Genomic DNA, 115,343 nt, shown 5'->3' with positions numbered 1-115,343 from the left:
TGTGTAGGATCGCTTTTTTCATTGGGTACTGCTCCTGTTAAAGAGAGATATTTTTTTCTGTTTTTGCATCAAAGATATGGCATTTATCCATATCAAACTGGAAGTACACGGTGCGATGTAGACCATTTTCGATAATAGGGCGTGCTTCGTCAGATGGCAGACGGCAAGTCAGCTCAAAATCATCAACTTTGATATACATAAAGAATTCGTGACCCATGTTTTCCACTCGTACCAATTCACCTTGAGAGTGATTTTCAGTAAATGGATTCATAGACATGCTGACGAATTCAGGACGAACTCCAAAGAACACTTTTTCCCCGGTGTGGGCGGCGACTTTGGCTTGTTGTCTTGCATTCAATACCAAGGTGTATTGGCCGACGGTCAGGCCAATTTCCCCGTCTTTTTCTACCAGCGTGCTCGGTTTGATATTCATTTCCGGCGCGCCGATAAAACCAGCAACAAACATATTGGTTGGGTAGTGATAGAGATTATCTGGTGTATCCACTTGCATAATGTGGCCCAGTTTCATCACACAGATTCGGTCCCCCATGGTCATTGCTTCAGTCTGGTCGTGGGTTACATAAACTGTGGTTGCTGCTTTACCGCTTTTTTTCAATTGCTTATGTAAGTCAGAAATACGAATACGCATGGAGGCGCGCAGTTTGGCATCCAGGTTTGATAAGGGTTCATCGAACAAGAATACGTCGGGCTTTTTAACAATGGCGCGGCCAACAGCCACACGCTGTGCCTGACCACCAGACAGCTGACGTGGCAGGCGGTCAAGCAGGTCTTCCAACTCCAAAATCTTCGCTGCTTCAGCAACTTGCGTTTCAATCTGGTCTTTTGGCAGTTTGCTTAACTTCAAGCCAAAAGCCAGGTTCTCTTTCACGGTCATATGCGGGTACAGCGCATAGTTCTGGAACACCATGGCAATACCACGTGATTTCGGGGCCAGATTATTGACCACCCGATCACCAATTCGAACTTCACCATCACTGATGGTTTCCAGCCCGGCTAACATACGCAGGGTCGTGGATTTAGCACAACCAGATGGGCCGACAATAACCATAAATTCGCCATCATGGATTTTCAGATCAATGCCATGAACCGCGCGGAAACCGTTGGAGTAAACTTTGCCTAATTTATTAAAAATGACTTCAGCCATGATAAATCCTCTATTAACCTTTAATTCCGCTGCTGGTTACGCCTTGCACGAAGTAGCGTTGAGCCAGGAAGAAAACAATGATGGACGGCAGAATGGAGATGCTCGCCATTGCCAGAATTTCGTTCCAAGGTGCGCCTTCGGTCACGTCAATTGACATCTTAAGAGCCAGTGCTATCGGGTACTTATCTACGCTGTAGACGTAAATCAGTGGGCCGATAAAGTCGTTCATTGACCACATGAATTGGAACAATGCCACGGAAATAATGGCTGGCTTCAAGATTGGCACTACCACGTACCACAACACTTGGAAGGAGTTACATCCGTCAATTTGTGCCGCTTCTTCCATGTCGCGAGGAACACCGCGTAGGAATTGGATCAACATAAAGACGAAGAACCCTTGTGTCGCGAACGCTAATGGCAGATACAGCGGCATATAGCTATTCAGCATGCCCATTTCACGGAACATGATGTATTGAGGAATCAATAACACAGTACTTGGCAGCAACATGGTGGTGATTAATGTGGCAAACCAGAATTTCTTCCATGGGATCTCAAAGCGTGCGAAACCATACGCCACAATGGTGGAGGAAATAATCGTCAGAATGACTTTCGGGATAACAAACTTAAAAGTGTTAAGCATGTAGTGACCGAAATTATATTCCGTGCCGGTTTTCCAACCGTTAACGAAACCATCACTGGTTGGGTGTTCTGGCCATAATCCTAATGTAGTAAAGATTTCATTATTAGGTTTAAAGGCGGCGGAAAACATCCACAGCAATGGGTAAAGCATCATCAGCCCGACAATAATCAAAACGATATAGCGGATAGCAGCACTGACTTTAGCTTTGCGTAATGTACGGCTAATTTCTGCATCAGCAATATCTTGCGCCAGATCTAATTTCTTCTGGTTGGAGTTTTCGTGTACGTCAGTCATTTTTTCCTCCTTTATCGGCGGAGTAGAAGACCCAATATTTGGAAGATTTAAAGGCAATTGAGGCAAAGAGAGCAACGACCAGGAATAATACCCAAGCCAGCGCAGCACCGTATCCCATATCAAAGTATTTAAACGCGGTATCATATATATATAGCGAGAATAAATAAGTGTAATGGGTTGGCCCACCACCGGTGATGACATAAGGTGCCGTAAATTCTTGGAATGCTTGGGTGGTTTGCATAATAAAGTTGAAGAAAATAACCGGCGTAATTAGTGGCACGGTAACTTTCATAAACATTTGCCATTTAGAAGCACCATCAATCATGGCGGCTTCATATTGTGACTGCGGTACGTTCTGCAATGCGGCGAGGAAGATAACCATGGCAGAACCGAACTGCCAAACACGCAGTAATGTTACCGATGTCAGTGCCAGCGCTGGCTCTCCCAACCAGTTGACAGGGTCAAGCCCAAATACCCCGATAAAACCATTTAACAAACCATCAATGGCAAATAGAGCACGCCATAACACCGCAATAGCGACGCTACTGCCGAGAATTGACGGAATATAGAAGGCAGTACGGAAGAACCCAATACCGCGTAATTTAAAGTTCAGTACAAAAGCAATCCCCAGAGCAAATGCCAGTTTTAATGGAATAGTCAGAAATACATAAGCGAAAGTCACGCCCATGGATTTCCAGAATAAATCATCTTCAAGGATCATATGACGATAATTCTCGATCCCGTTGTAAACGGGAGGGTTCATTAAGTCATACTCAGTAAAACTGAGAAAGAAAGATGATACAAAGGGGAAAGCCGTGAATATTATCAACCCTATTATATAAGGTGATATATAGGCTAACCCCAGCATTCTGTTTTCATTCATAATGCTTACCTATTTTTAATAACATGAAAGATAAATAAAACTACTGATTCAAAAGTGTCGGATAAATAAAATCGATGTCATACAGAGTGCGGCTTTCTCCGTTCACCTGATAATCTCCATGGATGTAACCACCATTGGTAATAAATTGAGGGATGGCTGCCAGTTTATTTTGTTTGGCAGCAATCAAGGTCAATATTGCTAATGCAATCGGATTGTCGATACGAAAATAACGATGTTGTGCTGACTCGACAAACAAGCCGCGATGATAATGTTGTTTAAATAGGTCATTCCCGGTTTGCCAAGCCAGTTCAAATAATTGAGGGCATTGGCAATGCTCAGCCAGTTCAACTAAGGCCAGCAATAAAGAAGAAGTAATCGCTGATTTTTTGTCATTGATGAGTACTGCGCGGCGTTCTTGTTTGTTTAATTCTGCCAACTGCCAGCGGTGCAGCAAAACCCCAATCAGATCGAATAATTCTTCGTCTTCACTGAGTCGCCAGGCCCGAACCAGCGGTAGCAGGTAATCCACCTCTAATGGGAATGGCGAAATAACCTGACCTTTTACACCATAATAACCATCGCGTTGTAAAACGTAGCCACTCATATCCTGCCCATTGTTCCATAACGGGCGCAATGTATTGCTCTCAACGTCATAAGCGAAACGATAATAATTCTTTAAGCCATCAATAACCCATTGCAGAACTTCCGCATCAGGCTGCTGGCGCAATATATCTAACATTGCCAATGGGTTATCAATCAGCAATGGCCGCATATCACGAAACAAAACATTGGCTTCACGGGCAATTTCACCAAACTCAGGGCCAAATTGGCGTTTGGCGCGATCGCCATACCAAGATTGGGTCTGATTATCATCAGCGGGTATTGGTCGACGTTGTTGCGGCGAGCTGAACTGATAAACCGGTAACCCTGTTTCAGGATTCCGGGCTAAGACGTATTGACGGTATAAATGTTTGCCCCAAGCAGCGGCGGCGATGTCACCCGTGTACTCAGCATATTTATACGCTGCGTAAATGAGATCGGTACCGGCATTTACAAAGGTCAGGCCTTTAGTTTCCGGTAATTGTGGCAATGCTGCTGGTTTAACCACATCATGGCGCGCATGGGTGAAAACATGAGGGTCGCGTTGCTTGTCGTAGCTGCCATGGCGGCCCAGATCCAGCGTTTGCCAGTCTTCAACATGGGCGTGCCAAAAACCTTGCAGGAAATTAAGCGTTTTCTCATGATCGACATTGAGCAGTAAGTCGTAATAGGGCAGATGATGTTTAAGTTCATGCACTTGTGCTTTTGATTCTGGGCCTTCAGTTTGTAAAGTGTCCAGATTCAAGAAGCGGTGCCCCCCCCAATAAAACAACCCACTTTGCTCATGAACACCGTGTTGCATGAAATAACGGCTTTGTACCCGCGCCTGTTGATGATATTGCGGATCTTGCGTGACCAGGCTAAGCGCGTCTAATGTCCGTAGCCAGTTTTGTTGACTGGCAAAGTTAGATATCGGAATATTACGACCATCTGGGAATTTCCAGGTCACAGGTTGGTGAGTCAAGACATCAAAGCCATCCGCCATCAGTGGGGTCGGGTTTTGATGGCTATGGCTAACAGACTGGACTAAATCAACATAGCTACGGATAGCGCTAAGCCAGTTAATCATCACTGCGTCACTGCCTTTAATGTTGCCGACAAAATTCATCACCATAACCCCATCATAGAAATATCTGATTGGAACCGGTTTTAGGTTCCTTATAAATAGAAACGCCGTTTCAATCTATTATATTTGTATTTACTGGCGAGTCATTGGGCGAATGACAAAAGTGTGATCAGAGTCGGAACGTTGTTTTGAATTTTTTATTTTTGCGTTTTCTGAAGGGTTTCTTCGCAGGTTTGGTTTGTTAACCAATTGATAAATAAGTAATAAAAAAGGCACAACTGCAGTTGTGCCTGAATGGGGTTTTGAGCTGGAATATTGCGAATAACCGTAGGAAATAGTCCTTAACTCAAATTAGTGATATTTCTGCGTTTAGCGAGCTAACCAACCGCCATCAACAGCGATAGTGTAACCACTGATATAGTCCGATGCTTTAGATGCCAGGAAGACTACAGGGCCTTTCAGGTCATCAGGCAGACCCCAACGACCCGCAGGGATACGGTCAAGGATCTCTTTGCTGCGTTCTTCATCTTTACGCAACTGCTGAGTGTTGTTGGTGGCCATGTAACCAGGCGCTACCGCATTCACATTGATGCCGTGTTTAGCCCATTCGTTTGCTAACAGACGGGTCACACCCATCACTGCGCTTTTCGATGCGGTGTAAGAAGGTACGCGAATACCGCCCTGGTAAGAGAGCATGGAAGCAACGTTGATGATTTTGCCGCCAGTACCTTGTTTGATAAATTGCTTGGCAACCGCTTGAGACATAAAGAACACCGTTTTGATGTTCACATTCATCACATCGTCCCAGTCCTTCTCGCTGAAGTTGATCGCATCTTCACGACGGATAATCCCGGCGTTATTGACCAGAATATCGATTTGGCCAAATTCAGCGATAGCACGTTCTAACAGGGCAGGGATGCCATCAATCTTGCTCAGGTCAGCAGTCAAACTTAAGAAGCGGCGGCCTAATGCGGTCACTTTCTCAATGGTATCTTTTGGTTCAACAATATTCACACCAACGATATCACAACCTGCTTCGGCTAAACCAATCGCCATACCTTGGCCCAAACCTGTGTCACAGCCGGTAACCAGAGCAATTTTACCCTTTAACTCAAAGGAATCTAAGATCATAGCTAACATCTCTCTCAAGGCGGTCAACGATTGCCGCGATTTCAATATTGGGGAAGAAAACGTCCAAAGGACGGATTCAGTTGGTGACGCTTAATACTATTCGTAACATTTAGCGCAGTTCGCTAACGGCGATGTGGTCCATATCACCGAAGACTTGGTTTTCACCGACCATGCCCCAGATGAATGTATAACGCTTGGTACCCACGCCAGAATGAATAGACCAGCTGGGTGAAATTACCGCTTGTTCGTTGTGGACGAGCAAATGGCGAGTTTCTTGTGGCTGGCCCATCATGTGGAAGACGGCCGTTTCTTCGTCCATATCAAAGTAGAAATACACTTCCATGCGGCGGTCATGCGTATGGCAAGGCATGGTGTTCCAAAGATTTCCGGGGGCCAGTTTGGTCAATCCCATAGTCAGTTGGCAGGTTGGCAACACATCGGGCACGATGTATTTATTGATAGTGCGACGATTACTGGTCGCGTCATCACCCAATGTTTGTGGTGTGGCTTCTGCTAGCGTGATTTTCTTATGGGGGTAAGAGGTGTGTGCCGGTGCACTGTTGTAATAGAACTTGGCCGGTTTTTGACTCTCAAGACTACTGAAGGTTACATCCTTTGCACCTTTACCTACATACAAGGCTTCTTCATTGCCAATTTCATAAACTTGCCCATCAACTGAGATAAGGCCCGGCCCACCAATATTGATCACGCCCAGTTCACGGCGCGCCAAAAAGTAACTGACACCCAGTTGCTTACCCACTTCATCGCCAATGCTGACCGTTTTATCGACCGGCAAAATACCTCCCACAATGATGCGGTCGATATGGCTATAGGTCATGGTGTACTCATCTGCGACAAAAATATTTTCAATCAGAAATTCACGACGCAGGCCGGCGGTATCGAGTTGCCTGGCATGGTCACTATGAATACTTTGACGAATTTGCATATCGGTGCCTCTCTTTCGGTTCGGACCGGTGTTTCTTTTGATGTGGTGATGATAGTATTTGCGGGAAGTTAATTCAATTAAAATGAAATGATGTTTTATTATTTTTTGAGGGGCGTCATGATTTTTGGATTAATTATGATTGAACTGCGGATTTTGGCCTTAGAATGGGCTGAATTCAGTGTAAAACTGTGACTGGGCTACAGACTATTCTGCATAATAATGAGGAGAAATAATGAAGATGTTTTTTATTAACGATGAAACGCCTTGGGAAGAGTTAGGCAATGGCATTAAACGTAAAGTGATGACCTGGAGCGATGAGCTGATGATGGTCTGTGTTCACTTTGATAAAGGTGCCATTGGTGTTGCGCACAAGCACGATATTCATGACCAGATTGCTTATGTGGCGGCGGGGAGTTTCGAAGTGGAAATCGACGGGCAGAAACGTATTTTGAAAGCCGGAGATGCGTATCGTGCCGTTAAGAACGAAATGCACGGCGCGGTATCACTGGAAGATAATAGTATTTTGATCGACACCTTTACGCCTAAGCGGGATGATTTCCTGTAAAACGTATTCGGGCGGTTGAGTTATCAACTCTGACCGCCCTTTATCGCCAAGATAATAATTAACCGTCCGCTACGAAATATGTTCCTTACGCAATTGTTCTAATGAGTTCAACTGAATATCCGACAGGACCCAGCGCGGGTCGGCGCGATATTCTTCTGAAGGGATGACAATAGAGCGCATACGTGCTGCTTTAGTGGCAATCATCCCATTGACAGAATCTTCCAGCGTGACACATTCCAGAGGGTCAACACCTAAGTCAGCCGCAGCATTCAAATACACTTCTGGATGTGGTTTGCTGTGGGGCAGGTATTCTGCGGAAACCAGGCGGTCGAAGTATTTTTCAATATTTAACATCGCCAGAACGCGCTTTTGCATATGCAGTGGAGAAGCGGATGCCAGGCCAATTTTCAGCCCTTGCTCGCGGCAAAGATCCAATGCATATCCTACACCGGGTAATACCGGCTTGGTTTCTTCTACCAAATCTATCGCCCGGGCAATAATACGGTTGCAAACTTCTGCCTGACTCGGCCCTTGCCATGGCATAGACTGGAACCACAGCTTCACGACTAAATCGATGCGTAATCCGAGGGTGTCGGGCAATGAATCTCTTGAAGAGGTATCCAGCCCCAACTCAGTGAAAATATCGAGTTCAGCCTGTAGCCATAAAGGCTCCGAATCAATCAGCAAGCCGTCCATATCGAAAATTGCGGCCTTAATAGTATGAGGGGTCGCCATTTATTGTTACTCCTGTTTGGTCTCTAGCTACGGATTTAACACTGTAACATTGGTTCATAATGATTGAACCGGTGGAACGCAATTCTTTGTCTTTCTTACGATATAATTTATTAACTTAATGATATTGCGCTGGATGAGCTAGGCTTGAGTGGGTGTTAATCGTAAGAACTTCAGCAAAATTCTGCACATGACCGCGAGGTAGCGGGTAAACTAAAGCTACATAAGTTGTGGTATTTACAAGGAGAAGTCATGACCTATCAACAGGCTGGGCGTGTCGCTGTTATCAAACGGATAGCCGGGTGGCTCGTTTTTATTCCAGCACTGCTGTCAACATTGATTTCAATTATCAATTTTGCCTATCAATATAGTCAAAAAAGCACTGGGGTTAATGCGGTTATGCTGGATTTTATCCACGTCATAACGGACATGATCCGCTTCAACACAACTTTTCTGGATATCTTCTGGTACAACTCACCGGTGCCGAGTTTCGAGCAGGGCTTTTCAGCATCGAACATCATGTTCTTTATCATTTACATGTTGATTTTCGTTGGTTTGTCATTGCAAGCCTCTGGTGCGCGGATGTCACGACAAGTCCGTCATATTCGTGAAGGTATTGAAGACCAAATGATTTTAGAACAGGCCAAGGGCAGTGAAGGGCGTAGCCGCGAACAGTTGGAAGAGAAAATAGTCTTACCGCATCACACCATCTTTTTGCAGTTTTTCACCTTATATATCCTGCCATTAGTGATAGGTGTGGCGTTCTATTTTGTTATCAAGCTATTAGAGGCGATGGCTCAAGGGTAGCAACCCTACCTGATAACACCGCTGAGTCTGCTAATCATAATGAAAAGGCCCATAATAAGGGCCTTTTTCTATCAATCCCCCGATCAAAAGCAACCTAACCTGCCACTTTCGGGGCGGCTGCCTTAAAATCTTTCTGGATGCAGCAGTTTTTCAACCGCAACTTGCGCATTAATCCAGTGTTGACCACCAAACAGATTACTGCGGTTCAATAAATAATAAAGTTGATAAATAGGTTGGCGTTCAATAAAACCGCCAGGTAGGGGCCAGATACTCTGATAACCATCATAAATCTGTGCCGGAAGAGCTGGGTAGAGCGGCAGCATAGAAAGGTCGCACTCGCGGTCACCCCAATAACAGGCGGGATCAAAAATCACCGGACCATTGGCACTGGAAGCACAGTTAGCGGGCCATAAATCGCCGTGTAATAACGAAGGCTGTGGCTGGTGGCTTTGTAAACGCTCTTGAACAAGATGAGTAATATGCTCGATATCGCCAAATGACATACCTTTCTCGGCAGCTAATTGTAATTGCCAGCCGATACGTTGTTCAGAGAAAAACTGCGCCCAGCGACGCTGCCAGCTATTGGGTTGGGGTGTGGTGGATAAATCATTATCAAAATCCAGCCCAAATTGCAGTTGTTCACTCCATTGATGTAAATGTGCTAATTGTTGACCCAAACAATAAGCATTATGGGCATCTAAGGGTTTAAGCGGGATATACTCAAGTAGCAAGAAACTGTATTCACGATCACTGCCCACACCATAGACTTCAGGCACTTGGACGGTTTTGCTGCGGGCCAATAGAGAGAGTTGATCTGCCTCGGCGGTAAATATGGGCAGCATTTCACGGGTATCACATTTGACGAAAACTTCAGTATCACCATAGCTGAGACGCCAGGCATCATGAATATCTCCGCCGGGCAGTTCGGTTCTTTCTCGGATTTCAGCGGGCCCGAAATATTCACCTAACAGACGATTCACTGCTTGCCACATGATTCACCCCCTATCAGCTGCCAGTTATACCCTTCAAACGTGATGATTGAAGAGTGGTTCGCTTGCTGCCTACCTGTTATCCCATGGCCTTAGGGACAGAATATCAGGTTAACTTTTTTATGGTGTGAAGAACAAGAGCCCGTGCACAGGGATAGCCATGCAAGATCAAACAAACGACGGATTCTGCTATTTATTGGGCCCCTATCGCTGCTTTGGCTTATTACCATGAGAACAGAAATATACCTGGAAAATAGTAAGCAATAATAAGCCGTAGTGCGTGAATTCAATACGGCAAGTATATTAAAGCTCAATTCATTATAGCAGGTTACCTCTTGGCGTATTTTTAGCACCGTCATCTTGGGCTTTCAAAGCTATTGGGCGGCCCTTCGTCGGTTTTATATGGCTATATATGAGCGCAATGACAAAGAATAATGCTTGAATAATGACGATACAGGGGCCTGTCGCGCCGTCAATATGGAAGCTTATTAACGTCCCTAATACACATGAAAGCACAGAAGCCAGAGTGGCAACAACCAGCATTTGATCAAAACTGCGGCACACCATAAAAGCGATAATACCCGGAGATATCAACATGGCGATAACTAAAATAACCCCCACCGCCTGCAATGAAGCCACGATAGTTAATGCCAGCAAACACAGTAAACCATAGTGCAATAGCTTAACGGGCAGCCCAATGACACGGGCGTGGTTTGGGTCAAAGCAGTACAGCATGAAATCTTTGCGCTTTAACAGCACCACTAACAGAGTGAACCCGGCAATCCATAAGGTTTGTTTCAGTTCTGCCAGTGAAATACCCAGCATATTACCGAACAAAATATGACTCAGATGCTGGTCAGTATCCATACGGGAAAATAGCACCAGACCAAAAGCGAACATGCCTGAAAATACAATTCCCATGACCGTATCCTCTTTAACCCGACTGTTTTCTTTTAAATAGCCCGTGGCGACAGCACAAAAGATCCCTGAGATAAAAGCCCCGATAACCAATGGGATGCCCAACCAAAAGGCCAATACAATACCCGGTAGCACGGCGTGAGAGATAGCATCCCCCATTAATGACCAACCTTTTAACACCAGGTAGCAAGATAATACCGCACATACCACACCGGTAATGATGGCTGCGACTATCGCCCGTTGCATAAAGGGGTAGGCGAAAGGTTCGCTGACCAGGCTGAACAAGGTATTCATATATTATCCTCCGGACGTGGGGCCGCAGGGTGACGGCGCTTCTGGCGCGTTTGATAACGCGTTGCCAGCAAGCCGTGTTTAGGGGCGAAGACAAAGGCCAGCAGGAAAACCACTGTTTGTAAGGTCACAATGACCCCGCCGGTTGCCCCATCAAGATAGAAGCTGAGATAAGCACCAAAGGCACTGGTAAAAGCCCCAATGGCGATAGCTATCACCAGTAAACGGCTAAAACGGTCAGTCAACAAATAGGCTGTTGCCCCCGGCGTGACTACCATGGCAATCACTAGAATTGCCCCGACAGTTTGCAGCGCAGCCACAGTACAGGCACTCAGCAAGGTGAAGAATAAAATCTTTAACCGCAGGGGTGACAGGCCAATCGACAGGGCGTGGCCCTCATCAAAAAACACCGCCAGCAAGTCTTTCCAAATCAGACATAAAATCACAAAAGAGACCAAAATAATGATTTCGACTTGTAAAACATCTTCATCGGCTATGCCCAAAATATTACCGAAAATAATCGACTGCACATTGACGGAGGTGGGATTGAGCGAAACAATTAACAGCCCGACGGCAAAAAAAGTGGAGAAAATAAAACCGATGATGGCATCTTCACGCAGGCGGGTGATGTGGCGGACTAATGTCATAGCCAATGCTGCGAGCATGCCAGTAAAGAATGCGCCAGCGGCATAAGGCAGACCGAGGGCATAAGCACCCGCCACACCGGGCACGACGGAGTGCGAGAGTGCATCTCCCATCAGTGACCAACCTTTCAGCATCAAATAAGCAGATAAGAAAGCACAGACCGCACCGACAATCGCGCTCACCCAAATGGCTTTCACCATGTAATTGTAATTAAAGGGTTGCAGTAAAATTTCCAGCATCAGGGCGTGTTCTCCTTCGACTGGCTTTGCGCCGGTGGATCATTTTTGGTATGACCATAAAATACCGCAGGGCGTTCGTCATCAGTAATGACCGTCACGGTGCGCGGGTCATTATCGTCGTGTAGCGTATTCCCCGATAGATTGATATGGCGTAAGACGCCACCAAAAGTCATTTCAAGGTTCTTTTGAGTAAAAGTGGTCTCTGTTGGACCTGCCGCCAGCACGGTCTGATTAATCAGAATCACGTGGTCACAAAACTCCGGCACACTGCCGAGGTTATGAGTTGAAACCAAAATCAGATGCCCTTCATCGCGCAGTGCGCGCAGTAAATCAATGATGGCATTTTCCGTTTTGACATCAACCCCGGTGAAAGGCTCATCCAGCAGTAATACAGTGCCTTGCTGAGCCAGTGCTCGCGCCAGAAATACCCGCTTTTTCTGCCCGCCAGACAGTTCACCGATTTGCCGTGAACGCAATGCGGTTAATCCGACCCGCTCAATAGCCTTATCAACCAGAGCCTTATCTTCTCGACTCGGGATACGCAAAAAATTCATTTTCCCGTAGCGGCCCATCATCACCACGTCTTCAACTAAGACCGGAAAGTTCCAATCCACATCTTCGGTCTGCGGCACATAGGCGATGGTGTTTTGTTTTAAGGCGTGGCTAACCGGTTTATCACTCAGTTCGACTTTGCCCACACTGGGTTTGACTTGCCCCATGATGCTTTTAAACAGAGTCGATTTACCGCTACCATTGACGCCGACTAATGCGCAAATAGTCCCGCCAGTGAGGGAAAAACTGGCATCATAAATAGCCGTATGCCCATTGTTATAGGTAACAGTGACGTTATCCACGACCAACTCCGGGCGGACAAAAACAGCAGGGTTCATTGACCAAATCCTTTCGCGATAGTTTGCACTGTGGTGTTAATCAAATCGATATAAGTAGGAACAGGGCCTTTCTCATTCGAGAGAGAATCAACATATAACACCCCGCCGTATAGCGCTCCAGTTTCTTTGCTGACCTGCTTGGCGGGTTTATCAGAAATAGTGCTTTCGCTAAATATTACCGGGATTTTATTGGCGCGCATGGTATCGATAACATGGCGTACCTGTTGCGGGGAACCTTGCTCCTCAGCATTGATTGGCCATAAATAAACTTCTTTAAAACCATAATCTTTTGCCAGATAGCTGAAAGCACCCTCACTGGTCACTAGCCAGCGCTGCTGTTCTGGAATTCGGGATAAACGTTCACGCAATGGGGCATCCAGTGCGGCAATTTTCTCAGCATAGGCTTTGGCATTGCGATTATAAGTATCAGCATGAGCAGGATCGTGTTCAACCAACGCTTTACGAATATTTTCAATATAAATCAATGCGTTTGAGGGGGACATCCAGGCATGTGGGTTAGGAATACCTTTATATGGCCCTTCACGGATAGGGAGTGGGGTAATACCGTCGGTCACTACAACAGAAGGGACGTCTTTAATATTTTCGAAGAAGCGCTCAAACCAACGCTCCAGATTCATGCCATTCCATAAAATCAGGTCCGCTGACTGCGCTTTGACGATGTCGCGTGGGGTCGGTTGATAGTCATGGATTTCAGCACCGGGTTTAGTTATCGACTCGACCACGGCAGCATCACCGGCGACATTTTGCGCGATATCCTGAATAATCGTGAATGTCGTCACAATTTTGAATTTTTTATCTGGGTCGTTGGGCTTATTTTCTGCCAACGCTGAGGTACTGAGCAGTGATGAAATTGCTACAGCTGTTAACAAGGCGATGACACGTAAAAAACCAGGCCTAAAGCCGCTAATAGAGTGCAGGTAGGGTATTTTTTGCTTAGTAAACATGGCGATGTTCCCTTTCTTTAAATGAAAATGATTATCAATATCATTAGCGATGAAGTCAAGCCCCGCCATACAATAAACTAAAACTTACCGATAGTTACCGAATATAGCCTGATCATTATGTTAATAATGGTCAAACTAGCGCAAAAAATCTATTTGGACGAGGTGACAACTTGTATATGCTACCAAACGGCTTATTAGCTCGGGGAATACTGTGAATTCAAAAGTCGGTTGCCTAATGGCAATTTTATTGCTGGCGGGGTGTGCCAAACAAACCCCGCCACCGCAAGCAAATAATGGGTGGCTGAAGAACGCGCCCCAAGGTGGTTTCCTTAATGCACAGAAAAGCAGCGCAGGTTCAAGTACAGTTGCGTATAGCGATGTAATTAAACAAGCTGCCAGCCATTATGGTGTTGATGAAACTTTGATTAAAGCCATTATCCAAGTGGAGTCTGGTTATAATCCTGATGTGGTCAGTACTTCAAATGCCGTGGGTTTGATGCAAATTAAAGCGTCTACTGCGGGCCGTGATGCGTACCGGATGAAAGGGCGCAATGGTCAACCAAGCTCTGGCGAATTAAAAGATCCCGTGAAGAATATTGATATTGGGACGGCTTATATCAATATTTTGCAAAATCAGCAGTTAGCGGGGATAAGTGATCCGCAAACATTGCGTTATGCGACTATCGTTTCTTACGCCAATGGCGCGGGTGCTATGCTGCGGACGTTCTCATCAGATAAACGACTGGCAGTGAATAAAATTAATAGTCTTAGCCCGAACGAATTTTATCAGCATATACAAAAGAAACATCCGGCCGCACAAGCGCCACGTTATTTGTGGAAAGTCGATACCGCTTACCGGGCGATGTCAGAATAATATTAAAACGCTAACCGATGTCGTTTATGGATACTGTAATATGTGTATCAGTATAAATATCGGTTAGCGTTTCCCTCTATACCCGTCAAACCTCAAGCTACACACCGTTAGCTGCGTTTAATAACCCGAATCACTGACCGGTTAGTCGAGTTTAATGAGCCTCATGCTTGAGGCTCACCCTGCGGACGAGCATAAATGCTGTTCAAATCGGTTCCCGACTGATTTGTTTCTCGCTTACTACCTTCCGCAATTCGAATGACTTAGGGCTTATATCTTAAATAATGGGTTATGCAACAGCAGGGGTGTAGTTCGCAATAATATCCAGCACACCGTTGATAATAAATTGCACGCCCATACACACCAGCAAGAATCCCATCAGCCGTGAAATGGCTTCAATACCACTTTTCCCGACCCAACGCATAATGGCGCCAGAACTGAGCAGTGACCCCCATAAAATCAGTGAAACACTGAGAAAAATCAGCACTGGTGCGACTGTCACCACCCATGGGCTGAGCATGTCATGACCTTTTACAGAGGCCGCTGAGCTGATGATCATGGCGATAGTTCCGGGCCCGGCAGTGCTGGGCATTGCCAATGGCACAAAGGCAATATTGATCGATTTTCGTTGCTTTAAATCCTGTGATTTTGCTTCTAGCTGAGTATCTTCCGCTGATTGCTGTGGGAAAAGCATACGAAAACCAATAAATGCAACAATCAACCCGCCCGCGATGCGCAATCCAGGAATCGAAATACCAAAGGTACTCATGACAACCTGACCGGCGTAGTAAGCGACAGTCATAATAAAGAAGACATAAATTGATGCCATCTTCGACTGTTGATTACGCTCTTCGCTGGTCATATTGCCGGATAAACCGAGCAATAGCGCCACTGTCGTCAATGGATTTGCCAATGGCAGCAGGAGAACTAACCCCAAGCCAATGGCTTTAAATAACTCAAGAATACTGTGCATTCATCTTGCTCCGGACATAACCTCAAACCAACCCAATGAAAGTAAAACATATCAGGTAATTAACCGTACATCAGGCAAATATGCCCGTACACGCAATCACAATTAGTACTTACCTTGCCACTCTACGCGATACCGATGTTATTGCCCAATGTCATTGGCATCGATTCCCTGTAATTAGCGTAACGGTGATAACAACTACCCGAAGATATGTGATGTAGATCAAATCTCTGGCTGGCAACGGTTGGCTCAATACCGCCGATCCAGAATATACTTATCATACTTCAAGCTGCATGTGTGTTGGTTGCTTTCGTTTATCCCTGTCACTTACCTGAGTAAGCGCCGGGGGACTCGCTCAATTGCCGTCTTCCTGCAACCTGAATTATTTAGAACATAATCATGTCAGCATCAATTTTTGCAAGGAATAAGGTTTTGTGTATTTGTGATATCAGTGTTGAAGATGAATATATCCGTCAGCCATTATCGGCTTCCGCTGCGTGGGTATTAGATACTCAAGCCGCACGTGACCGTGGCCGTTTGCGTTTTTTAAAACCTAAACGTGAAGCCCGTCCCCGCTGGCGCTTAGCGCCGCTTAAAGATACTTACGAAATCCGCTTTTATCCTAATCGTTTACCCGAACTCTGGTTTTTCAGTGCGGAAAATGCGTCCAAGAAGCGGCTCTAATTACTTTTTAACTGAGTTCGCAGTCGGTTTTGTTTGACAATAAGCTAAAATGAATTTATTTTCATTTTTTGTGAATTTAAATTCATTTTGAGGTTTTATGTCAAGTGCATTATTACCGGTAGAAAAACAGTTTTATGCTTATAATCAGCATGATTTAGCCGCTTTCGTGGCAAATTTCAGTGATTCATTCGTTGCTTACAGAATGCCGTCTACCACACCATCGTTGGTGGGAAAGCAACAACTGACAGAATTTTATCGGACACAACGTTTTAATATTCCCACATTAAGAGCTGAACTGATCTCTCGTAGCGTTTTGGGTAATAAAGTGTTCGATTTGGAAATAATTTATGGATTAAGTGATGAGCCAATAGAAAGTATGGCTGTTTTTGAAGTCAATGATAGCTTGATTGTAACGGCATGGTTTTACTTTAAATAACGCATCTTTTTATTAACTTTCTACTTATCTCACCGGAGGCTTACATGGCATTTACTGATAATGAACGTAGCGCTTTGTTGGCCGTCAAGGGGGTTGGGCCAACTGTTATTACACGTTTGGAGCAACTCGGTTTTACTTCACTGGCTCAACTGGGTCAGGCTGATATGAATGAGATTGTTAGCAGCGCGGCCGCCATGGTGGGATCAACGTGTTGGAAAAATAGCCCTCAAGCGCGCTCAGCAATCCAAGCCGCTATTGATCTGGCCAAAATGCACTCATCAGAGTGAATGCATCTCAACCACGATCTTCCTTATATTCTTTCCCTCACTCGCATAGTTTATTTCTTTTGGTGCTCTGCAGTAGGGTATGGCATCAGTAAGTCATCCAGTATCTGCATCCTTTCTTCTATCCGAATATACAACCAGCGAGTAAACCAAGGTGTTTTCTCAGTGTTTTGTTGATGTGTTCGGCGAAAGTAAAGTTCGAGGCCCGACAGAACGTCGTTAGTTTGTTTCATCGTATTTCTCCCTCTTATTGACCAATATGCCAATCATAGGTACTAAAATGCGGAAGAAAAACGGATGGAATATATTTTATTGTTCAGTATTTATGGGCGCTGTCATTTTAATCAGTGAGGCGACATTGACGAGGAGAGAGAAAACAAAGCATGTAATTCTTGGTCTGGGCCAAATAAAACGCCCCGATTGCGTAAACAATCGGGGCGGCGTTCCAGTAACCATTGCTACACGGAAACGGAAATTGATTATGGGCATATCCTGTAGAAATAGCAATACACCCAGTGCTACTCAAAAGCAATAGATCATAATGTAAATCATTGTTGGTAAGGATAAACACCTTTACGCGGCTCCAAAGGGATATTCCGAGACATCACTCTGCAATCCATTATTATCGTGATGGATGTTAACGAGTATTTGATGTCTTTGACTGTTGGTGGTGCTCAGGTTAGGGGAATTTGAGGATCAGTGCAGGGGACAGAGAGATTTCTGAAACGGCAGACTCCTTTGCCAATACTTATCATAGAAGTAACCGTTTCAGTGTGGTGTAGTGATATGTTTTTATTTGATTATTTTCTGACTAGCCAATTTTCCGGCATAAAAATTTGCCTTTTATTACGCCATCAAAAAAACGACCTTTCGAAACGGCCGACATGCAATTTTGGTGAACACGCTCAGGGACGCCAAGATACTGATAAATCCCTTGTTCTCGGAACTGTATCTCCAGCATGCGATTTTCAGGATCATAACCAATCGACAAAATTCTGGAGGAGGTAACAGGTTGTCGCTGCAATAGTAGACCCTCAGTTATACGGTGTTGATATTATGCTGATCGTAGAGCAGTTTAAGCATGATAACTTTGTCGGTGATCATTATCACTGTTTGGTTGCAGTATTAATAGATTATTCGCTAGGTTTTATTGCCATTGCATTAAGTGGTGATAATATGGCTTCACTTTATGGCACTCACTGTGTCACAAAGTAAACTGTGCACACAGTTGCGTACCAATATAACAAACGTGGGTTAAATTGATGTCGCGACTTATTGAAATTAAACAATAATTACGTCTTACATGTGATCTGTCGTGTAAGCAATGCCATCAGTTCAACTACGTTCCATCCTGTTTCAATCAAATACGGCAAGCTAGTGATTACACTGGGTTACCGCCAACCTACCGTTTCAACCTGTTTCATCTCATACTTGTCTATGCCACGCAATTTGTGTACATATGAGTGTACATAATGTGGAGATGTACACAGTGCTCAGTGACGCCAAGCTCAGGAAGTTATCAGGTAAGCCAATCCCAAAATTGATAGAGATGCCTGACAGTGGAGGGTTATCGATAAGGGTAACCCCTTTAGGTCTGGTTGTATTTCAATATCGTTATCGCTTCGGCGTAAAGCCAAGGCGGATGACTCTTGGCGTGTACGATGATCTGTCGTTGAAAGAAGCACGTGAAATGGTTCAAGAGTCCAAGCGCATTCTTTTGTCCGGAAGAGACCCAATAATAGTAAAAGAGATGGAGCTGGAAAATAAAGTTGCATCTGTTACGGTGTCACTTTGTATCAAGCACTGGCTGGAAAGCGCTCAAGCAAAACTGCTGGTTAAGCATGACTATTGGGAGAGAGCCTTCGAAAGGCACGTCAATCCATACGTTGGATCTATGACCGTTGATGATATGGAGATATCTCACTGGCAACCGGTATTTAAGCGAATGAGAGAGAATGGCGCGGAAACCTTTGCTGGGATAATGCTTTCAAAGCTTAAGCAGGTGTTCTCGTATGGCATTCGCACTGAATACATAAAAGTAAATCCAGTGGTTAATCTAAGGGTTCAGGATGTTGGGAGGCCAGTCAAAGCCAGAAAACGACATTTCAGCGATGAAGAAATAGGACTGTTTTGGAATACACTCAACAACTCTACAATAACTCACCAGAACAAAATCTTTATAAAGCTGCTTCTATTGACAGCTTGCAGGGGCGTGGAGTTAAGAAAAGCCAAAAAAACAGAGTTTGATTTAAAAAACAGAGTTTGGATGGTGGTTGCAGAAAACTCAAAAACAAGAGAGCCTTTTGCCAGGGGGTTATCTAAAGAAGCAACAAAGTTACTGGAAGAGGCTTTCTCTCTCTATCCTGATTTCCGACAGGTTTTCCCCCCGGCAATAATTCAAGAGGATCGCCCCATGTCTGCGGGTGTTTTGATAAATATGGCGATGGTTTTGAGTGATGAAATGGGTGGGGATGGATGGGGGATTCATGACTTGCGGCGCACAGCAAAAACAAAAATGAGCGAACTGGGTGTCCTTCCCCATGTGTCAGAAAAAGTTCTTGGTCATAAGCTCGGTGGCGTACTGGCCGTTTATGACCAGCACGCCTGCTAAATATTGTGCAAAAGTAGACCAAGGGATCGGGGAATTATGGTGTAAAAGTGCACCACCCTGATTATTGATAAACTCTCCGTTTTTACGGAGATTTCCTTGGATGCTGTGCATGGAAACCATACTTAAAGTCAGAAGGCTTTCTCTTAAACAGGGGCTCTCTCAGAGAGCCATAGCCAAACAGCTACAAATATCTCGACATACCGTCAGTAAATACCTCGCAATTGAAACCAAAGAACCGCCAACATACAACCGGACACAGACTCACTACCCCAAACTGGGTGAGTTCATTCCAGTATTAAAACAACGCCTAACTGATGAAACCAAATTACCCGCCAAACAACGATTAACGGCCAGGCGTCACTTTGAAAGGCTCAGAACGGAGGGATATCAAGGCGCTTATTGTGCAGTCGCCTCTTTTATTAGGCAGTTCAAAGAACAATATCAACCCGCGCCCCACGTTGTTTTTATTCCCCAACGATTCAGTGCAGCAGATGCCTATCAATTTGATTGGAGTTTCGAAACAGTCAAATTAAATGGGTTATTGGTTAAACTTAAAGTTGCCCATTTTCGTTTATGTCACAGCAGAGCATTTTTTATTCGAGCTTACCCAAATGAGAAGCTTGATATGCTTATTGATGCTCATAATCACGCCTTTGCTTATTTTGGTGGTACACCCAATAGAGGTATTTATGACAATATGAAGACGGCTGTTAAACATATAGGAATGGGTAAAGAACGAATTTTTAATGATAAATTCTTAAGCATGATGAATCATTTCATTATAGAGCCGGTTGCCTGTACGCCAGCGTCTGGATGGTAGAAAGGACAGGTCGAGCGCCAAGTGAGAACATTACGGAAACAACTGTTTGAACCGACCCTGGCTTTTAATAGTATTGATGAGTTAAACAGTTTTCTATTGGACCAATGTTATCAGATCATCCAAACCGCCACACACCCGGAAGACAGAAGCAAAGTCATTAACGAGTTATTTTGTGCAGAGAAACCCTTCTGGCTCCTTATTTTCCTTATACCGGAGGGCAATTTGCAATAGTCCATATCAACTCCTTATCCTTATTCTGTTTTGATGGGCATAAATACAGCGTTCCCAATGATTTAGCGGGTAAGAAAGATGGCGCGAGAGTAAATCTCAAATCGTGGCACAAAGGATGGGCGGCAACAGCTGAGGGGAAGCCAGTTGGCGGTGGCTCATTCATATATAGAGCTAATGTGCCCAAGGCAAAACATAATGGCGGCACACATATTAGCCCAACAGTCCCGTGGGATGGGCTGCAAAGTAGTATAGCAGCGTACTTAACAGGGGCCGGAGAAACAGATCCTACTGGGAGTGGATGTTGGGTTCGTGACTTTCAAGGGAAAGTTAATTTAACTTGGTTCGGGACAAGAGGCGATGGCGTAACTGACGACGCTGCATCTATAACTGCATTTCGCAACTATTTAGTTTCACTGCCGAAGAAGAGAAAAGGATATATTCCGGCCGGTGTTTACAGCTATAGCGCTGGGCCGAATTGGTCAGTAAAAGGCATTCACTTAGTTGGTGACGGTAAGAATAATACGGTATTAAAATGCACTGCAGCACAAAAAGTAAGAACGCCAGTAACAGTTGGAGGGTCTCCGTTCACTTATAATAATGAATCTGGTGGCTTTGAATATGTATTGATTGTCGGGGGGAATGTAACTCAAATATTATTTAAAAGAGATACTGACTCATCTGTAACAGGAACCACGTCGGGTTTAATTATGTTGGCCCCGGGTGATCAGCTAGTAATATCTTACTCAACATTACCAGTAATTAGCCGAATCCCAATGGGTGAAAATTACACGTAATTAACTGAAGATTAAAGCAAGGTGCATCAAAAATTAATGAATGCACCTTGCTGTTTTTACTTTATATTACTATCAGTAATTGTCTTGTAAATATCATCGAAAACAATCTTTGAACCAAATGTCGATAGATGCAATCCGTCTATATAAACAGGTGATTTATCAACTGTCACTAAACATTCATTGTCTCTACATAGAGAAGTATTTGGGTCAATGAATGTAACATTTTCATTTTTAGAAAACGCCTCTTTTAACTTGTTATTAATTGCAATATCAAATTTCTTTCTTGTCGGGCTGCACTTAGCAAATAGCGCGTAGCCAGGCAAAACATTTTGCGCAAGGCATCCGTAAGCATTTGGATTCGTAGGGATTGGTATTCCAATTATATAATAATGTCTATCACCGCCTACTTCGATAATCTTCTTAATCTCTTCTATCCACACATCATAAAACTGGTCAATTGATAACTTTTCAGCATGGTTACCCCCCCTTTTTATTAGTTGGTCTTTATATTTATCCCATGCTGATGAGAATATAACGTTAGCATTCTCATACTTATCAAAGAGTCCCACTAGTTCTCCATATGCCTTTGAGCAGTTTATATCTTCTTTATTATCTTTGAATCTGCTGTAGTCAGGCATTATTGGGCATCCATGGAAAAACATATTTACGGATTTTAATTTCTTTTCATCAATTTCTTTTGCATATTGAGCTGCTAGCGAATCGCCAAATATTATAAAATCAACACCATTATCGGCATTTGATAAATAAGGCTTACTTGCTTCATATCCATACCCTCCATAGAATTTTCTCTTGAATTGCTCATTTGTTAGTCTTAACTCTTCTGGAACTCTAAAGTCAGCACCGATAGTCTTCTGTATAAAAATTGCACCACTCACAGCTAAAACGAACATTGATAAGTTAGCAAATGAAAATCGATTGTTAGTTTCAATGATGTAATAAATAGAGAATGCCAATAGTGCTGCGATAATAACGTATATTAATAGATTTAAATCAATATCAACTTTTCTCGCAAATACAATCAAAGGCCAATGAACAAGATACAGAGAATATGATATCTTGCCGATGAATTGCATTGCAAAATTTGATGTTACTAATGAGTTATTTCTGTTTGCAATGATGACGAGAACCGTACCGAGAACGGGAAGCATCGCATTATAACTGGGCCATAGCGTTTCGTTTGTGAATACAATGTAGCTTGCTGCTATCATTGTTAGCCCTGCAATCTCACATAATCTTGCTCTGTTTTTTATTACTCTGGCTTCATTCAGAATGAATGCTACTCCACCGGACAGCATTTCCCAAGCTCTTGCATTTAATGTAAAGTATGATTCTGTTGGGTAAATTGGGGTTCTATAAACTGAAATACCGAAAGATATTGCGGCTCCAATAAATATAGCTCTGCGAGTTAATTTTCCGCCGAGAATATAATGAATTAAAAGCAATGCCAACGGATAAACGATATAAAATTGCCACTCTACTGAAAGAGACCAAGTGTGTAATAATATATTATCTAAAGACGAAGTATCAAAATATCCGGTTTGGGATGCATACAAATAATTCGAGTAAAATAACATGCTACTAATGGCATTTGTAGCAAGCTCAAGAAAATCCTTGGGCAGAAGAATAAACCATCCCGCGAGCAGACAGATTGCACAGACAGCGCTGAGCGCAGGAACGATACGTTTCGCCCTAGCTGAATAAAACTTCAATATGCTAAACGAGTTTGAATCTAATCCAGTAAGAATTATTTTTGTCATCAAAAAACCGGAAATGACAAAGAAAACATCGACGCCCGCAAATCCGCCCGGCAGCCACGAATGATTGAAATGAAAAATGATTACAGCAATAACAGCTATAGCGCGTAACCCATTTATATCTTTTCTAAATTCCACAAAATGATCCCGATTAGTTATTTTCTTTATATCAACTGAATACATAGGCGGTTTTTCTTCAAACGCGCAGTAGTGTAGCACCCGATTTGCATATGATCGACACTATAGAGGCGGGACAGGGCGCAGAATAAAGAAAGCATTCTGAGTGGATAAACCAATAATGAGAATGTTAGTATGTCTTGTCCGTTATAGCGTCACACCATATGTGCAAAACGAGTTGTGTACATATGAGTGTACATATCAGGCAAAGTAAAGTCGGATAGCGTGTATAACATGTTGATTTTGAATAGTATTATACTTTTGCATGTGATCTGTCGTGTGGGTCACCACTGTAGATAAGGAATTAGAATGCCTGTTATTACCCTTCCTGACGGTAGTCAGCGTCAATATGATCGCGCCGTTTCTGTCCTTGATGTTGCCTTAGATATCGGCCCAGGTCTGGCAAAGGCCTGTATTGCTGGTCGTGTCAATGGTGAACTGGTGGATGCCGGTGACCTGATCGAGTCGGATGCTCAACTGGCCATTATCACTGCCAAAGATGCTGAAGGTTTGGAGATTCTTCGCCATTCCTGTGCGCACTTATTGGGGCACGCTATCAAGCAACTTTGGCCAGATACCAAGATGGCAATCGGCCCAGTTATCGACAACGGTTTCTATTACGATGTTGATATCGACCGTACTTTGACGCAGGAAGATCTTGATCTGCTGGAAAAGCGGATGCATGAACTTGCCGATAAAGATTACGACGTGATCAAGAAAAAGGTCAGTTGGCAAGAAGCCCGTGATACTTTTGCTGCTCGTGGTGAAGATTATAAAGTGGCTATTCTTGATGAGAATATCAGCCGCGATGATCGTCCTGGTTTATATCACCATGAAGAATACGTTGATATGTGCCGTGGCCCGCACGTTCCCAATATGCGTTTCTGCCATCATTTTAAATTGCAGAAAACCTCTGGGGCTTATTGGCGTGGCGACAGCAAAAATAAAATGCTGCAACGTATTTACGGCACGGCTTGGGGTGATAAGAAGCAACTGAATGCTTATCTGCAACGTCTGGAAGAGGCAGCCAAACGCGACCATCGTAAGATTGGTAAGCAGTTGGACCTTTACCACATGCAGGAAGAAGCACCCGGTATGGTGTTCTGGCACAACGACGGTTGGACTATCTTCCGTGAACTGGAAACTTTTGTGCGTATGAAGCTCAAAGAGTACCAGTACCAGGAAGTGAAAGGGCCATTTATGATGGACCGTGTTCTGTGGGAAAAAACCGGGCATTGGGAGAACTATGCTGAGCATATGTTTACCACGTCGTCGGAAAACCGCGAGTACTGCATCAAGCCAATGAACTGCCCAGGGCATGTGCAGATCTTCAACCAAGGGTTGAAATCATACCGTGACCTGCCACTGCGTATGGCCGAGTTCGGTAGCTGTCATCGTAATGAGCCATCAGGCGCGTTGCACGGATTAATGCGTGTGCGTGGCTTTACTCAGGACGATGCACACATCTTCTGTACTGAAGAACAGGTTCGCGATGAAGTGAACAGCTGTATCAAGATGGTGTACGACATGTACAGCACCTTTGGTTTTGAAAAGATTGTGGTCAAGCTGTCTACACGTCCTGAAAAGCGTATTGGTAGCGATGACTTATGGACTCGTGCTGAAGACGATTTAGCCGCAGCACTGACTGAAAACGGTATTCCGTTTGATTATCAGCCGGGTGAAGGTGCCTTCTACGGTCCGAAAATTGAATTTACCTTGCATGATTGTTTGGATCGTGCGTGGCAGTGTGGTACCGTACAGCTCGATTTCTCATTACCGGGCCGCTTAAGTGCGTCTTACATCGGCGAAAATAACGATCGTCAGGTGCCAGTAATGATTCACCGGGCTATTTTGGGGTCAATGGAGCGCTTCATTGGTATTCTTACCGAAGAATATGCAGGCTTCTTCCCAACTTGGTTAGCACCGGTACAAGTCGTGGTGATGAATATCACTGATAGTCAGTCTGATTATGTCCAACAAGTGACCAAAAAACTGCAAGATGCAGGGATTAGGGCAAAAGCGGACTTGAGAAATGAGAAGATTGGCTTTAAAATTCGTGAACATACGTTGCGTCGGGTTCCATATATGTTGGTCTGTGGCGATAAAGAGGTCGAATCAGGCAAAATTGCCGTTCGTACCCGCCGTGGTAAAGACTTAGGAAGCTTAGATGTCAACGTGGTCGTAGACCAGCTGCTAGCAGAAATTCGCAGCCGTAGTCTTCATCAACTGGAGGAATAAAGTATTAAAGGCGGAAAACGAGTTCAACCGGCGCGTCCTAATCGCATCAACAAAGAGATTCGCGCCACAGAAGTTCGCTTAACAGGCGTCGATGGTGAGCAGATTGGCATTGTCAGTCTGAATGAAGCTCTTGAAAAAGCTGAGGAAGCTGGTGTTGATTTAGTAGAAATCAGTCCGAATGCCGAGCCGCCGGTTTGTCGTATCATGGATTACGGCAAATTCCTCTATGAGAAGAGCAAGTCGACAAAAGAACAGAAGAAGAAGCAAAAAGTCATTCAGGTCAAGGAAATTAAATTCCGTCCTGGTACCGATGATGGCGACTATCAGGTCAAACTACGCAACCTGATTCGCTTTCTGGAAGATGGCGATAAAGCCAAAATCACTCTGCGATTCCGTGGACGTGAGATGGCGCACCAACAGATCGGCATGGAAGTCCTTAACCGTGTCAAAAAAGATCTGACTGAAGATTCTGATTTGGCTGTCGTGGAGTCTTTCCCGACTCGTATCGAAGGCCGTCAGATGATCATGGTGCTCGCACCTAAGAAGAGACAGTAAGGCACTCAAGTAACAGGCTTCTCTATGCTTGCATAGCAAGAAGTCTGTTCGCCTAGCTAGCTCGTTGTAATTAACAATGCGAAGTGGATATATTCAATGCCAAAAATTAAGACAGTACGCGGCGCCGCTAAGCGCTTTAAAAAAACCGGTGCCGGTGGTTTTAAGCGTAAGCATGCCAACCTGCGTCATATTTTGACCAAAAAAGCTACTAAGCGTAAACGTCATTTACGTCCAAAAGGCATGGTATCTAAGAACGATCTAGGTTTGGTCGTAGCATGTCTGCCATACGCATAAGTAATTTTGGTTTGAATTAAGACGATAGGAGAAGTAAATGGCTCGCGTAAAACGTGGTGTGGTAGCTCGTGCACGTCACAAAAAAATCTTAAAGCAGGCGAAGGGTTACTATGGTGCCCGTTCGCGCGTTTATCGTGTTGCTTTCCAGGCAGTGATCAAGGCAGGCCAATACGCCTACCGTGACCGCCGTCAACGGAAGCGTCAATTCCGCCAATTGTGGATTGCACGTATCAACGCAGCTGCTCGTCAGAATGACATGTCTTACAGCAAATTCATTAATGGTCTGAAAAAGGCTTCTATTGAAATTGACCGTAAGATCTTGGCTGACATCGCAGTATTTGACAAAGTGGCATTCTCTGCACTAGTCGAAAAAGCGAAAGCAGCTCTGGCGTAAGTCAGAATTGAAGAGGGAGCTTGTCTCCCTCTTTTAATTTTTAGCTTCTTAGTAAGAAGGTCATCGTTATGATGTATGCAGTTACTTTTCGCTTCTTTTTTTACTTTAGCGTCTGATTTCAGGAGGCTTGCGCGTAAGAATAGAAACGAAAAATAGCGCCTAAGCCTCCCATAGTGGAGGCTTTTTTGTTTTTTGCTCAACAGCCCTTATGGTGATGTGAGTCGAGGTATCACTGATGGGGTACCTTACTGATTTTATGTAAAAGATTCATTTCGGTTATCGGATTTTAACTAATAACATATATCCTAAATAATTCGAGTGGCAGGAAGTCGGTAAGCGAATGACAAATGGGCTGTAAGCCATTTTGAAGAGCGCTTACGCTGGCTCGCAGGATGAGCCTTTGATGAGGTTCATAATCCCGATGAGCTTACTTATTTTTTTAAGATCAAGATGAGTAGGTGATTCTGGTAACTGAACCAGCTAATACTTTTGCAACTCCAAATATAACGGATATAACTACAAGCGGGCCATACGGCCAGAGGAAGAGAAAACAATGCCACATCTCGCAGAGCTGGTTGCCAAAGCTAAAGCAGCCGTAGAAGATGCCCAGGATGTTGCCGCGTTGGATTTGGTGCGCGTCGAATATTTAGGCAAGAAAGGCCATTTGACCCTTCAAATGACATCGCTGCGTGAGCTACCAGCTGAAGAACGTCCAGCAGCAGGTGCCGTCATTAATCAGGCTAAACAAGAAGTACAAGAAGCACTTAATGCTCGCAAGGAAAAGCTGGAATCAGCGGTTCTGAATGCCCGGCTGGCGGCCGAAACCATTGATGTATCCTTACCAGGGCGTCGTATGGAAAATGGTGGGTTGCATCCGGTGACTCGTACAATTGATCGTATTGAAACTTTCTTCGGCGAATTGGGCTTCTCTGTAGAGTCTGGCCCGGAAATCGAAGATGACTATCATAACTTCGATGCATTGAATATCCCGGCTCATCACCCGGCTCGTGCTGACCACGATACGTTCTGGTTTGATGCTACGCGATTGCTACGCACGCAGACATCAGGCGTGCAGATTCGTACCATGCAAGGTCAGCAGCCGCCTATTCGGATTATCGTGCCTGGCCGTGTTTATCGTAACGATTACGACCAAACGCACACGCCGATGTTCCATCAAATGGAAGGGCTGATCGTTGACCGTGATATCAGCTTCACCAATCTAAAAGGCACTCTGCACGATTTCCTGCGTAATTTCTTCGAAGAAGATCTGCAAATTCGCTTCCGTCCCTCTTATTTCCCATTTACCGAACCTTCTGCTGAAGTTGATGTTATGGGTAAAAATGGTAAATGGCTCGAAGTATTGGGTTGCGGCATGGTGCATCCAAATGTATTACGAAACGTAGGTATTGATCCTGAGATTTATTCGGGCTTTGCATTTGGTATGGGAATGGAGCGCTTAACGATGCTACGTTACGGTGTCACTGATTTGCGAGCATTCTTCGAAAATGATCTACGTTTCCTCAAACAGTTTAAGTAAGGCGGGAATATCTCATGAAATTCAGTGAACTTTGGTTACGCGAATGGGTAAACCCAGCCATTAGCAGTGATGATTTAGCCCATCAAATTACCATGGCCGGTTTGGAAGTTGATGGCGTAGATGCGGTAGCTGGCGAATTTAATGGTGTTGTTATCGGTCACGTTGTGGAATGCGGTCAGCACCCAAATGCAGATAAATTACGTGTAACCAAAATTGATGTTGGCGGTGAGCGCTTGTTGGACATCGTTTGTGGTGCACCTAACTGCCGCCAGGGTTTGAAAGTTGCGGTTGCCACGGTCGGTGCTGTGCTGCCGGGTGATTTTAAGATTAAAGCGGCTAAATTACGTGGCGAACCATCTGAGGGGATGTTGTGCTCTTTCTCTGAACTGGCTATTGCAGAAGATCACGACGGTATTATTGAGCTACCTGCTGATGCGCCGATTGGCGTTGACCTGCGTGAATATCTGAAGCTTGATGACAAAACCATCGAAATCAGTGTCACGCCAAACCGTGCAGATTGCTTGGGTATTATCGGTGTCGCACGTGATGTGGCGGTGTTGAATCAACTGCCACTCACTGAGCCAGATATCAAGCCGGTGGTACCATCTATTAATGACAGCTTCCCGATCCGCGTTGATGTTCCACAAGCTTGCCCGCGTTATTTGGGGCGCGTTGTGAAAGGAATCAATGTTAAGGCCGCCACCCCATTGTGGATGCGTGAGAAATTACGCCGCTGTGGCATTCGTTCAATTGATCCTGTTGTCGATATCACTAACTTTGTTTTGTTAGAGTTAGGTCAACCGATGCATGCGTTTGATTTAGACCGTATCGACGCTGAGATTATTGTTCGCCTGGCGGCTGAAGGTGAAGAGTTAACCTTACTGGATGGTACAAAAGTCAAATTGAATGCAGACACGCTGGTTATTGCCGATCAGCAGAAACCGCTGGCGATGGCGGGCATTTTCGGTGGTGAACATTCAGGTGTTAATGAAGAAACTCGCAACGTACTGTTGGAGTCCGCTTTCTTTAATCCACTTTCCATTACGGGCCGCGCGCGTCGTCATGGCCTGCACACCGATGCTTCTCATCGTTATGAGCGTGGTGTCGATCCGGCACTGCAACATAAAGCGATTGAACGCGCTACACGGCTGTTGATTGATATCTGCGGTGGTGAAGCCGGCCCGGTGATTGATGTGACCGCACCGGCAGAATTGCCAAAGCGCGCGACTATCACATTACGCCGTGAGAAACTGGATCGCCTGATTGGCCACCATATTCCTTCTGAACAGGTCAGCGATATTCTACGCCGCCTCGGCTGTCAGGTGACAGAAGTGGGTTCTGACTGGCAGGCAGTAGCACCAAGCTGGCGTTTCGATATGGAAATCGAAGAAGATTTGGTGGAAGAAGTTGCGCGTATCTATGGGTATAACAACATTCCAGACGTGCCTATTAAAGCTGATTTGGTGATGACGAAACACCGCGAAGCCAACTTGTCACTGAAGCGAGTTAAGACCGCTTTAGTCGATCGCGGCTATCAGGAAGCAATTACTTACAGTTTTGTTGACCCAAAAGTACAGGCGTTGCTGCACCCACAGCAAGATGCACTCATCTTACCCAGCCCAATCTCCATTGAGATGTCAGCAATGCGGTTATCATTGTTGACAGGTTTACTGTCGGCGGTGGTGTATAACCAGAATCGCCAGCAATCTCGTTTACGCTTATTTGAAAGTGGTTTGCGCTTTGTGCCTGATAGTAAAGCAGATCTTGGTGTCCGACAGGAGGTCATGCTGGCTGCTGTCATTACAGGTCACCGTTATGATGAGCACTGGGATTTGGCACGTCAGCCAATCGACTTCTATGATTTGAAGGGCGATTTGGAAGCAATTCTAGAACTTACTGGCAAATTATCAGATGTTCAGTTCCGTGCTGAAGCTCATTCTGCACTGCATCCTGGGCAGAGTGCTGCGATTTATTTATCAGGGGAACACATTGGTTTCATTGGTGTAGTTCATCCTGAACTGGAACGTAAGTTGAGTCTAAATGGCCGCACTGTGGTGTTTGAAGTGCAGTGGAATAAGCTTGCAGACCGCGCTGTGCCTCAAGCCAGCGAGATTTCGCGCTTCCCAGCAAACCGCCGTGATATCGCTGTTGTAGTGGCTGAAAACGTTCCCGCAGAAGATATTTTGGCAGAGTGTAAGAAAGTTGGCGCAAATCAGGTAGTTGGCGTAAACTTGTTTGATGTGTACCGTGGCAAGGGCGTAGCAGAAGGTTATAAGAGTCTAGCTATTAGTCTGGTGTTGCAGGATACCGCCCGTACACTGGAAGAAGAGGAGATCGCCGCTACTGTCGCAAGATGCGTAGAGGCGTTAAAACAGCGATTCCAAGCATCCTTGAGGGATTGAACCTATGGCGCTTACTAAAGCTGAAATGTCAGAACATCTGTTTGAGAAGCTAGGGCTTAGCAAACGTGATGCAAAAGATCTGGTTGAGTTATTCTTTGAAGAAGTACGTCGTGCTCTTGAGAATGGCGAACAGGTCAAACTGTCTGGCTTTGGCAATTTTGATCTGAGAGACAAGAACCAACGTCCGGGCCGTAATCCGAAGACGGGTGAGGACATCCCTATTACGGCGCGCCGTGTGGTGACTTTCCGTCCAGGGCAAAAGCTAAAAAGCCGGGTAGAGAGTGCCACTCCGAAAGAGTGAATTTTTTCCCGAAACAAAAGGCCGCGCAAGCGGCCTTTTTCTTGGGTTTAATCGATTGAAATATAACTATTTTATTTTGTTAGCTCCCACATTCTAACCGCAAATTAGGGCTATCTTCCCTGATGTGTGTTTCTGCCTTATCTGAGGCAGGCTTTCAAAAAACAATAAAGTTGATTTGAAATGGCATTTTCAAGATTAAGTCAATGGAGTCAAGTCTTAGCAACTTTGTACCAGCAGTTATGCGAATATAGTTCTGTTGGATGGGCGACAGTAATATTCTGATGCTACAAAAGATACTCGGTCACCCCAGCCTTTATAGAACCTCAAACTCAAGCTACACAGAGTTCCGGTTCAGCAACCGGGTACAGACTCAAAAATTACAGGTATAATCCCACAAATTATTCAAATGGTTTAGAAGCGAAGATGACAAAACTCACCTTACAAGAACAGATGCTAAAAGCTGGCTTAGTGACCAGCAAAAAAATGGCTAAAGTCCAAAGGACGGCTAAAAAATCACGAGTTCAGGCTCGTGAGGCAAGAGAAATTGTGGAAGAAAATAAGAAAGCACAAGTTGAGCGTGATAAACAGCTAAGCGAACAACAAAAACAAGCGGCTTTATCTAAAGAATATAAAGCACAGGTGAAGCAGTTGATTGAAATGAATAAAATCAGCCTAACAAAAGGCAATATTGGTTTTAACTTCACAGATAATAATTTAATTAAAAAAATAGTTGTGGATAAACTGACTCAAGCTCAGTTGATTAGTGGCCGTCTTGCTATTGCTCGTTTGGTTGTTGATAACAACGGAGAGAGTGAATACGCGATTATTCCCGCGAGCGTAGCCGATAAAATTGCGCAGCGAGATGCGAGCAGTATTGTATTAAATAGTGCATTGAGTCAGGAAGAGCAAGATGGAGAAGATCCCTACGCCGATTTTAAAGTGCCAGATGATTTGATGTGGTAATTAACGTTTTGCAGATACTTATTAATGAAAAGTCCTGAAGGGCTTTTCATTAATATTTTATGTTCAGCCAGCTAATGGAAGAATGCTGGATTACTCTGGAGTGTTGCCAACACTATTGCTGCCAGCCCGACTGCATTACCTCTTTCTGCTTACTTTCCAATTTGTCTCTGGAAGTAGAAAAAATAGTCACTACTTAAACCAATGTAGTAAACATGAGCAAGGATTTATAGCTGGATGGTGAAACACTCAATAACAGCGCATTTTACGTTAATATCATGTGTTGAATTATATTTCCCTTGCTATTTTAATTTGTGATTAAAAACATTCATAATGATAATTAAACATAAAACTAGTAACTATTAGTTATGTGTTAAAAAAGGCTAAGAACAGTAGAGAGTAAAAATAGGCAATATGAAATGATTGTATGGATTCCGTTAGCAATGTGCAATGAAATTGAAAATGGGAAATTATCCGATAGATAGACATTATTTTCACTGATATAAAATTATGAATGTTGAATAATACATTCGGATTAATATGAAAAAATATCTGCTGTTGTTAGGCATTTTGTCATTAATGCCGCTGATCGCGCAGGCTGATGTATCACTGGACATCAATATACCTGGGGTCAGTCTACATTTAGGTGACCAAGATAACCGAGGCTATTACTGGGATGGCTATGACTGGCGTCCACCACAATGGTGGCATGAACACCGTGGTGTTCATATCGGTGATCGCAGTGAACGCGGTTATTATTGGGATGGCGGGCGTTGGCAGCGCCCCGCTGAACATGATGGTCATAATCCATTCCGTGGACAGGAATATAGTGGGCATGGTTTTCATGGTAATCAGTCACAGCGCAATGAAAATAATAGACATGGTCAATTGGGTAATAATCATGATGTGGGTAACCCCGACAAACCGGGAGGGCCAAATAACTCAGGGAGTCAGAATAATAATGGTAGCCAGCAAGCTTACCCACCGAAAAATAATGGTTATCGCGGATAATAAATAACAGATATCACTCAGGTTGCCTCTGACATTAGGGGCAGCGCTAGCGTTTTCTCTCAATAAAAAAATCAATTTTTTCATGCAAAACTTCCCCTTATCCCTTGAACCTCTTACTATCATTGCTGAGCAATTAATACTAGCCCCTGATACTTATCAGGTATCTTCAGGTATATCCTGAGGCAATGGCCGAGGATGTCATGCAAACCAGTCAGTTATTTACCGCACTTCAACAACGACAGCAACAACATGATCGCCTTTATCTCAAAGGGCTGGTCATCATATTGTTTTCTGCATTTTTTATTAGCTTATGTGTCGGTGACATTTGGATTTGGCCTACTCAGTGGTTCAGCGAAACCGGGCAACTATTTGTTTGGCAGTTGCGTTTGCCTCGAGCATTGGCAGTGATGATGGTAGGGGCAAGTCTTGCTGTTTCTGGTGCTGTCATGCAGGCATTATTTGAGAATCCATTAGCAGAACCCGGCCTATTAGGGGTCGCAAACGGCGCCGGTGTTGCGCTGGTGATGGCCGTCTTATTGGGGCATGGGTTGCTACCAATCTGGTTTTTAAGCGCTTGTGCCATTGCGGGAGCCTTATTTATGACGGTACTTCTGCTGGCTTTTGCCCGCAGACGCTTATTAACCAATGCCCGATTATTGCTAGTTGGGGTTGCTTTGGGGATTGTTTGTAGCGCCATTATGACCTGGGCCGTTTATTTCAGCACCAGTTTGGATTTACGTCAATTAATGTATTGGATGATGGGCGGATTTAGCGGTATTGACTGGCGGCAACAAGGGTTAGTGCTCGCATTGCTACCTGTTGTCATTTGGCTCTGTTGCCAAGGTCATGTGCTCAATTTTATGTCTCTCGGTGAACAACAAGCTCGGCAATTGGGGATTTCTCTTCATCTATGGCGGAATTTATTGGTTCTCGCGATTGGTCTACTGGTGGGTATCAGTGTTGCCCTGGCGGGAGTGATCAGCTTTATTGGCCTGGTCATTCCCCATATTTTACGATTGACGGGGCTAACTGATCAGCGCCGGTTATTGGCGGGATGTGCCTTGGCAGGGGGAGGAATATTGTTATTAGCCGATGTTGTGGCGCGGATCGCCTTATTCTCGGCAGAGTTGCCGATTGGTGTGGTAACGGCAACCTTAGGCGCGCCATTATTTATCTGGTTGCTGACACGGGTGAACAGTGTAAAGTAATTGGCCTAACATGAGTTTATGTTTCTGTAGGTTTATCTGTTTATCATCGCTGAATAAGGGCTCCTCCTGATGAGTAATTCAATTTATTCCATCCCAGTAAAAACAATTGAAAGCCAATCAGTTAAACTGGAAAAGTATAAAGGCTCGGTTTTGCTCGTGGTCAATGTGGCTTCCCAATGTGGCTTAACCAAACAGTATGAAGGTTTGGAAAACCTGTACAAAACTTATCAGCAGCAGGGTTTTGAGGTGTTAGGATTTCCTAGTAATGAGTTTGCGGGGCAAGAGCCAGGCAGTGACGAGGAAATTCAGGCATTCTGCCGCGGTACTTTTGGTGTGGATTTCCCGATGTTTAGCAAAATTGAAGTCAATGGCCCACAACGGCATCCTTTATACCAGCAATTAATCTCAGCTAAACCTGTTGCTGTAAAACCTGAAGGCAGTGAGTTCTATCAGCGCTTAGCGAGTAAAGGGCGTGAGCCAAAGCAGGCTGGCGATATTTTATGGAATTTCGAAAAATTCCTGATTAGCCGAGAGGGTGTAGTTCTTGAACGTTTTGCTCCTGATATGACGCCAGAAGATCCGATTTTGATCGATGCCATTACTCGGGCCTTAGCTGTTCACTAAGTTGTTATGGATGAAAGAGTTATTTTGATGTTAATGCAACTCAGCAATGTCAATGTAGATACCCGTCTTGCTCCTTTTTCTACGCAAGTAGCTGCTGGGTTGCAAATTCATGTGATAGGCCCGAATGGGGCAGGGAAAAGTACGTTACTTGCTTCTTTAGCGGGCTTATTGCCCTCGGAAGGGGACATTACCCTCGCGGGGAAATCATTATCCTGCTATTTAGGGTATGATTTGGCTCGGTTGCGGGCTTATTTGCCTCAACAACAATCGGCTCTGATAATGATGCCGGTTTTTCAATACCTTTCCCTTTATCAACCTGCCGGTGTTCCCCTGGATGCCATTGCGGCTACCATTGGCTATCTTTGTGAGAAATTACGATTAACCGACAAGTTATCCCGCCTGTTGTCACAACTTTCTGGTGGAGAGTGGCAACGGGTGCGTTTGGCGGCGGTTTTTTTGCAAGCTTGGCCAGATATTAATCCTGACAGTAAGTTGTTGTTACTTGATGAGCCGTACACCGGCCTTGATGTCGCACAAAAAGTGGCATTGGACAGTTTGCTGCGCGAGTTCTGTTCTGCTGGTCGCAGTGCAATAATCAGTGCCCATGACCTTAATCACACCTTGCAACAGGCTGACCAGGTTTGGTTAATGGCGCGTGGCAATGTGCTGGCCCAAGGCAGGACTCATCAGGTGATGGAACCCCATCTTCTCTCGGAGGTATTTGAGGTGGATTTCCAAATACACAGTTTTAATCAACAGAGTTGGATCATTACAAAAAGTTTTTAATCGTAAAATTTGTTAATTATTCTTAGATTACCCCCACCAATAACTGGGCTTTATCTGTCGTCTCTATTCCGATACTTCCTCCCTGATAGAGACAATTAATCGTGATCCCAACCGCGTCATTATGCTTTTTTATTAGATTGAATTTTCTGAAAAAAACGATAAATTCGACTTGAAATAATGACGCCAAATACTACGGCAAAAAAAATCCTATCTTAAGGTTTATTTAAGGTTAATAAACTAGACTTCATATTCAGCCAAGCATGTATCTATCTGAGTAGTGTTTAGTTTCCGTTAACTTATAGGGGCATATAGTTCCCCAAAGTGCCAAGTATCCTAGGGATTTCTCAATGCAGAATTTTTTGCCTTTTTCTCGTCCGGCGATTGGTACGGACGAAATTAACGCGGTAGTAAAAGTGCTAGGCTCCGGTTGGATTACCACAGGCCCTCAGAATCAACAGTTGGAAACCGATTTTTGTGCCGCATTTGGCTGCAAACATGCGGTTGCTGTCTGTTCGGCTACCGCAGGTATGCATATTACGTTAATGGCGCTGGGGATTGGCCCAGGTGATGAGGTTATTACGCCATCTCAGACGTGGGTCTCAACCCTTAATATGATTGTGTTGCTGGGTGCTGAACCGGTAATGGTTGATATCGACCGTGACACCTTAATGGTGAATGCTGCGGATATTGAAGCAGCAATTACACCGAAAACCAAAGCCATTATTCCCGTGCATTATGCAGGGGCACCCTGTGACCTCGATGCTTTGCGTCTGATAGCCAAGCAATATGGCATTCCATTAATTGAAGATGCGGCTCATGCTGTCGGTACGCGTTATAAAAATCAATGGATTGGTGAGAAAGGTACCGCTATCTTCTCTTTCCACGCTATCAAAAATATCACTTGTGCTGAAGGTGGTTTAATTGCCACTGACGATGATGAGCTGGCAGCCAGAGTGCGTCGGCTCAAGTTTCATGGCTTAGGGGTTGATGCCTTTGACCGCCAAATCCAAGGCCGCAGCCCGCAGGCTGAGGTTGTTGAGCCGGGATATAAATACAATTTATCGGATATTCACGCCGCCATTGCGGTCGTTCAACTTGGGCGTTTACCTGAAATCAATGCCCGTCGGCAAGAACTCGTGGCTCGTTATCATGCGGCATTAGCTAATTCGCCCTTGCAACCATTAGCTGTTCCCCATTATGCCCATCTACATGCCTGGCATCTTTTTATGGTGCGAGTTGATGAAGAACGTTGTGGTATTGACCGGGATTCACTGATGGCGCGCCTGAAAGATGCCGGAATAGGCACCGGGCTGCATTTCCGAGCTGCGCATACCCAAAAATATTATCGTGAGCGTTATCCGCGCCTTAACTTACCGAATACTGAGTGGAATTCCGCCAGATTATGCACATTGCCCCTTTTCCCCGACATGCTAGACAGCGATGTTGATCGGGTAGTTGATGCATTGGCAACAATTATAGGGTCGCACCGTGTCTGAATGTGAAAAAATCAAGAAAGTCTCAATCGTTATTCCTGTTTATAACGAGCAAGAGAGTCTGCCAGCATTAATAGAAAGAACATTGGCCGCCTGTAAATTACTAACGCAACCCTATGAAATTATTCTGGTTGATGATGGCAGTAGTGACAGTTCCGCCGAGCTTTTGACGGCAGCAGCGAGTGAGCCAGAGAACCACATCATTGCTGTTTTACTCAATCGTAATTATGGACAACATTCCGCCATTATGGCGGGGTTCAATCAGGTCAGCGGCGATTTGGTCATTACACTTGATGCCGACCTGCAAAATCCCCCGGAGGAGATCCCCCGGCTGGTTAGCGTCGCAGAAGAGGGTTATGACGTCGTGGGCACTGTACGTGCAAACCGTCAGGATTCTTTGTTCCGCAAAACGGCTTCACGCATGATCAATATGATGATTCAACGTGCCACCGGGAAATCAATGGGGGATTATGGCTGCATGCTACGTGCTTATCGCCGTCATATCGTTGAAGCAATGTTACACTGTCACGAGCGTAGTACCTTTATTCCTATCTTGGCAAACACCTTTGCCCGTCGCACGACTGAAATTACCGTACATCATGCAGAACGTGAGTTTGGCGATTCTAAATATAGCCTGATGAAGCTCATCAATCTGATGTATGACTTGATTACTTGCCTGACAACAACGCCATTACGTTTATTAAGTCTGGTGGGCAGTGTCATCGCACTTTCTGGTTTCACTCTTGCCGTGTTGTTAGTGGTTTTACGTTTAGTATTCGGCCCTGAATGGGCTGGCGGCGGCGTATTTACGCTGTTTGCTGTGTTGTTTATGTTTATTGGTGCCCAATTTGTTGGTATGGGATTACTCGGTGAATATATCGGTCGTATTTATAACGATGTGCGTGCGCGCCCACGTTATTTCATACAGAAAGTGGTCAGCGCTGAGCAGACCGAAAATAATCAGGAAGTAGAAAAATGAAAGCGATTGTCTTTGCCTATCATGATATTGGCTGTGTCGGCCTGAAAGCTCTTGTTGAAGCAGGTTACGATATTCAGGCAGTATTTACCCATACTGACTCTCCTGGTGAGAATCGCTTTTTCTCTTCTGTGGCCAAAGTGGCCGCAGATTTAGAGCTACCTGTATTTGCGCCAGAAGATGTTAACCATCCGCTGTGGATTGAGCGCATTAAGCAATTACATCCCGACGTTATTTTCTCTTTCTACTACCGCAATATGCTCTGCGATGACATTTTGTCATCGGCACCCCGTGGCGGCTTCAATCTACATGGTTCTTTATTACCGAAATACCGTGGGCGAGCGCCGATTAACTGGGCTTTGGTCAATGGTGAGACTGAAACCGGTGTGACCTTACACCAGATGGTGAAGAAAGCCGATGCAGGCCCGATCGTCGGTCAACATAAAGTCATTATTAGTGAGACAGATACCGCCTTAACGCTACATGCAAAAATGCGCGATGCCGCCCAAGAATTGCTGCATGACTTATTGCCTAAAATGAAAAACGCGTCATTGCCTCTGCTACCCCAAAAAGAAGCCGACGCCAGCTATTTTGGCCGCCGGACGGCGGACGATGGCGAGATTTTTTGGCAAAAATCAGCATTAGAAATCAATAATCTGGTGCGCGCAGTGACCGAACCTTATCCGGGGGCATTCAGTTATCTTGGACAACGTAAATTGATCGTCTGGCGCGCGCGTCCACTCAATACTGTTCATAGCAAGCTACCCGGCACTGTACTGTCAACATCTCCATTGGTTGTAGCTTGTGGTGAAGGCGCGCTGGAGATTATGACGGGTCAGGGGGAGGACGGGTTATATGTTCAAGGGCACCGTTTGGCACAAGAGATGGGGATTGTCACTGACGTCCGTCTCGGTAACAAACCAAGTAAAATCCTGAAAAGGCGTACCCGGGTATTGATATTGGGTGTCAATGGTTTCATTGGTAACCATCTGACTGAGCGTTTGTTACGTGATGATCGCTACGAAGTTTATGGCTTAGATATTGGTTCTGATGCCATCAGCCGGTTCCTGGGCAACCCTAATTTTCATTTTGTTGAGGGTGATATTAGTATTCATTCCGAATGGATTGAATATCACATTAAAAAATGTGACGTTATTTTGCCTTTGGTGGCGATTGCGACCCCTATTGAATATACCCGTAACCCGCTGCGTGTTTTCGAATTAGATTTTGAAGAAAACCTGAAAATCGTTCGTGATTGCGTTAAATACAATAAACGGATTGTCTTCCCATCCACCTCCGAAGTGTATGGTATGTGTGATGATAAGGAATTCGATGAAGATACTTCACGACTGATTGTTGGGCCGATTAATAAACAGCGTTGGATTTACTCGGTCTCCAAACAACTGTTAGACCGTGTTATCTGGGCTTACGGTGCGAAAGAAAACCTGAAGTTTACCCTGTTCCGTCCATTCAACTGGATGGGGCCGCGTTTGGATAATCTTGATGCAGCCCGCATTGGCAGTTCCCGTGCCATTACGCAGCTTATTTTGAATCTGGTCGAAGGTTCCCCAATTAAACTTGTCGATGGTGGGGAGCAAAAACGCTGCTTCACAGATATTCATGATGGTATTGAAGCATTATTCCGTATTATTGAGAATCGTGATGGTGCGTGTGATGGACAGATAATTAATATCGGGAACCCAACTAATGAAGCCAGTATTCGTGAATTGGCGGAAATGTTATTAAGCAGTTTCGAACAACACGAATTACGCGATAAATTCCCGCCATTTGCTGGCTTTAAAGATATCGAAAGCAGTGCATATTATGGGAAAGGCTATCAGGATGTAGAACATCGCACGCCAAGTATTCGCAATGCGCGTCGTATTTTACAATGGCAACCAGAAATTACTTTGCAGCAAACTGTCACGGAAACTTTGGACTTCTTCCTGCGTGGCGTTGTTATTGAGCAGAGTGTTAATGAGCAAAACCAAACCTCGAAGGATGAACATCAGGTATGAAGCAAGTTGGCCTGAGGATTGATGTAGATACCTACCGTGGAACGAAGGAAGGTGTGCCGTCACTGCTTGCTGTGCTGGAAAAATATGATATCAGTGCCAGTTTTTTTTTCAGTGTTGGGCCGGATAACATGGGGCGCCATTTATGGCGCCTTTTCCGCCCCCGTTTCCTGTGGAAAATGCTGCGTTCTAATGCTGCTTCGCTTTATGGCTGGGATATCTTGCTGGCTGGGACGGCTTGGCCGGGCAAACAAATCGCTAAAGATTTCGGCCCGTTGATGAAAGCAACTTTACAGGCGGGGCACGAAGTTGGCTTACATGCCTGGGACCATCAAGGTTGGCAAGCTAAAGTCGCCTCTTGGTCAGAACAGCAATTAACCGCGCAGGTGCAATGGGGCGTTGATGCATTACAAAAAAGCATTCAGCAGCCGGTTACCTGTTCTGCTGCGGCGGGTTGGCGTGCCGATGAACGCGTTTTGGCAGTAAAGCAGTTGTTCTCATTCAGCTATAACAGTGATTGCCGTGGTACTCATCCTTTCCGCCCATTGTTACCTGATGGTAGCGTGGGCACTGTGCAAATTCCCGTCACTTTACCTACTTACGATGAAGTGGTGGGCAGTGAGGTTCGGGCCGAAGACTTTAATGATTTCATTCTGAATACCATTTCACACGACAGCGGTGTGCCGGTTTACACTATTCATGCTGAAGTCGAAGGGATGTCACAGGCATTAATGTTCGAACAATTATTGATTGCGGCGCAGGAGCGCGGTATTCAATTTTGTACTCTGAGTTCACTATTACCCGAAAATCTGGATTCACTCCCTGTTGGCAAAGTTGTACGAGCTGCTTTTCCAGGGCGAGAGGGGTGGTTAGGGTGTCAGTCAGATATAAAGGATATGCAATGAGGCTGTTAAAAGGAAGTGGCGCTGCGCTGCTGGCATTGTTTTTTGCTCTGGTTTATCTATTGCCGATTAATAGCCGTTTATTATGGCAGCCTGATGAAACACGTTATGCTGAAATAAGCCGCGAAATGTTACAGCGTGGCGACTGGGTTGTTCCGCATTTACTGGGGATTCGTTATTTTGAAAAACCTATCGCGGGATATTGGTTCAATAATATTAGCCAGTGGATCTTTGGTGATACTAATTTTGCCGTACGATTTGGTTCAATATTTAGCACCGCCCTGAGTGCTGTTTTAGTTTATTGGCTGGCAACGTTATTATGGCGTAACCGTTCCACATCGTTTTTAGCGGCATTAATTTACCTCTCCATGTTGTTGGTATTTAGTATAGGTTCTTATGCTGTACTGGATCCGATGATTTCATTATGGCTCACTGCATCGATGGTCTGTTTTTATCTCACGCTGAGAGCAGAAACAGCCAAACAAAAGGCAGGTGCTTACCTCCTCCTTGGTTTGGCCTGCGGTATGGGCTTTATGACCAAGGGGTTTCTGGCATTGGCCGTGCCAGTTATCTCGGTATTGCCGATTGTCATACAGCAAAAAAGAGTAAAAGAGCTGATTGTTTTTGGCCCAATAGCCATTGTCGGTGCGGTAATATTGAGCTTGCCATGGGCATTAGCTATTGCTCAACGTGAGCCTGATTTTTGGCGCTATTTTTTCTGGGTCGAACATATTCAGCGATTTGCAGAGAAAGATGCTCAGCATAAAGCCCCTATTTGGTATTATCTGCCTATTTTGTGTCTGGGTGTCTTGCCTTGGTTGGGGTTATTACCTGGAGCCTTATTGAAAGGGTGGCGCGAACGGGTTACACGGCCTGAGTTATTCTTTTTGCTCAGTTGGGTATTAATGCCGTTGCTATTTTTCAGTGTGGCTAAAGGAAAACTTCCAACTTATATTTTACCGTGCATGGCACCGTTATCTTTATTGATGGCCGCTTATGCTACTGATTGTGCCGAGAAGATGCGCATGCGGGCATTAAAGATTAATGCTGCGATAAATCTCGGCTTTGGGTTTATCTGTGCACTGGCTATCTTGATTATTGGCATGGGGTTTGTCGCTCATCTGGTGGCGTATGAACCCCACGAACATCAAAAAGCCATCCTGGCGGCAATTGCCTTTGCCGGATGGGGGATCGTCGGTTTTGCTACTCTGCGTAATAATGCACGCCATTGGCGCTGGGCTGCGGCTTGCCCATTGCTGTTTATATTGCTGGTAGGTTATCTGATCCCGCAACAGGTCATTGACTCCAAACAGCCGCAGAACTTCATTCGGAATAATTTTGATGAACTTAATAGCAGCCGTTATGTAGCAACTGACAGTGTGGGTGTCGCGGCTGGACTCGCGTGGGAGCTAAAACGTAGCGATATTCTGATGTTTAGCGAGAAGGGCGAATTAGCTTATGGGTTGGCCTATGCTGATAGTCAAAGTCACTATATCAGTAGCGAAAATTTCAGCAATTGGTTGGTTGAAGCTCGCAAGCAGGGGGATGTTTCACTGGTGGTTCAACTATCTCGCGATGAGAAAATACCGAATAATTTACCTGCGGCAGATAAAGTTAACCTGATGAATCGCTTAGTTCTTTTGTGGTACAAGAAAACACCATGACCCACTACTTGTTATTAATAATGGTCAGTTTATTGACCTGTGCGGGGCAGTTGTGTCAGAAACAAGCTGCGCAATGTTGGGCCTTGCCGCGAGAAGAACGGCTGGCCCCGGTATTGCGTTGGTTGGCTGGTGCCGTGTTGTTACTTGGTTTGGGGATGTTGCTGTGGTTACGTTTACTGCAACATTTACCTCTGAGTGTGGCTTATCCAATCCTCAGTTTTAATTTCGTATTAGTGACTTTGGCCGCTCAGCTGTTTTATGGTGAGAAAGCGACTTCTCGCCATTGGTTGGGGATTGCATCCATTATGTTTGGCATTCTTTTGATTAGTTGGCATTTATGAAAGGGTATGGCTGGGGAATAGGAAGTGTGCTGTTGGTGACGGCAGCCCAATTAATACTGAAATGGGGCATGATGAATACCCCATTAATGTCATTGGCTGATATTAATGGGCAATTCTTATTCAATCACCTGACACAATTAATCGCCGTTATTTGCGGGCTGGCGGGATATGCTTTATCAATGTTGTGCTGGTTCTTTGCACTAAGATATTTACCGCTCAATCGTGCGTATCCACTATTAAGCCTCAGTTATGCATTGGTTTATTTAGGCGCTGTATCACTCCCATGGTTTAGTGAATCCGCAACTTTACTGAAGACATTGGGCGCGGGCTTAATTTTGTTGGGCATATGGTTGATTAATACAAAGCCAATAAAAAGAGATTGAAATAACTATCCAACTGATATTAGAGCAATAAAGTTCAATATATGGCGACTTTATAGATGTGATGCTCCGGGATAGCCTTGAGTAATGAAAGTCACCAGCACACCCGCAATTTGAAAGATGGCGGGTATAACTTGTTTTTTCCAAACTCGATAGTTAAATTACCTTACTGATATCCTTCATTAGCAACTAGCTGATTGTATAGTAAATTGGCTAAGCTTTATCTTGGTGAATTATCGATGCGGATACGTTTCTGGATCTTTCTAGTCAGTATTATCCTTGCAGGCTGTAGCAGCCATGCTCCGACACCAAGTGGTCACTTGTCTGATTCTATTGTGGTAGTTGCAAAACTGAATGAACAACTGCGTCAGTGGGAGGGTACGCCTTATCGTAATGGCGGGTTAGACCAACGCGGCGTTGATTGTTCTGGCTTTGTTTACCGCACATTCCGCGATCGTTTTGACATGCAATTGCCTCGCACGACTATTGCGCAAACCACGTTAGGCACGAAAGTCTCCCGTGATGAACTGATGCCGGGTGATTTAGTGTTCTTTAAAACCGGCAGCGGACAAAATGGATTACACGTTGGGATTTACGATACTAATGATGAATTCATCCATGCTTCAACGAGCAAGGGTGTCATTCGCTCATCACTAGAGAATGTTTACTGGAAACGGGTGTATTGGCAAGCGCGCCGTATGTAAGCATCCCCCCTTCACCCTTGCAGCCGCAGGGGTGTTAGCCATTCTCACTCTCATTCACCCGAACCTAAAGATATCTATGCCGGTTATGTTATCTTAGTGGCTGCTTATTTTGGTTCGGAGCCGCGCTTATGTCATCCCTTCGGTTACTCATTTCTGATTCCTATGATCCCTGGTTCAATTTGGCGGTAGAAGAGTGTATTTTCCGCCAGATGTCGCCGGATCAGCGGGTTCTGTTTTTATGGCGTAATGCCAATACCGTAGTCATCGGCCGCGCACAGAATCCATGGAAAGAGTGTAATACCCGCCGCATGGAACAAGATGCTGTGAAACTGGCCCGGCGTAGCAGCGGCGGCGGGGCGGTATTTCATGATTTGGGTAATACCTGCTTTACTTTTATGGCCGGTAAACCGGAATACGATAAAACGATATCAACGCAAATTATTCTGAATGCATTGGCTTCTCTTGGCATTCAGGCCACGGCATCGGGCCGTAATGATTTGGTCGTGGTCAAGAATGATGGTGAGCGCAAAGTCTCCGGCTCAGCTTATAAAGAAACCAAAGATCGTGGTTTTCATCATGGGACGTTATTACTCAATGCCGATCTCAATCGTCTGGCTGATTACCTCAATCCCGACCCGAAAAAATTGCAGGCCAAAGGCATCACATCGGTACGGTCGCGGGTGACTAACTTGGTGGAGTTATTACCGGGTATTGACCACGAAAAAACCTGTGCCGCCATCCAACAGGCTTTTTTCAATTACTACGATGAGAAAGTTTCCGCAGAAATCATCTCTCCACAAGCCCTGCCCGATCTGCCCGGCTTTACTGAACAATTCGCCAGGCAAAGTAGCTGGGAGTGGAACTTTGGTCAGGCCCCGGCGTTTAGCCATTTCGTCGATACTCGCTTTATCTGGGGCGGAATTGAACTGCATTTTGATGTATTACACGGTGCAATTGATCGCTGCCAAATATTTACTGACAGTTTGAATCCGGCTCCGTTAGAAGCCCTTGCTGAACGATTACAGGGCGCGGCTTATCGGCCCGATGCCATTAATGCGGTTTGCTTGCAATTAAGTGATGATTTTCCTGAGTCACAAGCTGAACTGTTACAAGTTCGCCATTGGTTAGCGGAGGTATTACGCTGATGGATATGGATGATAAAACACCTCAATTTAATAACAGTTATGGGCAGCAATTGAGCGGTTTTTATACTCATTTGCAACCAACCCCTTTAAAAGGGGCGCGGCTGCTTTATCACAGTGAGCCGCTTGCCAGGGAATTGGAGCTTGATGCCAGTTGGTTCACCGCCCCAAAAGCGGCGGTATGGGCGGGCGAAACGCTGCTACCCGGCATGGAGCCCTTGGCGCAAGTGTATAGCGGCCACCAGTTTGGCATGTGGGCGGGGCAATTGGGGGATGGGCGCGGTATTTTACTGGGAGAACAACAGCTTAGTGATGGCCGCCATATGGACTGGCATTTGAAAGGGGCCGGTTTAACACCCTATTCCCGCATGGGGGATGGGCGGGCGGTATTGCGCTCCGTGGTGCGCGAGTTTTTGGCTTCTGAAGCTTTGCACCATTTAGGGATTCCGACCAGCCGCGCGTTGACCATCGTGACCAGCGACCATCCGGTTTATCGCGAGCAAGCAGAGCGGGGGGCGATGCTATTACGGGTGGCTGAGAGCCATGTGCGTTTTGGCCATTTCGAGCATTTCTACTACCGCCAGCAGCCCGCTCAAGTTAAACAGCTCGCCGATTATGTTATCGCGCGACACTGGCCGCAGTTAGTCGGGCAAGAGGACAGCTACTTATTGTGGTTTACGGATGTGGTTAAGCGCACAGCACGGCTAATGGCGCATTGGCAGACAGTGGGTTTTGCTCATGGTGTGATGAATACCGACAATATGTCGATACTGGGCATCACCATGGATTATGGCCCATTCGGTTTTCTTGATGATTATGCCCCCGGCTATATATGCAATCACTCCGATCATCAAGGGCGTTATGCTTTTGATAATCAACCTGCGGTGGCATTATGGAACCTGCATCGGCTGGGGCAGGCGTTGTCTGGTCTACTGACCGCAGAGCAATTGCAGCGCGGGCTGGCGGCCTATGAGCCAGAATTAATGGCGGCTTACGGCCAGCAAATGCGCACCAAATTAGGCTTCTCTGAGCGTGATAGTCAGGATAATGACTTATTGACCGGGTTATTGAGTTTGATGATCAAAGAAGGGCGGGATTATACCCGGACTTTCCGTTTGCTGAGTGAGGTGGAAATACACTCCGCGCAATCGCCATTGCGGGATGATTTTATCGACAGAGCCGCTTTTGATAGTTGGTACAGCCGTTATCGCGCGCGTTTGCAACAGGAGTCGATTGATGATGCGCAGCGCCAGCAAATGATGAAAGCGGTGAATCCTCACTATATATTGCGCAACTATTTGGCACAGCAGGCGATTGATCACGCTGAAAAAGATGATATTCAGCTCTTGCAACGTCTACATCAAGCCTTGCAGCAGCCTTTTGCTGATCAACCTGAATTTAATGATTTAGCTGAATTGCCACCGGAGTGGGGTAAGCATCTGGAAATTTCCTGCTCCAGTTAGTTAGAATAGGTGGCAGGCGAACTTCCCCGCCACCCGAGCTTTTTTCCTATTTTTCTCTCAGTGAAATGCTGCTGCGGTATGAAGTTGCTTGAGAACATCCGGGGTGTGTAAGCCGAACCCCAGTAAAGCCATGTCATCAAGCACCAGCAGCCGTTTTTGTTTACCTGCTGGCGTGAGAGCCAGGCCGGGTAACCGCCAGACATTCTCTACGCCATTGAGCGCCGCTACGCCATGGGTGGTGACAATGAGTAAATCAGGGGAACTAGCGATGATCCCTTCTTGGGATAGAGGGCGATACCCGCTAAATTCCTCAATGGCATTTTTCAGTCCCGAAGCCTTGAACATGCTGTCAGCTGCGGTGTCTACCCCCGCCGCTAAGGGCGGAATTCCTGCATGAATCATGACAAATAAGGCTTTCACTGGCAGCGGGGTTGCGACCACGGCGGCTAATTGCTGTTGGTAATGCTGAATCAGCTGTCGGCCTTTCTCTTCCTGCTCCACAGCGGCGGCAATCAATCTTATTTTATCTATCACTTTTGCTGGCGATTTGTCTGCCGGAACAAAGACAAGCTTGGCTCCGTATTCCCTCACTTGACTCAATGCCCTTGACGGCTCGGCGCGTGCGGTGCTCAACACCAATGTGGGTTTCAAAGCAATAATGCCTTCCACATTGAGCAGCCGCATATAACCCACATCAGGTAGCGTTTTCAGTGCCGCGGGATTCAGGCTAGTGCTGTCACGGGCCACAATGCGGTCACCGACACCTAATGCGTAGGCGATTTCAGAAACGTCTCCGCCAATGGTTACAATACGCTGTGTGGCAAAGCAATTTATTGAAATAACATATATGAATGAAATGACAAATCTAAGTGAAACGACCCATTTAAATGCCGCCGCCGATTTATTCATCCAGTGCACCTATTGCAATCAACTCAGCTAATTGGTCATGCCATATATTTTGCTCGGGTTGACCTTCGCTGCGCTGACCAAAGATCTGCAAAATATGCTTACCTTGCTTATCAAGTAATTCCAGACTCGAGACAAACCCCTCTTTGGTCGGCTTGCGTGTCACCCAACTTTCGGCGATAGCTAATTGATTTATGTTCAAATTAAACTGAGGGTCACTCACGGTTACCCACAAGCTGTCAGCGGATTTTGCCTTCTGCGAAATCTTCAATTGTTCAATGACCCCGGTGAATATTTGCATGCATCCACTGTTGCCAACGAAGATCATTATTTCATTTTGATCAGTGTGTGCGGCGTTAAGTATTTGTATTAACGCCTGATTTGTCACCTGACAAGCTAAGTCATCACCGACTGCCCGAAAAGCGTGTTTGCGAGTGATGTTATGGCGCTTTAACAACATAAAAAATTGATGAATATCAGTCAGTTTTCGCCATTCAGTATCAATAATGGTGTTATCGATGTGAGATTGGGGGATGGCGGCCTCATCGGCTGGCTCTATGGTTAGAGGAGCGTTATTTACCGTGCGATACTTGGCGACCAATGTTTGCCAAGCGTCCTGATTTGTTTCCTCGGTACAATAGATTTGATGAATGGCATTACCTTGAAAATCAAAGCATTGGATACTCAATTGCTCACCGGATGCGGTGGTTTCGCGCAGACTGAAAATAGTGCTCCAATGGCGAAAAAACAGTCTTAAATCCAGTGCGCGCGGGTTAAGGAGCAAGCCCAGATGGCCATGTAACCGCAAGTTCTGATATTCACCCGTAAGCTCATGTACTGCATGTGGGTTACGGGTGATTGAGCGGGTCACACCGACATTTTCTAACTCGGTCAGCAATACGCTGGCGCTGATATCCAAGCGTTCTGCATCCTCACCTACCCGGACATGGGCCAGTTCGGCTTCGCTGACATTCAATTTTTGGGCTAAATCACGAGTGGACAGTTCCGGGTGAGCTTGCTGAGTGTTGAGGTAACGTTGGGACAGTGTTATTTCCATTAATTTGTTCCTTGATAATGTAGTGCCGCAGCGTGTGACGCTGCGGCAGGGTTCCAGAGAGCCAGTTAATTATGGTGACTTATTGGTCAATTCGCAGGGTTGAATGGATGAAATATCACCATTGATAGCTGACCAGCAACTTAGCATTGCGCCCATCCTGAGGGATTCCTTGCGGCGAGTAATATTCTTTATTAAAGGCGTTGCCCAATACTGCTGTCGTCGTGACTCCATTGAGTTTCCCTTGCCCGCGGTAGCTCAGATAAAAGTCATGTACGGCATAACCGGCGCGCGTTTTATAAGGTTTGCGTGGTGATGTTTGGGCATCATTGTCTTTCATGAATTGGGTGTTTTCCGCCATAGTGAGGACCCAGCCGGTGCTAAAACCGCTGTTGGCCATCGGGATATTCAAACGGCTGGTGACAGTGTCAGGATTGATGCTGTGAATAAATTGGCGAGTATCGAGGTTGATACCGCGGGTGCGGTTATAGGCTAGATTCCAATCAAACCGGTTGTTTTGGTAATCCAGCGAAGCATCCCAACCCCAGCTTTTGCTGCGGAGGATATTGATATAGGTGGAATAATTATCTTTAGGACCAAATTTAAACTTATCAAATCCAACCTTAACTTCACTAGTAATACGGTCTTTGGCGTCAATATTGAAATAGCTGGCCTTAAATTTGACGGTATCGTTATCGGCCAGCAGATTATCAAAATGCAACCCCAAACCGGCTTCACGTGTGACGTTACTTTCCGGTTTTAGATGTAGATTAGGTGTCCAATAATTAAAAGGAAAATGCAGTGAATTGTTATAAAGCTCAGCCAATGTGGGGGTGCGAAACGCCTGACTGTAAGCCCCAAACAGCATTAACCAATCTGTCGGATTGACGGTCATCGCGCCGCGGGTTGACAGGTTTTTAGCTTCTCGATCAGCAAAACCCTCACGGCTGTTTTTATAGCTATCGAAACGAGTCCCCACCAGTAAAGTCACGGGTAGGTCGCGAAGAGTCATTTCATTTTGTAGCCAACCAGAAGAAAATTTAATTTCAGCCGGGGGGAAACTGCGGGTCACTCCTTGCGGAATTTGCTGCTGGTGGTAGGTTTCAACACCATAAGTGAACAGATGTGCCGCCGGGCTGTGGGTAAATAGCGAGCTGCGATTTTCCAGTTTTACACCACGGGTTATCTGCTTGCGGCTGCCGTAGCCCTCAAGGCGCACATCGTCGTTGACATTAATCTCGGAAGTGTAAAGTTGCGTGGTGGCATCCAGCCAATCAAGGTGCTGCGGTTGTAGGCGGTAGGTTAGCTCGGCGTCGCGTTGGATAGTCGAGCGCGCCATCATCGGGTTTTTATTCCACTTCAGGTCTGGCGCACTCTGGTTGGCCATGCGGGGTTCCTGGGCGCGGCTGTTGTAATAACGCAGAGCCGTGCTTAATGATTGGCCATCAGAAAGGAAAATAGTGCCCTTAACCATCAGGTTATTAATGGCTTCGTCGTTGGGGGCATCATAGCCATTGCTTTGGCGGATATTTCCGACCATACGTTTACTCAGGGCAATAAGACCATCGAGCTGTTCGGTTCGGCCAAAAGCAGACATAGTAAGGCCCTGACTGTGGTAGGCACTGGCGCTATAATGGCTGATCCGCAGCCCCAACTTTTGCTCATCCGCCAGTAAATCAGCGGCATCAACCGTTTGGTAAGCAATCACGCCGCCCATGGCACCGCTGCCAAATAGTGAGGTCGATGGGCTACGAATCACACTGACTTTCTTGATCAATGCCGGGTCAAGAAATGTGCCATTAAAATGCGCCCCTTTGATGCCCTGACGAATACCGTCGATTAACACCAGCACACCGTATTGGTCATAGCCCCTGATATTGACATTTTGCCCATTGGTGCGGCCAACCCCGGTGATACTCACCCCCGGCACATTTTTTAGCATGTCGGCGGCGGTGGTGGCGGTTTGCTGTTGCGGCAGTGAAGCATCAATGACCGTCACCACACCATGGTGCTTAAAACTGTCGGCGCTGGCGCGCGTGCCGGTCACCTTTAGCGTGTCATTATGATGCTTTGATGAGGCGCTGGCGCTGGGCATTGACGATAACGCCAGGGTAATAATCAAACTGCATGAAGATAAACGAAAGACATGGGGCATAAACAGCTTTCCTTATATTATTCAATATAATCAATGGATTGCTGGCTGCCTGATTGTTAAGAATTCGGTGGCTGGCGGGGAATATAGGGGTTATCACCAGAGAAGTGACTCAGAATTACTTAGTCAATATGAGTTTCCCTGCTTTGGTTTGGCGCAAATAATAAAGCTGGCCTTGATGATTGATGGCGACAACATCATGTAACCCAAGCAATTGTTGGCTGTTAATACATGAAAATGGCACAGAGGGAAGTGTCTGGTCAGCGGTGTTTTGAGTGCGATAGGTGGTTTTGTGCATCAGGCGATTCTTTATAGTTTATATTATTATTAAATTGATAATGATTATCATCTCCATTTGTGGTTTGTTTCAATCCTATGTTTATTAGTCGTTATTTCGATACATTTTTTTTCATTAGTTATTGGCATTTTGACTGATTCGGGCAGGAAAAAAAGGGGGCATACAAATGGATTGGCTTTGTATATTTAGTGCAGTGATGGAATGCCCGTTAAGAAAAAGCTATTCCATCACTGTTATGCGGGGAGTTAATGCTAATTAACCTGGCTATTCATTGTTGATTAAAACGGTCATTGCTCATTAAAACGACTACTCACAGCATCCGCCAGTAAACTTAGCAACTGCTCAGTATCCGCCCAATTCAGGCAAGGGTCAGTAATGGATTGCCCGTAAGTCAGCGGTTGGCCGGCCACAATTTTCTGTGTGCCTTCAACCAGGAAACTTTCCGCCATAACCCCGACGATAGCGGTAGAACCGGCGCGGATCTGCTGGCCGATATCTGCTGCAACTTCTAACTGGCGGCGATGCATTTTCTGGCAATTGCCGTGGCTGAAATCCACCACCAAATGTTCGGGTAAATCAAATTCACGCAAGCTATCACAAGCCGCCGCGAGGTCAGATGCTCCATAATTTGGTGTTTTGCCCCCGCGCATAATGATGTGCCCGTAGGGGTTACCGCCGGTTTGATAAATGGTCATTTGCCCGGTTTTGTCTGGCGACAAAAACATATGGCTCGCTTGTGCAGCACGGATAGCATCAATGGCGATGCGGGTATTACCGTCAGTGCCATTTTTGAAGCCCACCGGGCAGGAGAGGGCTGATGCCATTTCGCGGTGGATCTGGCTTTCCGTCGTCCGAGCGCCAATTGCGCCCCAGCTAATCAAGTCGGCAATATATTGACCGGTCACCATATCCAGGAATTCAGTGGCGGTCGGCAGACCTAACTCATTGACGGTCAACAATAATCGCCGCGCCATTTCAATGCCCAAATTCACCTGACATGAGCCATCCAATGCGGGGTCTGAAATCAACCCTTTCCAGCCGACCACTGTCCGTGGCTTTTCGAAATAGGTGCGCATGACGATTTCAAGACGATCTTGATAGCGAGTCCGTAATACATTCAGCCGCGTTGCATAATCGATTGCAGCATCCAAGTCGTGAATCGAGCAAGGCCCGACAACCACCAATAAACGTGGGTCTTCACCGGTAAGTATTTTTTCAATCCGCTTACGTGACGCTGTCACGTTATCAGCAACAGACTCGGAAATCGGTAGTTTTTCCGCCAGTTGTTGTGGCGTAATCAAGCTATCGATGCGCGCGGTCCGCAGTTCATCAGTTTTGTGCATGAAAATTCTCTAAATCTGTTCTTCTCTGCGGCAGGAATACCGGGAAGTGATGACGATCACAATAAACCAAAAATAGATGAATTCAACCGCTAGCGTTATGATTTATACAAATTTTGATTAAATAATCTGTAAATTATTTCTTGTGGGTATTTTAAAATTAGAACATCCGGCGGCTCATCCCCAAAATATCCAGAATTTTGGTTGAGATCTCTTCGACGGAATAGTTGGTAGAGTTGAGATAGCGGATTTGATTTTTACGAAACAGCGCCTCGACTTCTCCAACCTCAATCCGGCATTGGCGCAGCGACGCGTAACGGCTGTTTTCACGGCGTTCTTCACGAATGGCAGCCAGCCGCTCAGGATTAATTGTTAAGCCAAACAACTTCTGCTGGAAAGGTTTCAGCGCCGCCGGAAGCTGCAAATTGTCCATATCATCGGCGATAAAAGGGTAGTTAGCGGCACGAATACCAAATTGCATGGCCAAATACAGGCTGGTGGGCGTTTTACCACAGCGGGAAACGCCCAATAAAATCACCTGAGCCTGATCGAGATTACGCAGCGAAATGCCGTCATCATGGGCTAGTGCGTAGTCAATGGCGGCGATGCGCGCGTCATATTTGCCCAGATTACTGGCAGTTAAACCATGGGTGCGGTTGAGTATGGGCTGCGGTGACACTCCCAGTTCGCCCTGAAGTGGGGCCACCAGCGCTTGCACAATATCTTGGCAGAACCCTTCACTATGCTGAATGATTTCCCGAACTTCAGCACTGATTATTGAATAGAAAACCAAAGGTCGGACGCCGGTCTCGCGATATATTGCATTAATCTTCTCGCACACCTCTCGAGCCCGCGTAGCGCTTTCAACAAATGGCAGCGTAAAGGTGGTCGCTTTGACCGGAAACTGAGATAAAACAGCATGACCGAGGACTTCTGCCGTGATTGCCGTACCATCCGAAATATAAAATACACTTCTTTCCACACTGACTCCTGAATAATTTTCTGGTCGATTTTTGCCGCTGTTTAACACTATCAGTGTGCCTTATTCGACCTATCGGTAAAGTGTTCGCTGTCAGAATAGCCTGAAAATAGTTTTTCTTGTTGGGTGGATCGATTCACCTGTCCATGAGGTATGGATGATTGTGCTAGTCTGAAACGTACCCTACTGATCGTCCATAATTAATGACCTGTAAAAGGATTGTTTCGATGCCCAACAATGGCCTAAACCCGTGTAATGTGCTTTGGTACAACCAGCTTGGCATGCATGATGTTGAAAGAGTGGGGGGCAAAAATGCGTCCCTGGGTGAAATGATAACCCATCTTTCAGAACTGGGTGTCTCGGTGCCCAATGGTTTTGCTACCACAGCCCAGGCGTTTAACGACTTCCTGGAGCAAAGCGGCGTTAATAACCGTATTTATCAATTGTTGGATCACACCAATGTTGATGATATTGCGGCGTTAGCCAAAGCCGGTGCACAAATCCGTCAATGGGTGATTGATACGCCGTTCCATCCTGAGTTCGAACAATCCATTCACGATGCGTATAAGCAGTTAGCGGATGTTCCGAATGCTTCCTTTGCCGTGCGTTCCTCAGCCACGGCGGAAGATATGCCGGATGCCTCTTTTGCCGGGCAGCAGGAAACCTTCCTGAATGTGCAGGGTATTGATGCCGTGATGATTGCTATCAAGCATGTCTTTGCCTCACTGTTTAATGACCGGGCTATTTCTTATCGTGTACATCAGGGCTATGACCATCGCGGCGTGGCATTGTCGGCGGGGGTGCAGCGGATGGTGCGCTCAGATCTCGCCTCCTCTGGCGTGATGTTCACCATTGATACTGAATCAGGTTTTGATCAAGTGGTCTTTATCACCGCAGCCCATGGTTTGGGGGAAATGGTGGTGCAGGGCGCGGTCAACCCTGACGAGTTTTATGTTCATAAACCCACATTACGTGACGGCAATCCCGCGATTTTGCGTCGTAATATGGGGTCGAAAAAGATTCGCATGGTCTATACCGAAAACCAAAACCACGGCAAACAAGTCCAAATTGAAGATGTGCCAGAAGCACAACGCAATCGTTTCGCTCTCAGTGATGACGAAGTGGAAGCACTGGCCCATCAGGCATTATTGATTGAACAGCATTATGGCCGCCCGATGGATATCGAGTGGGCGAAAGATGGCCATACCGGCCAGCTGTTTATCGTACAAGCGCGCCCAGAAACGGTACGTTCCAATCAGCAGGTCATGGAGCGCTACCAGTTGCATACGCAAAGTCATGTGCTGGTGGAGGGCCGTGCTATTGGGCATCGTATTGGTGCCGGGCCGGTTAAGGTCATTCATGATATCAGCGAGATGGACAGAATTCAGGCCGGTGATGTTCTGGTAACAGACATGACTGACCCTGATTGGGAACCCATCATGAAAAAGGCATCAGCCATCGTCACTAACCGTGGTGGACGAACCTGCCATGCGGCCATTATTGCCCGCGAGTTGGGGATTCCTGCGGTCGTGGGTTGTGGTAATGCCACGGATCTATTGAAAGAAGGGCAGAATGTGACGGTTTCCTGCGCTGAAGGGGATACCGGCTATGTTTACCATGAGCTGCTCGACTTCTCTATTCAAAGCTCTGAGGTCACAGAGTTACCTGATTTACCATTGAAAATCATGATGAATGTGGGTAACCCTGACCGGGCTTTCGATTTTGCCCGCTTGCCGAATGAGGGGGTTGGACTGGCACGGTTAGAATTTATCATTAACCGCATGATTGGCGTGCATCCAAAAGCGCTGCTGGAGTTTGATCTACAGTCAGCGGAGATTCAGGCTGAAATTAAGGCGCTGATGAACGGTTATGATAACCCGGTTGAGTTTTATATCGATCGTTTGACCCAAGGGATTGCGACACTGGGGGCGGCATTTTCACCCAAACGGGTCATTGTGCGCTTGTCAGATTTTAAATCTAACGAGTATGCCAACTTGGTCGGTGGCGAAAAATATGAACCCCATGAGGAAAACCCGATGTTGGGCTTCCGGGGCGCAGGGCGTTATATCGCTGACAGTTTCCGCGACTGCTTCGCACTTGAATGTGAAGCGGTTAAGCGCGTGCGCAATGAGATGAAATTGACCAACGTTGAGATAATGGTGCCTTTCGTACGCACCGTCGAACAGGCAAAAGCGGTGGTGGAAGAACTCGCCCGACAAGGGCTTAAACGTGGCGAAAATGGCTTGAAGATCATTATGATGTGTGAAATTCCATCTAATGCTTTATTAGCTGATCAGTTCCTTGAACATTTCGATGGTTTCTCTATAGGTTCCAACGATATGACTCAGTTAACTTTGGGGCTGGACAGGGACTCTGGTGTGGTGTCTGAGTTGTTTGATGAGCGTAATGAGGCGGTAAAAGCCCTGTTATCCATGGCGATTCAGGCGGCTAAGCGGCAGGGCAAATATGTCGGAATTTGCGGGCAAGGCCCGTCAGACCATGAAGACTTTGCGTTATGGTTGATGGATCAAGGGATCGACAGTTTGTCTCTTAACCCTGATACCGTGGTGCAGACTTGGTTAAGCTTGGCACAACATACCAAGCATTGATCAATACTGTCATCGAGCGTTTTCATTATCCGCAGCTATGGCTGCGGATTTAAATGCTGTTTGTCATTTCACGTTAGAAATAAATAGCAAAAAAAAAGCCCGTCTTAGGTGACAGGCAAAGACTACACACAGCAATACGTGTATTCGATTACAGATATTTAAATAAGCCATTATGAAATGAAGCTATCATGAAATGATTTATTTAAACTTCTCAGGGGAAAATTCTAATAATAATATTAAATAAATTCCTAGGGTTAGTCATTAAGAATCCTCTGAATAAAATCGATTAAATATATGTTTTTTATAAAAGTGATTTCGTCTTGTTATTAATGATGACCTTGTTTAATTATTTTATTGAGTCATCTTGTTTAATCAAGAATAGGATTGGTTGTGAGGAATATAAATATGGATATTAAAAGTCTTATTGTTTATTGATAATAGCGTAAATTGCTGGGTAATAGGGGTTAGGCAGCATAACCGCCAAACCTCTATTACCCGCCATCCTTCAAGCTGCATATGCATGGGCTGCTCTCGCTTACCCGAATCACTTACTGGTCTTGACCTTCAATATAAGTAAGCTCATCGGGATGTACTCGTTGGCCACCTTCCTGCAACTCGAATTATTTAGGGTATAAATTTCAAAGCTCTTCTAAATGTTTGGCAACTTCGGTAATGCTCTCTTCGGGTTCTGGTGCTTCGCTGACCCAAGCCGACGTCAATCGGTAAGAAATAGCCAATACCACCGGGCCGATAAATAACCCAATCATGCCGAATGACAGCAAGCCGCCAATAACGCCAGACAAAATTAATATCATCGGCATATCAGCTTCCATGCGGATCAGATAAGGTCGTAAAACGTTATCCATAGTTCCGACAACACAACTCCATACCAGCAATATGGTGCCCCAGGTTGAATCGCCCGTCCAGTATAGCCAGATGACGGCGGGGATCATGATTAGCAGAGGCCCAAGTTGCGCGACACAACAAATAAACATTAGGACGGTAAACAGCGTCGCGTATTGAATCCCAGCAATGGCGAGACCAATCCCGCCCAACACGGCTTGCACCAACGCGGTAACGACTACGCCTAACGCGACAGCGCGAATTGCTTTTGCCGCCAGCACCACCACGGCATCACCGCGTTTATCGGCCGCCCGTACTGCAAAATGGCGAATGCCTAAGCCCACTTGTTCCCCATGGAAATAGAGCAAAATACTGAACAGCACCATCAGCGCCAGATGAATCAAAAAGTAGCCGATATGGGCCGCTTGTGCGACCAACCAGGTTGCGGCGGCACCGACATAAGGCTGAACTTTGGCGATAAGCACATTCCCGCCACCGGCAATCAATGTATGCCAGCCGCTATACAGCTTGTTACCCACCAAGGGGACAGATTTTAACCAGGTGACATCGGGCATTTTTAAATTGGATGGGCTAGATGCCCACTGAATAAGCGGGCCACTGTTTTCGACCAGGCTACTGACCAGTAATGCGATCGGGATAACAAACAGTAAAATCAACAGGATGGTCATAATAATCGCGGCCAACCAGCGTTTGCCCCAAAGCAGATTTTGCAGCCGGATCAGCAGCGGCCAGGTGGCAATCACCACCATGCCAGCCCAGGCAAAGCCCATAACAAAAGGCTGCACCACCCAAAAACTGGCAATAATCATTATCATAATGAATATCACCCCAAACATCAGTTTAGGTAAATCGAAACGACGTAGCTGCGGGTCATTCATCACAGGGTTCTCACTTCACAAATTATGGCAAGGTGGCCATCGCACTGTTTTCTATGTACTCATTAAATTTTGCACTAATGAGAGCATTGTACCAATCTCATTCAGTCTCAGTGGTAATCATGGTGTATTTCGTCCGTTTTTAACAGACTGCTTGAGTTTTACTACTGCCTTTTTATCAAAAAAAGGCGAAGTCCTCGGCATAATATAAATCCGAAGGTGGAATGAATGCGGAGGGAGCGCGTATTCACAGTGTCCTGATTGTTATTTGTGCAATATAAAATTTTGATACTTAATAGTTTATGACGGTATTTGACCTTGGCTGATAGTCATCACTTTCGCATCATTCTGAATTGAGATAAATCGTTCGACAAAGGTGATTGCGAACAGATAATCTTCCAGTGGAATAATCCTTAAAACAATGACACATATAGATAGGGTCACACTAATGATCCCACAGATTTCTCAAGCACCGGGTGTTATTCAGTTGGTGCTGGATTTTTTGGATGCTTTGAAGCAACACGGATTCACCGGCGATACCGCCACCAATTATGCCGATCGCCTGACGATGGCGACGGACAACAGTATTTATCAACTACTGCCTGATGCCGTTATCTTTCCGCGCTCGACTGCGGATGTGGCACTGATTGGCCGTCTGGCAGGGCAGGAGAATTTCAAATCTTTGGTCTTCACCCCACGCGGGGGCGGGACGGGCACCAATGGCCAGGCATTGAACACCGGTATTGTGGTGGATATGTCGCGCCATATGAACCGCATTCTGGAGATCAATGTCGAGCAAGGCTGGGTACGGGTTGAGGCAGGCGTGATTAAAGACCAGCTTAATCAATACCTGCGGCCGTTTGGCTATTTCTTCTCACCGGAATTATCCACCAGTAATCGTGCCACTTTGGGCGGCATGATTAACACTGATGCTTCTGGTCAGGGCTCATTAGTCTATGGCAAAACCTCCGATCATGTGCTGGGCCTGCGCGCCATTTTACTGGGGGGTGAGATACTGGACACCCGCGCGATGCCGACGCCGCTGGCAGAAACAATTGCGCAGGAAGATTCCGTTACCGGCCGTATTTACCATACCGTGCTGAATCGATGTCGTGACCAACGTGCACTGATTCTGGAAAAATTTCCTAAATTAAACCGCTTCCTGACCGGCTATGATTTACGCCATGTGTTCAGTGATGACCTACAAACATTTGATTTAACCCGCATTCTAACCGGTTCCGAAGGTACGCTGGCTTTTATTGCCGAAGCAACCCTGGACATTACACCTTTACCGAAAGTTCGCCGTTTGGTGAATGTGAAATATGACTCTTTTGATTCCGCGCTGCGCAATGCCCCTTTTATGGTGGAAGCCAAAGCACTGTCAGTGGAAACCGTGGACTCCAAAGTTCTTAATCTGGCGAAAGAGGATATTGTCTGGCACTCGGTTAAAGAGCTGATTACTGATGTCCCTGATAAAGAGATGCAGGGGCTGAATATCGTGGAGTTCGCCGGTGATGACAAATCACTGATTGATAACCAAATGGCGGCACTTTGCCAGCGTTTGGATGATTTAATGGCGGCCCATGAGGGCGGGGTGATTGGCTATCAGATTTGCAGTGAATTAGCCGGGATTGAACGTATTTATGGCATGCGCAAAAAAGCGGTGGGGCTGCTCGGTAACAGTAAAGGGCAAGCCAAACCGATCCCGTTCGCCGAAGATACCTGTGTGCCGCCACAACATTTAGCCGATTATATTGTTGAATTCCGTCAGTTGTTGGATAGCCACAACCTGACTTACGGCATGTTTGGCCATGTGGATGCTGGCGTATTGCATGTTCGTCCTGCACTGGATATGTGCGACCCGCAACAAGAAATGCTGATGAAGCAGATCTCGGATCAAGTGGTGCAATTGACCGCGCGCTATGGCGGCTTGTTGTGGGGGGAGCATGGTAAGGGCTTCCGCGCAGAATATAGCCCGGCGTTCTTCGGGGAAGTGCTTTATCATGAGTTGCGGCAGATAAAATCAGCATTTGACCCCGATAACCGCCTGAATCCAGGGAAAATTTGTTCCCCATTGGCCAGTGACGCGCCGATGATGAAAGTCGATACCTCCGATAAACGCGGCACTCTGGACCGGCGCATCCCTCTGGCCGTCAGAACCTCATTCCGGGGCGCGATGGAGTGCAATGGTAATGGGCTCTGTTTTAACTTCGATACCCGCAGCCCGATGTGTCCATCAATGAAAATAACCGGTGACCGGATTCATTCGCCGAAAGGGCGGGCAACTCTGGTGCGGGAATGGCTACGGCTGTTATCCGAGCAAGGGGTTGACCCGGAGGCTCTGGAAAAGGGGCTGGCAACCCAGCGGCCTGGTTTGCTTGAGTTGAAACAGTGGCGCGGGTTAATTGAAAAGACGCGCAATACCTGGCATGCCAGCAAGGGTGACTATGATTTCTCTCATGAAGTTAAAGAGGCGATGTCGGGGTGTCTGGCGTGCAAAGCTTGCTCGACACAATGCCCGATAAAAATTGATGTGCCGGGCTTCCGCTCCCGCTTCCTCCAGTTGTATCACACCCGCTACCACCGGCCATTGCGTGATTATGTGGTGGCGGGAGTGGAAGACTATGCCCCATTGATGGCGAAAGCGCCGAAAGTGTTTAACTTCTTCCTCAAGCAACCTTGGGTTGGTGCGTTAAGTCGCAAAAGCATTGGTATGGTGGATTTGCCGCTGCTATCCAGCCCTAGCTTGAAGCAGTCATTGTCCGGTCATTACGCCAGCACCATGACACTGGAACAGCTTGAGAAGCTGCCCACCTCTGAGCGCAGCCAGCATGTTTTGATCGTGCAAGACCCGTTTACCAGTTATTACGATGCACAGGTGGTGGCCGATTTTGTCCGGTTGGTGGAGAAGCTCGGTTTCAATCCGGTGTTACTGCCATTCTCGCCAAATGGTAAAGCGCAGCATATCAAAGGGTTCCTGCAACGTTTTGCCAAAACAGCAGGGAAAACGGCCGATTTCCTGAATCGCGTTGCGCTCTTGGGTATGCCAATGGTGGGGGTTGATCCGGCCTTAGTGCTTTGTTATCGCGATGAATATAAAGAAATTTTGGGTGATTCTCGTGGTGAATTTAGCGTGCAGCTGGTGCATGAGTGGCTACAGGTGGCGCTGACGGAGCAACCCGAACAGCCAATGAGCGGCGAATCTTGGTATCTGTTCGGCCATTGCACCGAAACCACGGCGCTGCCAGCCAGTAGTCAGCATTGGGCCTCGATATTCTCCCGTTTTGGTGCCAAGCTGGAAAACGTCAGTGTCGGCTGTTGTGGCATGGCGGGAACCTATGGTCATGAAGCGAAAAACATCGATAATTCGTTAGGTATTTATGCATTATCCTGGCAACAGGCATTGCAAAAACTGCCGAGTAAACGTTGTCTAGCCACCGGTTACTCTTGCCGCAGCCAGGTTAAGCGTATCGAAGGCAACAGTTTGCGACACCCACTGCAAGCACTATTGGAGTTGGTTTAACCGGCGGCCTGACGATAATATTGACTCAAAGTTATTGGGATTGCAGGTCGGCAGCAAAGGGGCGAGCCCCATGGATGGGCCGAGTAATGAGGGCAGCTAACAGCGCTGCAATGTCATGAACGAAGGGGAAAATATGTTGTGGAAACGCACGGCGACACTGGAGCAGTTAAATCAGCAAAGCCAGGGCTGTATGGTTGGGCATTTGGGCATTGAATTTACACGATTTACTGATGAGGAACTGGAAGCTACTATGCCGGTCGATCATCGAACAACCCAACCTTTTGGCCTGCTACACGGCGGGGCGTCAGTGGTATTGGCGGAGTCGTTGGGGTCGATGGCGGGGTATTTATGTACCACTGACGGGCAACAAGTGGTGGGGCTGGAAATCAACGCCAATCACCTAAAAGCGGCCCGTTCTGGGAAAGTCCGCGGCTGTTGTCGTGCTATTCATGTTGGCCGCAGCCATCAGGTTTGGCAGATTGAAATTTTTGATGAACAAAACCGTCTGTGTTGTACTTCCCGTTTAACCACCGCAGTACTGTCGCCAGAGAAATAACCCCTCAAAATACAAGCCTATATGTGGCTCCGAACCGGAGCTACATTAATTCTTCTCGCATCCGCCTTGTCTTCATCTCCTGACAGTTTTGTTTTCTCGATAAATGCGGTGAATCTCTCTGATAGGTTCCCCCTTAGAGAGTTTTCAGCTAAAGTTAATAGAGAAATAGGTATTTTTTATGAATGTTTAAAAATACAGAGGTTAACCCCGATTAACCTCTGAAATAACAAGGGATTAAAACATCGCCGTGGTAATTATTCTTTTATTTCATGGCGATAAAAGTGCACTTGTTTATCCAGACCTCTTCGGCCATCGCAGCATGCTGGTTCGTTGCCGCCTCATTTGAGGTCTAAACGGTACTTTTCTTAATATCCCTGCAAAACAAACGGTTGAAGTGATAATTATTATCACTACCATTGTGAATAATCTGTGTTGGTTTCTCCATAATCAGCCAGCTAATTATTAACCTGAGAAATATTATTCCCACAGTAATGGGTGTTGCAGGTAGACAGCAAGTGAATGAGTCCCGATGAGCTGACTTGAGTCAATGATTCGGGTGAATGAATTTAGCTAACCCCCTGCGGCATCATGTACCAAGGGAGAGAATAAGGTAGGGCATATGCAACAGGAATCTGTCGGGACATTTTCACTCGATGAGAATGTTTGGCAAGGCGTTACAATCACTGAAAGCGCCGCGGCGCAAATTTCCCGGCTCATGCAACAGGACCCTGAAATCAAAGGGTTGCAGCTTGGGGTTAAGCAGTCCGGTTGTGCCGGATTTGCGTATGTGATGGATATGGCCAAGGAGCCAGCCAGTGACGCGCTAGTGTTCGAGCAGAACGGTGCCAGGCTTTACGTGCCACTGAAAGCGATGCCCTTTATTGATGGCACCGTGGTCGATTACGTCCGCGAAGGGCTAAATCAAATTTTTAAATTTAATAATCCTAAAGCTCAGCATTCCTGCGGGTGTGGCGAGAGTTTTGGCGTTTGAGCGATGTAAACGAAATGACACGAAGCAATGTAGAAGTTCCAGATGAAGTGCAGGCTTGGGTCAGCGATGGTCGCTACAAAGAAGGTTTTTTTACCCAGCTCGCGACTGATGAGTTGGCGAAAGGCCTCAGTGAGGATGTTATTCGCGCCATTTCAGCAAAACGTAACGAGCCTGAATGGATGTTGGAGTTTCGTCTCGGGGCTTATCGAAATTGGCTGGAAATGGAAGAGCCGCATTGGCTGAAAGCTCATTATAAAAGTCTGGATTATCAGGATTATAGCTATTACTCAGCGCCATCTTGCGGCAGTTGCGATGATAGCTGTGATTCGCAGCCCGGTGCGGTGCAGCAATCCTCCGCCGACAGCGCGGCTCCGCGCGACTTATCTGAGCAAGCGATGAATGAGTACCTCACCGCCGAGGTAGAGTCTGCGTTCGCCCAGCTTGGGGTGCCGGTACGAGAAGGGGCTGAAGTGGCGGTTGACGCCATTTTTGACTCGGTTTCTGTGGCCACCACTTATCGAGGGAAACTGGCTGAGCAAGGCATTATTTTCTGCTCATTTGGTGAAGCTATTCAGGAATACCCGGATTTAGTGCGCAAGTATCTGGGCTCAGTGGTGCCAGCGAAAGATAACTTTTTTGCCGCACTCAATGCGGCAGTGGCTTCTGACGGCACTTTTGTTTATGTGCCCAAAGGGGTGCGCTGTCCGATGGAATTATCGACTTATTTCCGCATTAATGCCGCCAAAACGGGGCAATTTGAGCGCACCATTCTGATTGCTGACGAAGACAGTTATGTCAGTTATATCGAGGGGTGCTCTGCGCCAGTTCGTGATAGTTATCAGTTACATGCGGCGGTGGTGGAGGTCATTCTGCATAAAAATGCCGAAGTGAAATACTCGACGGTGCAGAACTGGTTTGCCGGGGCTGACAGTACCGGCGGTATCCTCAACTTTGTCACCAAACGGGCGTTGTGTGAAGGTGAGGGTTCCAAAATGTCGTGGACCCAATCTGAGACAGGGTCGGCTATTACCTGGAAATACCCCAGTGTGATTTTGCAGGGCGATAACTCCATCGGTGAGTTCTTCTCTGTCGCACTGACCAACGGCCATCAGCAGGCGGATACCGGCACCAAGATGATCCACATTGGCAAAAACACCAAATCAACCATTATTGCTAAAGGGATCTCCGCCGGACACAGCCAAAATACTTATCGTGGGTTGGTAAAAATCCTGCCTGGTGCGGATAACGCGCGTAATTTCACTCAATGTGACTCGATGCTGATTGGCCCGGATTCCGGCGCACATACTTTCCCTTATGTGGAAGTGCGCAATAACACGGCGCAGTTGGAGCACGAGGCGACCACCTCAAAAATTGGTGATGACCAACTGTTTTATTGCTTGCAGCGCGGCATCAGCGAAGATGATGCCATCTCAATGATTGTTAACGGTTTCTGTAAGGATGTGTTCTCTGAACTGCCGCTGGAATTTGCCGTCGAAGCACAGAAATTGTTGGCCATCAGCTTGGAACACAGTGTTGGTTGAGCCAGAGCTGAATAAGTATTTGCAGAGTTTTGCGCGCCTGCGCACCAAGGAAACCTATGTTAAGCATCAAGAATTTAAAAGTCAGTGTCGAAGGTAACGAGATCCTCAACGGCTTGGATCTGGAGATCAAACCCGGTGAAGTGCATGCCATTATGGGGCCAAACGGCTCAGGGAAGAGTACCTTGTCTGCGGCGCTGGCCGGGCGGGAGGAATATGAGGTCACTGAAGGCAGTGTGACGTTCAAAGGCAAAGATTTGCTGGAGCTGGCCCCGGAAGATCGTGCGGGTGAGGGCGTCTTTCTGGCCTTCCAGTATCCGGTAGAAATTCCGGGGGTCAGTAACCATTTCTTCCTGCAAACCGCGGTCAATGCAGTGCGCAGATACCGTCAACAGGAACCGCTGGATCGTTTTGATTTTGCTGATTTTATTGAAGAGAAAATTGAGTTACTCAAAATGCCCGCAGATTTGCTCACTCGTTCAGTGAATGTAGGGTTCTCGGGCGGTGAGAAAAAGCGTAACGATATCTTGCAGATGGCGGCACTGGAACCTTCTTTATGCATTCTGGATGAAACTGACTCCGGTCTGGATATTGATGCGCTGAAAATAGTTGCTAACGGGGTGAACTCACTGCGCAATAAAGAGCGCGCATTTATTATTGTGACCCACTATCAACGCATCCTCGATTACGTCAAACCTGACTTTGTGCATGTGCTGTATCAGGGGCGAATCATTAAATCTGGTGATTTCACGCTGGTGAAACAGTTGGAGGAGCAAGGCTATGGCTGGCTTACCGACCAACAGTAATATCCAAAAACAACAACGTATTCTTGCCGAACAGCGAACCAATGCTTTGGCGAATTTTGGTCAGTTGTTTGAGCAGAATCAAAAGGTTAAGCAGCATTCAAGTGGTCAGGGTGCTGATGAAGCTACGGCACATTGGCAACAGGTGCTGGCGTTGGGCTTCCCCAGCATCAAGCATGAAGATTGGAAATACACGCCGCTGGAGCGTTTATTCGCCCATCACTTCAGCTTTGCTTCGGTGGTGGATGTGACGGCGGCTCAGCGCGATAATTTGTCATTGCTGCAAGATGCCCATCGTTTGGTTTTCATTGATGGGCGATATGCCCCAGAATTGAGCGACAGTGAATGTGGCCCGTATCAACTGGCGCATCTAACTGAAAATGCTCAGTTTCCAGCGGCTATTCAGCCGGAAGTCTTTTTGCATCTGACAGAAAGCTTGGCTCAGGAAAGTTTGCACGTCCGCTTGCCTGCCGGGCAACACAGTGATAAGCCGCTGTATTTACTGCATATCAGTTCAGGCAATGGCTCTGAAGTGGTGAATACCAGCCATTACCGTCACCATCTGGCGATTGAGGCGGGCGCGCAAGCCGAGGTCATTGAGCATTTTGTCAGCCTTAATGAACAGCCGCATTTTACCGGTGCACGGCTGACGGTTTCCGTGGGTGACAATGCCGAGTTGAACCATTGTAAACTGGCGTTCGAAGCGCCTCAAAGCACCCATTTTGCCCATAATGACTTAGTGTTAGGCCGCGATGCACGGGCGAAGAGTTATAGCTTCTTGCTCGGCGCGGGGCTGACTCGCCATAACACCAGCGCCCAGTTAAACGGCGAGGGTGCCAGTTTGTCGATGAATAGCTTATTGCTCCCGATAGGGCGCGAAATTTGCGATACCCGCACTTATCTGGAACATAACAAAGGCTATTGTGACAGCCGCCAGCTGCACAAAACCATTGTTCGTGAGCGGGGCAAAGCGGTTTTCAATGGCATGATAAAAGTCGCTCAGCACGCGCTAAAAACTGATGGCCAGATGACCAACAATAACTTGCTGCTCAGTAAGTTAGCTGAAGTGGATACCAAACCACAGTTGGAAATTTACGCCGATGATGTGAAGTGCAGCCACGGGGCGACGGTCGGGCGTATTGATACAGAACAGCTGTTTTATCTGCAATCACGCGGTATCAATCAAGCCGATGCGCAGCAAATGATTATTTTTGCTTTTGCCGCCGAATTGACCGAGGCCATTAATAACAAAGCTATCCGCAAAGTCGTATTGGCGCGAATTGCGGAACGGTTGGCTGAGGAGTCACTATGAGTTTCTCTGTTGGAAAAGTCAGTATCGAGCAAGTCAGAGCCGAGTTTCCACTGCTGAGCCGGGAGGTTAACGGCCAGCCATTGGCGTATCTGGACAGCGCCGCCAGTGCGCAAAAACCACAAGTGGTTATTGATCGGGAACTTAACTTCTATTGCGCGGGGTATGCGGCGGTTCATCGGGGAATTCACACACTGAGTGCCGAAGCAACCGGGCAAATGGAAGCAGTTCGTCAGCAGGTCGCTGACTTTATTCATGCTGCTTTTGTTGAAGAGATTGTCTTCGTTAAAGGCACGACTGAAGCTATCAATTTGGTGGCGAACAGTTACGGCCGCCATTTTCTGCAAGCCGGTGACAGCATTATCGTTACCGAAATGGAGCACCACGCCAATATTGTGCCGTGGCAGATGCTGGCAAAAGATATGGGCATCGAAATCCGTGTTTGGCCGCTGACGGTGGCGGGTGAACTGGAATTATCCGCGTTGGCGAGTTTGATTGATGGCACCACCAAACTGCTGGCAATTACCCAGGTTTCCAATGTGCTGGGGACGGTGAACCCTATCAAAGACATCGTGGCACAAGCTAAAGCCGCGGGCTTGGTTGTGCTGGTGGATGGTGCCCAGGCGGTGATGCATCAGCCGGTCGATGTTCAGGATTTGGACTGCGATTTTTATGTTTTTTCTGGACATAAGCTGTACGGCCCATCGGGCATTGGTATTTTGTACGGCAAAAGCGAGTTGCTACAGCAAATGCCGCCATGGGAGGGGGGCGGTTCGATGATCAAAACTGTCAGTCTGACGCAAGGCACCACCTTTGCTGACGCACCATGGCGTTTTGAAGCAGGTTCTCCAAATACTGCTGGCATTATGGGGCTGGGTGCTGCAATCAGTTATGTGAATCAGTTGGGGCTCGCCGAGATCCAGCACTATGAGCAAACACTGATGCAGTATGCATTGGAACAATTGAGCCAGATTAAGAGCCTGACACTGTATGGCCCGGTAAACCGGGCTGGGGTTATTGCTTTCAACCTGGGGCCACATCATGCTTATGATGTCGGCAGTTTCCTTGATCAATACGGTATTGCCATTCGTACCGGGCATCATTGCGCCATGCCGCTGATGGCATTCTACAAGGTGCCAAGCATGTGCCGGGCGTCACTTGCCCTGTATAATACCCACGAAGAAGTCGATCGGTTGGTGGCAGGATTGCAGCGCATCGAAAAATTGCTGGGCTGAGAGCAGACAGCTCGCGACAGTGCCCCCGAAAGCCGATTATGATAACAAGTAGTCGGCTTTTATTTTTACAGTAGGAAGCATGTTATGGCTGGTTTGCCCGATAGAGATAAATTGATTCGTAACTTTTCCCGTTGCTTAAATTGGGAAGAAAAATACTTGTATGTCATTGAGTTGGGCGCACAGCTCCCCCCGTTAACTGAACAGCAGCGCCAACCAGAGAATGTGATTTCTGGTTGCCAAAGTCAGGTGTGGATTGCAATGACGCTCTCTGATGCGGGGCAGGTGGTTTTTGCTGGTGATAGTGATGCCGCTATCGTCAAAGGTTTGGTTGCAGTGGTGTTCATCCTGTACCAAGGTTTGACCCCACAGCAGATAATTGAGTTAGATGTTCGGCCCTTTTTTGCCGATTTAGCTCTCAGTCAGCACTTAACACCTTCGCGTTCCCAAGGTCTTGAAGCCATGATCCGCGCTATTCGAACTAAGGCTGTTACCCTCAACGTTTGCTGATCTACGCCAACATTTTGTGCTTTATTCTACGCGGCTTGTGTATTTTGCGCCGCGCGTCACAGTATTAAAGTGGTGATATTTCAGCAGCTTAAATCGGCCTCCATACCAGAAAAAGCAGAATAAATTACATTGTAACACCTTGATTTCTAGAGATATAAATTGCCTTTATAATATTGGCTGTTACTATATGGTGGCCTTATAATTGGCTGCTAAAATTAACGTAGATATATCCGTCATCTTTCAAACTGCTGGTGCGTTGGCTGCTCTCATATCCCCCGAATCACTTACTTGTGTAAGCTCATCGGGATTATGAGCCTCTAATAAGACTCACCCTGCGGGCCTGCGCAAGCGCTCTTCAACATGGTTTACAACCAAGTTGCTACTCGCTTAACGCTTTTCTGCAATTTGAAATTTATTGGGTATAGCCGTGTAAATCGAATTTTAAGAAGTGATGTAGGAACTAAGCATGAAACGTGCATTAACTTTGATTGGTATGTTATTCGCAACTTGTCTGGCGGGAAGTATCACCGCTGCCAATGCGACCGAGTATCCTCTGCCGCCAGCCAATAGTCGTCTGATTGGTGAGAATACTACTTATACTGTTCCAAATGATGGTCGTCCGCTTGAGGCTATTGCTGCCGACTATAAAATCGGTTTGTTGGGGATGCTGGAAGCAAACCCAGGTGCTGATCCGTATTTGCCATTACCGGGTTCAGTGCTCACTATCCCGACCCAGATGTTGCTGCCAGATACCCCACGTGAAGGTATCGTCATCAACCTGGCTGAACTGCGCCTTTATTATTATCCTAAAGGTCAAAACAAAGTTGTGGTGTACCCAATCGGTATCGGCCAGTTAGGGCGTAATACCCCAACGATGACAACTTCTGTCAGCCAGAAGATCCCGAACCCAACCTGGACCCCAACGGCCAATATCCGTAAGAACTATTTGGCGGAAGGTATCACTCTGCCGTCAGTGGTTCCCGCTGGCCCAGAAAACCCTATGGGTCTGTTCGCCATGCGTTTGTCTGCGGGGAGCGGTGAATACCTGATCCACGGAACTAACGCGAACTTCGGCATTGGTATGCGTGTCAGCTCTGGCTGTATTCGTCTACGCCCGGATGACATTGAAGCGCTGTTCAAGTCCGTACCTAAAGGTACTCGCGTTCAAATCATCAATGAGCCGGTTAAATATTCCGTTGAGCCAGATGGTAAGCGTTATGTGGAAGTTCATCAGCCGTTGTCTCGTGTAGACAGTGATGATCCGCAAACCATGCCAATTGCTATTAGCAGCAGCCTGCAGAAGTTTATTAACGACAGCCAGACTGATGCACAAGTGGTTCAGGAAGCGATTGTACGCCGTGCTGGTATGCCGGTTATCGTCACTGTAGGTGAGACTGCCACTGAGCAGGCTCCGGCTGTTGTAGCGCCTCAGGGCGAGCAACAGACACAACCTCAGAACGAAGAGCAGCAACCTACGGAGCAAGTGATTCCTAAGTTGGTTCAGCCAGGCCCTGTTTATTCAGCTGCGAACTAAGTTCTCAGCCTCAAACGCACCTTTGCCATGGCAGCCAGCAGTTTGCTGTGGCAAAGTTTATCGTGCACCGTATTGTGAAATGAGTTGATGATAGGTCGGACGAGAGGGAAGAGGTCAGCAGGGAAGGTCACTATCAGAAACAGGTTTCAGCAAGATAAAAAAATGGCGCACAATGTGCGCCATTTTTCATTCAGGAAGTAATATTACTTCTTGTAAGCGTGAGCTTGGTTGTCAAGACGTTGGTTAGCACGTGCTGCATCGTCTTTAGCTGCTTGAACGTCAGAACGGATTGCGTTCACGTCGTTGCTCAATTGGTCAACTTTAGCGTTCAGAGTTTGAACGTCAGAAGACAGTTGATCGATTTTAGCATTGCTTGAACAACCAGCCAGCATAGTAGAAGCCAGAATTACCGCGCCCAGTACAAGTTTAGTACGATTCATTATTAACACCCTCTAGATTAAGTTAATCTCCATGTAGCGTTACAAGTATTACACAAAGTTTTTTCGAAAGAGAATAAATTTTTAGTATTAGGGGGGTTTATTTTGATCGTTCGCTCAAAGAAGCATCTTGTTTTAAAAAAAAGTTAAAAAAACGAGGTAAAACAGCCGGATTCTTTCGGAAAAGTCTGACTCAGAAAAAACTTTTGGGCGCTTAGGATAAAATGGATTTTTCGGAAAGTTTATTTAGAGATGTTTAAAAAGAAAACGCCGCTATGAAAAGCGGCGTTTTTAATTCGCGTTTAGTCTTATGTTGAGATTATAAAACGTGTACGGAAGAGGTATTGGTGGTGCCGCTTGGCACTAAAGCACCAGAAACCATAATCACTACATCGCCTTTCTGTGCCAGACCGCTGGCCAGAGCAGCTTCTTTACCGATGCGGTAGAAGTCATCCGTTGAAGCAATTTCGGTGACCAATTGAGTTATCACACCTTTGGTCAGAATTAACTGACGGGCAGTGGTTTCATTGGTCGTCAGGGCCAAAATGGTCGCTGTTGGGAAGTATTTACGCACTGACTTAGCGGATTTACCGCCGCCAGTTGCTACTACGATCACTTTTGCTTCCAGTTTTTCAGCAGTTTCTACTGCGCCACGGCAAACCGCTTCAGTGATACGCATTTTGCGGTTATCGTTCAGCGTTTCGATGCGGCTAGGCATGATACGGTCTGTACGCTCACAGATGGTCGCCATGATGGTGACAGACTCTAATGGGTACTTACCCTTAGCACTCTCACCAGGCAGCATCACGGCATCGGTACCGTCCAAAATGGCGTTAGCAACGTCGCCGGCTTCTGCACGAGTAGGGCGTGGGTTTTTGATCATGGAATCGAGCATCTGAGTTGCAGTGATAACAACTTTGCGTGCACGGTTACATTTCTCAATCATCATCTTCTGCGCGAAGATAACTTCTTCTACCGGGATCTCAACACCCAAGTCACCGCGGGCAACCATGATACCGTCAGAGGCTTCCAGGATTTCGTCGAAGTTATTCAGACCTTCCTGGTTTTCAATTTTGGAGATGATCTGGATATGCTCGCCGCCGTGTGCTTTCAGGTGTTCGCGGATTTCCAGTACGTCTGAACGCTTACGGATAAAGGAAGCGGCAACGAAGTCCACGCCTTGCTCACAACCAAAGATCAGGTCAGCTTTATCTTTTTCAGCCAATGCAGGCAGTTGGATAGAAACGCCTGGCAGGTTAACGCCTTTATTTTCGCCCAAATCACCGTTGTTCAGTACTTTACAGACCACTGCATTTTCAGTGACTTCAGTCACTTCCATACCGATCAAACCATCGTCAACCAGTACGGTGTTGCCAATTTTCAGGTCAGCGGCAAAGCCCGGGTAGGTCACCGCAACGATGTTATTGTTGCCAATAACGCTTTGGTCTGTGGTGAAAGTGAAAGTCTGGCCTGCAACCAGCGCTGCATCTTTGCCGCCTTCCAGTTTCATGGTGCGGATTTCAGGACCTTTGGTGTCCAGCAGAATACCGGCTTTCAAGCCAGTTTTTGCCATAACAGCACGGATATTCTTGATACGTTGACCATGTTCTTCATAGTCACCGTGGGAGAAGTTTAAGCGCATAACGTTCATACCCGCATTCAGCAGGTTGGTCAGCATTTCTTCGGATTCGGTTTTTGGACCGATAGTACAAACAATTTTAGTCTTTTTCATGACGGATTTTTTCTACAAGTTGTGATGGATAAAAAGCAAATGTTCCGTTAAATACAGCAACGGAGTGGGATCTGATTAGTGTCTGGTGTAGCGAAACGTTACCAAGGAGCAAAACATTACTAAGAATAGATGACAGTGGCGGAAATTGAATGGAAAACTTTAGCACGAGGCTAAACGCATGATCGGTATACGATGGCGTAAATGTGAGTTGTATTTTTTTAGCGTATCGGCAGATCAAGATGCTGAAACCATTCAACTGAAACGACGGTTCGTATTATAAGCGGTAAGTAGCCGGAAATGAAATAGAAAACAGAAACTCATTGTCGTTTTTTATAAAAATGGCCCATTAGTCGCGCAAACAGAGAGAATAATGCTTAGTTTGTTGCGCAACAAAAAAAGTTTTTAACAATTTTAACAAGTGCGTGGTTAAAAAATTGATGAAAACAATATAACGAGATTTAAGCAATTCGAGTAGGGTGAGGGTAGGACAGGACGTTTATCGAAAACAGCAGAGTGGTGCGTTCTAATGGACTCGAACCATCGACCCCCACCATGTCAAGGTGGTGCTCTAACCAACTGAGCTAAGAACGCATTGAGAAACTATCAATTTGAAATTTGCAGATAATACGAGAGTGGTGCGTCCGAATGGACTCGAACCATCGACCCCCACCATGTCAAGGTGGTGCTCTAACCAACTGAGCTACGGACGCACATGATACTCTGGTCACTTCAGGTCATTGTCATGTCAGGTAATGTATAAAGTTGGTGCGTCCGAATGGACTCGAACCATCGACCCCCACCATGTCAAGGTGGTGCTCTAACCAACTGAGCTACGGACGCAATTCCTTTACTTAATTACCTGCCATCAATGCTGACAGCGGGGACGAATATTAACGAGCCGCCCGTCTGCTGGCAAGGGGAAAAACATAATATTCACTGCAAACTCACGTAATTGCTGAGCTTTTACTCATTACGCTGTTTTTTTCTTCATCTTTTCTGATTTATAGGGGCGTTAATCAGGGACTAAACCGCCGCGATTAACGCCCACAATACGATTAGCTTCCCAAATAATAGCGCTTAGTGTGCCGCTTTTTGCAGAATGAAAGCAGGCGGTTGTTTTTGTAACCAACGGATGCGCAGCGCCATCAATATTGCTGCCAAGGTCAGGCCGATAACGAATCCGATCCAGAAGCCACTAGGGCCCATAGCCGGAACAATATAATCGGTCAGTCCCAACAGATAGCCACTAGGTAATCCCACTAACCAATACGCAGTAAAGGTAATAAAGAAGATCGAGCGAGTATCTTTGTAACCTCGCAATACACCGCTGCCAATGACTTGAATAGCGTCAGATAATTGGTAAAGCGCCGCCAGCAACATTAAGTGGGAGGCCATCATCACCACTTCAGGCGTTTTGTTATACAGCAGCGCAATATGTTCACGGAACACCACGGTAAACACTGCGGTCACACTTGCCAGCATTAACCCCACCGCAATACTGGTATAGGCGGCCACGCGGGCATCCTCAACCGATCCCTGGCCGAGACGAAAACCAACACGAATAGTCGCGGCCACACTCAGTGACATCGGTAACATAAACATCAATGAGCTAAAATTAAGGGCAATCTGATGCCCAGCTACGGCGGCGATACCGAGCGGAGAAACCAGCAATGCCACTACCGCGAACAATGTGACCTCGAAAAACAGCGCCAGTGCAACTGGGAGCCCAAGGCCTCCGAGGCGTTTCATCACCTTCCAGTCAGGGGCCGCAAAACCTTTCTCTAGCTTGATATCTTGCTGTGAGCGGGCGCGAGTCACATACCAGCGCATCATCAAGAACATCACCCAGTAAACTGTCCCGGTTGCCACCCCGCAACCCACGCCACCGAGCGCAGGGGCGCCGAATTTACCGTAGATAAAGATATAGTTAATAGGGATGTTGACCAGTAAGCCAATAAAGCCAATCACCATTCCGGGTTTAGTTTTGGATAACCCCTCACACTGATTACGCAGCACCTGGAAAAAGAGATAGCCGGGTGCCCCCCACATAATGGCATGCAGGAAACCAACGGCTTTGTCGGCCAGCACCGGGTCAATATTGTGCATCTGTTTAATGACATGGTCGCTGTTATAGATGACCACCATAATTAACACTGAGACACAGGATGCCAGCCAAAACCCTTGTCTGACCTGATGGGCAATCTGATTACGCCGTCCTGAGCCGTTAAGTTGGGCGACCGTCGGGGTCAGCGCCAATAATAGCCCGTGACCGAATAAAATAGCCGGTAACCAGATAGAAGTCCCCACAGCAACGGCCGCCATATCGGTCGCACTGACAGAACCGGCCATAATAGTATCAACCACGCCCATGGCTGTTTGGGACAATTGCGCGATAACAACAGGAATAGCGAGAGCCAACAAGCTACGCGCTTCGACGATATACTTCTGCACGTATACACCCTTTTCTACCCGTCGCCCTTCAATATACAGGGGTGTTAGCTGCCCTTGCTCACCCCAGTCACTTAATTATCTAAGCTCCTGGGAATTCACTCGGTTGCCGCCTACCTGTATCTCGAAGTCACTTGGGTATAACCTAGTTACGATTTCAATAACGACTATTTATCGCGCACTGAGCGATAAATAAAATAGCGGAAAAGCAAGAAAGGATTGTACCCTCTCACTGAGCTTAAGCAATCTTTGTCATTCAATATCAACTCGATATCAACGAAATAACTTCAATATATATTTTTAGTCTAAGTGGTTTGGTTTTCCTTATCTTCTGAGGCAAAATCAGGGCAAAGAAATTTTCTCTCTAGATAAGAGGCATGGCGTATGTTTACCGGTATTGTTCAAGGCACCGCGCCCGTGGTAGCCATCGACGAAAAATCCAACTTCCGCACTCATGTGGTCGAAATGCCAACTGAAATGTTGCCTGAATTAGCCTTAGGGGCTTCGGTGGCTCACAATGGCTGTTGTTTGACAGTGACTGAAGTTAACGGAAATCGGGTCAGTTTTGATTTAATGAAGGAAACCCTGCGTATCACCAATTTGGGTGATATTAAGGTCGGTGATGTCGTTAATCTGGAGCGTGCGGCTAAATTCAGCGATGAAATTGGTGGACATCTTATGTCCGGGCATATTATTTGTACCGCTGAAATAACTAAAATATACACATCAGAAAATAACCGTCAGATTTGGTTTCGTTTGCCCAGCGACGATTTAATGAAATATATATTACATAAAGGTTTTATCGGTATTGACGGTATTAGCCTGACCATTGGTGAAGTCGTGGGTAATCGTTTTTGTGTGCATTTGATTCCAGAGACACTGGCGCGCACGACATTAGGTAAAAAGCGTCTGGGACATCGGGTGAATATCGAGATAGACCCACAGACGCAGGCAGTAGTGGATACCGTTGAACGGGTATTAGCGCAACGCGATACTGCACAAGTGTTTGCGGCGGCAACTGAAAAAGCTGTTCGAGGATAGGATAATAAAAGTAGGGGGCTAACGAGCCCCCGCGTTTAAGAAACTATTCTAGAGACTAACGCGCCACTCGAATACCGCCTTCTACGCCATTTGGACTGAGTAATACCTGCCACAATTGAATGTCTCTGGCGCGGAATGCACCCGCACAGGCATTCAGATAATAGCTAAACATTCGTTCAAACCGCGGCGAGTAATTCTCAGCTAAACTCGGCCACGCGGCTTGGAAACGCTCATACCATGCCATCAGTGTTCGGTCGTAATCTGCCCCGAAATTATGCCAGTCTTCCATGATGAAATAAGGCTCACTGGCTTGGGCGATATGTTGTACTGACGGTAGACAACCATTGGGGAAAATATACTTATCAATCCACGGATCAACACTCAGGTCAGTACGATTAGCGCCAATGGTGTGCAGCAAGAATAATCCATCAGCTTTTAAATTGCGGTTAACCACTTCAAAATAGGTGCGATAATTTTTGGGCCCGACATGTTCGAACATTCCTACCGAGACGATGCGGTCAAATTGTTCATCCAGGTCGCGATAATCTTGCAGCAAAATAGTGACATCCAAACCTTCACAGCGTTTTTGGGCCAATTTTTGCTGTTCAGCCGAAATAGTGACACCTGAGACGGACACCCCGAAATGACGTGCAGCATAAGCAGCAAGCCCGCCCCAGCCACAACCAATATCGAGCAATGTCATGCCGGGAGCTAATTGCAGCTTCTCACAGATCATCTGCAATTTGTTTTCCTGCGCTTGCTCAAGTGTTGTGGCGTCTTTCCAATAAGCGCAAGAATATTGCATATTGGGGTCGAGCATGAGGCTAAACAGGTCATTACCCAGATCGTAATGTTCTTTACCAACAATCCAGGCTCTTTTCTTTGATTGCAAGTTGATAATACGCGCGGCGGCAATGCGTAAAGTATCTTTGAAATGGTGTGGAAGTTGTTTTTCCAGACCAGCTCTGAGAACGCGTTGGAAGAAAATATCCAGGCGTTCACATTCCCACCAGCCATCCATATAACTCTCACCTAATGCCAAAGATCCTTCTTGTAATACCCGCTTGAAGAAGTCCGGGTTATTAACTTGAATGTCGAAAGGGCGTGAGCCATTGATTTCAATATCAGCCCGATTCAGCATTTCTTGTACAATGCGGAACCATGGATTTTCTTGAATACTTTGGTCTTCTATACAGGATGAACTCATAGCTTCTCCATCACTTTCTTCTGACTTATGACGCGCAATAAAATCTATATATGCGGGTACATACCAATAAAGTTGATGTCTGGTATCCATTACGGACAGAGGAAGATTAAGAAGAAACCCTAATGACACTTTGGCTTAGGGCAACTCATCCATAAGAGGAAATGTGACGCAATCCACGCGCACAGAAAATGCTTAAGATAATGCTTTTTTTAAATGGTATTCTAATCAGTTCGATTGAGTATAGGCTTGCCGGAGCGCTTTCTCAATAATAAATCGCTTCCGGCCAGCATGTTCCTTAGTGACTATTTCTATTGGGAATTATGACTCCGCGTAATTATAGTCGTCACTATGAGTATGGCTTTTTCCATTTTTTATCGCGTAGCAATGAATGCCATAACCCAATATGGCTAAAGCGACCGTTGATAGCATCACCGTGACTGTTGCCAGTAAAGGTTGGCTGATATAAAGCGAAACTATCATGCTGGCAATAAAACACAAACCTAACTGAAGCGTGTTTTGCAGTGCTGCCGCTTTGCCAGTATTCGCCGGAAAGGGCATTAATGCATTTGCTACGATAATAGGGTAGCAGGCACCATTCACCAGCGCCATTATGCAAAACGGAATAAGTAAGGTCATCAGTGTTGGTGTCGTCAATGTGGCTATCAGATAGAGCGCAATCATACTGAAGGCATAACCGGCTAACAGCCATGGCAACAGAGTGTTGCCTTTAATCCGACTTAAGGCACTGCGGCAGGCAAAACCCCCGAGCAAAAAGGCTAATGTTTGTGGAACATAACTCAAACCTATGGCATTCGGGCTATATCCCATATCGCCTAAAATGAAAGGTGAGCCGGTTAACCAGGCGAAAAAACCCGCGCTACATGCTGCAAACATCATCACGTTGCCGCTAAATACGGGGGATTTCAGCAACTGCCAGAAACTAATAGCACTTTTGCTTTTAAGCACGCTATCCGATACTACTTTTTTCCGTTCCTTAAGCAGTGCGGTCGGGATCAGCAGTAGCAGTGTAATCACCAACAAAACGACAAAAATTGACCGCCAACTGAAATGGTTTAATAACCACGCACCTAATAAAGGGGCCAGCGCGGGGGATAACGCCACTAAAGGCATTATGGTTGCAAACACTCGATTGACTTTGCTGCTGTGGTACCGATCTACCACCAATGCTTGCCAGCTCACGGCGGCAGAACAGACGCCCACCGCTTGAATAAAGCGCAGAACTAATAACTGTGTCGCCGTTTCAACCCATAAGATGCCCAGACAGCCAATGGCAAATAAACCTAATCCGACTAATAGTACCGGTTTGCGGCCTAATTTATCGGAAACAGGCCCCCAAATAAGCTGGGCGATAGCGAAACCAGCGAGAAAGATACTGAGGCTGGCACTGATGGAGCCAGCGGAGGTCTGTAGTTCTTGTTGCATAGCGCCAAAGGCAGGCAAATACATATCGGTGGCCAGGTACCCCAACATGCTCAAACCGGCCAGATAGAACATGAAACTGGAAGTCGTTTTCATTTTTTGTGTCTCATTATAATTTTGCAGGCAAAACTTTTATCATTGAAATTCCATTGCGGGGGGCATTCTAGCGGCGAGGTATTCTGTTGTGAAACGGTAATATTTGCGCCATGCTATCAAAAAAATTGATGGCAAATATTTAGTCTAGGGGAAGGGCAAAATATGTGGTCAGAATATTCATTGGATGTGGTCGATGCAGTTGCTCGCACCGGGAGTTTCAGCGCCGCAGCTCAAGAATTGCACCGCGTCCCGTCGGCGGTAAGTTATACCGTGCGCCAGTTGGAAGAGTGGCTGGCAGTGCCGTTATTTGTGCGGCGTCATCGGGACGTAGAATTGACGGAGGCGGGCAGGGTTTTTATCAAAGAAGCTAGAGATGTTATCAAAAAAATGAATGGCACACGGCGACAGTGCCAACAAGTGGCAAATGGTTGGCGTGGGCAACTCAATATCGTGGTCGATAAAATCGTCAAACCTCAGCGGAGCCGCCGGTTAGTATTGGATTTTTATCGCCATTTCCCCGATATCGAACTGCGGGTGCGTTATGAGGTATTTAACGGTGTCTGGGATGCACTGGCGGATGGACAAGCTGAAATGGCCATTGGAGCGACTCGCGCCATCCCGGTTGGCGGGCGATTTGTCTTCCGCGACATGGGCTTTTTAAGCTGGCATTGTGTCGTGAGCGTCAATCACCCCTTAGCTTACTTAACCGGGCCCCTTACTGATGACCAATTGCGGCCTTATCCCTCACTTTGTTTGGAGGATACTGCGCGAAATTTGCCGAAACGAGATACCTGGACCTTGGATAACCAACAGCGCTTAGTGGCACCGGATTGGGCCACGGGAATAGATTGTCTGTGTGCAGGATTATGTGTCGGAATGGTGCCCGCGCATATGGTATCGCCCTTGATTGAACAAGGGAAACTGGTGGCATTAACATTGGCCGAGCCACTTCCTGATAGCCCGTGTTGCTTGACGTGGGAGCAGAATAATCATTCGCCAGCCTTAGCATGGATGCTGGCGTATTTAGGTGACAGTGTCACACTTAATAATGAGTGGCTAAGAGATGATAATGACATGGGTAATGATTAAGCACGGCAGAATTAGTTGCCGGTAACAGGGCGCTACCGGCGGGCGAAGATTAGCGGCGATAATCGCGGAATGGGCCATCTGCCACCGATCGGCGTTCAACCAGTTTAGGATGTACTTCAATAGTTTGTGGGTCTTCGCGTTTACTGACAATGCGGTCGAGCAACATGGCAAAGGCGGTTTCCCCTAATCTCTCTTTGGGCTGATGAATCGTGGTCAGCGCCGGTGAGAAATAGCGTGCATTGCGCACATTATCATAACCGATCACTGAAATATCTTGTGGCACCCGCAGGCCCAATTCATCCGCCGCGCATATTGCACCCATTGCCATAATATCACCGCCACAGAATACGGCGGTCGGGCGGTGTTTTTGTGTCAGAATTTGGTGCATAGCTTTATAACCGGATTCTGGCTCAAAATCCCCCTGAACCACCCATTCGTCACGCAGCGGGATATTGGCTTCCTCCAGTGCCTTCAGAAAGCCCTGGTGGCGACCACCACCGGTATTTCGCGATAACTGACCGGGAATCGCCCCGATATCACGGTGACCGCGCTCAATAAGATAACGGCCAGCCAAATAACCTCCTTCGAATGCATTATCAATAATCGAGTCAGTAAAATCGCCACGGGCAGTACCCCAGTCCATCACAACCATTGGAATATTGCGATAATCTTCTAACATCCCCAGTAATTGTTCAGGATATTCAGAACACATCACCAATAATCCATCGACACGCTTTTGCGCCAGCATGGACAGATAGGCTTTTTGTTTATCCAGATTATTATGAGAATTACACAAAATCAGGGTGTAGCCTTTGCTATAACAGCTATTTTCAACTGCTTCGATTACCTCAGCAAAATAGGGTGCTTCACTGGATGTTGCCAACAAGCCAATTGATTTAGTGTGATTAACTTTCAAGCTGCGGGCCACAGCACTGGGCGAATAATGCAGCTCTTTAATGGCCGCCCACACAGCGGCCTTGGTATTTTCGGCGACGAAACGAGTTTTATTGATAACGTGCGAAACGGTGGTGGTAGACACACCCGCGTGTTTGGCCACATCTTTAATCGTTGCCATAAAAAGAATGACTCCTAAGCTCACCTGTTGCAGTAGGTAAGTATTATGTTAATCGTTTGCCTGTATGACTCGAACACCGCTCAGACAGAGACACAAGAGTAGGCTGGTAAGTTGAATCAGCAGGCTGTCTGAGAGGTTTTATTGGACATTATTAGTCGGCATACAGTTATGAACTGCGAATTTTGGCTGATCTGGAGGAAAAGTGAAAGAGGTAATCAAAGTTATAAAGTGCGTAATGAGCACAAGATTTTTTTTCTTAACTGTGGGAAAATGATTTAACGCACTAATTGTGTGCCTTTACCTTACTATACTTTAAATAATTCGAGTTGCAGGAAAGCGGCAAGTGAAAGGCAAATTGGTTGTAAACCATTTTGAACAGAGCTTGTGCTGACACGTAGGATGAGCCTCCGATACACTTACAGTGTAAGTGATTCGGGCGATTTAACGTAGTTAACGCAGATGCTACTTGAAATATGACCAAGTATAAAAATTAACCGGCTGAGGAGTTTTTATGGATACCAATCTGAAAATGTCGCTGATTACGACTGTTGGTGCGCTGGCGATGATTATTGCTTTTAGCTTCGTGGCGGTAATGAATTAATTAAACCACTTGCCGGTGTGAAGCCATTAGTAGGGCGGTTAAACCGCCCTTAATTATTTCTACTGATAATATCCACGCGTGTTGTCTTTCTGTTTGCGCTGTATCAGGCTAAATTTTTCTCAACGAAAGACCAATTTACTAAGGCCCAGAAGTTTTCCAGATATTTTGGTCGCGCATTACGATAATCAATATAGTAAGCGTGTTCCCACACATCCACAGTCAGCAGCGGCTTATCAGCCGTCGTCAGCGGTGTTGCCGCATTTGATGTACTGACAATCGCCAGTGCGCCATCCGCTTTTTTGACCAGCCACGTCCAGCCTGCGCCAAAGTTTTTCACCGCCGCATCAGTAAACTGTGCTTTAAATTCAGCGAAAGAACCAAAGGATTGATTAATGGCATCGGCAACTTTGCCGGTAGGTTCGCCGCCACCATTCGGTGATAAACAGTGCCAGTAAAAGGTGTGGTTCCAGACTTGGGCTGCATTATTAAAGACACCGCCACTGGAAGTTTTAATAATCTCTTCCAAGGATTTACCTGCAAACTCAGTATCCTTAATCAGATTATTGAGGTTGACCACATAAGTGTTGTGGTGCTTGCCGTAATGGTATTCCAGCGTTTCAGCAGAAATGTGCGGTTCCAGTGCATTTTGTGCATAAGGTAATGCCGGTAATTCAAAAGACATCGCTCTCTCCTTTCGGGGTTGCTCAGGGTGTTTGCTCCTCAAATCCAACCATTTGCAGTCGCTAAGATGGGGTGAGGGGCGGTTAAAATCGTAATTATTGTATTTTTGTTGTGGGTATTAATCTTAACAACTTTCAACAGAAATGACAGATATAACCACATCGTTTGATGGGGTATTGTGTGAAAAGCATGTGCTGAAGTTATGTGATTGAGGGGCGATGATTGAGTTATTGGCACCCGATAGGTCTACCAGGTGCGGGGATCGAGATTAGCGGCCCGTTTTTTGATTAACGAATAGTTTTGGGTGTCACGACGCGGCGAGCGCCAACATAATGATCTTGCCAGTAGTCATTATCTAGCATGCTAATGCGAATTTCTTCACCAGTACGCGGTGACTGAATAAATTTGCCATTGCCTAAATAAACGCCGACATGATCAGCAACACCACGATTAGCAATATTGAAGAAGACTAAATCTCCGCTTTCTAATTCCGCGCGTTTCACCGGTGCGGCATCGCGTAAATGATACATTTCATTAGCCGTGCGTGGCATTTTTATTCTGATGACATCTTTATAGGCGTAATAAATAAGCCCACTGCAATCAAAACCTGTATTAGGGGAGGTCCCCCCCCAACGATAAGGTTTACCGACTTGCTTCATCAGTTTGCTCATCGCAGTCTGTTTGGCGTGCTGATAGCGTTTTTTATGTGCAGGGCTGAGCGTGAGCTTATTATTTGCCGCTAATTTGGTCTCTGCTTTACCTTGGGTTTTATTTCGGTGGCGGCCATAAGCAACTTTCTCTATTTTACCCACCGCCACTTTTTTATGGGCGGCGGTTTTAATCTGAGGTGTTTTAGTCGCGATTGTTTTACTCGGAATTGTTTTATTGCTGTCTGATTTTTTTGTAGGGTTACTGACCTCTTGTACTTTCTTCTTAATAACTTTGCTGGCAGTGGCTGCTGTTTTCTTTTTATCGTTATTGGCTATTGTTTTATTTGTGACATTTTTACTGGCGGTTTTATCGCTGGTCACTTTGGCTTTTTTGGTTGTTCTATCGGCTTTACGTTTTTTACGGTCATCGGGGCTCGCCTGACTGATTTGACCTTTCTTTTGCTCGGCCGAAACGTGAGCCTGCGGCGATGCATGCGCAAGGTTTAGAAATAGCTGGGTAAAAAGCAGCACAAACAGCGTAACAATTAAACGCATAATAACGCTACCAACCTTGGCCCTGAAATGAATACGAAGAGTCACAGTATTGCCGAAACTCACGATATAAAAAAGCAGAGAGCGACAGGATTTGAGTCGATATTGTGAGAAAACATTAATGGCGTCGCAATCGTCGCTTTTTCACCCGGCAAATGGCCTTAAATCAACCATATGTCAACGGGTTAGCTACCCGACATTTCTGGTATCCCACGATGAAGATAATAATGAAGTAATGGGATCAAAAATGTTATTCTGAATGCACATATTTGTAGCTGACAATATAACCATTTGCTGAAAGAGTAAAGCCCCTGCAAAAGATGGCGTTTTATTCCAGTAGTGACAGTCGCTACAATAGACAGGACGCAATAATAAAATAGCCCTAATGGTTAGGTTCTAAGTATTGTAGCCACGAAATGGCTTGAGGAAGCAAGAAATGACGACGATTGATAAAATTCAGCGCCAGATAGCAGAAAATCCAATCCTGCTTTACATGAAAGGCTCACCTAAGCTGCCAAACTGCGGTTTCTCTGCTCAGGCGGTACAGGCGCTTTCCGCGTGTGGCGAACGTTTTGCTTATGTAGATATTTTGCAAAACCCAGATATTCGTGCTGAGCTGCCAAAATATGCTAACTGGCCAACCTTCCCACAATTATGGGTCGACGGCGAATTGGTTGGCGGCTGTGACATCCTGATGGAAATGTATCAGCGTGGCGAACTGCAACAACTGTTGAAAGAAACAGCAGATAAATATCGCACTGAAGAAGAGAAACCCGCAGCAGAGTAATCGGCTGGAGGGGCAGTACAACTAAAAAGGTGGCTTGCAGGCCACCTTTTTTAATCGGTAAATATTGGGTTCCCTTGGAATTACATTACTCAGATTCACCCGCAGGTACCGGCCAGCCACCCAGTTTTTTCCACCGATTGACCAACTCACAGAACAATTTTGCCGTTTGCATTGTATCGTACAAGGCAGAGTGCGCCTGGCTGCTATCAAATGGAATACCTGCCGTCAGGCAAGCTTTTGCCAATACGGTTTGCCCCAGAACCAGCCCGCTGAGAGCGGCGGTATCGAAAGTAGCAAAGGGATGGAACGGGTTGCGCTTCAAGCTCGCGCGTTCAGCCGCGGCCATCACAAAGCTGTGGTCAAAATGGGCATTATGCGCGACGATAATGGCGCGGTTGCAGCCTTTATCTTTCAGTCCTTTACGAACGGCTTTGAAAATGGCATGCAAAGCATCATGCTCACTGACTGCACCTCGTAATGGGTTGCTGGGGTCGATCCCATTAAATGCCAGTGCTTCCGGTTGCAGGTTGGCACCTTCGAACGGCTCCACATGAAAATGAAGCGTTTCATCAGGCAGCAGCCAGCCATCCTTGTTCATTTGCAATGTTACGGCGGCAATTTCGAGTAATGCGTCAGTTTGAGCATTAAAACCGGCGGTTTCTACATCAATTACTACTGGGTAATACCCACGAAAACGGCCACTTAGGGCGTTAAGATCACTTTTATCTGCCATCAGTTTCTTATCTTCAACGAATTCAGCACGCATTATGTCAAATTTTGGCGTGGGATGCAGGGGGATATCGCGATGAGAAAAAAGGCACCTTACCGGTGCCTTCGGGCTAATCAGTTTCCGAGGCCGTGTCCGGCACTCTTATTCTCGATTAACTCGATTTTGTAACCGTCGGGATCTTCGACAAAAGCAATAATCGTATTACCGCCTTTGACCGGGCCAGCTTCACGGGTGACTTTGCCTCCGGCATGACGAATTTGGTCGCAGGTGGCGGCAACATCATCTACACCCAGCGCCAGGTGACCAAATGCAGTCCCCATTTCGTAGCTGTCTACGCCCCAATTATAAGTCAGCTCAATCACTGAGCCTTCGCTCTCATCGCTATAGCCGACGAATGCCAACGAATATTTATACTCGGTATTTTCGCTAGTCCGCAGCAAACGCATTCCTAATACCTTGGTGTAGAAATCGATGGAACGTTGTAAGTCACCAACGCGGATCATGGTATGGAGTAAGCGCTTCATAATACCTCTTTGCAATCAACGGTTTAATATTTAAAAGTCATTATAAATCAAAACTAAGTTCCCATCATATAGGAATATTATCCTACTCACTACCTTAGCTAACCTAATTCAGTGACATCTCGGGTGACCTAATGTTGGTCATATGCAGTGTATGGAATGAAGTCCTTATGGATACCCAATCAAGGATACGCACCACGATCTATTAGAGCGTTAGAGGGGGCTGAGTAAGGCTACAATACCGAGAATTATGGTTACATGAAATACTGACTCGCTGAGCAAGGAGGAAAGGCTGGTTGGTTGTTCCATGACCAAAGTCGGGATAATAATAAACAGGGTAATCAACCCGCTTGGCGAACGCCTGAATGATGTATCTGTACAGTTCCTTTTCTTCCTGAGCCGCATTTATTTCATAGAACTGGCCGAAAATGACGGCTTTCTGGCGAAAATTCTTACTGTATTCAAGTTGATGTAGCGTTCTATCAAGCTGCTTATAAGTCACATTAATGTCTTCCAGAAGCATTATCTTATTAGAATATTTTTTTTCATATCGGGTGGAAAATAGAGATTGAACCAAGGTCAGATTACCACCATTCAAGATACCACGGCCTCCCTCAACGGCTCTGAGGTTCATGGGTTCTATTCCAGAGTATGTTACGCCGCCGCTAACTGTTTGAAATATTTCATTTATGCTGCTGTATTTACTGATCTCTTCCACTTTATTCAATTCATACATTTCTTTGTTATAGGAGGCCAGAACGCCGTGAATACTGGGCCAATTTATATCATTATTAATATAGTGATGGATGACAGTTACATCGCTGAATCCAATAAGTATTTTGGGTGAGGAAGCTGAAACTTTCTTTCTATTGGCATATAAGTACGGGTAGAGATTTAGTGCGCCAGAGCCTCCTTTGACAAACCATAAATATTTCACATTATTATCTGTTAGCGCCTTAATCAGAGTTTCTGCCCGAATTTTATCGGTGTTGACATAACCTAATGGGGTGGGGTTCTGATCAAGATAAGTTGTATCAATCGCATATCCTTCCTGGCCAAACGTTTTTCTAAGCTGAGCGATAATACTTTCATCGTATTGAGATGAGCTCGCGATGAGATAAATTTGGGTTTTTTCGGCGATATTAGCTTTCTTTTGTGCATGATGGTCTGTAATCGGGGGAGCAGGAATAGTGGCAGGTATGGTTGATGCCGCTGCTTGGGATATTACGCTCGCGAGCGCTAATAAATTAATAATAAATGAACGACTCATCAGTTCCTCCATGATTGACTGTCATCATCAATATGACACACAAAAAGTTTTTCATATTGAAGCGAGTCTTCCTAACTAACTACCACTATAGATGTCAATAAATCGTATACAAAACTCGCATTACTGCTATTTGCACCGGTTTTTCGTGATGTGGCTGGCAGTTTCCCTGTGGTGCCAAATGATGCAAAGGTCTGATTTCCTCAACAATTGGACTGAGTTGGTTCAGTTGAATGATATAGACTTATCCATTGGTTTTACCCAATAAGCATTATGACAGTTTTTTGATTTAGCACTTGGCGGTCAAAAACAAAACAGCCAGTTAGATATTTAGTCTAACTGGCTGTTATTTAATAATTTAAATTACGGGTGAATCACAGTGTTGGGTAGTCAGTATAGCCCTTGGCCCCGCCGCCGTAGAAAGTTTCGCCGTCGGGTTCATTCAGTGGTGCATTTTGTTGCAAGCGCTCAACCAAGTCTGGGTTGGAAATATAGCTGCGGCCAAAGGCAACGGCGTCAATAAATCCTTTCTCAATCAGGTTTTCGGCTTTTTCTGCGGTATAAGCACCTGCACCGACAATCACACCTTTGAAACGGGCGCGCACCGCATCGCGGAATGCATCTGAATAAGGCTTACCACCGGCCCAGTCTGGCTCGGAAATGTGCAGGAACGCAATATTGCGTTTGTTTAACTCTTCAACCAGATACAGCGCCGCTTCTTCCTGATCTTCACCATTATCCAGACCATTGAATGGCCCTAAAGGGGAAATACGAATACCAATATGTTCAGCGCCCCATTCAGCTGCAGTAGCATCAACCACTTCCAATGTCAGGCGAGTGCGGTTTTCAATGCTACCACCATATTGATCGGTACGTTGGTTTGAAGCCGGAGACATAAATTGATGCAATAAATAGCCGTGGGCTGCATGCAGTTCAATATAGTCAAACCCAGCTTCACGCGCATTGGCTGTCGCCTGACGGAAATCATTAATGATACCTGGGATTTCTTCTGTTTCCAGCGCGCGTGGAGTCGAGCAGGGAACACGAACCCAGGCCCCCGTTTCATCGCGAACCGTGGTGCGAGTGTCTGCGGCGATAGCTGAAGGCGCTACAGGGGCCTGTTGGCCCGGCTGCAAACTGTTGTGTGAAATACGGCCAACATGCCATAACTGCACGGCAATATGCCCACCGTCATCGTGAACGGCTTGGGTGATTTTTTTCCATGCATTTAACTGCTCTGGCGTGTGTAACCCCGGAGCCCCGGCATAGCCTTTCGCCTGGAAAGAAATCTGTGTCGCTTCAGTGATAATCAAACCCGCGCTGGCGCGTTGGCGATAATACTCAGCCATTAATGGCGTAGGAATATCACCTGGTTCAATACTGCGCAAGCGCGTCAGTGGGGCCATAAATACACGGTTCGGCAAAGTGAGCGCGCCAACCTTCAAAGGGGAGAACAGTTTAGCAGTCTTCATGGTGCGTCCTATATTAATAGACCAGTCGACTAGTGACTGGGTAAATCCTGAAAATAAAAAGTATAAGATTCAGGATCATTGGATTATTGGGTGGGTTGTAAAATCAGTTCGATGCTTTCTAGCGCACAGGTCAGCGGCGCAACGGATCGTTTCACCTTTGCCCGCAGTGACGCGCCCAGCCACAAGGCATAGAGCGTTTCTGCGGTGGCAGCAGGGGAAAGCGTGATACGCAAAGAGCCTTCTTCAATACCGGCTTCGATGGCATCTTGCAAACGACCAATCACGCGAGCAGTACCGATATCTAGCGCGTGGCGCATAGGTTCGGATAAATCACTCACTTCGGCTGATAGTTTAACCGCCAGACAAGCATTGTGGCATTCACTGCCACAATAGTTAGCAATCGCTTGAGCAAAATAGTGCAGTAAATGGTGGCGTTTATCACCTTGTGAACCCGTCAATAGGTTTTCCATTTCAGCATCATAGCGATCAAAATAGCGCTGTAGCATCGCCTCACCAAACACTTCCTTTGAGCGGAAATAGTGATAAAACGAACCCTTAGGGATACCCGCAGTGGTAAGTAACTGACTGAGACCCATACCATTAAAGCCGAGGCGCAGGCTGAGGCTCTCACCGATGGCTAACAGATGTTCACGGGTGTCCACATGTGTATGCTGTATTTTGTTCATGGTTAAAAGCCTAATAGACCGATCGGTCTAGGTCAAGAGAAAAATGCCAACGGCGGGGGCGCTGGCATCAAGATAGTTATCTATCGGCTATTTTTTGGCTCAATGGGTTGGCTAACCTGGCTCCGGCATTTCTGTAGTAAATCCATGCCAGATTGATATTCAGCAGTTTGAATATTCATCATCCCCAGTAGGGTATGGAAGAGATTATCTTGTGAAATTTCATCATGTTGTGCGCTATCCGATAAACACTGGCGGTTAATGCTATAGTTTTTTGTATATTCAGGAGATAACCACATCAAAAAAGGTATGTGCGTCTGCTGGCTGGGGGCGAACATATAGGGCGTTCCGTGCAAATACAGGCCATTTTCACCCAATGACTCGCCGTGATCAGAGAGATAGACCAGTGCGGTGTTAAACCTATCATGATGTTGTTGCAGCAATTTAACCGTACTATCCAGCATTGCATCAGTATAAAGAATGGAATTGTCATAGGTATTGACCAACTCTTGTGGGGTGCAATCCTGAATCTGGTTGCTATCACAGGTTGGGGCAAACTGACGGATCTCTGGTGTCGAACGGCGGTAATAAGCCGGGCCGTGACTGCCCATTTGGTGCAAAACAATCACCCCATCGCCTTGTAGCCCATTGATATAGTTATCTAACTTATAGAGCAATGCATTATCCAAACAGACGCCATTCTCACAGTCGGTGGCGAGTTGTAACTGGGTCACATCTTGATGAGGAATACGGTCACAAGCCCCTTTGCAGCCGCCGTCATTTTCGCGCCACAACACAGTTAATCCGGCGTGAGCAAGAATGTCCATCAAGCCCTGCTGGTGGCTGGCCAGTGTGGCATCATAATTTTTACGTGACATGTTTGAGAACATGCAGGGCACCGAAACTGCGGTTTCAGTCCCGCAAGATGAGGCGTTTTTGAAATAGGTAACATCTTGTTTTTTCAGGCGTGGATTGGTTTCTCGTCCGTAGCCGCCCAAAGAGAAATTCTCTGCCCGAGCCGTTTCCCCGACCACTAAAATCACCAGTGTTTTCTTTGGTTGCCCGCTAATTAAGGGGCCTTTATGGGCATCTTCACCTATTGTGACTAGCGACATATTACTGGCGAAATATTTATGTTTGGCGAACTGAAAACCGCCGCTGACAAAATTAGAGGGCGTCAACATTTTTACAATGCTTTTATTATTACGGATAAGCGAAGCGTAATCTTTATAAAACAGTGCTGCGACCAGCAGGATAATCACAGCCGAAGCCAGAATATTGGCTGCACGCAGCCCTAACATATACCACCATGGGCGCGTAACGCGAATATGTACAAAGCAGATAATTATCGCGGGAAGAATACCTAACAGCAGCAGCCAGCAAGCCATGCGTGGCGTAAAAAGGGCGGTCGCTTCCTGTGAATTGGTTTCAAAAGCATTTTGCATCATATTGGCGTCGATAACGGCACCATAACTGAACATAAAATAGTTGGCAGTGGCCCCGCCTAGCAAAAACAAAATAATGATGGGCTTACGCAGCACCGGCACGGCCAACAGGCTGAAAATGATATTGAGGGCGCAAAAAATGACCACCGGAATGGTGGCCGCAAACCAATAACTGTCACTGCTGTCAAAGTGAATAAGCGACCAGGCTTTATCAATAAACAGTGCATTCTGGAAGAGAGTAAAAAACAGTGCGGTGGCCAAAATAAAAACCAAACCGTTACACTGTAACTTATATCGAGCATTCATTGTGAAAATAAGACCCTACAGTTCACTAATTAACTGAATGCTACTGAATAAAACTTAAGATAACCTTAGTGGTTAGGGCGTTGTATTGGCGGTGATGAGAAATAGGGACTTGTCAGCAGCGGCGAAGCAGTCTTCAATTAAGGAATCAGCTTCAGGAGGCGATTTGGCTCAGCAACTTGAGTTTTTTGACATCCCCAGTCCGTGCCGCGGTATCTGCCAAACAGATGACCGTGGCTTCTGCCGTGGATGCATGCGTAGCCGGGATGAGCGCTTTAATTGGATTAAAATGAGTGACCCGCAAAAGCGAGATGTCTTGCGGCTGTGCCGTCAACGGCTATTGCGCTTGCAGCGCGCCAACAAACAGCTCGATGACCCTCTGCCAGAGCAACCTTCATTATTCTGATTCGCCATTATTTTACCTTAGGATCTACACCCTAAATCATTCGAGTTGCAGGACGGCGGCCAGTGAAAGACAAATTGGTGGTAAACCCTTTTGAACAGCGCTTACGCTGGCCCGTAGGGTGAGCCTCTGATGAGACACATCATCTCGATTCGATGAGTGGACGCGAGTTAATGATTCGGGCGAGTAAGAGCCGCCAACGCACATGCAGCTTGATGCATGGCGGATATGGCGATTTCACCACTCAGCACCAATTCATTGCTCAGGGAGGATTTAACCTTTCTGCTGGTTGTGTATGCTTATGAGCAGATAAACAAATGAGGTAGCTAATAATGGATACACGTAGCCAACTGGCTCCGCTCGGGCCTGAGTTTTCCCGCATGATTTGCGGTTATTGGCGGCTGATGGAATGGGACATGACACCGGCGCAATTGTTGACTTTTATCGAGCAACATATTGAGTTGGGCATCACAACTGCGGATCACGCTGATATTTATGGTGGTTATCAGTGCGAGCAGGCATTTGGGCAAGCACTACGCCTTAAACCTTCTTTGCGCAGCCAACTGGAATTAGTCAGTAAATGTGGCATTGCCACTACAGCTAAACCAGAACATGCTTTGGGGCATTACATTACTGATCGTTCTCATATTATTGCAAGTGCAGAACAATCTTTGACGCATCTGCATACAGACTATCTTGATTTATTGCTGATTCATCGTCCTGATCCATTGATGGATGCTGATGAAGTTGCTGAGGCATTCACTCAATTACACCAAAGCGGCAAAGTAAAACATTTTGGTGTTTCGAACTTTTCACCGGCACAATTCAGCTTACTGCAATCACGGCTGCCATTCTCCTTGGTCACAAATCAGGTAGAGATTTCACCGCTGCATCAGCCAGCGATTGTGGACGGAACACTTGATGCTTGCCAACAGTTGCGTATTAAGCCAATGGCATGGTCTTGCTTGGGCGGTGGTCGGGTGTTTAGTGACCCCGAATTCCAAACATTGCGTAATGAATTACAGACAGTAGCAGACGAAATAGGCGCTGAAAGTATTGAGCAAGTGGTTTATGCTTGGGTGCTGCGTTTGCCTTCTGCGCCATTACCGATTATTGGTTCGGGCAAGATAGAGCGGGTTAAATCCGCATGGGCGTCACTCTCTCTCACGATGACACGCCAGCAGTGGTTCCGTATTCGCCGTGCTGCGCTGGGCTATGACGTGCCTTAAGGTGATTCTCTGCGCCAGCGAGCCTCAGGCTGGCGCAACTTTATCTTTCTCGCCAGCACCATTTTCCTCGCCCGGCACGGCCAACTGAAGTTGGGTCAGTGAGCAATACAATCGCCAGATAAGCCCGGCCAACTCTCGGCCAGAGGCATCCGGATATTGCCCTAAAATTTCACTCATACGCAGTAATTCTTGCAATGTCGCTTGTAGCGAACTCGGCTGAATACCTTTCTCTGTCATACAGCCTTTCAGGCAATGAATACACCCATCCCGCACAGCGGATAACGGGGCGGAGGTAGTTTGCCAATCACGTAACTGCCAGACCACATGGCTGCAATTGAGCAGCACCATACCCCAACGGAGCAACCACAGGCGCGCTGGCTGATCTTTGCTGAGATTGAGCTGATTAATGCGGTGATATATCAGTGATTCAAATTGATTTTGACTTTGTTGCGGATGGCTGCTGAGTTGGTCGATAAAATCACGTCGCAACATACGAATAATTCGCCGACTTTTTCGTTTATCGGAGCTAGGGCGGAGTAGCTGAAATGCCACTCCCGCCAGCATAACGCCAACTAATTTCCCAATGTTATCATTCAGAAATTCTTGATAATCATAGCTGGGTGGGTTGGTCACACTCAAGAATGACCCCATAAAAACAATCAATTGCCCCCACAGAGCGGCATAAGGCGGATGCTGAAGCTTCATCATTTGCATGGTGATTAAAATCGGAAATAGCAGCACGGCAAATTGCCAAAAATCATCAATTTGTATCATTACGCCAAATTTCAGAATAAAGCAGCTGATGGAGAGCAAAACAATGGCTTTCAGTAGTGTAGCAATGCTGTCAGTGGGGGACGGGGTAGCAGAGTAGAGTACGCAACTTACCGCTGCTAATGCTAGCGCGGCACTGCCCGAACTCCATTGAGTTTGTATCCAGAATGCACAGCCGATAACAATGCAAGCAAAGGTTCTCAGGCCATTATAGGCGGCCTCATAGGTGTCGGTATGGCGAGCCAGTGAGGTCACCGGTGGCGGTAATAACATGCCGGCTTCAGGTTCTTTATCCAGTTGTGCCAGCCAGTGATTGACTTGTAAATAGAGCCAACAAAAATGCCGTAATCTTAACCAAAAGGCCCGATGGCGATAATCAAACTCATCATGGGGAGCAATGTGTTGCAGGATCTTGGCTATCTGGTATTTATCACAGCCCGGTTGCTGCAACGCCGCGAGCAATTGCGCGAGAACGGCGGGCAGGTTCTCTGGTGGAGACGGCCAGTTAACCAACATGCGGCGTAAACTGGTAATCACGCTGGTGATGCGTAGCTGGCGATGCAGAATAAAATTCAATACATTATTTTGTCGCCGCAAACGGTAATGGCTCCAAAATGCCTGAATACGCAGCAGATTCATGGTGAGAATCTGCCCAATCACGCCCTCATGTGAGGTGCGGATCTGTGGTGTTTGTTCGGTTTGCCACAATAATTCCGCGTGTTCCAGCAAGCGGGATTGCATCCGGCGTAATGATGTCAGCAGTGCTTCGCCGTCTGAAGTGCTGGGTAGTAGCATCATCATCAGACCGCCGCAGAGAATGCCGGTAATCACCTCACAGACTCGAGCTTGGGCAATATCAAAAATTTGCTGTGTGTCAGTGGTATTGACGGTAGAAAAAGCGATGATTGCGGTGGTATAGCCAGCTAAAGCAAAAGCATAGGAAACATTATTCTGGTAATGATTTGAAACAAAAGTACACAGGCCAATCCAGGCGGCAATGACAAAAGTAAACAGCCAGGGGTCATTCAGGCAATGACCGGCAATGATTAAGGATGCCGCAGCACCAATCAGGCTGCCGATAACCCGCCCAATACTCTTACTGATGACCCCCCCGATGGTTGGGAAACTGACCACTGCCGCGGAGGTCATCGCCCAGTAGGGCTCATCTAAATTCAGCGTAAATGCAATCCACAGGGATAGACACATCGCCAGCGAATTACGCAGCGCGTAACGCCACTGACCTGCATTAGCCTTACCCCAAGGCGTTTGTTGCCATGAGGGGAGTGTGAGGCGCATGGCTTAATCCACCAGCGAAATGGTACAGGTGGTGCCAGCAATCAATGCGACATCTGCTGGGACATCCAACAATTTAATCCTCACCGGGACCCGCTGCGCCAGACGTACCCAAGGCACATTCGGTTTCACATCAACCAATAAATTACCACCGGTATCGACACTTTGGTCGTAAATGGCGCGACCAATACTTTCCACCACGCCCTGTAAAGGAATATTGCCATTATACAAAACAATCTTGGCTTTATTACCTTCTCTAATGTGTCTTAGCTTGGTTTCTTCGAAATAGCCCATCACATAGAATGAATCAGTATCGATTAGCGCGACTAATGGAGTCCCGGTGGTGGCATAATCACCAACGCGGCTTTGCAAGTTAGTAATGTAGCCGCTGGTTGGGGCATAAATGTTGGTTTTACTGAGGTTCCACTTCGCTTGCTCGAGGTTTGCCAGTGCGCCCTGATAGGCCGCTTTCATGCTGTCTGCCGTTAAGTTGGCGATATCAAGATCCTCACCTGAGATGATATTTTTAGGTAAGTTTCGGCGACGTTCAGCTTCATGATTGGCTTTAGCTAATTCAGCCTGAGCGCGCACTACAGCCGCTTGAGCATTATCCAGGGCCAACTGATAGGGTTGTGGGTCAATGACAAATAATAAGCTATCCACGCTTACCAACTGGTTATCATGAACTAATATTTTAACCAATCGGCCAGAGACTTCTGGTGTGATACTGACTAATTCTGCCCGGACTTTACCATCGCGAGTCCAGGGAGATTGCATATAATAATTCCACATCCACCAACCGGCACAGAGTGCGAGGGCGAACACGATGACCGAAGAGAAATATTTAAGAGACGGATGATTCATATCAATTTACCAACTGGCTAATATCCATAAAGAAACACTGACCGCAATGACAAAAATGGATAGATCCATTAATATTGGATGCCAGATGTCACCAGAGTAGATCCAATTCCGCAGCACATGATGGATCAATAGCCATAGCACCAAACCGAGTATAACCGCCTTGAATATTGGCGGGAAATAGATAGATGCACCTAATACCAAGTCGGATAGGGGTGCCTTTGCGGATAATATTGATACATACATAAGGTTAATCCTTAAGGGGTAATTTAAGGGAATTCATAAATATTTTTAAAGGATTTCCCGTATTTATTGCTATTCTCCTAGCATCGACGGTATATATACATTTGTGTTTTTAATGTTAATTACTCAAAATAGACTGGACTCTGGTAGTTATGCTAGCACGCTAAATAAAAGGAGGGGCAATTGGAATCGACATTAGGATCTGATTTAGCACGATTAGTTCGCGTTTGGCGCGCACTGATTGACCATCGGTTAAAGCCGTTGGAACTGACCCAAACGCATTGGGTTACCTTGCATAACATTAATCGTTTACCACCTGAGCAATCACAGATTCAACTGGCAAAAGCGATTGGTATCGAACAACCATCATTAGTTAGAACCTTAGATCAACTGGAGGAGAAAGGTCTAATCACACGCCATACCTGTGCAAATGATCGGCGTGCAAAGAGGATAAAACTGACGGAACAGTCTTCACCGATAATAGAGCAGGTTGATGGAGTCATATGTTCCACCCGCAAAGAAATTCTCGGGGGGATCTCAGCAGATGAAGTTGAAGTATTATCTGGCTTAATTGATAAGCTCGAGAAAAACATTATTCAATTACAAAGTAAGTAAAATAAAGCTTTACGACTCTATTCACAGCAGAAATAAATTTTTAGCAGTAAAAATAAGCCAGAGATCATTATGATCTCTGGCTTTTAGTGATGACATCATTAGTGCGTTGTTATTGATGTACTGTTATTTATTGATGAATATGCCGGATAAGCAATTAACGTGGGCTCACCGTGACGGTGCTGCCGCTGCTAGCAAGCATCACGCGCTGACCGACGCTAAAGCGGGTCGGGCCTTGTTTCTGAACAACCAGAATGGTTGTGCCATCATCTTTGCGCACTTCAAGTTGCACGCCGTCAGTACGGTTCATTGCACCCTGAACACCTTGGCCTGCCATACCACCAGCAACTGCGCCTGCTGCCGTTGCCAGGCTACGTCCAGTACCGCCACCAACAGTATTCCCCAGGAAACCACCCAGAACAGCACCACCGATAGCGCCCATAACATTGTTGTCATCGCCACCTTGGATCGTGACCGGACGAACTGAAAGCAATGTACCGTAAGTCACCGTTTGTACTTGTTTGGCTTGTGATGCACTAAAAACGTCACCAGACAAGGTGTTGTTGTTGGCACAACCGGTTAGAGTTACCGCAGCAATAGCGATGGCGATTAATGGCTTGATCATAAAAACTCCTATTAAAATGCATAACCGTATTACGGTTCAGTATGTCTGGTATATCCAAATCCAGTCCATTGACGGCCTAGTATTTGCATAAAGTATGGCTTACCCAAATATTTATTTCACTACTTAACTTATTTTTGATAGTCGGTTAATTTTTCGATCACATCAATGGCTCCGCAGCTTAGCGGGTGATAGCTCAACCAATATTAAACAGCAGTTTAACTTTCTGAAAGTCAGAAATGTCATGCTGTAAACGAAAATATCAGCATCAATAACTTTTATGTGACCCTTCCTACAAATAAAAAACCTTCTTTAAGGTATGCCCCTATGGCGGTATACACTTAAAAAAGTATATCTTTTCATGGTGTTAATTTTATTATTCTGACTTAGCCGGTCAAAGTCTTGTTACTATTTTGTCCCTCAATGGGAAATAAGGTCATTGCTATGAAATCAGGCCGTTTTATTGGAGTCATGTCAGGAACCAGTCTGGATGGTGTTGACGTCGTGCTGGCCGCCATTGATGAGCGTATGGTGGCTCAGCAGGCCAGTTATTGCCACCCGATGCCGCTACAGTTGAAGAAAGACATTCTTGGCATGTGCCAAGGGCAGTCAACCACACTATCAGCCGTGGGGAAGCTCGATGCCCAATTGGGGATATTATTTGCCGAAGCCGTGCTGGCGCTATTGGCCCAAGAGGGGTTGACGGGGCAAGATATCACCGCCATTGGTTGTCACGGGCAAACAGTATGGCATGAGCCGCTGGGAGAGCCGGCCTTTACCCTGCAATTAGGTGATAACAATCGCATTGCTGCCATGACAAAAATTGCCACTGTCGGGGATTTTCGTCGCCGGGATATGGCCTATGGCGGGCAGGGCGCACCTCTGGTTCCGGCCTTCCACCATGCATTATTAGCCCATGCCACTGAGCGGCGGATGGTGTTGAACATTGGCGGTATTGCGAATTTATCCCTGCTATTACCGGATTCGCCGGTGCGCGGTTTTGATACTGGGCCAGGGAATATGCTGATGGATAGCTGGATTTGGCGCAACCGCTCCTTACCTTATGACAAAGACGCCGCTTGGGCCCTATCCGGGCGGGTTAATCAACCACTCCTGAAGCTGATGTTCAGTGACCCCTACTTTGCCAAACCCGCGCCGAAAAGTACCGGGCGCGAATATTTCAATGCGGGATGGCTGGATAAGCAGTTGACTAAAATTCCGGGCATAAAACCTGAGGATATTCAGGCGACATTAGCAGAGCTAACCGCGCTCTCTATTGCTGAGCAAGTGCAGTTAGCCGGAGGTTGTGAGCGATTATTGGTCTGCGGGGGCGGTGCGCGCAACCCATTAGTGATGTCGCGGATGTCAACCTTGCTGCCGGGTACCGAAGTGTGTGTCACTGATGATTTTGGCGTCAGTGGCGATGATATGGAAGCATTGGCATTCGCCTGGCTGGCATTTAGAACCTTGTCCGGTAAACCGGGTAACTTACCCTCAGTGACCGGAGCCAGTTGTGAGACCATTTTAGGAGCAGTCTATCCTGTATCGTCACGATGATGGTGCTAAGCTGCCATAGAGTACGGTGGCTTATTCACGCAATAAGGACGGCAAAATGAAATATTTATTGGGCGCGACAACGCTATTGGGTGCAGTAGCCGTTTTGATACTGGCAGGGTGCAGTGTGGTGCAACCGAAGAGCGAAACTTTGCATTACCAATGTGGCACCACCCAACTGCAAGTGATGCAGGACAATAAGCAAGATAAAGTCAGTTTGGTGTTAGATGGTAAACAACTGGTCTTGCCACAAGTACGCGCGGCGTCGGGGGCCAAATACAGTGATGGCCGCTATACTTTTTGGTCAAAAGGGAATACGGCTTTTGTTGAGCGTGACGAAAAAATTATTATCAATGACTGTATGTTGATAAAATAAATACTTTGATCAAGTAATCAGGCTGTTGCTGGCTCAGGGTGATTGTGATTCTGCTGCTGCAAGGGCAGAATGATAATCACTGCTTTCCTGTACATGACCGAGCTTACATGACTGACAAGAATGAATTTGATGTGGCTGACTTGCGCCGTGAATATATTCGTGGCGGTCTCCGCCGTAGCGATTTAACTGAAAATCCATTGGAGTTGTTTGAGCATTGGCTCAAACAGGCCTGTGATGCGCGCTTGCCTGATCCAACAGCCATGTGTGTGGCAACTGTTGATGCCAACGGCCAGCCCTATCAGCGCATTGTGTTGCTAAAGCATTATGATGATCAAGGCTTGGTGTTCTATACCAATTTAGGCAGTCGCAAAGCGCAGCAATTGGCTGAAAATCCGCATATCAGCTTATTATTTCCTTGGCATATGCTCGACCGACAAGTCATTTTCCTTGGTAAAGCAGAACGCCTTTCCACCCTCGAAGTGCTGAAATATTTCCGTTCTCGTCCGAAAGATAGCCAGATTGGTGCTTGGGTATCCCAGCAATCCTCACGAATTTCAGCCCGAGGGGTGCTGGAAAGTAAATTTCTCGAGCTCAAGCAAAAATTCCAACAAGGTGATGTGCCGCTGCCCAGTTTTTGGGGTGGCTTCCGCGTTAAATTCGACTCTGTCGAGTTCTGGCAAGGAGGCGAACACCGGTTGCATGACCGTTTTATCTATCAACGAGATGCAAATGCATGGGAAATTGACCGTTTAGCACCCTGAGAGTGATGAAATCCTAGCGCTTGTGCTGCGAGCGCTTTATTCTATACCCTTCCTTGAATACCCTTCGTAAAAGACAAATTTTTGTAAAAAACAATGGAGTCGTTGATGACCAGCAGCAACCTGATTAAACAATTGCAAGAGCGGGGCCTCGTTGCCCAGGTTACGGATGAAAACGCGTTAGCAGAGAGACTGGCGCAAGGGCCAATTTCACTGTATTGCGGGTTCGATCCGACCGCAGACAGCTTGCATTTGGGTCATCTGGTTCCGTTGTTATGCTTAAAGCGTTTCCAACTGGCAGGACACCGCCCGGTCGCTTTAGTCGGTGGTGCTACCGGTATGATAGGTGACCCCAGCTTCAAAGCTAGCGAACGTAAACTGAATACTGAAGATACGGTGAATGAGTGGGTGGAGAAAATTCGCCGACAAGTGTCGCCATTCCTGGATTTTAATTGTGGTGAAAACAGCGCTATTGCAGCGAACAATTACGATTGGTTCGGCGGCATGAATGTGCTGACTTTCCTGCGCGATATCGGCAAACACTTCTCGGTTAATCAGATGATTAATAAAGAAGCCGTCAAACAGCGCTTGAATCGCGACGACAGTGGTATCTCATTTACTGAGTTTTCCTACAACTTGCTGCAAGCCTATGATTTTGCTTGTCTGAATAAAGCACACGGGGTGGCGCTGCAAATTGGCGGCTCTGACCAATGGGGTAACATTACCTCGGGGATTGATTTGACTCGCCGCCTTCACCAGCAGCAGGTTTATGGGTTGACCGTCCCATTGATCACCAAAGCAGATGGCACCAAGTTCGGTAAAACGGAAGGTGGTGCAGTATGGCTTGATCCGAAGAAAACCAGCCCTTACAAATTCTACCAATTCTGGATCAATACCGCAGATGCTGATGTTTATCGCTTCCTGAAATTCTTTACTTTCATGAGTTTGGCAGAGATTAACGCACTGGAAGAAGAAGATAAAAACAGCGGTAAAGCACCGCGTGCTCAGTACGTGTTGGCCGAAAATGTCACGGGTATGGTGCATGGCGAAGAGGGGCTGGCGGCAGCTAAACGTATCACCGCCAGCTTGTTCTCCGGTGATTTAAACCAGATGACAGAAGCTGACTTTGCTCAGTTGGCGCAAGATGGTATGCCGACCATTGAACTGACCCGTGATGCAGATTTGCAGCAAGCGTTGGTCAATGCGGAGTTGGTGCCTTCCCGTGGTCAAGCTCGTACCATGATTAGCTCTAATGCTGTGGCTATCAATGGTGAGAAGTTATCCGATCCGGAATACATTTTCACGGATGCTGATCGTCTCTTTGGGCGCTACACCTTATTGCGCCGTGGCAAAAAACATTATTGCCTGATTAGCTGGCTGTAAGAGTAAAAGAAAATAAGGGGCAAGTTTGCCCCTTATTTTTTTGCTGATGGTTTATTCACTTTAGGCCGTACCAATGAAAAATATACTTTCAATTCAGTCCCATGTTGTTTTTGGCCATGCTGGTAATAGTGCGGCTGAGTTTCCTATGCGCCGGATGGGTGTTAATGTCTGGCCGCTGAATACTGTCCAATTTTCGAATCATACTCAATATGGTCACTGGACGGGATGTGTCATGCCAGCCAGCCATCTGACTGAAATTGTTCAAGGTATTGCCGATATTGGCAGACTGAAAGAGTGTGATGCTGTATTGAGTGGTTATATAGGTTCACCGGAACAAGGCGGCCATATTTTGGCGGCCGTCGCGCGCGTCAAACAGGCCAACCCTAATGCCTGGTATTTTTGTGACCCGGTCATGGGGCACCCTGAAAAAGGCTGTATCGTTGCGCCGGGTGTGGCAGAGTTTTTCTGCAAAGAAGCATTACCCGCCAGTGACATTATTGCGCCTAATCTGCTCGAATTGGAGCAACTCAGTGGTGTGCGAGTCGAAAATGTTGAACAAGCCGTCAAGGTTGCTCGTGACCTTTGTGCTAAAGGGCCGAGAGTTGTTTTAGTCAAGCACTTGAGCCGCGCCGGTTATCATCTGGACTGTTTTGAAATGTTATTAGTGACCGCTGACGATGCCTGGCACATTAGCCGCCCGCTGGTGGATTTTGGTGCACGCCAGCCCGTGGGTGTGGGGGATTTGACGAGTGGATTATTGCTGGTCAATCTGCTCAAAGGCGAACCCTTGGATAAAGCGCTCGAGCATGTGACTGCCGCCGTCTATGAAGTAATGCTGAAAACTCAGGAGATGGGGGAGTATGAACTTCAGGTGGTTGCAGCGCAGGATGCCATTGTGCATCCTGGCCACCAATTCAGTGCGACGAAATTATAGTTTGCTGCACAGTGCCCCTTAATCTGGGGCACTCTAATCAATCTAATGACTGACTTCTTTATATCTTCTCTGCTGCCAAGGCTTCTTTTACTGCCGGGCGCTCAGCAACGCGCGCCATATATTTGTCTAAATGGCTGCGCTGTTTAATTTCAAGCTTCAGGGCATTTGCCCAACGAGTTACCGTAAATAGATAGGCGTCGGCCACACTGAATTTTGAGCCTAACAGATAATCATGTTTTGCTAATTCGCTATCGACGTAGCTGAATTGTTTATCCAGCCGTTCACGAGCAATCGCTTTATATTCATCAGGCGTTTTCGGGTTAAACAGCGGGCTGAAACCTTTATGTAATTCAGTCGCCACGAAATTTAACCACTCAATGGCGTGATAGCGAGAAAGTGTACCTGATGGCGCAATGAGCTGACGATCGGGCACTTTATCTGCCAGATATTGCACGATAGCCACACCTTCAGTGAGTAGGCTTCCGTCATCCAGTAACAGAGCGGGGACTTGTCCTTTTGGATTAATGCGCAAATAGTCTTCACCCGTTTCAGTTTTTTTAGTCGCCAGATCGACGCTTTCAATACTGAAGTCTAACCCCGCTTCACGTAATACAATATGGGGGGACAAAGAGCAGGCACCGGGTTTATAGAACAATTTCATCACAAACTCCTTAATAGAGCACTGAAAGAAAAAAGCTTCCTTAATCCTAAAACAGGCACGAAAATAATGCAGCTAAAGCAATGTAATATAATTATGCAGAAAGTAAGAAGTTGACCTACAGCAGTGAATTTCCGCCACTGTAGGTCATCCATGACAGTTATTTCCTGTCAGTGGAAGTTGTTACCGTGGTGGACGTGTGCTGATAGAGGCAGACCAGCTAAAGGTGGTGGTGCTTGGTGCTGTTTTTTTGGTTTTTCTTTCTACGCGGGTTGACTTGGCTATTTGTTCTCGGGCGTTCATGATTCTTTCTATTGCTTCATCTTTCACTTTATTTTGTTCTGAGTTGGTTAATGCCCTACCTAAATTTATCCTGGCTTTATCGAGTTGCGTTTTGACATCGCGTTGCTCACTTTCGGTCATTTCTTTTAATGTCAGCTTTTTCATTTTTTTTGCCTTGTTTGCATCAGTCTCACACAGTGTACAACCTTATTCTGTGCGGGGATGTAAGAGATTGCGATCTGGGCGACATTAATCACGATAAAAGCCTGTTAGTGACGGCAAATAGCCCATTAAAGGCCCGCCCTCCGAGATATGACCCAGAGAACGGATGCAGTAATATGTGACAGTGTCACAATAATCCGTTATTACAGTGACAATAATCGCGAACCATAACCCCACAGTAAGACGGTTAGACCCAGAAGTAACTCTAACACCAACACCCCGATGGCAAAGGTCGAGCCGGAGAAAATAAAACCTTCTTGCCGATCAATGTTTAGGAAAGTGGGGATCCCTAGATACATCAGATAACCGGCATAACAAAGTGCAATCACCCCGACCAATAAGCACAACCAAATAATTGGGTAGAGCGCAACCACACCCGCCAAAAACATCGGTGTGGCAGCATAACCAGCGAACAGAGTACAATTTTGCCAACTCGGGCGGCTTTCATAACGGCGGGCCATCCAGTAAATAACTCGGCCCATCAATACTACGGCGGCCAGAATCAGCACATAGAAAATCACAGCAGAATAGAGCGCGGTGAGGGGTGTCAGCTTTATGGTCTGGCCGTCACCAAAGCTCCAACCGACTTGCGTGGTGCCGATAAATGCGCAAATCACCGGGATAGCCGCCATCAGGAGAATGTGATGAGCATACATGTGGCGTATGCTTTCACCCTCACGTTTGATTTGCTGTAATTCCTGACCGGGATGGGTCATTAGTCCCCAAACATGGTTGATCATAAATCACCTCATTATCACTGACTACAGTAAGCTTCTCGGGGTTAATGCACCTCGAATGCTTTAAAGTATAGTTTATTTTTTGTACAAAATAGAGGCGTTATTCATATTGGCTGTAGGTGATAACGGAGACATAAATTGAGTAAATGTTTAAGATTAAACCGTGACATTAATTAATACGTTAATCACCGGAGCACAGTATGGGTATTCAGGGAAATGATAGTCGTATCGACAATATTGAGTTTGCCGTCAGTGATATTGCCCGTTCGAAAGATTTCTATGGCAAGATTTTCAACTGGCAGTTTACGGATTACGGGCCGAACTACTGCGAATTTACTGATGGTCGATTGGCCGGGGGGTTTACTTTGGGCGAGGTTAAGCCCAATGGTGGGCCACTTATTATTCTGTATGCTGATAATTTGGAATCAACACAAAAACGTCTGGAAGAGGCGGGTGCCGAAATTGTGGTACCGGTTTTTGCTTTCCCCGGCGGGCGGCGTTTCCACTTTACCGATCCAGACGGATATCAGTTGGCCGTCTGGTCAACTAACTGATATTGATTGATATTAAGCAAAAAAAAAGCGCCCCCGCGGGAGCGCTGTTTGCTAGCCAGATAATTAAACGGCGGCGGCAGATGGCGCTTCGTCACTCGGCGCCAATGTCATGCGATACAGTTTTGGTGCAGTTAACATCATCAGAACCGCGATGATGGCGGTCACAATACCAATCTGCATAAACACGTGGCTATAGATAGCCAGTGATGCATGGGCATCAGTGATATCACTGGGCACTGCGGTCAATGCGGCCACTTTACCGGCGATCATCGCCGCTGCAGCGGTAGTCAGGAACCATGACCCCATGATGAAGCCCATGAGGCGCTGCGGCACTAACTGCGCCACCATTGCCAGACCCAGGCCAGAAATCATCAGTTCACCAATACTCTGCAATGCATAGCTGAGTATCAGCCAATTGACAGAGACTATACCGTGTTCATTAGCAAGGCTTGCTCCCCACGGCAGTACCAGGAAAGCGGCGGAGCAGAGCACCATACCGAAAGCAAATTTGTGCGGCATTGGCAGGCTATCGCCCATCTTATTATAGATTGCGGCCAGTATTGGGCTGGCAACCATAATCCAGAACGGGTTCAAAGCCTGAAATTGTTCCGGCTCGAAGTTAATACCCAAGATGCTGTGTTCAACGTTATGAATAGCGAAGAAATTCAGCGATGTTGGCATTTGGCTGTACAACACAAAGAACACCACCGCTTCCAACATCAATAGGAATGCGACAATCATTCTACGGCGTGCGGTGCCGTGCAGTGAAAATGTCTCTTTGGCAAAAATACAGATGATGCCGGCAGACACCAGCGCCAGCGCCCAACGGGCAACTACCTGGTTATGCAATAGCCAGCTCGACAGGGCAATCAGCGCCACGACGCCAACCAATACCATCAACAGCTTTTTAAACTGCAACGGCGCGAAGTCAGGCTTAGAACCTTGATTTTTCACCCATTTACGGCAGAACCAGAAGTTTACCAGAGTGATCAGCATCCCAATAACACTCAGTGAAAATGCAACGCTCCAGCCATATCTCACCGCCAACCATGGGGTTGCCATCATAGAGAAGAATGAACCTATATTGATGGACATATAGTACATGGTGAATGCACCGTCCAAACGCGGGTCGTCTTTGTTATAGCAGGTTGACAGCAGGGAGGATGGGTTGGCTTTGAACAAACCATTACCAACGGCAATAGTTGCCATGCCCAGATAAACCCAGAAAATATCATGGCCCGAATAAGCTATCATGGAATAACCTACTGCCAACACCAGCGCACCCAGCACGATGACACGTTTCGCACCAAGAACTTTATCCCCTAACCAGCCACCAATGGCGACAAAGCCGTAGACCAGGGCGCTGAAGGAGGAAAATAAGGTGATTGAATCGGCTTCGCTCATTCCGAGCATTTTCACCAGATAAACGGCCATGATCCCTTGCAGGCCGTAATAACCAAAACGCTCCCAAAGTTCTATAGAGAAGATCAGGTAAAACGCTTTCGGTTGCTTGAAAGCATTCAAACTGATTTCGGGTTGACTGCCGTTTGGCGGTTGTTGATTACTGTTTGCTGTTGACACGGAAACCCCTGTTTTTACTCCCTGACAGATATATAAATGACAGGAAAGACAAAAGTGAATGCGCGAGATGGCATCCTTTTGCGTTGTTATAAGATATTTATCGGCGGTTAATGTTCACTATCTTTGTCGACGAGACAAGGCCTTTGTAATGTTCTGTTACATATATCTCTGTCAGTGCGATGCAGCTATGTTGCAAATGTTATGCAGTATTAACGTTTATGTTTTCGCTGTTTGACGCTTTTTTGTTTTGATTAAAAGCTGAACTGATTTTAATTAGGCGTATATTCTGCTATTTGGCTTTTTTGTGGTTCATATCGTTGCAGGTATGTGAATAACCAAACCAATATTGCGCTTACAATGAAAAGTCTGAAATTATCCAAAATAAGCTCAAGTGTTAATCAGTCGAGTATCTAAGGTGAGAAGTAAACTGAGTGCTGGATCCCACAGTTATGTAAATTTTTGGTTTAAAAAACGGCGGTGCGGCAAAACATCTGATGGAAGCACAATGATATACTGCATCGAATCGTGAAAATTTGAGATTCAGTATGGATATCAAACAGCTTATTTATCTGTGTAATTTGGAACGCGAGCGGCATTTTGGTCGTGCAGCGGAAGCCAGCTTTGTCAGCCAGCCGACCTTGTCGATGCGTTTGAAAAATCTGGAGCGCGAGCTGGGTGTCCCCCTTATAAACCGTGGCAATAATTTTGAAGGATTTACTGCGGAAGGTGAGCGAGTTTTAGCATGGGCGAGAGAAATAGTCTCTGTCTATCAAGGGCTAAAGCTGGAGGTGGAATCACTTAAATATGGTCTGAATGGCACACTGCGGATTGGCGTGGTGCCACAATGCAGTATTTCATTGGCGCAATTGCTGAAAAGCGCCAGTGAGCGCTACCCTCATCTGGACTATCGGGTCTCAGTGTTAAGTGCTGATCAACTGCTGGAAGCCCTGACGGGGCACTCGGTTGATGTTGGGATCGGTTTTTTCGAACTGAGCACTTTGAATGAACTGCATTTTCAAGGGCAACCGCTCATCGATAGCGGGGTTGACCTGCTATTCCACCCGGAACATTTCCCTGAATTGATCGGTACCGAGCCACTAACACTTTCCCAGGTGGCCGCATTGCCACTTTGTCTGGCGGAACCGAGCCGCTATTTCCGCCGGTATTTGGATAATAATTTTCGCGATGCAGAGCTGTCATTACATATTCGGTTGGAAAGCACCTCTATCTTGCAATTGCTACAAGGGGTTTTTGTTGGCCTGGGTTGTGGTCTGTTCCCGCAGGGCAGTTTGCTGGAGGCCATGTCCCCGGCGTTACAGCGCAGGCCGGTAGATATCCCTCCGATGAGGCGGCATGCAGCGGTGGTGGTGGCTGAACCAGGGCGGGTGACACCGCTGGCTCAGCATTTCTTTGACGTCGCCCAGCAATGGCTAATGACCCACGGAGCATAAAGGTGGGAGGGGGGCGTGAATCAAACTGTTTGCCCCAAAGTGTGGCGCAGGCGGTTGGTCCAGCCCGCCGAGGCAATACAGAAAATAATACTGAGCAACTGCTTGTCACTGAGACCCAAGGCCAGCAACGGGCTAATATGCGGGTGGCTAAAGCGCTCTGGGGCGCGGGTCAGTTCGGCCGTAACAGAGATAAGCTGCTGAGTTATTGGCTTATTGGGGGGGGCGGTTAAAGCCGTCTCTTTCAAAGCACTGTCAATTCCGGTTTGTAGCGCGGCTAATAATAGAGTGTTTCCGGTCAGTTGTTGCAAATTATGCTGATGGCTGGCTTGGCAGTAGCGGCTGCCGTTGATTCGGGCGCTCACCAGGGAGACTAGCTGTTGCCAGTCAGATGGCACTCGCTCATGGCTATCCAGTTGCGCAGTAATCGCGCTATAGGCTGATAAGCTCTCTTGATGGTACGCGAGTAACGTATTAAGTGTGACCTCAATATTCACCGGTGACTCTTCTGTTGCAATAAATTCATTTTCCGCCAGTGAGGGCAGCCAACCTTGCCATTGTGGTTGATTTTCGGGTAACAGGATTGATGCGGCATCTTCCATTCGTGGGAAGCCGGGCAGCATGACGGTCGGATAACCCGCTTGAGCAGAAAAGCCGGCGACCACTCTGGCTTGGAAGCCGATAAAGCCGATTATCTGCGATAAAACAATAATGTCTGCATTCGTCAGTCCCACCTCAGCCAATTGCTGTAGCGCATGTCGATCAATCAAGGTCGGCTGGCTGGCGAGTTGGCGTGCATATTGGGTGATTTGTGTGAGCCGTATATTACTTTCCCGCGAGGCATCCGGGCTGGAAAGGGGGGTGAGGCGGGCGGCATAGTGACTGCATAATCGTTGCACCCCGGTAACCTGCGCGACAGTCAAGGCGCTACTTAACCGGTCATACAGAGAAAATGTATTTTCGTGGTCTAACTCAACAATTGGAGGGAAAAGCGCCTGATACATGGCATCTGAGGCAGATAAAATCGCGGCATGATGTTGTAAGATATCGCCTAAAGGGGTAGGAATATCATTGGCTAAGCCAAGCAGGAAGACACCTTGTTCAATGAGGTTTTCGCCATGATAGGGATTGCTGATGTTACCGCTATTCGCCGTGTCATTTTCATCGGCAATTTGTGCTGTAAGAGCCCGACCACTGCGCTGAGTTTCATGATACCAATGAGCATTATCTTGCCGTCTAAATTGCACCATAGTGACCTCCGTTAGGGGCAGCAACGCGCCAAAGTTAAAGGTAAATGTGGGTGACACGCCGCAGCCCCCTGTGACGGGTGCGGATGAATAATGAACAGGGCGAGTCGCGGGGTATCTGGCTGGGTGCTATGCAAGGTAGGAGGATTCAACATCGGCGAAATATCCTGTTGTTTTATGGAATGAACACAGTGGATATCATTGCCGATTGGGTTTGCGAGATAAAATAACGTTAAACCATAATCAATAACTAAAAGTAATAATATATTATTATATATAACAAAAATGTTATTACGTTAGCCAGTAACCGGGTAAAGGCGCTTGGCTGCATAAAAAAACCGCGATCAGGGATCGCGGCGACACGTTGTTATGATCAAAACAAAGATGAGTGACAACGTCACATTATCCAAGATTAATTAGAAATTGGCGCTATCCCGCCGCCAGGCATCTGCGGTGAGTGCTTCACCAAAATGACTGGAAATCAATCGCTTGGTTAGGTCGTGCAAGGGGGCTGCCAGCACTTCCGCGGTACTGCCGCGCTCCACCACCGCCCCTTCATGCATCACAATCACCTGGTCACTGATATGTTTCATCATGCCCAAATGCTGGGTGACATAAATATAGGATATGCCGTGTTTCTCCTGTAATTCCAGCATCAGATTAATAATCTGCGAGCGCATGGACATATCCAGCGAAGCCAAAGCTTCATCGGCAACAATCACTTTCGGTTGCAAAATCAAGGCCCGCGCCAGCGCAATACGCTGCTTTTGGCCGGAAGCCAACATATGAGGGTAGTAATTAGCGTGATCCGGCAATAGCCCCACTTGGCGTAATGTCTGATAGATGCGCTGTTCGCGTGCGGGGGCATCTAAATCAGTGTTCAGTTTGAGTGGTGCATCCAGCAGTTGGCCGATACGCTGACGGGGGTTCAGTGAGGTGCTGGGGTCTTGGAAAATCATCCGAATACGTTGGCTGCGATAAGCATAATCGCCATACACCAGACGATGGTCATCAATCAGTAGTTCACCGTCAGTCGGCTCAATCATGCCCGACAGCATTTTCGCCAAGGTGGATTTACCCGAGCCATTCTCACCAATGACCGCCAGTGTTTGCCCCTCGCGCAAGGTAAAACTGACCGATTTAACCGCCTCGACATGTTGACGGCGAAACAACCCGGTGCGATAGCGGAAGGTCTTGCTCAGATTTCGGACTTCAAGCAGTGTCTCGGCCATTATTGCTCCTCCAGATTTAAGGGGAAGTGGCAGGCAAAGGCATGATTTTTCACCAATCGCAAGCGTGGTGTTTCAATGCAGGTTTTCTGTGCATAGGGGCAGCGTGGCCCCAGACGGCAGCCAATCGGTAAATGTTCCAATGACGGAATGGCTCCCGGTAAGGTATTTAGCCGACTTTTATGTGGCAGCGCGCGGCCAAAGTCGGGCATTGCACGGATCAGCGCTTGAGTATAAGGATGGTGCGGGGCCGCCAGCAGATCTTCGCAAACCGCACTCTCTACGGTTTGCCCGCAATACAGCACGTTAATCCGGTTGGCCCATTTGCTCATCATCTGCAAATCATGGCTGATCAGCAAAATGGTGGTGTTATTATTTTGATTCAGCCGCGCCAGCAGGCGGAAAATTTGCGCTTGAGTGGTGGGTTCCATCGCATTGGTGGGTTCATCGGCAATCAGTAACCGCGGTTGATTGGCCAGCGCGATAGCAATCATCACCTTTTGGCATTCGCCTTCCGTTAACTCATAGGGGTAACTGCGCATAATATCTTTATGGTCTTTAATCCCCACTCGGTGCAGCAGCTCGATGGCCCGACGCTTGCGCCAATGAAATCGCTGCCACCAACGGCCTTTGTACGTCCAACCGGGGATAGCTTGTACCAATTGCTGACCAATACTCTCAGATGGATCCAGACAGGATTGCGGCTCCTGAAAAATCATCGAAATATTATGGCCGATCACCTTACGGCGCTCACGTGGAGTCAGTTGCAATAAATCGATGTCATCAAAACGAAAGCGGTCAGCGGTGATGCGCCAATTGTCTTTACTCACTCCGCAGATAGCTTTAGCAATCAAACTCTTGCCCGAACCAGACTCACCGACCAGCCCACGAACCTCCCCCTCAGTCAGAGTAATACTGATGCGGTCAACCGCTTTCACCATCCCCTCAGCGGTCATAAACTCAATAGTGAGGTTGCGAATATCCAGTAACGGCATTATTCCACCCCCGCATTAATCGCCCGGCGCATACCATCACCTAATAGGTTAACCAACAACACACTGACCAAAATTGCTCCGCCGGGCAGCATGACAGTCCACGGGGCGACATAGACTAAATCCAGTGAATCCCCGAGCATTGCGCCCCATTCCGGCGAGGGTAATTGTGCGCCCAAATCGAGAAAGCCCAATGCGGCAATATCCAAAATCGCCATCGATAACGCCCGCGTAAATTCAGTAACTAACACTGCTGCAATATTCGGAAAAATAGCATAGGCCAATATATGCGGGGTGGAAGCGCCGTCCAGACGCGCGGCGATCACATATTCTTTATCCAATTCATCGTGCACGGCGCTATAAATGGTGCGCACCATACGGGGTAACAATGCCAACCACACGGCGAACATTGCGTGTTCTAAACTGGGGCCGACAAAGGCCACCACAATGATGGCCAGCAGCAGTGAGGGAATAGAGAGCAATGTATCCAGCACGTGATTAAGAATGGCCGAACGAAAACCATGGGTGATACCTGCAAAAACGCCCAGCACCACACCACACAGGGCTGCCGCCACGGTCACCAGCAGCGCGGAGCCATAAGTCGATGCGGTGCCCGCCAATAAGCGGCTTAAAATATCGCGCCCTAAGTCATCGGTGCCCAGAAAGAAAGAGACATTGCCGTAACGTGACCAAGAAGGCGGTAGTAATTGGTAGCCCAAAAACTGTTGGTCGAGGGCGTAAGGGGCCAAAGTGCTACCCAACAGACACAGGGCTAACAACCCCAGAACACCGTAAAACCCCACCATCGCCAGGCCATCAGCATAGAAAAGCCGCCAGGTATACAGCAGCGGGCTGGGCATTTTCTTCTCGCGGTAGACATTATCGAAGGGCATACCATTCCTTATGCTTTAACGGCGTCATCATTGCGCCCAGAATATCCGACAGTACGTTAATCACGATAACCAGCGAACCAACCACCATCACGCCAGCGGAAATAGCGGCGTAATCTTGTTGACGAATGGCGTTGATCAGCCAGCGGCCTAGCCCCGGCCAGTTAAAAACCACTTCCGTTATCATCGCCAATGTCAGCATGGTTGAGAACTGCAAACCCAACTTTGGAATGATGGGCGGCAATGCATTATGTAGCACATGGCGGCGAATAATGGTGAATCTGGATAAGCCCCGAGTGGCCGCCGCCTTAATATAGTTTTGCCCGATAACATCATCGGTGCTGGTGCGCATTAAGCGGATAACTTCTGTGGTGGGGGCCACGGCTAAAGCCGTGATGGGCAAAATCATGTGCTCAAGCGCGCTGAGCATCATCTCTTTACGATAGGGCGAGGTTGATAACCACGCATCAACCAGGGCCAGCCCGGTGACGGGTTTGACTTGATACAACAGATCAAAACGTCCGGAGACCGGCAGCCAACCCAAATGCAGTGAAAAGAACAGCATCAATAACAGCGCCAGCCAAAACACCGGAATGGAGAAGCCGAGCAGCGCAATCGAGCTGATGGCGATATCAGCAAATTTGCCGCGCATCACACCCGCAATAATCCCCAGCGGAATGCCGACAAACAGGGCCAATGTAAAGGCCAGAACACAGAGTTCCATGGTGGCAGGGAAAGCTTCGCGCAATTGCTCACTGATGGGCTGACCATTAATGCTGGAAACGCCGAAATCCCATTGAAGTAAGCTGCTGAAATAGAACTGGTAGGCATCCAAGAGCGATGCGCCGCTTAACGGGCCGTGAGGGGTAAAATAGCTCAGGCTAAAACTGACCAATGACAACATAAACAGCGTTATCACCAGCAGCAATACGCGCCGTAACGTGAAGATTATCATGGCTTTTTACCCTCATCGGTCTTGCTTTCGCGAAACACACCGGCAAAAGAAGAATTACCAAACGGGCTTAACACTAAACCTTTAATATCATATCGATATGCTTGCAACCGTAAGGATGAAGCCAAGGGCAGTAGCGGCAGTTGTTGCTCCAGAATACGTTGAGCCTGCTGATAATATTCAATACGCTCCGATAATTGCTGGGAACGTAAGGCTTTTTGTAGCAACGCATCAAACTCTGGATCACACCAGTGAGCATAGTTTGTTTGCGAACGAATTGCTGCACAGCTTAATAATGGGCGGAAGAAACTGTCGGGGTCATTGCTGTCGGTTGACCAGCCAGAGAGTGTCAGGTCGTGGTTCATCTCCATCAGGCGAGCTTCCTGGAAGCGCCCTTCAACTGGCACGATATTCACTGTAATCCCGACTTGCGCTAAATCGGCCTGTATCAACTCGGCTGTTTTTAAGGGGCTGGGGTTATAAGACTGCGAGGCGGTCGGCACCCATAAGTTGAGTTGCAGTTTAGTCAGACCCAGTTCTTTGAGGATTTCTTTGGCTTTTTCCGGATTATATTCAGTTACTTGGGCCTGATTGTCATAAGCCCATGATGCCCGAGGTAAAATAGACGCCGCTGTCTCCGCTGTACCGTAATAGATTGATTGCATCAATCGTTGGTTATTAATTGATAAAGCAATGGCTTGTCGGACACGTTGGTCATTCAGTGGCGGTTTGCGAGTATTAAAGGCCAAATAGGCCACGTTCATCCCTGGGCGCAGTGTCAGCCGCAGGCGGGGGTCATCACGTAAAATAGATAACTGGCTCGCAGCCGGATAGGCTAATACATCACACTCACCGGTCAATAATTTGGATAAACGGCCCGTTCCCCCTGCACCCAAGTCAATGACGACCTGCGGCATACGTGGCAAACCTTTCCAATAGTCACTGTTACGGAATAAGCGGATATATTGCCCAGACCGATATTCATTGAGTAAAAAGGGGCCGGTGCCCACTGGCTCGCGATCGATTTGTTCTTGTCGGCCCTTTTGGGCTAATACATCGGCATATTCAGCAGAAAGTACCGGCGCATAGTGGGTCGCCAAATGCCAAAGAAAGGAGGCATCGGGGGCTTTTAGTTTAAATTCAACCGTATAGTCATCAAGTTTTTTGACACTTTGTACCGCGTCAGCAAATTGCAGGCTATCAAAGTAGGGATATTCGCCGCCGTTGACATCATGATAAGGATGCTGTGGGTCAAATACTCGCTGAAAACTGAATACGACGTCATCAGCATTCATTTTTCGCGTGGGAGTAAACCAATCAGTGGTCTGGAAAGGAACATCTTTACGCAAATGAAAACGGTAGGTCGCGCCGTTATCCAGCACTTGCCAGCTTTCTGCCAATTCAGGTATCAAGCGGTAAGTGTAAGGATCGACGTCCAGCAAGCGGTCATAAAGCTGTGCCGCCAAGGTATCGATAGTTAATCCGCTACTGGCCATTTGTGGGTTGAAAGTATTCAGAATCCCACTGACACAATAGACAAAGCCACGCTGGCGGATATCCGGCAGTGGTTGAGTAGGGGCGGCGGCCGGGGTAGATTGCGCCAGTACTGGGGCCGTAAGGCAAGCCAGGGACAGCATCCCAATCGACAGCATCCAAATAAATAAAGCACGCATAAACGCTTCGCAGTCAGTAAGCAATACTTCTAGTGTACCGTAATCTGACACTCCCCCCAATCCATTGAGCAAAACAACTGCGCCGTCTGCTGTTTGTTACAGCAATAAACAGTAAATGATTGTTTATTCATTGGGAAATCACAGATGTCCATCGTTAGGCGGAGAAGTATTTCATTTTGTGGTCGTTTATAATCTCATCATAATCAGTATGGTAATGAGAAAAATTCTCAACAAAGTGTTTGCAACTGCTATTGATAACCATTATCATTGCTTTGCTCTTCGGGATAACGCCTAAAGTTTCAGGCTTTTGACAGAAAAGCACGACATTGCTCACATTGCTTCCAGTGTTTTTTAAGCCAGCTCGGGTGCTGGCTTTTTTTTTGCCTGCGATTAATTCATTTATAAAATATGAAATCAGATGATACTTCTTAATTAGATATGGATTCTGTGCATGTATTAAGGCGTTTTATTGTATAGACCATGGATGTTTTCAGATATATTTATATTTTCTCCTGACTTCAATTAAGCATTGATATTATTCATGAGAGGTTAGTGATGATATTAATCAAAACAATTTTATTATATTTTATCAGTATCTTATTGACTTATAAATGTGAGGCGAAACCCCCCGATATTGTGTGGCGCGTTGATACCCGAAACTATAGTGAAATATTTAATAATGGTTTTTATTCTGCAGGGACGAATGATGACATTATTGAGCATCTTAGTGGCAGAAGTTGTCGTAGTGCCGAAAGTGATTATGGTGACAGTGCTTTTATTTCAACCACATCAAACAGACAATTTGCTTATGAATATGCAGAGCGGGTCCTGCGGCATATGGATGAGCACGGAGAGGCGAATGCCCAAGTCAATATTTATCAGATGAGAGCAACTGATAATATGTATAGTGCCGAGCAGACGCTAGACTTCTTCTTATTACGCTATGGTCATGAGTCGCATAGTGAAGTCCTGCGGATTGCTCGTTTTTCGTCTCATTTATCGGAATGGATAGCTCACCGCAGAATAGAAGCAGATCAAATCGCTACTGTGACGCAATATTATTTATTGCGGGGGAATGTCCAATCTAACGGGCAGTTACCTAACCCGCGTTTCAGACAAACGCGTTCGAGCGCGAGTCATCGCCCCTATGACAGCGCTTACTTTACCAGACCAAACTTACGGTTAGCGCGTATGTGGCTGATGAGAACCGGTATTAGGCCGATGGTCAGTGCCTGTTTTGGTGTAGAGCTGGAGCACACCGAATTCAAACGGGCTCTTGCTTTAGATAATATTAAAACCAAAGAGATGTTTAAACTTATTGTCATTCTTTGAGTCAGGAGTGTATATAATGAAATTTTTGATAAAATTAATATCTTTTTTTCTATTATATTACACGGTTTTGTGTTCGCAGATACTGAACTTAAAAACCAGTGTGAAAAAGATGGCAGCACCATGATATATAACAAGCCAATCCAAGGGTATAATGCCAGCATTATGTGGCACCCATCGGAGTCAACTGATAATGCCTTTAATGCTATTGGTGTGAAAATCGAGGGGAAATGGTATGGCACACTTGCGGAAGAAAGAACCTATGGTAACGCCTCTATGGGGCTATCCAGTTTTGCACAAGCAGCTTACTTAATTGGGCTGCCAGTGAATGTGTGCGTAAAAGATAAATATCTGCGAGGAATGGAGGGCGT

Annotated in this window: 111 protein-coding genes, 3 tRNA genes, 1 other RNA gene, 1 pseudogene and 1 other annotated feature (2 of these 117 running past the window's edge); of the genes and pseudogenes, 59 read left to right on the top strand and 57 right to left on the bottom strand. The window is 46.5% G+C overall.

Going from position 1 to position 115,343, the window contains the following annotated elements; translation table 11 throughout:
- From DX162_RS17455 to kduI, 7 genes are all read right to left on the bottom strand, one after another.
- A protein-coding gene (locus tag DX162_RS17455) for an ABC transporter substrate-binding protein (RefSeq protein ID WP_032821131.1) crosses the window boundary here: on the bottom strand, positions 1-22 show its start. Its footprint begins 1,271 nt before the window's first position; only the first 22 of its 1,293 coding nucleotides appear in the window; its start codon is at positions 20-22; the stop codon falls past the left edge of the window.
- Between the two features lie 15 nt (positions 23-37).
- Positions 38-1,165: an ABC transporter ATP-binding protein gene (locus tag DX162_RS17450; protein ID WP_049560168.1), complete on the bottom strand. Its 1,128-nt coding sequence runs from the start codon at positions 1,163-1,165 to the stop codon at positions 38-40.
- Between the two features lie 13 nt (positions 1,166-1,178).
- Positions 1,179-2,099 carry a carbohydrate ABC transporter permease gene (locus tag DX162_RS17445; protein WP_032821132.1) on the bottom strand — a complete coding sequence of 307 codons (921 nt, stop codon included), beginning with the start codon at positions 2,097-2,099 and terminating at the stop codon, positions 1,179-1,181.
- On the bottom strand, positions 2,092-2,982 hold the full coding sequence (locus DX162_RS17440; protein ID WP_032821133.1) for a carbohydrate ABC transporter permease: 891 nt from the start codon (positions 2,980-2,982) through the stop codon (positions 2,092-2,094). Before DX162_RS17440 ends, DX162_RS17445 begins: the two co-directional genes overlap by 8 nt.
- A gap of 40 nt (positions 2,983-3,022) precedes the next feature.
- On the bottom strand, positions 3,023-4,690 hold the full coding sequence (locus tag DX162_RS17435; protein ID WP_032821134.1) for a pectate lyase: 1,668 nt from the start codon (positions 4,688-4,690) through the stop codon (positions 3,023-3,025).
- A 327-nt stretch (positions 4,691-5,017) separates the two neighbouring features.
- Complete coding sequence (gene kduD, locus DX162_RS17430; RefSeq protein WP_004393262.1) at positions 5,018-5,779, bottom strand: 2-dehydro-3-deoxy-D-gluconate 5-dehydrogenase KduD; 762 nt, start codon at positions 5,777-5,779, stop codon at positions 5,018-5,020.
- A gap of 109 nt (positions 5,780-5,888) precedes the next feature.
- Complete coding sequence (kduI, locus tag DX162_RS17425) at positions 5,889-6,725, bottom strand: 5-dehydro-4-deoxy-D-glucuronate isomerase (RefSeq protein ID WP_004393263.1); 837 nt, start codon at positions 6,723-6,725, stop codon at positions 5,889-5,891.
- A gap of 232 nt (positions 6,726-6,957) precedes the next feature.
- On the opposite strand from kduI, the gene DX162_RS17420 reads away from it, so the two are divergent.
- Positions 6,958-7,290 (top strand): cupin domain-containing protein, encoded by a 333-nt coding sequence (locus tag DX162_RS17420; protein ID WP_032821135.1) that lies wholly within the window; start codon positions 6,958-6,960, stop codon positions 7,288-7,290.
- Positions 7,291-7,359: 69 nt separating this feature from the next.
- Here DX162_RS17420 and hxpB read toward each other — a convergent pair whose 3' ends face one another.
- A complete protein-coding gene (gene hxpB / locus DX162_RS17415; protein ID WP_004393266.1) occupies positions 7,360-8,025 on the bottom strand; it encodes a hexitol phosphatase HxpB in 666 nt (221 codons plus the stop codon).
- A gap of 249 nt (positions 8,026-8,274) precedes the next feature.
- Here hxpB and DX162_RS17410 point away from each other — a divergent pair, with 249 nt between their 5' ends.
- Positions 8,275-8,829, top strand: coding sequence for a YniB family protein (locus DX162_RS17410; RefSeq protein WP_032821136.1), 555 nt, complete (start codon positions 8,275-8,277; stop codon positions 8,827-8,829).
- A gap of 122 nt (positions 8,830-8,951) precedes the next feature.
- Here the strand turns inward: DX162_RS17410 and DX162_RS17405 are convergent, their stop codons facing one another.
- The 5 genes from DX162_RS17405 to yfeA all read right to left on the bottom strand — a co-directional run bounded on the left by DX162_RS17405 (position 8,952) and on the right by yfeA (position 13,766).
- Positions 8,952-9,821 carry a fructosamine kinase family protein gene (locus DX162_RS17405; RefSeq protein WP_004393270.1) on the bottom strand — a complete coding sequence of 290 codons (870 nt, stop codon included), beginning with the start codon at positions 9,819-9,821 and terminating at the stop codon, positions 8,952-8,954.
- 315 nt (positions 9,822-10,136) lie between these two features.
- Positions 10,137-11,030, bottom strand: coding sequence for an iron/manganese ABC transporter permease subunit YfeD (yfeD, locus tag DX162_RS17400; protein WP_032821137.1), 894 nt, complete (start codon positions 11,028-11,030; stop codon positions 10,137-10,139).
- Positions 11,027-11,911, bottom strand: a complete 885-nt coding sequence (yfeC, locus tag DX162_RS17395; protein WP_004393273.1) for an iron/manganese ABC transporter permease subunit YfeC — start codon at positions 11,909-11,911, stop codon at positions 11,027-11,029. The genes yfeD and yfeC overlap by 4 nt, the downstream gene beginning before the upstream one ends.
- Positions 11,911-12,801 carry an iron/manganese ABC transporter ATP-binding protein YfeB gene (gene yfeB / locus DX162_RS17390; RefSeq protein ID WP_032821138.1) on the bottom strand — a complete coding sequence of 297 codons (891 nt, stop codon included), beginning with the start codon at positions 12,799-12,801 and terminating at the stop codon, positions 11,911-11,913. Before yfeB ends, yfeC begins: the two co-directional genes overlap by 1 nt.
- On the bottom strand, positions 12,798-13,766 hold the full coding sequence (yfeA, locus tag DX162_RS17385; protein WP_032821143.1) for an iron/manganese ABC transporter substrate-binding protein YfeA: 969 nt from the start codon (positions 13,764-13,766) through the stop codon (positions 12,798-12,800). Before yfeA ends, yfeB begins: the two co-directional genes overlap by 4 nt.
- 211 nt (positions 13,767-13,977) lie before the next feature.
- Between yfeA and DX162_RS17380 the strand changes: the two genes are divergently transcribed.
- Positions 13,978-14,640: a transglycosylase SLT domain-containing protein gene (locus DX162_RS17380; RefSeq protein WP_032821139.1), complete on the top strand. Its 663-nt coding sequence runs from the start codon at positions 13,978-13,980 to the stop codon at positions 14,638-14,640.
- A 286-nt stretch (positions 14,641-14,926) separates the two neighbouring features.
- Here DX162_RS17380 and DX162_RS17375 read toward each other — a convergent pair whose 3' ends face one another.
- Positions 14,927-15,610: a MarC family NAAT transporter gene (locus tag DX162_RS17375; RefSeq protein ID WP_115155880.1), complete on the bottom strand. Its 684-nt coding sequence runs from the start codon at positions 15,608-15,610 to the stop codon at positions 14,927-14,929.
- A 429-nt stretch (positions 15,611-16,039) separates the two neighbouring features.
- On the opposite strand from DX162_RS17375, the gene DX162_RS17370 reads away from it, so the two are divergent.
- The 3 genes from DX162_RS17370 (at position 16,040) to DX162_RS17360 (ending at position 17,014) form a co-directional block, all read left to right on the top strand.
- Positions 16,040-16,291 carry a hypothetical protein gene (locus tag DX162_RS17370; protein WP_004393282.1) on the top strand — a complete coding sequence of 84 codons (252 nt, stop codon included), beginning with the start codon at positions 16,040-16,042 and terminating at the stop codon, positions 16,289-16,291.
- A 97-nt stretch (positions 16,292-16,388) separates the two neighbouring features.
- Positions 16,389-16,727: a nuclear transport factor 2 family protein gene (locus DX162_RS17365; protein ID WP_004393287.1), complete on the top strand. Its 339-nt coding sequence runs from the start codon at positions 16,389-16,391 to the stop codon at positions 16,725-16,727.
- Positions 16,728-16,771: 44 nt separating this feature from the next.
- Positions 16,772-17,014, top strand: a complete 243-nt coding sequence (locus tag DX162_RS17360) for a hypothetical protein (RefSeq protein WP_004393289.1) — start codon at positions 16,772-16,774, stop codon at positions 17,012-17,014.
- Between the two features lie 50 nt (positions 17,015-17,064).
- On the opposite strand, the gene DX162_RS17355 is transcribed toward DX162_RS17360, so the two are convergent.
- Together DX162_RS17355 and DX162_RS17345 are read right to left on the bottom strand one after the other, a co-directional pair.
- Positions 17,065-17,244, bottom strand: coding sequence for a hypothetical protein (locus tag DX162_RS17355; protein WP_032821140.1), 180 nt, complete (start codon positions 17,242-17,244; stop codon positions 17,065-17,067).
- 578 nt (positions 17,245-17,822) lie between these two features.
- A complete protein-coding gene (locus tag DX162_RS17345; RefSeq protein WP_032821141.1) occupies positions 17,823-18,035 on the bottom strand; it encodes a KTSC domain-containing protein in 213 nt (70 codons plus the stop codon).
- A 32-nt stretch (positions 18,036-18,067) separates the two neighbouring features.
- On the opposite strand from DX162_RS17345, the gene DX162_RS22330 reads away from it, so the two are divergent.
- The 4 genes and pseudogenes from DX162_RS22330 to DX162_RS22610 all read left to right on the top strand — a co-directional run bounded on the left by DX162_RS22330 (position 18,068) and on the right by DX162_RS22610 (position 21,467).
- Positions 18,068-18,226, top strand: coding sequence for a hypothetical protein (locus DX162_RS22330; RefSeq protein WP_004393291.1), 159 nt, complete (start codon positions 18,068-18,070; stop codon positions 18,224-18,226).
- Positions 18,227-18,491: 265 nt separating this feature from the next.
- Complete coding sequence (locus tag DX162_RS17340) at positions 18,492-19,622, top strand: tyrosine-type recombinase/integrase (RefSeq protein ID WP_172460446.1); 1,131 nt, start codon at positions 18,492-18,494, stop codon at positions 19,620-19,622.
- A 100-nt stretch (positions 19,623-19,722) separates the two neighbouring features.
- Positions 19,723-20,750 (top strand): annotated as a pseudogene (istA, locus tag DX162_RS17330) (IS21 family transposase); the annotation flags it as partial.
- A 99-nt stretch (positions 20,751-20,849) separates the two neighbouring features.
- On the top strand, positions 20,850-21,467 hold the full coding sequence (locus tag DX162_RS22610; protein ID WP_227744201.1) for a glycoside hydrolase family 55 protein: 618 nt from the start codon (positions 20,850-20,852) through the stop codon (positions 21,465-21,467).
- A gap of 56 nt (positions 21,468-21,523) precedes the next feature.
- Here DX162_RS22610 and DX162_RS17325 read toward each other — a convergent pair whose 3' ends face one another.
- Positions 21,524-23,425, bottom strand: a complete 1,902-nt coding sequence (locus tag DX162_RS17325) for an acyltransferase family protein (protein WP_050413841.1) — start codon at positions 23,423-23,425, stop codon at positions 21,524-21,526.
- 303 nt (positions 23,426-23,728) lie between these two features.
- On the opposite strand from DX162_RS17325, the gene thrS reads away from it, so the two are divergent.
- The 23 genes from thrS (at position 23,729) to DX162_RS17215 (ending at position 46,809) form a co-directional block, all read left to right on the top strand.
- On the top strand, positions 23,729-25,657 hold the full coding sequence (gene thrS, locus DX162_RS17320; RefSeq protein ID WP_004393355.1) for a threonine--tRNA ligase: 1,929 nt from the start codon (positions 23,729-23,731) through the stop codon (positions 25,655-25,657).
- Between the two features lie 3 nt (positions 25,658-25,660).
- Positions 25,661-26,212: a translation initiation factor IF-3 gene (gene infC / locus DX162_RS17315; RefSeq protein WP_011816226.1), complete on the top strand. Its 552-nt coding sequence runs from the start codon at positions 25,661-25,663 to the stop codon at positions 26,210-26,212.
- A 96-nt stretch (positions 26,213-26,308) separates the two neighbouring features.
- Positions 26,309-26,506, top strand: a complete 198-nt coding sequence (gene rpmI, locus DX162_RS17310; RefSeq protein WP_004713020.1) for a 50S ribosomal protein L35 — start codon at positions 26,309-26,311, stop codon at positions 26,504-26,506.
- A gap of 37 nt (positions 26,507-26,543) precedes the next feature.
- Positions 26,544-26,900 (top strand): 50S ribosomal protein L20, encoded by a 357-nt coding sequence (gene rplT, locus DX162_RS17305; protein WP_004393357.1) that lies wholly within the window; start codon positions 26,544-26,546, stop codon positions 26,898-26,900.
- Between the two features lie 67 nt (positions 26,901-26,967).
- Positions 26,968-27,090 (top strand) — a sequence feature (Phe leader region).
- Positions 26,969-27,016, top strand: coding sequence for a pheST operon leader peptide PheM (pheM, locus tag DX162_RS22945; RefSeq protein WP_153043087.1), 48 nt, complete (start codon positions 26,969-26,971; stop codon positions 27,014-27,016). Its footprint overlaps the feature before it by 48 nt.
- Before the next feature lie 363 nt (positions 27,091-27,453).
- Positions 27,454-28,437, top strand: a complete 984-nt coding sequence (pheS, locus tag DX162_RS17300; protein ID WP_004393358.1) for a phenylalanine--tRNA ligase subunit alpha — start codon at positions 27,454-27,456, stop codon at positions 28,435-28,437.
- A gap of 14 nt (positions 28,438-28,451) precedes the next feature.
- Entirely contained in the window at positions 28,452-30,839 is a 2,388-nt protein-coding gene (pheT, locus tag DX162_RS17295) for a phenylalanine--tRNA ligase subunit beta (protein WP_004393359.1), read from the top strand.
- A 4-nt stretch (positions 30,840-30,843) separates the two neighbouring features.
- A complete protein-coding gene (gene ihfA, locus DX162_RS17290) occupies positions 30,844-31,140 on the top strand; it encodes an integration host factor subunit alpha (protein ID WP_002211830.1) in 297 nt (98 codons plus the stop codon).
- A gap of 423 nt (positions 31,141-31,563) precedes the next feature.
- Positions 31,564-32,103: a DUF2058 domain-containing protein gene (locus DX162_RS17285; protein ID WP_004393360.1), complete on the top strand. Its 540-nt coding sequence runs from the start codon at positions 31,564-31,566 to the stop codon at positions 32,101-32,103.
- Positions 32,104-32,640: 537 nt separating this feature from the next.
- Positions 32,641-33,111, top strand: coding sequence for a DUF2502 domain-containing protein (locus DX162_RS17280; protein ID WP_004393361.1), 471 nt, complete (start codon positions 32,641-32,643; stop codon positions 33,109-33,111).
- Positions 33,112-33,311: 200 nt separating this feature from the next.
- On the top strand, positions 33,312-34,319 hold the full coding sequence (gene btuC, locus DX162_RS17275; RefSeq protein ID WP_032821174.1) for a vitamin B12 ABC transporter permease BtuC: 1,008 nt from the start codon (positions 33,312-33,314) through the stop codon (positions 34,317-34,319).
- Positions 34,320-34,388: 69 nt separating this feature from the next.
- Positions 34,389-34,943 (top strand): glutathione peroxidase, encoded by a 555-nt coding sequence (locus DX162_RS17270; RefSeq protein ID WP_004393364.1) that lies wholly within the window; start codon positions 34,389-34,391, stop codon positions 34,941-34,943.
- A gap of 27 nt (positions 34,944-34,970) precedes the next feature.
- On the top strand, positions 34,971-35,729 hold the full coding sequence (gene btuD / locus DX162_RS17265) for a vitamin B12 ABC transporter ATP-binding protein BtuD (protein WP_032821164.1): 759 nt from the start codon (positions 34,971-34,973) through the stop codon (positions 35,727-35,729).
- 347 nt (positions 35,730-36,076) lie between these two features.
- The gene (gene arnB, locus DX162_RS17260; protein ID WP_004393366.1) at positions 36,077-37,225 is read left to right on the top strand and encodes a UDP-4-amino-4-deoxy-L-arabinose aminotransferase; all 1,149 of its coding nucleotides are present in this window, start codon (positions 36,077-36,079) and stop codon (positions 37,223-37,225) included.
- On the top strand, positions 37,218-38,201 hold the full coding sequence (arnC, locus tag DX162_RS17255; RefSeq protein ID WP_032821165.1) for an undecaprenyl-phosphate 4-deoxy-4-formamido-L-arabinose transferase: 984 nt from the start codon (positions 37,218-37,220) through the stop codon (positions 38,199-38,201). The genes arnB and arnC overlap by 8 nt, the downstream gene beginning before the upstream one ends.
- Positions 38,198-40,216, top strand: coding sequence for a bifunctional UDP-4-amino-4-deoxy-L-arabinose formyltransferase/UDP-glucuronic acid oxidase ArnA (gene arnA, locus DX162_RS17250; RefSeq protein ID WP_032821166.1), 2,019 nt, complete (start codon positions 38,198-38,200; stop codon positions 40,214-40,216). Before arnC ends, arnA begins: the two co-directional genes overlap by 4 nt.
- A complete protein-coding gene (gene arnD / locus DX162_RS17245) occupies positions 40,213-41,118 on the top strand; it encodes a 4-deoxy-4-formamido-L-arabinose-phosphoundecaprenol deformylase (RefSeq protein WP_098080841.1) in 906 nt (301 codons plus the stop codon). Before arnA ends, arnD begins: the two co-directional genes overlap by 4 nt.
- Positions 41,115-42,779: a lipid IV(A) 4-amino-4-deoxy-L-arabinosyltransferase gene (gene arnT / locus DX162_RS17240; protein WP_032821167.1), complete on the top strand. Its 1,665-nt coding sequence runs from the start codon at positions 41,115-41,117 to the stop codon at positions 42,777-42,779. Before arnD ends, arnT begins: the two co-directional genes overlap by 4 nt.
- Positions 42,776-43,120 carry a 4-amino-4-deoxy-L-arabinose-phosphoundecaprenol flippase subunit ArnE gene (arnE, locus tag DX162_RS17235; RefSeq protein WP_032821168.1) on the top strand — a complete coding sequence of 115 codons (345 nt, stop codon included), beginning with the start codon at positions 42,776-42,778 and terminating at the stop codon, positions 43,118-43,120. Before arnT ends, arnE begins: the two co-directional genes overlap by 4 nt.
- Positions 43,117-43,503 carry a 4-amino-4-deoxy-L-arabinose-phosphoundecaprenol flippase subunit ArnF gene (arnF, locus tag DX162_RS17230; protein ID WP_032821169.1) on the top strand — a complete coding sequence of 129 codons (387 nt, stop codon included), beginning with the start codon at positions 43,117-43,119 and terminating at the stop codon, positions 43,501-43,503. The genes arnE and arnF overlap by 4 nt, the downstream gene beginning before the upstream one ends.
- A gap of 236 nt (positions 43,504-43,739) precedes the next feature.
- Positions 43,740-44,204, top strand: coding sequence for an NlpC/P60 family protein (locus tag DX162_RS17225; RefSeq protein WP_032821170.1), 465 nt, complete (start codon positions 43,740-43,742; stop codon positions 44,202-44,204).
- 128 nt (positions 44,205-44,332) lie between these two features.
- A complete protein-coding gene (locus tag DX162_RS17220; RefSeq protein WP_115155879.1) occupies positions 44,333-45,349 on the top strand; it encodes a lipoate--protein ligase in 1,017 nt (338 codons plus the stop codon).
- Positions 45,349-46,809, top strand: a complete 1,461-nt coding sequence (locus tag DX162_RS17215; RefSeq protein WP_004393327.1) for a protein adenylyltransferase SelO — start codon at positions 45,349-45,351, stop codon at positions 46,807-46,809. Before DX162_RS17220 ends, DX162_RS17215 begins: the two co-directional genes overlap by 1 nt.
- Positions 46,810-46,866: 57 nt before the next feature.
- Here the strand turns inward: DX162_RS17215 and DX162_RS17210 are convergent, their stop codons facing one another.
- The 6 genes from DX162_RS17210 to ppsR form a co-directional block, all read right to left on the bottom strand.
- Positions 46,867-47,718, bottom strand: coding sequence for a heme/hemin ABC transporter substrate-binding protein (locus DX162_RS17210; protein WP_032821157.1), 852 nt, complete (start codon positions 47,716-47,718; stop codon positions 46,867-46,869).
- Positions 47,711-48,772 carry a hemin-degrading factor gene (locus DX162_RS17205; RefSeq protein ID WP_004393329.1) on the bottom strand — a complete coding sequence of 354 codons (1,062 nt, stop codon included), beginning with the start codon at positions 48,770-48,772 and terminating at the stop codon, positions 47,711-47,713. The genes DX162_RS17210 and DX162_RS17205 overlap by 8 nt, the downstream gene beginning before the upstream one ends.
- Before the next feature lie 115 nt (positions 48,773-48,887).
- On the bottom strand, positions 48,888-50,924 hold the full coding sequence (locus DX162_RS17200; RefSeq protein ID WP_032821158.1) for a TonB-dependent hemoglobin/transferrin/lactoferrin family receptor: 2,037 nt from the start codon (positions 50,922-50,924) through the stop codon (positions 48,888-48,890).
- A gap of 115 nt (positions 50,925-51,039) precedes the next feature.
- Positions 51,040-51,219 (bottom strand): hemin uptake protein HemP, encoded by a 180-nt coding sequence (hemP, locus tag DX162_RS17195; RefSeq protein WP_004393332.1) that lies wholly within the window; start codon positions 51,217-51,219, stop codon positions 51,040-51,042.
- A gap of 287 nt (positions 51,220-51,506) precedes the next feature.
- Complete coding sequence (locus DX162_RS17190; protein ID WP_004393333.1) at positions 51,507-52,562, bottom strand: 3-deoxy-7-phosphoheptulonate synthase; 1,056 nt, start codon at positions 52,560-52,562, stop codon at positions 51,507-51,509.
- Between the two features lie 157 nt (positions 52,563-52,719).
- Complete coding sequence (gene ppsR, locus DX162_RS17185; protein WP_032821159.1) at positions 52,720-53,541, bottom strand: posphoenolpyruvate synthetase regulatory kinase/phosphorylase PpsR; 822 nt, start codon at positions 53,539-53,541, stop codon at positions 52,720-52,722.
- Positions 53,542-53,765: 224 nt separating this feature from the next.
- On the opposite strand from ppsR, the gene ppsA reads away from it, so the two are divergent.
- A complete protein-coding gene (ppsA, locus tag DX162_RS17175; protein WP_032821160.1) occupies positions 53,766-56,147 on the top strand; it encodes a phosphoenolpyruvate synthase in 2,382 nt (793 codons plus the stop codon).
- An 87-nt stretch (positions 56,148-56,234) separates the two neighbouring features.
- On the opposite strand, the gene rprA is transcribed toward ppsA, so the two are convergent.
- From rprA to DX162_RS22320, 3 genes are all read right to left on the bottom strand, one after another.
- Positions 56,235-56,359, bottom strand: an RNA gene (gene rprA / locus DX162_RS17170) — antisense sRNA RprA.
- 426 nt (positions 56,360-56,785) lie between these two features.
- Positions 56,786-57,889 (bottom strand): AI-2E family transporter YdiK, encoded by a 1,104-nt coding sequence (ydiK, locus tag DX162_RS17165; protein WP_004393336.1) that lies wholly within the window; start codon positions 57,887-57,889, stop codon positions 56,786-56,788.
- Positions 57,890-58,186: 297 nt separating this feature from the next.
- Entirely contained in the window at positions 58,187-58,330 is a 144-nt protein-coding gene (locus DX162_RS22320) for a hypothetical protein (protein WP_004393337.1), read from the bottom strand.
- 4 nt (positions 58,331-58,334) lie between these two features.
- Here DX162_RS22320 and ydiJ point away from each other — a divergent pair, with 4 nt between their 5' ends.
- The 9 genes from ydiJ (at position 58,335) to DX162_RS17115 (ending at position 69,882) form a co-directional block, all read left to right on the top strand.
- A complete protein-coding gene (gene ydiJ / locus DX162_RS17160) occupies positions 58,335-61,409 on the top strand; it encodes a D-2-hydroxyglutarate dehydrogenase YdiJ (protein WP_098080839.1) in 3,075 nt (1,024 codons plus the stop codon).
- Between the two features lie 133 nt (positions 61,410-61,542).
- A complete protein-coding gene (locus DX162_RS17155) occupies positions 61,543-61,965 on the top strand; it encodes a hotdog fold thioesterase (protein WP_032821161.1) in 423 nt (140 codons plus the stop codon).
- Positions 61,966-62,584: 619 nt separating this feature from the next.
- Positions 62,585-62,956: a Fe-S cluster assembly scaffold SufA gene (gene sufA / locus DX162_RS17145; protein WP_004393341.1), complete on the top strand. Its 372-nt coding sequence runs from the start codon at positions 62,585-62,587 to the stop codon at positions 62,954-62,956.
- 14 nt (positions 62,957-62,970) lie between these two features.
- Entirely contained in the window at positions 62,971-64,497 is a 1,527-nt protein-coding gene (gene sufB / locus DX162_RS17140) for a Fe-S cluster assembly protein SufB (protein WP_004393342.1), read from the top strand.
- 56 nt (positions 64,498-64,553) lie between these two features.
- Positions 64,554-65,300, top strand: coding sequence for a Fe-S cluster assembly ATPase SufC (sufC, locus tag DX162_RS17135; RefSeq protein ID WP_004393343.1), 747 nt, complete (start codon positions 64,554-64,556; stop codon positions 65,298-65,300).
- On the top strand, positions 65,275-66,609 hold the full coding sequence (gene sufD / locus DX162_RS17130; protein ID WP_032821162.1) for a Fe-S cluster assembly protein SufD: 1,335 nt from the start codon (positions 65,275-65,277) through the stop codon (positions 66,607-66,609). The genes sufC and sufD overlap by 26 nt, the downstream gene beginning before the upstream one ends.
- Positions 66,606-67,841 (top strand): cysteine desulfurase SufS, encoded by a 1,236-nt coding sequence (sufS, locus tag DX162_RS17125; RefSeq protein ID WP_098080838.1) that lies wholly within the window; start codon positions 66,606-66,608, stop codon positions 67,839-67,841. Before sufD ends, sufS begins: the two co-directional genes overlap by 4 nt.
- A gap of 84 nt (positions 67,842-67,925) precedes the next feature.
- The gene (gene sufE / locus DX162_RS17120; RefSeq protein ID WP_004393348.1) at positions 67,926-68,348 is read left to right on the top strand and encodes a cysteine desulfuration protein SufE; all 423 of its coding nucleotides are present in this window, start codon (positions 67,926-67,928) and stop codon (positions 68,346-68,348) included.
- Positions 68,349-68,814: 466 nt separating this feature from the next.
- Complete coding sequence (locus DX162_RS17115) at positions 68,815-69,882, top strand: L,D-transpeptidase family protein (RefSeq protein ID WP_004393349.1); 1,068 nt, start codon at positions 68,815-68,817, stop codon at positions 69,880-69,882.
- 203 nt (positions 69,883-70,085) lie between these two features.
- Here DX162_RS17115 and DX162_RS17110 read toward each other — a convergent pair whose 3' ends face one another.
- The 6 genes from DX162_RS17110 to DX162_RS17085 all read right to left on the bottom strand — a co-directional run bounded on the left by DX162_RS17110 (position 70,086) and on the right by DX162_RS17085 (position 74,502).
- On the bottom strand, positions 70,086-70,322 hold the full coding sequence (locus tag DX162_RS17110; RefSeq protein ID WP_005165631.1) for a major outer membrane lipoprotein: 237 nt from the start codon (positions 70,320-70,322) through the stop codon (positions 70,086-70,088).
- A gap of 316 nt (positions 70,323-70,638) precedes the next feature.
- On the bottom strand, positions 70,639-72,051 hold the full coding sequence (pykF, locus tag DX162_RS17105) for a pyruvate kinase PykF (RefSeq protein ID WP_032821163.1): 1,413 nt from the start codon (positions 72,049-72,051) through the stop codon (positions 70,639-70,641).
- A 514-nt stretch (positions 72,052-72,565) separates the two neighbouring features.
- A tRNA-Val gene (locus tag DX162_RS17100) sits at positions 72,566-72,642 on the bottom strand.
- Positions 72,643-72,684: 42 nt separating this feature from the next.
- A tRNA-Val gene (locus DX162_RS17095) sits at positions 72,685-72,761 on the bottom strand.
- A gap of 53 nt (positions 72,762-72,814) precedes the next feature.
- Positions 72,815-72,891, bottom strand: a tRNA-Val gene (locus DX162_RS17090).
- Between the two features lie 237 nt (positions 72,892-73,128).
- Positions 73,129-74,502, bottom strand: a complete 1,374-nt coding sequence (locus DX162_RS17085) for an MATE family efflux transporter (protein WP_004390176.1) — start codon at positions 74,500-74,502, stop codon at positions 73,129-73,131.
- Between the two features lie 381 nt (positions 74,503-74,883).
- Here DX162_RS17085 and DX162_RS17080 point away from each other — a divergent pair, with 381 nt between their 5' ends.
- Complete coding sequence (locus DX162_RS17080; protein ID WP_004390177.1) at positions 74,884-75,540, top strand: riboflavin synthase; 657 nt, start codon at positions 74,884-74,886, stop codon at positions 75,538-75,540.
- Between the two features lie 55 nt (positions 75,541-75,595).
- On the opposite strand, the gene cfa is transcribed toward DX162_RS17080, so the two are convergent.
- Both cfa and punC read right to left on the bottom strand, forming a co-directional pair.
- Positions 75,596-76,747 (bottom strand): cyclopropane fatty acyl phospholipid synthase, encoded by a 1,152-nt coding sequence (gene cfa / locus DX162_RS17075; RefSeq protein WP_032819677.1) that lies wholly within the window; start codon positions 76,745-76,747, stop codon positions 75,596-75,598.
- A gap of 318 nt (positions 76,748-77,065) precedes the next feature.
- Positions 77,066-78,283: a purine nucleoside transporter PunC gene (gene punC, locus DX162_RS17070; RefSeq protein WP_032819678.1), complete on the bottom strand. Its 1,218-nt coding sequence runs from the start codon at positions 78,281-78,283 to the stop codon at positions 77,066-77,068.
- Between the two features lie 162 nt (positions 78,284-78,445).
- Here punC and punR point away from each other — a divergent pair, with 162 nt between their 5' ends.
- Entirely contained in the window at positions 78,446-79,372 is a 927-nt protein-coding gene (gene punR, locus DX162_RS17065; protein ID WP_004390180.1) for a DNA-binding transcriptional activator PunR, read from the top strand.
- Positions 79,373-79,421: 49 nt separating this feature from the next.
- Here punR and purR read toward each other — a convergent pair whose 3' ends face one another.
- Positions 79,422-80,447 carry an HTH-type transcriptional repressor PurR gene (purR, locus tag DX162_RS17060; RefSeq protein ID WP_049561987.1) on the bottom strand — a complete coding sequence of 342 codons (1,026 nt, stop codon included), beginning with the start codon at positions 80,445-80,447 and terminating at the stop codon, positions 79,422-79,424.
- Positions 80,448-80,958: 511 nt separating this feature from the next.
- Here purR and cydH point away from each other — a divergent pair.
- On the top strand, positions 80,959-81,048 hold the full coding sequence (gene cydH, locus DX162_RS17050) for a cytochrome bd-I oxidase subunit CydH (RefSeq protein ID WP_016266160.1): 90 nt from the start codon (positions 80,959-80,961) through the stop codon (positions 81,046-81,048).
- 103 nt (positions 81,049-81,151) lie between these two features.
- Here the strand turns inward: cydH and sodB are convergent, their stop codons facing one another.
- Both sodB and DX162_RS17040 read right to left on the bottom strand, forming a co-directional pair.
- Positions 81,152-81,730 (bottom strand): superoxide dismutase [Fe], encoded by a 579-nt coding sequence (gene sodB, locus DX162_RS17045; protein ID WP_004390182.1) that lies wholly within the window; start codon positions 81,728-81,730, stop codon positions 81,152-81,154.
- 286 nt (positions 81,731-82,016) lie between these two features.
- Entirely contained in the window at positions 82,017-82,934 is a 918-nt protein-coding gene (locus tag DX162_RS17040; RefSeq protein ID WP_004390183.1) for a C40 family peptidase, read from the bottom strand.
- Between the two features lie 433 nt (positions 82,935-83,367).
- Between DX162_RS17040 and DX162_RS17035 the strand changes: the two genes are divergently transcribed.
- Positions 83,368-83,718: a Grx4 family monothiol glutaredoxin gene (locus tag DX162_RS17035; protein ID WP_004390185.1), complete on the top strand. Its 351-nt coding sequence runs from the start codon at positions 83,368-83,370 to the stop codon at positions 83,716-83,718.
- Between the two features lie 85 nt (positions 83,719-83,803).
- Here DX162_RS17035 and rnt read toward each other — a convergent pair whose 3' ends face one another.
- From rnt to eptA, 6 genes are all read right to left on the bottom strand, one after another.
- On the bottom strand, positions 83,804-84,451 hold the full coding sequence (gene rnt / locus DX162_RS17030) for a ribonuclease T (RefSeq protein ID WP_072076379.1): 648 nt from the start codon (positions 84,449-84,451) through the stop codon (positions 83,804-83,806).
- Positions 84,452-84,561: 110 nt separating this feature from the next.
- The gene (gene gloA, locus DX162_RS17025) at positions 84,562-84,972 is read right to left on the bottom strand and encodes a lactoylglutathione lyase (protein ID WP_004390187.1); all 411 of its coding nucleotides are present in this window, start codon (positions 84,970-84,972) and stop codon (positions 84,562-84,564) included.
- 202 nt (positions 84,973-85,174) lie between these two features.
- Entirely contained in the window at positions 85,175-86,239 is a 1,065-nt protein-coding gene (locus DX162_RS17020; protein WP_211206593.1) for an LD-carboxypeptidase, read from the bottom strand.
- Between the two features lie 371 nt (positions 86,240-86,610).
- Positions 86,611-87,708, bottom strand: coding sequence for an alkene reductase (gene nemA / locus DX162_RS17015; RefSeq protein WP_032819679.1), 1,098 nt, complete (start codon positions 87,706-87,708; stop codon positions 86,611-86,613).
- A gap of 83 nt (positions 87,709-87,791) precedes the next feature.
- On the bottom strand, positions 87,792-88,394 hold the full coding sequence (locus DX162_RS17010; protein ID WP_032819682.1) for a TetR/AcrR family transcriptional regulator: 603 nt from the start codon (positions 88,392-88,394) through the stop codon (positions 87,792-87,794).
- An 80-nt stretch (positions 88,395-88,474) separates the two neighbouring features.
- Complete coding sequence (gene eptA, locus DX162_RS17005) at positions 88,475-90,142, bottom strand: phosphoethanolamine transferase EptA (RefSeq protein WP_032819684.1); 1,668 nt, start codon at positions 90,140-90,142, stop codon at positions 88,475-88,477.
- Between the two features lie 163 nt (positions 90,143-90,305).
- Between eptA and DX162_RS17000 the strand changes: the two genes are divergently transcribed.
- Together DX162_RS17000 and DX162_RS16995 are read left to right on the top strand one after the other, a co-directional pair.
- Positions 90,306-90,545 (top strand): DUF1289 domain-containing protein, encoded by a 240-nt coding sequence (locus tag DX162_RS17000; protein ID WP_032819687.1) that lies wholly within the window; start codon positions 90,306-90,308, stop codon positions 90,543-90,545.
- A 329-nt stretch (positions 90,546-90,874) separates the two neighbouring features.
- Positions 90,875-91,771 carry an aldo/keto reductase gene (locus tag DX162_RS16995; RefSeq protein WP_004390194.1) on the top strand — a complete coding sequence of 299 codons (897 nt, stop codon included), beginning with the start codon at positions 90,875-90,877 and terminating at the stop codon, positions 91,769-91,771.
- Positions 91,772-91,795: 24 nt separating this feature from the next.
- Here the strand turns inward: DX162_RS16995 and DX162_RS16990 are convergent, their stop codons facing one another.
- The 3 genes from DX162_RS16990 to DX162_RS16980 are packed head-to-tail and all read right to left on the bottom strand — an operon-like array spanning position 91,796 to position 94,942.
- Positions 91,796-93,838 (bottom strand): FUSC family protein, encoded by a 2,043-nt coding sequence (locus DX162_RS16990; RefSeq protein WP_004390195.1) that lies wholly within the window; start codon positions 93,836-93,838, stop codon positions 91,796-91,798.
- Positions 93,839-93,841: 3 nt separating this feature from the next.
- A complete protein-coding gene (locus DX162_RS16985; protein WP_004390196.1) occupies positions 93,842-94,699 on the bottom strand; it encodes an efflux RND transporter periplasmic adaptor subunit in 858 nt (285 codons plus the stop codon).
- Positions 94,700-94,705: 6 nt separating this feature from the next.
- Positions 94,706-94,942, bottom strand: a complete 237-nt coding sequence (locus DX162_RS16980) for a DUF1656 domain-containing protein (RefSeq protein ID WP_032819688.1) — start codon at positions 94,940-94,942, stop codon at positions 94,706-94,708.
- 180 nt (positions 94,943-95,122) lie between these two features.
- Here DX162_RS16980 and rovA point away from each other — a divergent pair, with 180 nt between their 5' ends.
- The gene (gene rovA, locus DX162_RS16975; RefSeq protein ID WP_004390198.1) at positions 95,123-95,554 is read left to right on the top strand and encodes a virulence master transcriptional regulator RovA; all 432 of its coding nucleotides are present in this window, start codon (positions 95,123-95,125) and stop codon (positions 95,552-95,554) included.
- Positions 95,555-95,708: 154 nt separating this feature from the next.
- On the opposite strand, the gene DX162_RS16970 is transcribed toward rovA, so the two are convergent.
- Positions 95,709-96,176 (bottom strand): outer membrane lipoprotein, encoded by a 468-nt coding sequence (locus DX162_RS16970; protein ID WP_004390199.1) that lies wholly within the window; start codon positions 96,174-96,176, stop codon positions 95,709-95,711.
- Positions 96,177-96,617: 441 nt separating this feature from the next.
- Between DX162_RS16970 and anmK the strand changes: the two genes are divergently transcribed.
- From anmK to pdxY, 5 genes are all read left to right on the top strand, one after another.
- Positions 96,618-97,730, top strand: a complete 1,113-nt coding sequence (anmK, locus tag DX162_RS16965) for an anhydro-N-acetylmuramic acid kinase (RefSeq protein WP_032819691.1) — start codon at positions 96,618-96,620, stop codon at positions 97,728-97,730.
- Between the two features lie 55 nt (positions 97,731-97,785).
- A complete protein-coding gene (locus DX162_RS16960; protein WP_032819692.1) occupies positions 97,786-98,103 on the top strand; it encodes an MliC family protein in 318 nt (105 codons plus the stop codon).
- Positions 98,104-98,210: 107 nt separating this feature from the next.
- Complete coding sequence (pdxH, locus tag DX162_RS16955; protein ID WP_032819760.1) at positions 98,211-98,864, top strand: pyridoxamine 5'-phosphate oxidase; 654 nt, start codon at positions 98,211-98,213, stop codon at positions 98,862-98,864.
- 105 nt (positions 98,865-98,969) lie between these two features.
- On the top strand, positions 98,970-100,244 hold the full coding sequence (gene tyrS / locus DX162_RS16950; RefSeq protein WP_032819694.1) for a tyrosine--tRNA ligase: 1,275 nt from the start codon (positions 98,970-98,972) through the stop codon (positions 100,242-100,244).
- A 73-nt stretch (positions 100,245-100,317) separates the two neighbouring features.
- On the top strand, positions 100,318-101,178 hold the full coding sequence (pdxY, locus tag DX162_RS16945) for a pyridoxal kinase PdxY (RefSeq protein WP_004390206.1): 861 nt from the start codon (positions 100,318-100,320) through the stop codon (positions 101,176-101,178).
- Between the two features lie 58 nt (positions 101,179-101,236).
- Here pdxY and gstA read toward each other — a convergent pair whose 3' ends face one another.
- The 3 genes from gstA to DX162_RS16930 all read right to left on the bottom strand — a co-directional run bounded on the left by gstA (position 101,237) and on the right by DX162_RS16930 (position 103,080).
- The gene (gene gstA / locus DX162_RS16940; RefSeq protein WP_004390207.1) at positions 101,237-101,839 is read right to left on the bottom strand and encodes a glutathione transferase GstA; all 603 of its coding nucleotides are present in this window, start codon (positions 101,837-101,839) and stop codon (positions 101,237-101,239) included.
- Positions 101,840-102,019: 180 nt separating this feature from the next.
- Positions 102,020-102,283 (bottom strand): YjbD family protein, encoded by a 264-nt coding sequence (locus tag DX162_RS16935; RefSeq protein WP_004390208.1) that lies wholly within the window; start codon positions 102,281-102,283, stop codon positions 102,020-102,022.
- A 200-nt stretch (positions 102,284-102,483) separates the two neighbouring features.
- The gene (locus tag DX162_RS16930) at positions 102,484-103,080 is read right to left on the bottom strand and encodes a Yip1 family protein (RefSeq protein WP_072085579.1); all 597 of its coding nucleotides are present in this window, start codon (positions 103,078-103,080) and stop codon (positions 102,484-102,486) included.
- A gap of 197 nt (positions 103,081-103,277) precedes the next feature.
- On the opposite strand from DX162_RS16930, the gene DX162_RS16925 reads away from it, so the two are divergent.
- Positions 103,278-103,631 carry a VOC family protein gene (locus tag DX162_RS16925; RefSeq protein ID WP_004390210.1) on the top strand — a complete coding sequence of 118 codons (354 nt, stop codon included), beginning with the start codon at positions 103,278-103,280 and terminating at the stop codon, positions 103,629-103,631.
- A 63-nt stretch (positions 103,632-103,694) separates the two neighbouring features.
- On the opposite strand, the gene dtpA is transcribed toward DX162_RS16925, so the two are convergent.
- Positions 103,695-105,212 carry a dipeptide/tripeptide permease DtpA gene (dtpA, locus tag DX162_RS16920; RefSeq protein ID WP_004390211.1) on the bottom strand — a complete coding sequence of 506 codons (1,518 nt, stop codon included), beginning with the start codon at positions 105,210-105,212 and terminating at the stop codon, positions 103,695-103,697.
- 545 nt (positions 105,213-105,757) lie between these two features.
- Here dtpA and DX162_RS16915 point away from each other — a divergent pair.
- Positions 105,758-106,663: a LysR family transcriptional regulator gene (locus DX162_RS16915; RefSeq protein ID WP_004390212.1), complete on the top strand. Its 906-nt coding sequence runs from the start codon at positions 105,758-105,760 to the stop codon at positions 106,661-106,663.
- A gap of 20 nt (positions 106,664-106,683) precedes the next feature.
- Here the strand turns inward: DX162_RS16915 and DX162_RS16910 are convergent, their stop codons facing one another.
- The 6 genes from DX162_RS16910 to sapA all read right to left on the bottom strand — a co-directional run bounded on the left by DX162_RS16910 (position 106,684) and on the right by sapA (position 113,643).
- Complete coding sequence (locus tag DX162_RS16910) at positions 106,684-107,910, bottom strand: CMD domain-containing protein (RefSeq protein WP_032819696.1); 1,227 nt, start codon at positions 107,908-107,910, stop codon at positions 106,684-106,686.
- A gap of 413 nt (positions 107,911-108,323) precedes the next feature.
- Positions 108,324-109,139, bottom strand: a complete 816-nt coding sequence (gene sapF / locus DX162_RS16905) for a putrescine export ABC transporter ATP-binding protein SapF (protein ID WP_032819698.1) — start codon at positions 109,137-109,139, stop codon at positions 108,324-108,326.
- Positions 109,139-110,131, bottom strand: a complete 993-nt coding sequence (sapD, locus tag DX162_RS16900) for a putrescine export ABC transporter ATP-binding protein SapD (RefSeq protein ID WP_004390215.1) — start codon at positions 110,129-110,131, stop codon at positions 109,139-109,141. The genes sapF and sapD overlap by 1 nt, the downstream gene beginning before the upstream one ends.
- Positions 110,131-111,021, bottom strand: coding sequence for a putrescine export ABC transporter permease SapC (gene sapC / locus DX162_RS16895; RefSeq protein ID WP_032819700.1), 891 nt, complete (start codon positions 111,019-111,021; stop codon positions 110,131-110,133). The genes sapD and sapC overlap by 1 nt, the downstream gene beginning before the upstream one ends.
- Positions 111,008-111,973 carry a putrescine export ABC transporter permease SapB gene (sapB, locus tag DX162_RS16890; protein ID WP_032819701.1) on the bottom strand — a complete coding sequence of 322 codons (966 nt, stop codon included), beginning with the start codon at positions 111,971-111,973 and terminating at the stop codon, positions 111,008-111,010. Before sapB ends, sapC begins: the two co-directional genes overlap by 14 nt.
- Positions 111,970-113,643, bottom strand: coding sequence for an ABC transporter substrate-binding protein SapA (gene sapA, locus DX162_RS16885; protein WP_004390217.1), 1,674 nt, complete (start codon positions 113,641-113,643; stop codon positions 111,970-111,972). Before sapA ends, sapB begins: the two co-directional genes overlap by 4 nt.
- Before the next feature lie 555 nt (positions 113,644-114,198).
- On the opposite strand from sapA, the gene ytxA reads away from it, so the two are divergent.
- Both ytxA and DX162_RS16870 read left to right on the top strand, forming a co-directional pair.
- Positions 114,199-114,975, top strand: coding sequence for a putative AB5 enterotoxin ADP-ribosylating subunit YtxA (gene ytxA / locus DX162_RS16875; RefSeq protein ID WP_004390220.1), 777 nt, complete (start codon positions 114,199-114,201; stop codon positions 114,973-114,975).
- Positions 114,976-115,008: 33 nt separating this feature from the next.
- Positions 115,009-115,343, top strand: partial view of a hypothetical protein gene (locus tag DX162_RS16870; protein ID WP_098080836.1) — the 5' portion only. 7 nt of this gene lie beyond the right edge of the window; 335 of the gene's 342 nt are visible here — the first part of the coding sequence; it begins with the start codon at positions 115,009-115,011; its stop codon lies off the right edge, out of view.

It is taken from the genome of Yersinia kristensenii (genome assembly GCF_900460525.1).
Lineage (GTDB): Bacteria > Pseudomonadota > Gammaproteobacteria > Enterobacterales > Enterobacteriaceae > Yersinia > Yersinia kristensenii.
Note: the sequence above shows the minus strand (reverse complement) of the source record. Positions and strands in the feature narration are given on the sequence as shown.

Coding starts and splice junctions, on each gene's coding strand:
- DX162_RS17080 (WP_004390177.1), top strand. CDS start 74,884: ATGTTTACCGGTATTGTTCAAGGCACCGCGCCCGTGGTAGCCATCGAC.
- DX162_RS17110 (WP_005165631.1), bottom strand. CDS start 70,322: ATGAATCGTACTAAACTTGTACTGGGCGCGGTAATTCTGGCTTCTACT.
- sufD (WP_032821162.1), top strand. CDS start 65,275: ATGGCTGGCTTACCGACCAACAGTAATATCCAAAAACAACAACGTATT.
- DX162_RS17410 (WP_032821136.1), top strand. CDS start 8,275: ATGACCTATCAACAGGCTGGGCGTGTCGCTGTTATCAAACGGATAGCC.
- arnA (WP_032821166.1), top strand. CDS start 38,198: ATGAAAGCGATTGTCTTTGCCTATCATGATATTGGCTGTGTCGGCCTG.
- sufE (WP_004393348.1), top strand. CDS start 67,926: ATGGCTGGTTTGCCCGATAGAGATAAATTGATTCGTAACTTTTCCCGT.
- DX162_RS17115 (WP_004393349.1), top strand. CDS start 68,815: ATGAAACGTGCATTAACTTTGATTGGTATGTTATTCGCAACTTGTCTG.
- DX162_RS17365 (WP_004393287.1), top strand. CDS start 16,389: ATGTCAAGTGCATTATTACCGGTAGAAAAACAGTTTTATGCTTATAAT.
- btuD (WP_032821164.1), top strand. CDS start 34,971: ATGTTAATGCAACTCAGCAATGTCAATGTAGATACCCGTCTTGCTCCT.
- pykF (WP_032821163.1), bottom strand. CDS start 72,051: ATGAAAAAGACTAAAATTGTTTGTACTATCGGTCCAAAAACCGAATCC.
- DX162_RS17355 (WP_032821140.1), bottom strand. CDS start 17,244: ATGAAACAAACTAACGACGTTCTGTCGGGCCTCGAACTTTACTTTCGC.
- DX162_RS17155 (WP_032821161.1), top strand. CDS start 61,543: ATGTTGTGGAAACGCACGGCGACACTGGAGCAGTTAAATCAGCAAAGC.
- sufC (WP_004393343.1), top strand. CDS start 64,554: ATGTTAAGCATCAAGAATTTAAAAGTCAGTGTCGAAGGTAACGAGATC.
- sodB (WP_004390182.1), bottom strand. CDS start 81,730: ATGTCTTTTGAATTACCGGCATTACCTTATGCACAAAATGCACTGGAA.
- DX162_RS17450 (WP_049560168.1), bottom strand. CDS start 1,165: ATGGCTGAAGTCATTTTTAATAAATTAGGCAAAGTTTACTCCAACGGT.
- DX162_RS16980 (WP_032819688.1), bottom strand. CDS start 94,942: ATGTATGTATCAATATTATCCGCAAAGGCACCCCTATCCGACTTGGTA.
- pdxH (WP_032819760.1), top strand. CDS start 98,211: ATGACTGACAAGAATGAATTTGATGTGGCTGACTTGCGCCGTGAATAT.
- ihfA (WP_002211830.1), top strand. CDS start 30,844: ATGGCGCTTACTAAAGCTGAAATGTCAGAACATCTGTTTGAGAAGCTA.
- ppsA (WP_032821160.1), top strand. CDS start 53,766: ATGCCCAACAATGGCCTAAACCCGTGTAATGTGCTTTGGTACAACCAG.
- yfeD (WP_032821137.1), bottom strand. CDS start 11,030: ATGAATACCTTGTTCAGCCTGGTCAGCGAACCTTTCGCCTACCCCTTT.
- kduD (WP_004393262.1), bottom strand. CDS start 5,779: ATGATCTTAGATTCCTTTGAGTTAAAGGGTAAAATTGCTCTGGTTACC.
- sufB (WP_004393342.1), top strand. CDS start 62,971: ATGACACGAAGCAATGTAGAAGTTCCAGATGAAGTGCAGGCTTGGGTC.
- sapC (WP_032819700.1), bottom strand. CDS start 111,021: ATGCCCTTCGATAATGTCTACCGCGAGAAGAAAATGCCCAGCCCGCTG.
- DX162_RS17285 (WP_004393360.1), top strand. CDS start 31,564: ATGACAAAACTCACCTTACAAGAACAGATGCTAAAAGCTGGCTTAGTG.
- arnE (WP_032821168.1), top strand. CDS start 42,776: ATGACCCACTACTTGTTATTAATAATGGTCAGTTTATTGACCTGTGCG.
- DX162_RS16960 (WP_032819692.1), top strand. CDS start 97,786: ATGAAATATTTATTGGGCGCGACAACGCTATTGGGTGCAGTAGCCGTT.
- sufS (WP_098080838.1), top strand. CDS start 66,606: ATGAGTTTCTCTGTTGGAAAAGTCAGTATCGAGCAAGTCAGAGCCGAG.
- DX162_RS17440 (WP_032821133.1), bottom strand. CDS start 2,982: ATGAATGAAAACAGAATGCTGGGGTTAGCCTATATATCACCTTATATA.
- kduI (WP_004393263.1), bottom strand. CDS start 6,725: ATGCAAATTCGTCAAAGTATTCATAGTGACCATGCCAGGCAACTCGAT.
- sapB (WP_032819701.1), bottom strand. CDS start 111,973: ATGATAATCTTCACGTTACGGCGCGTATTGCTGCTGGTGATAACGCTG.
- DX162_RS16985 (WP_004390196.1), bottom strand. CDS start 94,699: ATGAATCATCCGTCTCTTAAATATTTCTCTTCGGTCATCGTGTTCGCC.
- sapA (WP_004390217.1), bottom strand. CDS start 113,643: ATGCGTGCTTTATTTATTTGGATGCTGTCGATTGGGATGCTGTCCCTG.
- DX162_RS17405 (WP_004393270.1), bottom strand. CDS start 9,821: ATGTGGCAAGCAGTGAATCGTCTGTTAGGTGAATATTTCGGGCCCGCT.
- DX162_RS16910 (WP_032819696.1), bottom strand. CDS start 107,910: ATGGTGCAATTTAGACGGCAAGATAATGCTCATTGGTATCATGAAACT.
- tyrS (WP_032819694.1), top strand. CDS start 98,970: ATGACCAGCAGCAACCTGATTAAACAATTGCAAGAGCGGGGCCTCGTT.
- DX162_RS17435 (WP_032821134.1), bottom strand. CDS start 4,690: ATGAATTTTGTCGGCAACATTAAAGGCAGTGACGCAGTGATGATTAAC.
- punC (WP_032819678.1), bottom strand. CDS start 78,283: ATGAAAACGACTTCCAGTTTCATGTTCTATCTGGCCGGTTTGAGCATG.
- DX162_RS17220 (WP_115155879.1), top strand. CDS start 44,333: ATGTCATCCCTTCGGTTACTCATTTCTGATTCCTATGATCCCTGGTTC.
- DX162_RS22330 (WP_004393291.1), top strand. CDS start 18,068: ATGCTGATCGTAGAGCAGTTTAAGCATGATAACTTTGTCGGTGATCAT.
- thrS (WP_004393355.1), top strand. CDS start 23,729: ATGCCTGTTATTACCCTTCCTGACGGTAGTCAGCGTCAATATGATCGC.
- pheT (WP_004393359.1), top strand. CDS start 28,452: ATGAAATTCAGTGAACTTTGGTTACGCGAATGGGTAAACCCAGCCATT.
- ytxA (WP_004390220.1), top strand. CDS start 114,199: ATGATATTAATCAAAACAATTTTATTATATTTTATCAGTATCTTATTG.
- DX162_RS16970 (WP_004390199.1), bottom strand. CDS start 96,176: ATGATCAAGCCATTAATCGCCATCGCTATTGCTGCGGTAACTCTAACC.
- DX162_RS16990 (WP_004390195.1), bottom strand. CDS start 93,838: ATGCGCCTCACACTCCCCTCATGGCAACAAACGCCTTGGGGTAAGGCT.
- yfeC (WP_004393273.1), bottom strand. CDS start 11,911: ATGCTGGAAATTTTACTGCAACCCTTTAATTACAATTACATGGTGAAA.
- DX162_RS16995 (WP_004390194.1), top strand. CDS start 90,875: ATGGATACACGTAGCCAACTGGCTCCGCTCGGGCCTGAGTTTTCCCGC.
- rpmI (WP_004713020.1), top strand. CDS start 26,309: ATGCCAAAAATTAAGACAGTACGCGGCGCCGCTAAGCGCTTTAAAAAA.
- purR (WP_049561987.1), bottom strand. CDS start 80,447: ATGGCAACGATTAAAGATGTGGCCAAACACGCGGGTGTGTCTACCACC.
- arnF (WP_032821169.1), top strand. CDS start 43,117: ATGAAAGGGTATGGCTGGGGAATAGGAAGTGTGCTGTTGGTGACGGCA.
- anmK (WP_032819691.1), top strand. CDS start 96,618: ATGAAATCAGGCCGTTTTATTGGAGTCATGTCAGGAACCAGTCTGGAT.
- DX162_RS16930 (WP_072085579.1), bottom strand. CDS start 103,080: ATGATCAACCATGTTTGGGGACTAATGACCCATCCCGGTCAGGAATTA.
- cydH (WP_016266160.1), top strand. CDS start 80,959: ATGGATACCAATCTGAAAATGTCGCTGATTACGACTGTTGGTGCGCTG.
- DX162_RS17010 (WP_032819682.1), bottom strand. CDS start 88,394: ATGAACAAAATACAGCATACACATGTGGACACCCGTGAACATCTGTTA.
- rplT (WP_004393357.1), top strand. CDS start 26,544: ATGGCTCGCGTAAAACGTGGTGTGGTAGCTCGTGCACGTCACAAAAAA.
- ydiK (WP_004393336.1), bottom strand. CDS start 57,889: ATGAATGACCCGCAGCTACGTCGTTTCGATTTACCTAAACTGATGTTT.
- hxpB (WP_004393266.1), bottom strand. CDS start 8,025: ATGGCGACCCCTCATACTATTAAGGCCGCAATTTTCGATATGGACGGC.
- sapF (WP_032819698.1), bottom strand. CDS start 109,139: ATGGCCGAGACACTGCTTGAAGTCCGAAATCTGAGCAAGACCTTCCGC.
- gloA (WP_004390187.1), bottom strand. CDS start 84,972: ATGAAGCGCTTACTCCATACCATGATCCGCGTTGGTGACTTACAACGT.
- hemP (WP_004393332.1), bottom strand. CDS start 51,219: ATGCACAAAACCACCTATCGCACTCAAAACACCGCTGACCAGACACTT.
- gstA (WP_004390207.1), bottom strand. CDS start 101,839: ATGAAATTGTTCTATAAACCCGGTGCCTGCTCTTTGTCCCCCCATATT.
- DX162_RS17225 (WP_032821170.1), top strand. CDS start 43,740: ATGCGGATACGTTTCTGGATCTTTCTAGTCAGTATTATCCTTGCAGGC.
- DX162_RS17360 (WP_004393289.1), top strand. CDS start 16,772: ATGGCATTTACTGATAATGAACGTAGCGCTTTGTTGGCCGTCAAGGGG.
- DX162_RS17340 (WP_172460446.1), top strand. CDS start 18,492: ATGTACACAGTGCTCAGTGACGCCAAGCTCAGGAAGTTATCAGGTAAG.
- btuC (WP_032821174.1), top strand. CDS start 33,312: ATGCAAACCAGTCAGTTATTTACCGCACTTCAACAACGACAGCAACAA.
- DX162_RS17190 (WP_004393333.1), bottom strand. CDS start 52,562: ATGCACAAAACTGATGAACTGCGGACCGCGCGCATCGATAGCTTGATT.
- DX162_RS17325 (WP_050413841.1), bottom strand. CDS start 23,425: ATGTATTCAGTTGATATAAAGAAAATAACTAATCGGGATCATTTTGTG.
- yfeB (WP_032821138.1), bottom strand. CDS start 12,801: ATGAACCCTGCTGTTTTTGTCCGCCCGGAGTTGGTCGTGGATAACGTC.
- arnT (WP_032821167.1), top strand. CDS start 41,115: ATGAGGCTGTTAAAAGGAAGTGGCGCTGCGCTGCTGGCATTGTTTTTT.
- DX162_RS17040 (WP_004390183.1), bottom strand. CDS start 82,934: ATGCGTTTAATTGTTACGCTGTTTGTGCTGCTTTTTACCCAGCTATTT.
- DX162_RS17020 (WP_211206593.1), bottom strand. CDS start 86,239: ATGAGTCGTTCATTTATTATTAATTTATTAGCGCTCGCGAGCGTAATA.
- yfeA (WP_032821143.1), bottom strand. CDS start 13,766: ATGTTTACTAAGCAAAAAATACCCTACCTGCACTCTATTAGCGGCTTT.
- DX162_RS17420 (WP_032821135.1), top strand. CDS start 6,958: ATGAAGATGTTTTTTATTAACGATGAAACGCCTTGGGAAGAGTTAGGC.
- eptA (WP_032819684.1), bottom strand. CDS start 90,142: ATGAATGCTCGATATAAGTTACAGTGTAACGGTTTGGTTTTTATTTTG.
- arnB (WP_004393366.1), top strand. CDS start 36,077: ATGCAGAATTTTTTGCCTTTTTCTCGTCCGGCGATTGGTACGGACGAA.
- punR (WP_004390180.1), top strand. CDS start 78,446: ATGTGGTCAGAATATTCATTGGATGTGGTCGATGCAGTTGCTCGCACC.
- DX162_RS17375 (WP_115155880.1), bottom strand. CDS start 15,610: ATGCACAGTATTCTTGAGTTATTTAAAGCCATTGGCTTGGGGTTAGTT.
- DX162_RS17445 (WP_032821132.1), bottom strand. CDS start 2,099: ATGACTGACGTACACGAAAACTCCAACCAGAAGAAATTAGATCTGGCG.
- sapD (WP_004390215.1), bottom strand. CDS start 110,131: ATGCCGTTACTGGATATTCGCAACCTCACTATTGAGTTTATGACCGCT.
- pdxY (WP_004390206.1), top strand. CDS start 100,318: ATGAAAAATATACTTTCAATTCAGTCCCATGTTGTTTTTGGCCATGCT.
- arnD (WP_098080841.1), top strand. CDS start 40,213: ATGAAGCAAGTTGGCCTGAGGATTGATGTAGATACCTACCGTGGAACG.
- pheS (WP_004393358.1), top strand. CDS start 27,454: ATGCCACATCTCGCAGAGCTGGTTGCCAAAGCTAAAGCAGCCGTAGAA.
- sufA (WP_004393341.1), top strand. CDS start 62,585: ATGCAACAGGAATCTGTCGGGACATTTTCACTCGATGAGAATGTTTGG.
- DX162_RS17210 (WP_032821157.1), bottom strand. CDS start 47,718: ATGAATAAATCGGCGGCGGCATTTAAATGGGTCGTTTCACTTAGATTT.
- cfa (WP_032819677.1), bottom strand. CDS start 76,747: ATGAGTTCATCCTGTATAGAAGACCAAAGTATTCAAGAAAATCCATGG.
- DX162_RS17270 (WP_004393364.1), top strand. CDS start 34,389: ATGAGTAATTCAATTTATTCCATCCCAGTAAAAACAATTGAAAGCCAA.
- DX162_RS17035 (WP_004390185.1), top strand. CDS start 83,368: ATGACGACGATTGATAAAATTCAGCGCCAGATAGCAGAAAATCCAATC.
- DX162_RS17215 (WP_004393327.1), top strand. CDS start 45,349: ATGGATATGGATGATAAAACACCTCAATTTAATAACAGTTATGGGCAG.
- rnt (WP_072076379.1), bottom strand. CDS start 84,451: ATGGCAGATAAAAGTGATCTTAACGCCCTAAGTGGCCGTTTTCGTGGG.
- DX162_RS16935 (WP_004390208.1), bottom strand. CDS start 102,283: ATGAAAAAGCTGACATTAAAAGAAATGACCGAAAGTGAGCAACGCGAT.
- nemA (WP_032819679.1), bottom strand. CDS start 87,708: ATGAAGACTGCTAAACTGTTCTCCCCTTTGAAGGTTGGCGCGCTCACT.
- DX162_RS17280 (WP_004393361.1), top strand. CDS start 32,641: ATGAAAAAATATCTGCTGTTGTTAGGCATTTTGTCATTAATGCCGCTG.
- DX162_RS16925 (WP_004390210.1), top strand. CDS start 103,278: ATGGGTATTCAGGGAAATGATAGTCGTATCGACAATATTGAGTTTGCC.
- DX162_RS17200 (WP_032821158.1), bottom strand. CDS start 50,924: ATGCCCCATGTCTTTCGTTTATCTTCATGCAGTTTGATTATTACCCTG.
- ydiJ (WP_098080839.1), top strand. CDS start 58,335: ATGATCCCACAGATTTCTCAAGCACCGGGTGTTATTCAGTTGGTGCTG.
- DX162_RS17205 (WP_004393329.1), bottom strand. CDS start 48,772: ATGGAAATAACACTGTCCCAACGTTACCTCAACACTCAGCAAGCTCAC.
- DX162_RS16915 (WP_004390212.1), top strand. CDS start 105,758: ATGGATATCAAACAGCTTATTTATCTGTGTAATTTGGAACGCGAGCGG.